Source organism: Pseudomonas indica NBRC 103045, assembly GCF_002091635.1.
In the GTDB taxonomy this organism is placed as follows: Bacteria; Pseudomonadota; Gammaproteobacteria; order Pseudomonadales; family Pseudomonadaceae; genus Pseudomonas_M; species Pseudomonas_M indica.
Genome location: NZ_BDAC01000017.1, coordinates 1 through 114,166 on the forward strand (window position 1 = coordinate 1; position 114,166 = coordinate 114,166).

The 114,166-nt window shown below is 62.2% G+C and carries 105 protein-coding genes, 2 tRNA genes and 1 pseudogene (1 of these 108 cut by a window edge); 34 read left to right on the forward strand and 74 right to left on the reverse strand.

Features of this window, described 5'->3' with window-relative positions; genetic code table 11:
• Window positions 1-8: 8 nt before the first annotated feature.
• A complete protein-coding gene (locus PIN01S_RS18375; RefSeq protein ID WP_033982519.1) occupies window positions 9-356 on the reverse strand; it encodes a helix-turn-helix domain-containing protein in 348 nt (115 codons plus the stop codon).
• A 175-nt stretch (window positions 357-531) separates the two neighbouring features.
• Here PIN01S_RS18375 and PIN01S_RS18380 point away from each other — a divergent pair, with 175 nt between their 5' ends.
• The 5 genes from PIN01S_RS18380 to PIN01S_RS18400 all read left to right on the forward strand — a co-directional run bounded on the left by PIN01S_RS18380 (window position 532) and on the right by PIN01S_RS18400 (window position 4,129).
• Entirely contained in the window at window positions 532-1,545 is a 1,014-nt protein-coding gene (locus PIN01S_RS18380; RefSeq protein ID WP_084337636.1) for a GumC domain-containing protein, read from the forward strand.
• A 7-nt stretch (window positions 1,546-1,552) separates the two neighbouring features.
• A complete protein-coding gene (locus tag PIN01S_RS18385) occupies window positions 1,553-2,032 on the forward strand; it encodes a hypothetical protein (RefSeq protein ID WP_084337638.1) in 480 nt (159 codons plus the stop codon).
• 109 nt (window positions 2,033-2,141) lie between these two features.
• Entirely contained in the window at window positions 2,142-2,636 is a 495-nt protein-coding gene (gene radC, locus PIN01S_RS18390) for a RadC family protein (RefSeq protein WP_084337640.1), read from the forward strand.
• Window positions 2,637-2,770: 134 nt separating this feature from the next.
• Window positions 2,771-3,202, forward strand: a complete 432-nt coding sequence (gene tnpA / locus PIN01S_RS18395; RefSeq protein ID WP_084337642.1) for an IS200/IS605 family transposase — start codon at window positions 2,771-2,773, stop codon at window positions 3,200-3,202.
• Window positions 3,203-3,469: 267 nt separating this feature from the next.
• Complete coding sequence (locus tag PIN01S_RS18400; protein WP_084337644.1) at window positions 3,470-4,129, forward strand: inovirus Gp2 family protein; 660 nt, start codon at window positions 3,470-3,472, stop codon at window positions 4,127-4,129.
• Between the two features lie 66 nt (window positions 4,130-4,195).
• Here the strand turns inward: PIN01S_RS18400 and PIN01S_RS27360 are convergent, their stop codons facing one another.
• Window positions 4,196-4,354: a helix-turn-helix transcriptional regulator gene (locus tag PIN01S_RS27360; RefSeq protein WP_305777617.1), complete on the reverse strand. Its 159-nt coding sequence runs from the start codon at window positions 4,352-4,354 to the stop codon at window positions 4,196-4,198.
• A 71-nt stretch (window positions 4,355-4,425) separates the two neighbouring features.
• Here PIN01S_RS27360 and PIN01S_RS18410 point away from each other — a divergent pair, with 71 nt between their 5' ends.
• From PIN01S_RS18410 to PIN01S_RS18425, 4 genes are read left to right on the forward strand one after another with little or no spacing between them, the layout of a single operon-like run.
• Window positions 4,426-5,040: a hypothetical protein gene (locus PIN01S_RS18410; RefSeq protein WP_244505986.1), complete on the forward strand. Its 615-nt coding sequence runs from the start codon at window positions 4,426-4,428 to the stop codon at window positions 5,038-5,040.
• Window positions 5,037-6,410 carry a 7-cyano-7-deazaguanine synthase gene (locus PIN01S_RS18415; RefSeq protein ID WP_244505987.1) on the forward strand — a complete coding sequence of 458 codons (1,374 nt, stop codon included), beginning with the start codon at window positions 5,037-5,039 and terminating at the stop codon, window positions 6,408-6,410. Before PIN01S_RS18410 ends, PIN01S_RS18415 begins: the two co-directional genes overlap by 4 nt.
• Entirely contained in the window at window positions 6,407-7,576 is a 1,170-nt protein-coding gene (locus PIN01S_RS18420) for an XRE family transcriptional regulator (protein ID WP_084337646.1), read from the forward strand. The genes PIN01S_RS18415 and PIN01S_RS18420 overlap by 4 nt, the downstream gene beginning before the upstream one ends.
• The gene (locus PIN01S_RS18425; RefSeq protein ID WP_084337648.1) at window positions 7,551-8,180 is read left to right on the forward strand and encodes a PIN domain-containing protein; all 630 of its coding nucleotides are present in this window, start codon (window positions 7,551-7,553) and stop codon (window positions 8,178-8,180) included. The genes PIN01S_RS18420 and PIN01S_RS18425 overlap by 26 nt, the downstream gene beginning before the upstream one ends.
• A gap of 19 nt (window positions 8,181-8,199) precedes the next feature.
• Here PIN01S_RS18425 and PIN01S_RS27205 read toward each other — a convergent pair whose 3' ends face one another.
• From PIN01S_RS27205 to PIN01S_RS18505, 16 genes are all read right to left on the reverse strand, one after another.
• Entirely contained in the window at window positions 8,200-8,811 is a 612-nt protein-coding gene (locus PIN01S_RS27205; RefSeq protein WP_244505988.1) for an HNH endonuclease, read from the reverse strand.
• Complete coding sequence (locus PIN01S_RS27210; protein WP_244505989.1) at window positions 8,786-9,232, reverse strand: hypothetical protein; 447 nt, start codon at window positions 9,230-9,232, stop codon at window positions 8,786-8,788. The genes PIN01S_RS27205 and PIN01S_RS27210 overlap by 26 nt, the downstream gene beginning before the upstream one ends.
• Window positions 9,233-9,264: 32 nt before the next feature.
• Entirely contained in the window at window positions 9,265-11,139 is a 1,875-nt protein-coding gene (locus PIN01S_RS18435) for a restriction system-associated AAA family ATPase (protein WP_084337650.1), read from the reverse strand.
• Entirely contained in the window at window positions 11,136-12,728 is a 1,593-nt protein-coding gene (locus PIN01S_RS18440; RefSeq protein WP_084337652.1) for a restriction endonuclease subunit S, read from the reverse strand. The genes PIN01S_RS18435 and PIN01S_RS18440 overlap by 4 nt, the downstream gene beginning before the upstream one ends.
• The gene (locus tag PIN01S_RS18445; protein ID WP_084337654.1) at window positions 12,725-14,389 is read right to left on the reverse strand and encodes a type I restriction-modification system subunit M; all 1,665 of its coding nucleotides are present in this window, start codon (window positions 14,387-14,389) and stop codon (window positions 12,725-12,727) included. The genes PIN01S_RS18440 and PIN01S_RS18445 overlap by 4 nt, the downstream gene beginning before the upstream one ends.
• 15 nt (window positions 14,390-14,404) lie before the next feature.
• Complete coding sequence (locus PIN01S_RS18450) at window positions 14,405-17,203, reverse strand: type I restriction endonuclease subunit R (RefSeq protein ID WP_084337656.1); 2,799 nt, start codon at window positions 17,201-17,203, stop codon at window positions 14,405-14,407.
• Window positions 17,204-17,464: 261 nt separating this feature from the next.
• Window positions 17,465-17,541: transfer RNA gene (locus PIN01S_RS18455), tRNA-Pro, on the reverse strand.
• An 83-nt stretch (window positions 17,542-17,624) separates the two neighbouring features.
• Window positions 17,625-17,981 (reverse strand): MerR family transcriptional regulator, encoded by a 357-nt coding sequence (locus PIN01S_RS18460; protein ID WP_084337658.1) that lies wholly within the window; start codon window positions 17,979-17,981, stop codon window positions 17,625-17,627.
• Window positions 17,962-18,264, reverse strand: coding sequence for an integration host factor subunit alpha (gene ihfA / locus PIN01S_RS18465; protein WP_084337660.1), 303 nt, complete (start codon window positions 18,262-18,264; stop codon window positions 17,962-17,964). The genes PIN01S_RS18460 and ihfA overlap by 20 nt, the downstream gene beginning before the upstream one ends.
• A gap of 3 nt (window positions 18,265-18,267) precedes the next feature.
• The gene (gene pheT, locus PIN01S_RS18470; protein ID WP_084337662.1) at window positions 18,268-20,646 is read right to left on the reverse strand and encodes a phenylalanine--tRNA ligase subunit beta; all 2,379 of its coding nucleotides are present in this window, start codon (window positions 20,644-20,646) and stop codon (window positions 18,268-18,270) included.
• Between the two features lie 38 nt (window positions 20,647-20,684).
• Window positions 20,685-21,701, reverse strand: a complete 1,017-nt coding sequence (gene pheS / locus PIN01S_RS18475; protein WP_084337664.1) for a phenylalanine--tRNA ligase subunit alpha — start codon at window positions 21,699-21,701, stop codon at window positions 20,685-20,687.
• A 94-nt stretch (window positions 21,702-21,795) separates the two neighbouring features.
• Window positions 21,796-22,152, reverse strand: coding sequence for a 50S ribosomal protein L20 (rplT, locus tag PIN01S_RS18480; protein WP_084337666.1), 357 nt, complete (start codon window positions 22,150-22,152; stop codon window positions 21,796-21,798).
• Between the two features lie 26 nt (window positions 22,153-22,178).
• On the reverse strand, window positions 22,179-22,373 hold the full coding sequence (gene rpmI, locus PIN01S_RS18485) for a 50S ribosomal protein L35 (protein WP_084337668.1): 195 nt from the start codon (window positions 22,371-22,373) through the stop codon (window positions 22,179-22,181).
• A 61-nt stretch (window positions 22,374-22,434) separates the two neighbouring features.
• The gene (gene infC, locus PIN01S_RS18490; protein WP_170837204.1) at window positions 22,435-22,986 is read right to left on the reverse strand and encodes a translation initiation factor IF-3; all 552 of its coding nucleotides are present in this window, start codon (window positions 22,984-22,986) and stop codon (window positions 22,435-22,437) included.
• Window positions 22,986-24,908 carry a threonine--tRNA ligase gene (gene thrS / locus PIN01S_RS18495; RefSeq protein ID WP_084337672.1) on the reverse strand — a complete coding sequence of 641 codons (1,923 nt, stop codon included), beginning with the start codon at window positions 24,906-24,908 and terminating at the stop codon, window positions 22,986-22,988. The genes infC and thrS overlap by 1 nt, the downstream gene beginning before the upstream one ends.
• 221 nt (window positions 24,909-25,129) lie before the next feature.
• Window positions 25,130-25,206: transfer RNA gene (locus PIN01S_RS18505), tRNA-Val, on the reverse strand.
• Between the two features lie 187 nt (window positions 25,207-25,393).
• Here PIN01S_RS18505 and PIN01S_RS18510 point away from each other — a divergent pair.
• Window positions 25,394-26,677: an NAD(P)/FAD-dependent oxidoreductase gene (locus PIN01S_RS18510; protein ID WP_084337674.1), complete on the forward strand. Its 1,284-nt coding sequence runs from the start codon at window positions 25,394-25,396 to the stop codon at window positions 26,675-26,677.
• A gap of 39 nt (window positions 26,678-26,716) precedes the next feature.
• Here the strand turns inward: PIN01S_RS18510 and PIN01S_RS18515 are convergent, their stop codons facing one another.
• From PIN01S_RS18515 to PIN01S_RS18530, 4 genes and pseudogenes are all read right to left on the reverse strand, one after another.
• Window positions 26,717-27,607, reverse strand: a complete 891-nt coding sequence (locus tag PIN01S_RS18515; protein ID WP_084337676.1) for a PA2778 family cysteine peptidase — start codon at window positions 27,605-27,607, stop codon at window positions 26,717-26,719.
• A gap of 62 nt (window positions 27,608-27,669) precedes the next feature.
• Complete coding sequence (locus PIN01S_RS18520) at window positions 27,670-28,071, reverse strand: PA2779 family protein (RefSeq protein WP_084337678.1); 402 nt, start codon at window positions 28,069-28,071, stop codon at window positions 27,670-27,672.
• Between the two features lie 121 nt (window positions 28,072-28,192).
• Window positions 28,193-28,414, reverse strand: a pseudogene (locus PIN01S_RS27215) (chromate efflux transporter); the annotation flags it as partial.
• A gap of 108 nt (window positions 28,415-28,522) precedes the next feature.
• Entirely contained in the window at window positions 28,523-30,169 is a 1,647-nt protein-coding gene (locus PIN01S_RS18530; RefSeq protein ID WP_084337680.1) for an RICIN domain-containing protein, read from the reverse strand.
• Window positions 30,170-30,582: 413 nt separating this feature from the next.
• Here PIN01S_RS18530 and dusA point away from each other — a divergent pair, with 413 nt between their 5' ends.
• Window positions 30,583-31,593, forward strand: a complete 1,011-nt coding sequence (gene dusA, locus PIN01S_RS18535; protein ID WP_084337682.1) for a tRNA dihydrouridine(20/20a) synthase DusA — start codon at window positions 30,583-30,585, stop codon at window positions 31,591-31,593.
• Window positions 31,594-31,735: 142 nt separating this feature from the next.
• On the forward strand, window positions 31,736-32,662 hold the full coding sequence (gene tal / locus PIN01S_RS18540; RefSeq protein WP_084337684.1) for a transaldolase: 927 nt from the start codon (window positions 31,736-31,738) through the stop codon (window positions 32,660-32,662).
• 55 nt (window positions 32,663-32,717) lie between these two features.
• On the opposite strand, the gene rssC is transcribed toward tal, so the two are convergent.
• On the reverse strand, window positions 32,718-33,200 hold the full coding sequence (gene rssC, locus PIN01S_RS18545) for an anti-sigma factor antagonist RssC (protein WP_084337686.1): 483 nt from the start codon (window positions 33,198-33,200) through the stop codon (window positions 32,718-32,720).
• Entirely contained in the window at window positions 33,197-34,384 is a 1,188-nt protein-coding gene (gene rssB / locus PIN01S_RS18550; RefSeq protein WP_084337688.1) for a two-component system response regulator RssB, read from the reverse strand. Before rssB ends, rssC begins: the two co-directional genes overlap by 4 nt.
• A gap of 212 nt (window positions 34,385-34,596) precedes the next feature.
• Between rssB and PIN01S_RS18555 the strand changes: the two genes are divergently transcribed.
• Window positions 34,597-34,896 (forward strand): PilZ domain-containing protein, encoded by a 300-nt coding sequence (locus PIN01S_RS18555; RefSeq protein WP_084337690.1) that lies wholly within the window; start codon window positions 34,597-34,599, stop codon window positions 34,894-34,896.
• Window positions 34,897-34,951: 55 nt separating this feature from the next.
• Here PIN01S_RS18555 and PIN01S_RS18560 read toward each other — a convergent pair whose 3' ends face one another.
• Window positions 34,952-35,653: an MlaA family lipoprotein gene (locus PIN01S_RS18560; RefSeq protein WP_084337692.1), complete on the reverse strand. Its 702-nt coding sequence runs from the start codon at window positions 35,651-35,653 to the stop codon at window positions 34,952-34,954.
• 104 nt (window positions 35,654-35,757) lie between these two features.
• On the opposite strand from PIN01S_RS18560, the gene PIN01S_RS18565 reads away from it, so the two are divergent.
• From PIN01S_RS18565 to PIN01S_RS18575, 3 genes are all read left to right on the forward strand, one after another.
• Window positions 35,758-36,177 (forward strand): acyl-CoA thioesterase, encoded by a 420-nt coding sequence (locus PIN01S_RS18565; protein WP_084337694.1) that lies wholly within the window; start codon window positions 35,758-35,760, stop codon window positions 36,175-36,177.
• 95 nt (window positions 36,178-36,272) lie between these two features.
• Entirely contained in the window at window positions 36,273-37,010 is a 738-nt protein-coding gene (gene pcrP, locus PIN01S_RS18570) for an HAD superfamily inactivated hydrolase PcrP (protein WP_084337696.1), read from the forward strand.
• A 121-nt stretch (window positions 37,011-37,131) separates the two neighbouring features.
• Window positions 37,132-37,398 (forward strand): DUF4404 family protein, encoded by a 267-nt coding sequence (locus PIN01S_RS18575; RefSeq protein ID WP_084337698.1) that lies wholly within the window; start codon window positions 37,132-37,134, stop codon window positions 37,396-37,398.
• Window positions 37,399-37,410: 12 nt separating this feature from the next.
• Here PIN01S_RS18575 and queF read toward each other — a convergent pair whose 3' ends face one another.
• Both queF and PIN01S_RS26790 read right to left on the reverse strand, forming a co-directional pair.
• Window positions 37,411-38,241 carry an NADPH-dependent 7-cyano-7-deazaguanine reductase QueF gene (gene queF / locus PIN01S_RS18580; protein WP_084337700.1) on the reverse strand — a complete coding sequence of 277 codons (831 nt, stop codon included), beginning with the start codon at window positions 38,239-38,241 and terminating at the stop codon, window positions 37,411-37,413.
• Between the two features lie 198 nt (window positions 38,242-38,439).
• Window positions 38,440-38,610: a co-regulatory protein PtrA N-terminal domain-containing protein gene (locus PIN01S_RS26790; RefSeq protein WP_169715849.1), complete on the reverse strand. Its 171-nt coding sequence runs from the start codon at window positions 38,608-38,610 to the stop codon at window positions 38,440-38,442.
• Window positions 38,611-38,727: 117 nt separating this feature from the next.
• Between PIN01S_RS26790 and PIN01S_RS18585 the strand changes: the two genes are divergently transcribed.
• On the forward strand, window positions 38,728-39,408 hold the full coding sequence (locus PIN01S_RS18585; protein WP_084337702.1) for a heavy metal response regulator transcription factor: 681 nt from the start codon (window positions 38,728-38,730) through the stop codon (window positions 39,406-39,408).
• On the forward strand, window positions 39,405-40,772 hold the full coding sequence (locus PIN01S_RS18590) for a heavy metal sensor histidine kinase (RefSeq protein ID WP_084337704.1): 1,368 nt from the start codon (window positions 39,405-39,407) through the stop codon (window positions 40,770-40,772). The genes PIN01S_RS18585 and PIN01S_RS18590 overlap by 4 nt, the downstream gene beginning before the upstream one ends.
• A 1-nt stretch (window position 40,773) precedes the next feature.
• Here the strand turns inward: PIN01S_RS18590 and PIN01S_RS18595 are convergent, their stop codons facing one another.
• The 6 genes from PIN01S_RS18595 to PIN01S_RS18620 form a co-directional block, all read right to left on the reverse strand.
• Window positions 40,774-43,842, reverse strand: a complete 3,069-nt coding sequence (locus PIN01S_RS18595) for an efflux RND transporter permease subunit (RefSeq protein WP_084337706.1) — start codon at window positions 43,840-43,842, stop codon at window positions 40,774-40,776.
• Window positions 43,839-44,867, reverse strand: coding sequence for an efflux RND transporter periplasmic adaptor subunit (locus PIN01S_RS18600; RefSeq protein ID WP_084337708.1), 1,029 nt, complete (start codon window positions 44,865-44,867; stop codon window positions 43,839-43,841). The genes PIN01S_RS18595 and PIN01S_RS18600 overlap by 4 nt, the downstream gene beginning before the upstream one ends.
• A gap of 118 nt (window positions 44,868-44,985) precedes the next feature.
• On the reverse strand, window positions 44,986-45,765 hold the full coding sequence (locus PIN01S_RS18605; RefSeq protein WP_084337710.1) for an ABC transporter permease: 780 nt from the start codon (window positions 45,763-45,765) through the stop codon (window positions 44,986-44,988).
• Complete coding sequence (locus PIN01S_RS18610) at window positions 45,762-46,694, reverse strand: ABC transporter ATP-binding protein (protein WP_084337712.1); 933 nt, start codon at window positions 46,692-46,694, stop codon at window positions 45,762-45,764. Before PIN01S_RS18610 ends, PIN01S_RS18605 begins: the two co-directional genes overlap by 4 nt.
• Before the next feature lie 92 nt (window positions 46,695-46,786).
• The gene (locus PIN01S_RS18615) at window positions 46,787-47,407 is read right to left on the reverse strand and encodes a glutathione S-transferase family protein (protein WP_084337714.1); all 621 of its coding nucleotides are present in this window, start codon (window positions 47,405-47,407) and stop codon (window positions 46,787-46,789) included.
• A gap of 32 nt (window positions 47,408-47,439) precedes the next feature.
• Window positions 47,440-48,108, reverse strand: coding sequence for a transglutaminase-like domain-containing protein (locus PIN01S_RS18620; protein WP_084337716.1), 669 nt, complete (start codon window positions 48,106-48,108; stop codon window positions 47,440-47,442).
• A gap of 152 nt (window positions 48,109-48,260) precedes the next feature.
• Here PIN01S_RS18620 and PIN01S_RS18625 point away from each other — a divergent pair, with 152 nt between their 5' ends.
• Window positions 48,261-50,708 (forward strand): acyl-CoA dehydrogenase, encoded by a 2,448-nt coding sequence (locus PIN01S_RS18625; RefSeq protein WP_084337718.1) that lies wholly within the window; start codon window positions 48,261-48,263, stop codon window positions 50,706-50,708.
• Between the two features lie 70 nt (window positions 50,709-50,778).
• Window positions 50,779-51,186 (forward strand): PA2817 family protein, encoded by a 408-nt coding sequence (locus tag PIN01S_RS18630; protein WP_084337720.1) that lies wholly within the window; start codon window positions 50,779-50,781, stop codon window positions 51,184-51,186.
• Between the two features lie 36 nt (window positions 51,187-51,222).
• Here the strand turns inward: PIN01S_RS18630 and PIN01S_RS18635 are convergent, their stop codons facing one another.
• Window positions 51,223-52,389: an acetyltransferase domain-containing protein gene (locus tag PIN01S_RS18635; protein WP_084337722.1), complete on the reverse strand. Its 1,167-nt coding sequence runs from the start codon at window positions 52,387-52,389 to the stop codon at window positions 51,223-51,225.
• Between the two features lie 101 nt (window positions 52,390-52,490).
• On the opposite strand from PIN01S_RS18635, the gene PIN01S_RS26450 reads away from it, so the two are divergent.
• The 3 genes from PIN01S_RS26450 (at window position 52,491) to PIN01S_RS18645 (ending at window position 54,176) form a co-directional block, all read left to right on the forward strand.
• A complete protein-coding gene (locus PIN01S_RS26450; RefSeq protein ID WP_169715848.1) occupies window positions 52,491-52,661 on the forward strand; it encodes a hypothetical protein in 171 nt (56 codons plus the stop codon).
• Window positions 52,662-52,879: 218 nt separating this feature from the next.
• The gene (gene aroQ, locus PIN01S_RS18640; RefSeq protein WP_084337724.1) at window positions 52,880-53,320 is read left to right on the forward strand and encodes a type II 3-dehydroquinate dehydratase; all 441 of its coding nucleotides are present in this window, start codon (window positions 52,880-52,882) and stop codon (window positions 53,318-53,320) included.
• A gap of 4 nt (window positions 53,321-53,324) precedes the next feature.
• The gene (locus tag PIN01S_RS18645) at window positions 53,325-54,176 is read left to right on the forward strand and encodes a shikimate dehydrogenase (RefSeq protein ID WP_084337726.1); all 852 of its coding nucleotides are present in this window, start codon (window positions 53,325-53,327) and stop codon (window positions 54,174-54,176) included.
• Between the two features lie 459 nt (window positions 54,177-54,635).
• On the opposite strand, the gene PIN01S_RS18650 is transcribed toward PIN01S_RS18645, so the two are convergent.
• The 5 genes from PIN01S_RS18650 to PIN01S_RS18670 all read right to left on the reverse strand — a co-directional run bounded on the left by PIN01S_RS18650 (window position 54,636) and on the right by PIN01S_RS18670 (window position 60,293).
• Window positions 54,636-55,304 carry a TetR/AcrR family transcriptional regulator gene (locus tag PIN01S_RS18650; RefSeq protein ID WP_090257240.1) on the reverse strand — a complete coding sequence of 223 codons (669 nt, stop codon included), beginning with the start codon at window positions 55,302-55,304 and terminating at the stop codon, window positions 54,636-54,638.
• Between the two features lie 73 nt (window positions 55,305-55,377).
• The gene (gene quiC / locus PIN01S_RS18655) at window positions 55,378-57,285 is read right to left on the reverse strand and encodes a 3-dehydroshikimate dehydratase QuiC (RefSeq protein ID WP_084337730.1); all 1,908 of its coding nucleotides are present in this window, start codon (window positions 57,283-57,285) and stop codon (window positions 55,378-55,380) included.
• 145 nt (window positions 57,286-57,430) lie between these two features.
• Window positions 57,431-58,246 (reverse strand): sugar phosphate isomerase/epimerase family protein, encoded by an 816-nt coding sequence (locus PIN01S_RS18660; protein WP_084337731.1) that lies wholly within the window; start codon window positions 58,244-58,246, stop codon window positions 57,431-57,433.
• A 12-nt stretch (window positions 58,247-58,258) separates the two neighbouring features.
• Window positions 58,259-59,308 carry a Gfo/Idh/MocA family protein gene (locus PIN01S_RS18665; protein ID WP_084337732.1) on the reverse strand — a complete coding sequence of 350 codons (1,050 nt, stop codon included), beginning with the start codon at window positions 59,306-59,308 and terminating at the stop codon, window positions 58,259-58,261.
• 208 nt (window positions 59,309-59,516) lie between these two features.
• Window positions 59,517-60,293 carry an IclR family transcriptional regulator gene (locus PIN01S_RS18670; RefSeq protein ID WP_084337733.1) on the reverse strand — a complete coding sequence of 259 codons (777 nt, stop codon included), beginning with the start codon at window positions 60,291-60,293 and terminating at the stop codon, window positions 59,517-59,519.
• Window positions 60,294-60,789: 496 nt separating this feature from the next.
• On the opposite strand from PIN01S_RS18670, the gene PIN01S_RS18675 reads away from it, so the two are divergent.
• The 5 genes from PIN01S_RS18675 to PIN01S_RS18695 all read left to right on the forward strand — a co-directional run bounded on the left by PIN01S_RS18675 (window position 60,790) and on the right by PIN01S_RS18695 (window position 67,422).
• Window positions 60,790-61,260, forward strand: a complete 471-nt coding sequence (locus PIN01S_RS18675; protein WP_084337735.1) for a tripartite tricarboxylate transporter TctB family protein — start codon at window positions 60,790-60,792, stop codon at window positions 61,258-61,260.
• Between the two features lie 13 nt (window positions 61,261-61,273).
• A complete protein-coding gene (locus PIN01S_RS18680) occupies window positions 61,274-62,788 on the forward strand; it encodes a tripartite tricarboxylate transporter permease (protein WP_084337737.1) in 1,515 nt (504 codons plus the stop codon).
• A 65-nt stretch (window positions 62,789-62,853) separates the two neighbouring features.
• Complete coding sequence (locus PIN01S_RS18685) at window positions 62,854-63,855, forward strand: tripartite tricarboxylate transporter substrate binding protein (protein WP_084337739.1); 1,002 nt, start codon at window positions 62,854-62,856, stop codon at window positions 63,853-63,855.
• Between the two features lie 121 nt (window positions 63,856-63,976).
• The gene (locus PIN01S_RS18690) at window positions 63,977-65,245 is read left to right on the forward strand and encodes an OprD family porin (RefSeq protein ID WP_084337741.1); all 1,269 of its coding nucleotides are present in this window, start codon (window positions 63,977-63,979) and stop codon (window positions 65,243-65,245) included.
• A gap of 446 nt (window positions 65,246-65,691) precedes the next feature.
• Window positions 65,692-67,422, forward strand: coding sequence for an FAD-dependent oxidoreductase (locus PIN01S_RS18695; RefSeq protein ID WP_084337743.1), 1,731 nt, complete (start codon window positions 65,692-65,694; stop codon window positions 67,420-67,422).
• A 6-nt stretch (window positions 67,423-67,428) separates the two neighbouring features.
• On the opposite strand, the gene pcaC is transcribed toward PIN01S_RS18695, so the two are convergent.
• From pcaC to PIN01S_RS18765, 14 genes are all read right to left on the reverse strand, one after another.
• Window positions 67,429-67,824, reverse strand: a complete 396-nt coding sequence (gene pcaC, locus PIN01S_RS18700; protein WP_084337745.1) for a 4-carboxymuconolactone decarboxylase — start codon at window positions 67,822-67,824, stop codon at window positions 67,429-67,431.
• 75 nt (window positions 67,825-67,899) lie between these two features.
• Window positions 67,900-68,688: a 3-oxoadipate enol-lactonase gene (gene pcaD / locus PIN01S_RS18705; protein WP_084337747.1), complete on the reverse strand. Its 789-nt coding sequence runs from the start codon at window positions 68,686-68,688 to the stop codon at window positions 67,900-67,902.
• A 10-nt stretch (window positions 68,689-68,698) separates the two neighbouring features.
• A complete protein-coding gene (locus PIN01S_RS18710; protein WP_084337749.1) occupies window positions 68,699-70,051 on the reverse strand; it encodes a 3-carboxy-cis,cis-muconate cycloisomerase in 1,353 nt (450 codons plus the stop codon).
• Between the two features lie 266 nt (window positions 70,052-70,317).
• Complete coding sequence (gene pcaF / locus PIN01S_RS18715; protein ID WP_084337751.1) at window positions 70,318-71,523, reverse strand: 3-oxoadipyl-CoA thiolase; 1,206 nt, start codon at window positions 71,521-71,523, stop codon at window positions 70,318-70,320.
• Entirely contained in the window at window positions 71,520-72,317 is a 798-nt protein-coding gene (locus PIN01S_RS18720) for a CoA-transferase subunit beta (RefSeq protein WP_084337753.1), read from the reverse strand. The genes pcaF and PIN01S_RS18720 overlap by 4 nt, the downstream gene beginning before the upstream one ends.
• Complete coding sequence (locus PIN01S_RS18725) at window positions 72,317-73,174, reverse strand: CoA transferase subunit A (protein ID WP_084337755.1); 858 nt, start codon at window positions 73,172-73,174, stop codon at window positions 72,317-72,319. The genes PIN01S_RS18720 and PIN01S_RS18725 overlap by 1 nt, the downstream gene beginning before the upstream one ends.
• A gap of 209 nt (window positions 73,175-73,383) precedes the next feature.
• Window positions 73,384-74,733, reverse strand: a complete 1,350-nt coding sequence (gene pcaK, locus PIN01S_RS18730; RefSeq protein ID WP_084337757.1) for a 4-hydroxybenzoate transporter PcaK — start codon at window positions 74,731-74,733, stop codon at window positions 73,384-73,386.
• A gap of 291 nt (window positions 74,734-75,024) precedes the next feature.
• Window positions 75,025-75,867, reverse strand: coding sequence for an IclR family transcriptional regulator domain-containing protein (locus tag PIN01S_RS18735; RefSeq protein ID WP_084337759.1), 843 nt, complete (start codon window positions 75,865-75,867; stop codon window positions 75,025-75,027).
• A 93-nt stretch (window positions 75,868-75,960) separates the two neighbouring features.
• Complete coding sequence (locus tag PIN01S_RS18740) at window positions 75,961-76,890, reverse strand: AEC family transporter (protein ID WP_084337761.1); 930 nt, start codon at window positions 76,888-76,890, stop codon at window positions 75,961-75,963.
• Between the two features lie 7 nt (window positions 76,891-76,897).
• The gene (gene zapE / locus PIN01S_RS18745; RefSeq protein WP_084337763.1) at window positions 76,898-77,992 is read right to left on the reverse strand and encodes a cell division protein ZapE; all 1,095 of its coding nucleotides are present in this window, start codon (window positions 77,990-77,992) and stop codon (window positions 76,898-76,900) included.
• Complete coding sequence (gene pcaG / locus PIN01S_RS18750) at window positions 77,982-78,587, reverse strand: protocatechuate 3,4-dioxygenase subunit alpha (RefSeq protein ID WP_084337765.1); 606 nt, start codon at window positions 78,585-78,587, stop codon at window positions 77,982-77,984. The genes zapE and pcaG overlap by 11 nt, the downstream gene beginning before the upstream one ends.
• A 10-nt stretch (window positions 78,588-78,597) precedes the next feature.
• On the reverse strand, window positions 78,598-79,317 hold the full coding sequence (gene pcaH / locus PIN01S_RS18755; protein ID WP_084337767.1) for a protocatechuate 3,4-dioxygenase subunit beta: 720 nt from the start codon (window positions 79,315-79,317) through the stop codon (window positions 78,598-78,600).
• A gap of 128 nt (window positions 79,318-79,445) precedes the next feature.
• A complete protein-coding gene (pcaQ, locus tag PIN01S_RS18760; RefSeq protein WP_084337769.1) occupies window positions 79,446-80,378 on the reverse strand; it encodes a pca operon transcription factor PcaQ in 933 nt (310 codons plus the stop codon).
• A complete protein-coding gene (locus PIN01S_RS18765) occupies window positions 80,375-81,232 on the reverse strand; it encodes a helix-turn-helix domain-containing protein (RefSeq protein WP_084337771.1) in 858 nt (285 codons plus the stop codon). Before PIN01S_RS18765 ends, pcaQ begins: the two co-directional genes overlap by 4 nt.
• Window positions 81,233-81,350: 118 nt before the next feature.
• On the opposite strand from PIN01S_RS18765, the gene pobA reads away from it, so the two are divergent.
• Window positions 81,351-82,535, forward strand: coding sequence for a 4-hydroxybenzoate 3-monooxygenase (gene pobA / locus PIN01S_RS18770; protein ID WP_084337773.1), 1,185 nt, complete (start codon window positions 81,351-81,353; stop codon window positions 82,533-82,535).
• A gap of 60 nt (window positions 82,536-82,595) precedes the next feature.
• On the opposite strand, the gene PIN01S_RS18775 is transcribed toward pobA, so the two are convergent.
• The 6 genes from PIN01S_RS18775 to PIN01S_RS18800 all read right to left on the reverse strand — a co-directional run bounded on the left by PIN01S_RS18775 (window position 82,596) and on the right by PIN01S_RS18800 (window position 91,304).
• Entirely contained in the window at window positions 82,596-84,470 is a 1,875-nt protein-coding gene (locus PIN01S_RS18775) for a feruloyl-CoA synthase (RefSeq protein ID WP_084337775.1), read from the reverse strand.
• 261 nt (window positions 84,471-84,731) lie between these two features.
• On the reverse strand, window positions 84,732-86,180 hold the full coding sequence (locus PIN01S_RS18780; RefSeq protein WP_084337777.1) for an aldehyde dehydrogenase: 1,449 nt from the start codon (window positions 86,178-86,180) through the stop codon (window positions 84,732-84,734).
• 130 nt (window positions 86,181-86,310) lie between these two features.
• Complete coding sequence (locus PIN01S_RS18785; protein WP_084337779.1) at window positions 86,311-87,141, reverse strand: p-hydroxycinnamoyl CoA hydratase/lyase; 831 nt, start codon at window positions 87,139-87,141, stop codon at window positions 86,311-86,313.
• Window positions 87,142-87,433: 292 nt separating this feature from the next.
• Entirely contained in the window at window positions 87,434-88,534 is a 1,101-nt protein-coding gene (locus PIN01S_RS18790) for a polyamine ABC transporter substrate-binding protein (RefSeq protein WP_084337781.1), read from the reverse strand.
• 38 nt (window positions 88,535-88,572) lie between these two features.
• Window positions 88,573-89,901 (reverse strand): alginate export family protein, encoded by a 1,329-nt coding sequence (locus tag PIN01S_RS18795; RefSeq protein ID WP_084337783.1) that lies wholly within the window; start codon window positions 89,899-89,901, stop codon window positions 88,573-88,575.
• Between the two features lie 131 nt (window positions 89,902-90,032).
• Window positions 90,033-91,304, reverse strand: coding sequence for a serine hydrolase domain-containing protein (locus PIN01S_RS18800; RefSeq protein ID WP_084337784.1), 1,272 nt, complete (start codon window positions 91,302-91,304; stop codon window positions 90,033-90,035).
• A gap of 153 nt (window positions 91,305-91,457) precedes the next feature.
• On the opposite strand from PIN01S_RS18800, the gene PIN01S_RS18805 reads away from it, so the two are divergent.
• Entirely contained in the window at window positions 91,458-92,072 is a 615-nt protein-coding gene (locus PIN01S_RS18805) for a TetR/AcrR family transcriptional regulator (RefSeq protein WP_084337786.1), read from the forward strand.
• Window positions 92,073-92,123: 51 nt separating this feature from the next.
• On the opposite strand, the gene PIN01S_RS18810 is transcribed toward PIN01S_RS18805, so the two are convergent.
• From PIN01S_RS18810 to PIN01S_RS18835, 6 genes are all read right to left on the reverse strand, one after another.
• The gene (locus PIN01S_RS18810) at window positions 92,124-92,735 is read right to left on the reverse strand and encodes a DUF6037 family protein (RefSeq protein WP_084337788.1); all 612 of its coding nucleotides are present in this window, start codon (window positions 92,733-92,735) and stop codon (window positions 92,124-92,126) included.
• A 122-nt stretch (window positions 92,736-92,857) separates the two neighbouring features.
• Window positions 92,858-93,199 carry an immunity protein Imm33 domain-containing protein gene (locus tag PIN01S_RS18815; protein WP_244505990.1) on the reverse strand — a complete coding sequence of 114 codons (342 nt, stop codon included), beginning with the start codon at window positions 93,197-93,199 and terminating at the stop codon, window positions 92,858-92,860.
• A 45-nt stretch (window positions 93,200-93,244) separates the two neighbouring features.
• A complete protein-coding gene (locus PIN01S_RS18820; protein ID WP_084337792.1) occupies window positions 93,245-94,447 on the reverse strand; it encodes a hypothetical protein in 1,203 nt (400 codons plus the stop codon).
• Between the two features lie 95 nt (window positions 94,448-94,542).
• Complete coding sequence (locus PIN01S_RS18825; protein WP_084337794.1) at window positions 94,543-96,309, reverse strand: hypothetical protein; 1,767 nt, start codon at window positions 96,307-96,309, stop codon at window positions 94,543-94,545.
• An 83-nt stretch (window positions 96,310-96,392) separates the two neighbouring features.
• On the reverse strand, window positions 96,393-97,181 hold the full coding sequence (locus PIN01S_RS18830) for a hypothetical protein (RefSeq protein WP_218024719.1): 789 nt from the start codon (window positions 97,179-97,181) through the stop codon (window positions 96,393-96,395).
• Between the two features lie 282 nt (window positions 97,182-97,463).
• The gene (locus PIN01S_RS18835; RefSeq protein WP_084337796.1) at window positions 97,464-98,192 is read right to left on the reverse strand and encodes a GntR family transcriptional regulator; all 729 of its coding nucleotides are present in this window, start codon (window positions 98,190-98,192) and stop codon (window positions 97,464-97,466) included.
• A 178-nt stretch (window positions 98,193-98,370) separates the two neighbouring features.
• On the opposite strand from PIN01S_RS18835, the gene PIN01S_RS18840 reads away from it, so the two are divergent.
• Both PIN01S_RS18840 and PIN01S_RS18845 read left to right on the forward strand, forming a co-directional pair.
• Window positions 98,371-99,429: an aromatic ring-hydroxylating dioxygenase subunit alpha gene (locus PIN01S_RS18840; protein ID WP_084337798.1), complete on the forward strand. Its 1,059-nt coding sequence runs from the start codon at window positions 98,371-98,373 to the stop codon at window positions 99,427-99,429.
• Window positions 99,426-100,376 (forward strand): PDR/VanB family oxidoreductase, encoded by a 951-nt coding sequence (locus PIN01S_RS18845; protein ID WP_084337800.1) that lies wholly within the window; start codon window positions 99,426-99,428, stop codon window positions 100,374-100,376. Before PIN01S_RS18840 ends, PIN01S_RS18845 begins: the two co-directional genes overlap by 4 nt.
• A gap of 84 nt (window positions 100,377-100,460) precedes the next feature.
• Here the strand turns inward: PIN01S_RS18845 and PIN01S_RS18850 are convergent, their stop codons facing one another.
• The 8 genes from PIN01S_RS18850 to PIN01S_RS18885 form a co-directional block, all read right to left on the reverse strand.
• On the reverse strand, window positions 100,461-101,420 hold the full coding sequence (locus tag PIN01S_RS18850; RefSeq protein ID WP_084337802.1) for an alpha/beta hydrolase: 960 nt from the start codon (window positions 101,418-101,420) through the stop codon (window positions 100,461-100,463).
• Window positions 101,421-101,430: 10 nt separating this feature from the next.
• Entirely contained in the window at window positions 101,431-102,153 is a 723-nt protein-coding gene (locus tag PIN01S_RS18855; protein ID WP_084337804.1) for a hypothetical protein, read from the reverse strand.
• Complete coding sequence (locus tag PIN01S_RS18860; protein WP_084337873.1) at window positions 102,153-104,507, reverse strand: efflux RND transporter permease subunit; 2,355 nt, start codon at window positions 104,505-104,507, stop codon at window positions 102,153-102,155. Before PIN01S_RS18860 ends, PIN01S_RS18855 begins: the two co-directional genes overlap by 1 nt.
• An 80-nt stretch (window positions 104,508-104,587) precedes the next feature.
• Window positions 104,588-105,634, reverse strand: coding sequence for a WD40/YVTN/BNR-like repeat-containing protein (locus tag PIN01S_RS18865; protein WP_084337806.1), 1,047 nt, complete (start codon window positions 105,632-105,634; stop codon window positions 104,588-104,590).
• A 48-nt stretch (window positions 105,635-105,682) separates the two neighbouring features.
• A complete protein-coding gene (locus PIN01S_RS18870; protein WP_084337808.1) occupies window positions 105,683-107,044 on the reverse strand; it encodes a DUF1329 domain-containing protein in 1,362 nt (453 codons plus the stop codon).
• Window positions 107,045-107,065: 21 nt separating this feature from the next.
• Window positions 107,066-108,694 (reverse strand): DUF1302 domain-containing protein, encoded by a 1,629-nt coding sequence (locus tag PIN01S_RS18875; RefSeq protein WP_084337810.1) that lies wholly within the window; start codon window positions 108,692-108,694, stop codon window positions 107,066-107,068.
• 87 nt (window positions 108,695-108,781) lie between these two features.
• The gene (locus PIN01S_RS18880; protein ID WP_084337812.1) at window positions 108,782-109,549 is read right to left on the reverse strand and encodes a coniferyl-alcohol dehydrogenase; all 768 of its coding nucleotides are present in this window, start codon (window positions 109,547-109,549) and stop codon (window positions 108,782-108,784) included.
• 245 nt (window positions 109,550-109,794) lie between these two features.
• The gene (locus tag PIN01S_RS18885) at window positions 109,795-111,270 is read right to left on the reverse strand and encodes a benzaldehyde dehydrogenase (RefSeq protein ID WP_084337875.1); all 1,476 of its coding nucleotides are present in this window, start codon (window positions 111,268-111,270) and stop codon (window positions 109,795-109,797) included.
• Between the two features lie 276 nt (window positions 111,271-111,546).
• On the opposite strand from PIN01S_RS18885, the gene PIN01S_RS18890 reads away from it, so the two are divergent.
• Both PIN01S_RS18890 and PIN01S_RS18895 read left to right on the forward strand, forming a co-directional pair.
• On the forward strand, window positions 111,547-113,310 hold the full coding sequence (locus tag PIN01S_RS18890; RefSeq protein WP_084337814.1) for a sigma-54-dependent Fis family transcriptional regulator: 1,764 nt from the start codon (window positions 111,547-111,549) through the stop codon (window positions 113,308-113,310).
• Window positions 113,311-113,392: 82 nt separating this feature from the next.
• Window positions 113,393-113,866, forward strand: coding sequence for a MarR family winged helix-turn-helix transcriptional regulator (locus tag PIN01S_RS18895; protein WP_084337816.1), 474 nt, complete (start codon window positions 113,393-113,395; stop codon window positions 113,864-113,866).
• A 236-nt stretch (window positions 113,867-114,102) separates the two neighbouring features.
• Here PIN01S_RS18895 and PIN01S_RS27475 read toward each other — a convergent pair whose 3' ends face one another.
• Window positions 114,103-114,166: the final stretch of a phage integrase central domain-containing protein gene (locus PIN01S_RS27475; protein ID WP_090257242.1), read on the reverse strand. Its footprint extends 152 nt past the window's final position; 64 of the gene's 216 nt are visible here — the last part of the coding sequence; the start codon falls outside the window, past its right edge; it ends in the stop codon at window positions 114,103-114,105.

The window sequence follows — 114,166 nt, forward strand, 5'->3', positions numbered from 1 at the left end:
CGACACCCTTACGCCTCAGCCAGGCGATCCGCCAACTGCTCGACCAGCCCCAGGATCAACTGGCGATCCTCCGGTGAGACCGTAGCCAGCATACGACTGATCCGTTGCGCCTGATCGTCGGTTCGCGGGCTTGCTTCTGTCAGCAGGTCCGCGGCCTCGCACTCAAAGATGGCAGCGAACTCCAGCAACCGAGAAATGTTGGGGATAACGATACCCCGCTCGATGCGGGAAATCGCCTCGCTGCCAATGCCAAGCCGCTCCGCCACATGCTCTTGCGTCATACCGACGCGGACACGCTGCTTGGCAATCGCTCGGCCTACAGCTTCGGCCAGGTGCTTCTGATCAATCTCGGACATGTTGCCTCCCATCTCGACCTGGATGGTTGGCTAACCACTTATTGACATGAAGGACTCAAAAAGTTGAACCTCAACCTTTAACGTCCACAGACAACCTAAACACTCAGGAATCTCCCTGCAGGATGCAGCCAGCTTCAAAACCTTCCCTTTCATTTTCAAAGCATTCGAGGATCACATGAACCTGCGAACGATCATTCTCGTGCCGCTTCTGCCCCTGGCCTTGGCCGGCTGCAACGACGCCATCGATACCGTCAAGAACGGTCGAATGAAAATCAACGAGCAATACACCGTCGACCAGGCGTTCAGCAATCGAAGCATTTGCGACAGCGTCGAGTGGGACGTCATCACCGATGACAGAAACAGAGAGCTTGTTCAGTACAAGTGCCATATCACCGGCATCGAGTCGTACTACGCACAGGAAAAGCAACGCATACGAGAGAACTTGCTCAGCGGCTTCGACTTGGAAAAGCGGGCTGCCCAAGTCCATCTGGAACCGGCACGCATGGAGATGGAAGCCGCCGAGAACGCGCTGAATAAACCGCGGCCCGCCAACACTGATACCTTGGACAGCGACCGGCTCACAGACCTGCTGGCCCGGGAGGATCTGCTCTCCGAAAGCGCCCCCTCACGCTCGCTTCAGAACTATTCCGGCAGCCCAGAGGTTGCGGCAGCTGCGCAGCGTTACTTCTTGAGCTATGTGCGAGACCCGGCCTCCCCTCAGTTCGCCGCGCACAAGCAAAACGAACAGGAGCTGCTTCGGACCATGGCGGCTGAACGCGAAAAGCTTCAAGCCCAGATTGCAGAGGAGCGGGCTCGCTTGAGCGAAGTCCAGAATGCTCGCGGGCAAGAATCGGTGGCTCACGCTCAGCAGCGCCTGAACCGGGCAACGGAGCTCTATGAAAACCTGCAGAACTCCGTTGCTGCCAAGCTTGAGGAACTGGATGCCCAGCACGCCGCCAAGCTGAAGCAGTTCGACGGTGCAGCCACCATAGAGTCAGTAGCCGAGGTCTTTGAGTGGGTCGTCAAGGGTGAGGAAATCGAACTCGTCTGGTCGGGGCTGGAAGGCACCTACGGCGACGGGCAGATCAAGAGGTTTGGCCACATCAATCGGCTCGGCAGCCTTCAGGACGTCTACCGCAATAACGTGAAGACCTATTCCGACCTACGCCAAAAAGCGCCGCTACTGTAGGTGCCTCATGAAGCGACTGACCGCACTTGTTCCGATATTGCTGCTGGCGACCTCGATCAACGTCCAGGCCAATGCCTACTGTGATTCCAGGCGATCTGCTCAAGAGGTTGAGACCTGCTATCGGCAATCCCTGACGGCGCTCAAACGAGCTGTCGACAAGGGCTTCAATAAAATCATAAACAGTCCTAACTACAGCGAAGCAACCAAGCAGCGTGTTCAGGAGGAGCAACACGTTTGGGAGCAGAGCGTCCAGACCAACTGCCAGAACTACGCTTGCGTTGAATATCAGTTCCAGGGCCGGCTGCTTCAACTGAGTCGAATGAAAGCAGATCCAGCCCCCTCCGCAATGGATGCCGAAGTGTGCCTGGATGCCTGGATCGCTGCCTATCGCCAAGATGAAGGAGACGAAGTCGCGATCATCCTACGACCAGATCACCGAATGGCAGCAATGGTGCAGCGAAGGCCGCCTGCCCTGATGCCCCACTGACACAGCTGACCTGAAATACGGGTACAGCTGATCCCCCTCAAACCGCCAGATCACTCGATGGTCCGGCGGTTTTTTTATGCCCCTACAAACACAGCCATATGGAGGTCCTATGACTGCCAAATTCAAGGCCGGCGAGTCCGCTGGCACCTACATCGCCGATGCACCGGTGACCGAAGCCGATATCGTGGAAATGGCTCAACATCTGGCCAGCAAGCGGCTGCGTAAAGGCCAGGCCTTGCATCAACCCAAGGAGGTCTTTAGCTACCTGCAGCTCCTGCTACAGGGCTATGAACACGAGGTATTTGCACTGCTACTGCTGGACAGCAAACACCGTGTCATTCGATTCGAGGAGCTGTTTCGCGGCACCCTGGACGGAGCCAGCGTCTATCCCCGCGAAGTCGTCAAAGTAGCGTTGGAACACAATGCAGCAGCCATGGTGTTAGTGCATAACCACCCTTCCGGTGATCCGGAGCCAAGCCATGCAGACCGTGTCCTGACCAGCAGACTCAAGCAAGCACTCGAGATGGTGGGCGTGCGCACGCTCGACCACATCATTGTGGGGGCTGAAGGCTGCGTATCGCTCGCCGAACTCAATCAAATATAAATCCACACCTGAGCCATATAAAAAACGGGGTGCGGTCGCTTCCCGCACCTATTTATTTTCCATCACAAGGTTAAAACCACCGGCTTTCAGCCGGTCAGCTTTAGCGCCACGATACGTAGGTGGAGGGCTAACGCATGGACTACAGATATGGAAGCCATACGGTTTACCAGATTGAGTATCACTTTGTTTGGGTGACGAAGTATCGATACAAGGTGCTTAGCGGTGAGGTGGCCGAGCGATTACGCGAGCTGGTGAGGCAGACGTGCGAGGCGTTTGAAATCCGGATTGTGAAGGGTGTGGTGAGCAAGGATCACGTGCACATTCTAGTGAGCAGTCCGCCGAATTTGGCGCCGAGCGAGATTATGAGGCGGATCAAGGGGCGTACGGCGAGCAAGCTTTTCGAGGAGTTTCCCCATTTGAAGAAGCGCTATTGGGGTCAGCATTTTTGGGCGCGCGGTTACTTCTGTGCGACGGTAGGGCAGATGACGGAAGAGATGATCAAGCAGTATCTGGAGCATCATTTTGAGCCGAACCCGGATGACAATTTCAGGATGGAGTCGGACTGATGCGACGCGTCGTTCAGTCGACGCGTATCCGGACTTTCAGTCCGTAAGTCACTAACCCACCGACTTCAGTCGGTGGTTGTTGAGTTTTTTGTAAAAAACAACATACCCACCGCTATCTATTAGTGATATTTCTCAAGACCAAAATAATAAACAAATGAAAATATCAAAGCCACCAATAGCAAGACCCCCAACTAGAAAAGAATCACACCAAGTGCTCGGTAAATAGTTTTATGCTTTACATACCCATACACACAGAATGATCAGCAGATGAAAAGACATAAGACAAACACTAACTTATCACTTCACTACAACAATACTTACCAAGGCCTACCAGTCATGGTAGGCAAAGGCCCCTTCGTAGTTAATCATCTCTTTCAACTACAACACCTCATGCTAAGTGCTCTCACCCGTCACCACAGGATTTACGCTATACGATTTGATCTACGCCTACCCGAAGATAAGTCAGCACGCCCCATCGATGCATTAACGAATAACGTAATTCAACGATTCTACGCCTCTTACAAAAATAAAATACAGATTGATCGTAAACGAGCTAAATCCGCTAACAGTAGAGCTCATGACAGCAACATTCTATATGCCTGGACAAAAGAAATTGCAAGCCAAGAACAGCAACACTATCACGGAATAGTTTTCCTCAACCATGATGCTTATAATAGCCTTGGAACCTTCGAGCTAGGTAGAAGAAACAACTACAACCGCCTTGTTGAATCTTGGGCCAGCGCACTCAAGATACCCGCTGAAAAAGCTACTGGTTTGGTGCACATACCTAAAAACGCAACCTATCGGATAGACATTGATGACAGGGAAAGCCAGAAGCGCTTCTTCAGGAGAGCCAGTTATATTTGCAAAGCAGCGACCAAGCAGTACGGTAATGGGCAGCATGGGTTTGGTTGCAGTCGATGTTGAGCAGGTGGGTAACTTCTTTATTTCACCCACCCACTGCAACCCTGCAGAACACCCGCCAGGAACAATTTAGGCCGTGTTGCGCGCCTCAATCCTCGATTGAATCCAAGCAGTGACCTCGTTTTCAATCCAACCAACGCTTCGCCCCGTCAAGGGCACAGACTGTGGAAACATGCCTGACCCTATCAGCTTATAGATAGTGGATCTGGCCAATCCGGTAGAACTGATTACCTATTTCAAGCGAATGATTCTCAATTTCTCACCTCCTGCTATCAATCTTGACAATGTCATATTTTTACATGAAATTACTGACATTGTCAGAAACGGTGATCACCGGAGGCTGGACGATGAGCGACGGACCACACAGAAGCTTGCCGATGCGAAAGCCTTGGAAAGATCTGGCCATGCGCGGCGACAAGGCCGCCTACAGCGCCAGTGAAGTAGCAGAGGCCGCAACCAAAGCCCTCGCCAGCGATTTCAAGATGGAGGTTTCCTGGGAACTGACCCAAGAGCTGAAATCCATTTTTTCCGGTCGTGACAATTCCCTCATGCTCCCTGAGATTGCGCTTGCTCAGCTAAATGATGCAAACGCTCTTGCTGCTGGATCAGTGTTTGGAAGAAATGTCGTGGCATGCAGCATTGAGCTCATCCATGAAGGCAAATTCGGTTCAGATGCGTTTCATGAAGCTGTAGGCCTTGCTGCCAAAATGCGTGGACTAGCAACCGTGCGCTCTGTTGAAGAGCACTACCTGAGAGAGTCCAACCACAGGCGAGCGGACCATGTGAGCACGCGTATCTCCGACGCAATCTGCGGACTCTCAGAAAACCAACTGGGCTTGATTCTGTTGGGCCCAGCACCGGTCTCTCTGCGCTCAAGAAAAATGACCGGCTTGGACGCAGGAGTATCGCTTTGAAAAAATTCTCACCGCTGAAGGAGATGGCTGTTGATGTGGTCGAATCCGGCGTACGCCCACGAAAAGGCGTGCTGCCATGCCATCTCGGACAGAACATCAATTTCGATCTAGAAGCTCTCGCATCCTTCTCCTCGCAAAAATGGCAACCCAGGGTCTATGACGCCCTAGTCGTGGCCGCTGCCGTTGAGTTTTGTGATCGCACTCTTACCCGCAGCACAATGAACTGGGGGCGGCGTTTTGTTGTACGCATTCCAGTTCATGACCACGAAAAATGGTCAGAAAATGCAGTTACCAGAGCACTAGTGGAGGCACTGAACCTTCTTACCGGAGATGCCTGGCATTTCGAGTTTCACGCTCGAAAAGCTCCCGCAGAACCACCAGTTCAAGATCACATGCAGTTCCCATCCAACGCGGAAGCGGTCATTGCCTATAGCGATGGCATGGACTCCCGTGCGGTAGCCGAGCTGGAAAGCAAGCGCTTAGGAAAACGCTTGGTTCGCGTGAGAGTAGGCAGCAAGCAGCACGATATCTCCAGGAAGGAACGTCTCAAAATCCCGTTCACGGCACTCCCCTATTCAGTGAAGCTTGATGAGCGCAAAAATACTGAAACTAGCGCCCGAAGCCGCGGATTCAAATTTGCTGTCGTATCTGCAATGGCGGCATACCTAGTTGATGCACCAGCAACCATCGTTCCTGAAAGCGGCCAAGGCGCACTCGCACCGGCCCTCCTTCCAGTTGGTCATGGATACGAGGACTACCGAAACCATCCGGTCTTCACCAAGCTGATGGAGCGATTTGTTAACGCGCTACTCGACTATCCGATCCAATTCCAATTCCCTCGTCTATGGAAAACGAAAGGCGAAACCCTGCGCGAGTTTGTCGAAACCTGCGGAGATGGAGCTGGCTGGGCAACTACCAGATCTTGTTGGCAGCAGTCGCGACAAACTGCCGTTCTAGGCTCACGGCGACAATGTGGCATTTGTGCTGCGTGCATCCTCCGTCGCCTAAGCGTACATGCCGCTGGCTTGAATGAAGCGCCGGAGACCTACGTGTGGGAATCGTTGAGTGCAACGGACTTTGAAGCTGGAGCAGCAAAAGACTTCAGCAGACAAACTCAAGCCTTGCGAGAATATGCCATCGCAGGGGTGCTCCATTTCGAGCACCTTTCTTCTATTAGGGAATCCACGCAGTACGAACTGATCAAACGCCTCAGGACGAACGAGCTAGCTCGTGCTTTGGCTGAAACGCCACAAACGGTGGCGGAGAATTTTGACCGGCTCTTGCAACAACATGCCATTGAATGGTCAGCGTTTACGAACGACCTGGGACCAGAGTCGTTCGTGAGAAAATGGATAGATTACGCATCATGACCAAACCAAATTACGAACTCAGCCCAGTAGAGCTAGGTGAACGACTGAAGGTTGCGCGGGAAACCGCGAACATCACCCAAGATGCTGCCGCTAAGGCAGTAGGCGTTGCGCGCACCACGCTTGTGGCCATTGAGAAAGGGCAACGTACTGCTCGGCTCGATGAAATCCAGGCACTTAGCCGCTGCTATGGCGTATCTGCCAACTCGCTGCTGCGACAGGAAGCCATTCATGTGGATCTTGTTCCACGCTTCCGCTCGCTTCCGGATACCAATGAGGTAGGTGTCGAGCAAGCTGCGCGGATGCTGAACGATCTCGTCAGAGCTGAGGTTGAGCTTGAAAATGTGCTCGGTATTCAGAGAGCACATAACTACCCTGCAGAGAAAACTATCCTTCCTGGTGATGTCCGCAAGCAGGCGGAGCACGATGCACAAAGCCTGCGAAACTGGCTGGGACTCGGCGAAGGACCAATTCAAGACATATTTGCGCTTTTGGAGCTACAGCTAGGCGTGCGAGTCTATAGCCGAAGACTCGCCCCAAGAGTATCTGGACTGTTTGCTTATGACGACGCCGTTGGTGCTTGCATACTAATCAATGCCAGTCACCGAAAAGATCGTCGAGCCCAAACCAGTGCTCATGAGCTTGGTCACTTTATTGCGACCCGTCGCCGGCCAGAGATCTATCAAGACGAAAAATATGAAAACTCCCGCGAGGAGCGGTACGCGAATGCATTCGCGAGTGCATTTCTTACGCCAGCCCGGGCCGTCATGGAGAAATTCAAGGAGTTGACCATTGGCTCAACCCATCTCACTCGCAGACACATCATCCTGCTTTCAAGCTTTTTTGGCGTATCCCGCCAAGCGATGGTGATGCGCCTTGAAGAGCTGAGCCTGACTAAAAAAGGAACCTGGGACTGGTTCATGGATAATGGCGGCATTACCGATGAGCAAGCCCGTCAGGTCCTGGGAGATACTGTATTTGACTCGGTCCCTGCTGATGTGACGCAATCGTCACGACTCTTCTTGCTAGCGATCGAAGCATGGAAGAAAGATCTAATCAGCGAAGGCCAGATGTCAGAGATGCTGAAACTTGATCGCGCGCAAGTGCGTGAACTGCTTGATGAGGCAGAAGAGGACGAGGTAGATGACCTTTTCAAGCTGTCTCAATAACCAGAGAAACGCCATCGTCCTCGATGCTAGCGTAATCATAAATTTGCTGGCGACTGGTCATGCGAACACTATCCTGCAAGCATTAGCTGTCCCTCTCTATGTAACCGACTACGTCGTGCGCGAGATTGCGCAAGGTGTAGTAAATGGCCGCCCGGAACCGGCGTTACTGGATGAACTAATCAGCAATCAAATCTTGATAGTCAAGGAGCTAACAGGAACCGCCTTGGAGGATTTCTTTGGGCTGGTATCCGGACATACGTCAAGCTCACTTGGTGACGGCGAGGCGGCTACTCTAGCCCTCGCATATAGGAATGATCTCTCTGCTGCCATTGACGAGAAGAAAGCTACCCGGATCGCTGCTGAGCGCTTTCAAATGCTGAAGCTCGTCACAACCGTCGATATCCTAGCGGCTCCACCTGTTCATGAGTCGCTGGGGAATGAGGCACTCAGGACCGCAATACTTCGGTCACTACAGCGAGCGAGAATGCAAGTTAGAGAGCATCAATTTGAGTGGGTAGCTCAACTGATCGGAAAAGAACATGCGGGGCAGTGCCCGAGCTTGAAGAGATACGCAAAAAACAAGAAACCAATCCTAGTTTCCTAATTGAGCAACGATCTCAGAGTCAACAATATTTTTCTATCGTCGCCAGTAGTCCTATGTCCTGGCAGGCTTGCATAAACGCTCGCTTGAGAAAATTGATATTTGCAAATGGGTCTGATTTAGAAATGTCTTCGATGTAATCGCCTGCACTGTATGCCTGCCGCCGATTCAGAATCCTGAACTGCTCAACCCAGTCAATTGCGTCGGCGCTGCAAAGCTTTGCCTTGTAGCGCTCTTCGATACCATAAACATCCTTCCAGGTTTCAATTTTCTCAGAGATGCTTGCAGGTCCAAACTCCAGCTTTATATCTGCTGGAGTGAGATCAGCGACTCCTGAATGCTGCAAAGCCACCTGAATTTCGATGGCTGGACCAGCAACATACGGATAGAACGCCTTATGCCGTCCGGACTCTTTGTGCGCAGGATCCTTACTCAACTTATAGACACTATTGCACTCTTGACAAGCAGGAGCCAAGTTCTTGAAATTAATGGAATTAAATGGGTAACGATACTTGGGAAGATAATGATCATACGCTTCCCTACGAGTATGATGAATACCTCTCAAGTCATTAATTCCACAGAACGGACATTTGCCAATTTTATTTGCCTCAAAGAATTTTTTTATTATGATCATTAATATCGCCAATTTTCCCCTTAATCGCGGACAACCCAAGAATCGAATTATCGTAAAGCCCACGAAAGAACTCCGCCAGCCGCTTACCAAGAACCGGATATACAGAAATAACGTCTTTGTATCTCGCGAGTGGCACTACCGGATCATTGGCGCAAGCTTTCTCCAGATCATTATTACTGCGGTACCATTGCTGAAACTCGCTAATCTGCGCGGCGGTCAGAGCTGAAAACAGGCCGTAGATTCGCTCCACATGACCAGCAAAGAACATTGCGGCTTTACCGTCATCGTAGTGAAGTGCAGTCATCACTTCGTGAAGATCAGGATTTGCAATAAATAAATCCAAACTGTAATCGCCACTTGTCGGCGCCTTGCACCATACATCATGAAATATGAAGTCGATGAAAGCCTGCATCTTTTCCATCTGGTGCGGCACGTACGTGTACGGAAAGAGCATCAGCCCAGAGTCTCCCCATTGCTGGGTTGATCGCCATCGAGGATGGCCTTGATCAGCAGCATCTTCTCCACCGAGTCGCCGAGTTGCTGGTGAATCTCCGCAATCAACGTTTCTCTGTCTTCGCCCCCCTGTTCGAAGCGGGCCCGCAACGCGCCCAACAAGGCCTGCGCATGGCCGCCGATGGTTTCGCGTTTGCCGAAGGTGTTCATGGTGATTTTGTTAATCGACGCGCCCAGTGTGTTGTAGTCCGGGTGGCGGATGCTGACCGATCCGGTGGTTTTGTCCTTGGCAAACACCAACACCTTCTCCGGCTTGCTATCGGAAATCAGGAAGGGCGTGTGGGTAGTGATCAGCATCTCCTGCGCGTACTCATCGTTGCCGGGCAGGCACTGGCGCAAGCGGCTGATGAAGTTGGCGCGCCAGTCGGGGTTGAAGTGCGTTTCGGGCTCGTCGAGCAAGAACAGGCTGTTGGTCTCGCGGAATAGCAGGCACAGCCCAAGGCTGTGCAGCAACTGGTGCTCGCCGTCCGATAATTCCTTGAGCATCATTGGCTCGGCCACGCCCTGCTTGGTGAAGCGCGCGAACTTGAAGCGCATGATGCGCTGGTCGGACGCCAAGGTTGGCACCGTCTCGCTGACGTAGTGGCTGGTGGAGGTGTAGAGATCGGTCTTCAGAACCTCGTTGACAGCATACAGGTTGAGCGTCAACAGCACCTGAAACGCCTGGAACAGTACCAGCGCCGAACCATCGAAGTTCTCGCGAAATGCTTGCCGGGTCGCCTCATTAACCCAGTAGTCGAGCACCAGCGTATCGCTGGCGTCGTCGATGTAACTGAGCGTGGCGCAACGCTTGAGCGCGCTCACCACCAGCGAGGACTTGTCGTCACCCTCCAGCAGCTGCAGCAAGTTCAGACGATAGCGGCTACCTCCTGGCTCATCAGTTTCCGAAAGCGCGGGATTGCCTTTGATGATCTCGCGGCGAACCCACTCATCAACTGATTGGCTGTTCTCAGACTCTGAGAGTCCGCGCGCTCGAGCTTCCGCCTGTATTCGATTTCGTCGCTCGCGCTTCTGATCTTCATCAGCGAGATCGAAGGCTTCGAGCTGCACTGCGTCGATGGGAATTCGGCGGCGCAGGATAATTCGGAACTCCCGCAAGGCCTCGATGCCCACATCCTCGCGGAAGGGCTGCAGTGTGGCCTCGTCCTGAAACAGCAGGTTGCACAGCAGGATGGCCTGGCTGAATCCGCTGTCCAGATAGGCCAGCCGTGTCTCCGGATGGCCGGGGTAGCTCAGTTGCCGGGTCAATGCATGCCAGTACTCGTCGAACTGCACGAAACGCATCTTAAAGAATGGCAGGCTGAGGATCTCGTTCTCGCCCGAAGAGTAGCCCAGCACATATTGCGGCAGCAGGAGATCGCGCTCTTCATCGGTCAAACGACTAGAGGCAAAACCCTCGGAAGGGAATGTATCGTTGTTTTCCCAGCGTAGCCAGGGCGACCGTCCCGCTTCCTTGATCACCACTACGTGGGCGAACGTCGGGCTGCCTGAGGTTCTGTAGTCCTTTGGCAGCTTGATCAAGTATTCGAGTTCATAGGCGACGGGCGAAACATCTGGCGCCTCGTCCTGCAACGCCTCAGGAAGAAAACTGCGGCGCACGCGCAGCACTTCCAGCTGGTAGAAGATCGCCGCCAGCACTTCGAGCAGGTTGGATTTACCGCTGCCATTCGGCCCGGCGCAGACGAAGGGCGCAAAGTCGTTCGCTTGCGCCAGCTCGTCTTGCAAGCTCCACTCGGTGCGGAAGTGGTGCTCAAATCCGTAGGACAGGCTGCGAAAGCCTTTGGGGTCGGTGATCTTGAGGCGCAGCAGCTTCATGCCAGGCTGTGCTCGGCGACGGCTTTGAGCTCGATGCGGTTGCCGTCGTCGTCAAACGCCTGCGTCAGGGCACCCGCGGCCAAGGCTTCGAACACCCAGGTCTTGATGGACTCGTAGTCGCTGGCAGTCCATGCAAAATCATTGTCCGGGTGCAGTTCCGCCAGCCGGGCTTGCGCGGCGGCGATGAAGCGTTCAAGGAAGAAAGCCACACTGCCCAACTGCGTGCGATAGGCCTCCAGCCAGAAGCGCAGCAGCGGCGCAAGCCGTGTGCGGTCTTGCAGTGCGGGCGGCAGCAAATCGGTTTCGGGCAGCTCGATCACCGGCACGGTGATGGGCGCAGGCACGGCAGCGGCCACGGGCTTTTCTCCTTCAATAGGGGCGGCAGGCAAGGCTACCCGCGACAAATCCAACTCGCCCTTGAATGCCTGCTGGCTCAGGGCGCCGTAGAGGGCTTCGAGGTCGATGAGGCTCTGTTGGTAGAGGGATTTGATGTCTTCGACTTTTCCGACGATGGATGCGAATTCATTCTGCAGCTGTACTGGCGGGGTTATTAAGCGGACTGTCTTGAGGTTCGCCTTCGAGATGTTCGGCATGGAACCTGCGGCTCCAGCCGCCAATGACTGGATTGCCTTGCGCTGCGAATCGCAAGTGAGTAGCTTCCAGATAAAGATTGGATTTATCTCCGCGCCTTGCTTGAAAACAAATCGGAAAATAAGATCGGGCATCAGGAGCTTTGGCCGGGTCTGAAATACGTAGGCGCAGGCAGCCACTAATTCGTAGGTGTTCTTTCTGCTGAACAGCAAGTCACCAGCTTTGACTTCATCGCGCACAGATGGAGACACGTCCTTCGGCAATGCCTTGTTTTCGGCCTCATCGAATTTGCAGCGTGTTACCGCTCCTAGCTTGAGTACGCCCCATTCGTCGGGCTCGGCTTGCCGGGCTTCACACTTAGGGCTTTTTCCGCTTTCGATATCTGCGAGCAGCTCTGAAAACTGAGTTTTATCCCAACCGCTCTCATTCCGCACCGGGTCACCAAACATCTCCAGAAACACGCTCTTGAGCAGGTCGTCGAGTTGTTGCAGGTGTTGTTTGCGCTGGGCGATCAGCCCTTCGATTTTGCCGAGCAGATGGGCAATTCGGATTTGGCCTTCGAATTCTTCGGGGATGGGGATTTCAAGTTTGTACAGTTCTTCCTGCGTAATGCCCTTGACAGTCGCGCCAGATCCCTTTTTGACGATCTCTTCTTTCAATGACAAAACTGCGTGCAGCAGGAATTTCGCATCTAAAGGAACCTTTGGAATCAACGCTCGCAGGTCTTGGTTTATCGCCAAATCGACGGCGTTGATCGCGGCTTTCCCCAAGGACATTCTCGTGGGGATAATGACGTGCCCTTTGGGTATCAGGTTAGCAGAGCTGTTCCTAAGTCCTTCCTGCGTGATGAAGTCTTGGGTTTCGGACAATGAAGTAGAGGTAAAATCCTTGACGCTCGCCCAGGGAATGTCGCCATCCCAATACTCTGGAACTTGTTTTGACGGAGTGCCACCGCCCCTAAAAGTAACCAGCTCGCGAAGAGGTTTGAACGTAGTCATCCCACCATCCCCTTCAACTCCAGCAACTCGCGCACGATGCCGCTCTTTACTTTGCCCAGCTCCGCTTCATCCACACCCCCGACCTCGGCCTGAATCAACCGATCCAGAATCACGACCGGCGCGTCGTAGTGCACTTCCTCGAAGACATCCTGCTTGTAGCGTGAGAGCGAGAGGTCGTAGTTGTTCTTCTCATCGGCAATCTCGCTGCGCGGCACCATGAAGCACTTAGCGGTTCGGTCGGTGTCAGTGGCGGCATCGCGGGCGTAATATCTACCAATGATGTCTTGCAAGTCGCCATGGCCGTCCTGCTTGCTGCGCTTGTCGTCCAGCGAATAGCCGTCGGCGACCATTTCGTAAAACCAGACGTGTTCGGTAGCGGCTTTGCTCACCTTGTCTTTCGGCCCCCAGACCTTGGTGAACAGCAGAATGGCGGTGCTGACCCCGGCATAGGGTTTGAACACGCCGCTGGGCAGGGTGATCACGGCCTTGAGGTCGCAACGCTCCACCAGCATCTGGCGCAGCGTTTTGAAGGCCCCGCCGGAGCCGAACAACACGCCCTGCGGCACGATCACGCAGGCGGTGCCGCCCTTCTTGAGCAGACGGTAGATGTTCTCGACAAACAGCAGCTCGGTCTTGGTGGTGGCCAGTTGCAGGTTTTCATTGATGTCCCCCTTGTCGATGCTGCCGGTGAAGGGCGGGTTGGCCATCACGATGTCGTATTCGGCTTCCTCGGTGTAGCTTTTGCTAAGGGTGTCCTTGTAGTCGATGTGCGGCTCGTCGATGCCGTGCATCATCAGGTTCATCAGCCCCAGGCGCACCATGGTCTGATCGATGTCGTAGCCCCACAGCGAGCTGGAAAGGATGGCCTGCGCCTTTTCGGTGAGCGCCGCCGCGACCGATGTGCGGGTGAAGCCGTCTTCATCGGGCGCGAGGTCGTGGGCGCCGGCTTTTTTCGCCAATTCGGTGACGATGTACTGATACGCGCCGAGCAGAAATCCGCCTGAACCGCAGGCCGGGTCGGCAATCTTATGGCCCAGTTGCGGCTGCACCAGATCGGCCATCAGCTTGATAATGTGGCGCGGCGTGCGGAACTGGCCGTTCTTGCCGGCGGTGGCGATCTCGGACAGCAGGAACTCGTAGACATCGCCCTGGATGTCCTGGAAGGCCTGGCCTTTCTCCTTCGAGTCCCTCTCCATCACCTCGAAGATGTCGTCGATGGTCTTCACCGCTTCCACCAGCAGGGCAGACTTGGGAATGATGAAGACCGCGTTCTTCATGTGGTGGGTGAAGTTGGATTCGGCGCCGTTCAGGTCCTTGAGAAAAGGGAATACCTTGCCCTGCACGTGCTGCAGCATCTCTTCGGCCTGCATGCGCTTGAATTCGCTCCAGCGCAGGCTTCGCTTGTCGATGGCGAACTTCTCGGGCCCCGGCTGGCTGCGGTATTCGGGAGGAATCCACGTGCCCGTGAACTTGGAGATGTAGTTCTCGCCGGTCCATTCGGCATCGGCCTGGCGCTTCTGGTCCAGCTCATCCAGCCGTTTCATGAACAGCAGGTAGGTGATCTGCTCGATGGCGGTGAGCGGGTTGCTGATGCCGCCGCTCCAGAACTTGTTCCAGAGCTGGTCGATCTTGCTTTTGAGTTCGGGGTTGTTTTGCAGCATGGTGTGCTCTGATATTTAGGCTGCCAACCGTTCGGTCAGCTGCAGGATCTCGTTGATTTCAAGTGGGCTGAACACGCCACGGATGCCTTGCGGATGGATGACCGTGAAGGGGGCGTTGATCAGATCTTTTTTCTCTACCTTTTCGCGCTCGATGATGAAGTTCTTCAACAGGTGGAGGAATTCCATCTGCCGGCTGCTGAGCGTGGTGTGGGCGCGGATGAACTGGTCAAAGGCGGCGCTGACCTCGTCCGGGAAGCTCCTGAGCACTTCGATACCCAGGATGTGGCGGATGAACTGGATGAAGCGCGCCTTGCGGTTCTTGTAGACCTGACGCAGCAGGTCTTCGGTGATGTGCGGGTGCTCTTCGTGCAGCAGTTCGGCCAGTTCAGTGGCCTCTTCGCTGCTCACTGCCTCGCCGTTCTTGATCTTCTGCAGCACCAGGTTGTGCGCGGTGAGTTCGGCAATGAGGCATTCCACCATTTCGCGGTAGCGGGTGATGCTGACCGCCTCGTGCTGTGGGCCAAACTCCACCCATTCCTTTTTGTGCAGTTCATCGGCCAGATCGAGGTGGGTTTGTGGCTGGCCCGTGGATTGCTCGCGGAATTTCATCAGCGGGCCGAGTTTGGCGATCAGTTCGTCGAAGGCGTCTTCATCCGCCTTGGCCCAGTAGTGGCTGGTTTGCGCGGCGCAGATCAGGGCCTCTTCCTGCTTGACGAAGCTGACGGAGAGCGGCAGTTCGCTAATCTGCTCGATGATACCGTCCTTGAGGGTGTCGGCCTGTTCCTTTTCTTCGCTCAAGACGGCCAGCGAGTACTCTAGCAGGTCGCGCTCGAAGCGCATGGCCTTGAAGTCGGCCTCGGACACGGTGCGGAACAGCGGCTTGATTTCTGCGCGCAGAAACTCCAGCCGGTCGTGGCTGAGTCTGATCCAGAAGTTGTCGTCGTCCAGCCGCGCCAGCGCGGCGGCGGCTTCCTTGATCACCACCGACTCTTTAGGTAGCGCCGCAATCTGCAGGCGGAGCTTGGCGACTTCACTCGTGGCAATGTCGGCATGACCGCTGTCATTGGCCTTTTCGATCTTGTCGAGGCGCAGGCCCACCAGCCGCACCGGGAGCGGTAAATGCGGTTTAAGCTCCTTGCCCTTGGGGTTGAGCTTGAAGTATTCGAAGTTGTCCCAGCAGTCGAGGATCAGGAAAACATCCTTCTCAAGGCACCAGGGCTTGGGCTTGCTGGTTTCCAGCAGGCGTGTGCCGCGCCCGACCATCTGCCAGAACTTGGTGTAGGAGTAGACCGGCTTGGCGAACACGAGGTTGACGATTTCGCGCACGTCGATGCCGGTATCGAGCATGTCCACGCTTATGGCGATGCGAGGCATGTCGTTGTTGGTGAATTGATCGAGCAGCCCACCTTTGCCATAGACGCGCGGGTCATCCGACACCAGCACCTTTGCAAGCTCACCGTGGTACTGCGGGTAGAGTTTGTCGAAGATCTCTTCCATGCGCCGGGCATGGGCCTTGGTGGCGCAGAAGAAGATGGTCTTGCCTGGCAGCACACCGTTAGCGTCCTTGATGGCTTCCTCCATGAATTCGCGGACGATCAGGGTGTTGGTGCCCTTGTTGATCACCTGCTTTTCGAGCTGGGTGCCCTCGAAGTTGATGTCTTCAACTTCCTTGCCCTGCAAGATCAGCTTCTTCTGGTCTTCGAGCGAAATGGTACGCTTGCTGATGCCTTCCATCTGGAACTTGGTCTGAATCTTCATGACCTGAAAGTTGCAGAGGTAGGGAGGCACGTTGTTTACGGCTTCTTCATAGGTGTAGGCAAACGTGGGAATACCGTCTTCGCAATGGAAAAGCTGGAAGGTGTTGTGGTCGATGATGTCGGTCGGTGTGGCTGTCAGGCCCAGCGTGATGGCCTTGAAGTAGCCGAGGACCTCGCCGAAGGTGTTGTAGATGGAGCGGTGGCTCTCATCGACCACGATGAAGTCGAAGAAGTGCGGCGACAGGTGCTGCGCGTCGTCACGGATGATGTTCAGCATCGTCGGGTAGGTGGCGACGTACACACGGCGGTCCGTGGCAATCAGCTTTTCGCCCACATTGGGCCAACGCGGCTCGTTGGGCATGTGCTCCTTGAAGGCAGCCAGCGCTTGCTCGCGTAACGCGATGCGGTCCACGAGGAATAGCACTTTTTCTGCGTGCCCGGCGCGCATCAAGGCATCGACCATGGCAATGCAGGTGCGCGTCTTACCGGTGCCGGTGGCCATCACCAACAGGAAATCACGCTTCTTCTGCTCGATACCATCAAGCACCGAGCGTATCGCTCGGATCTGGTAATCGCGCCCGGCGATCGAGGTGTTTATGAACTCCTGCGTCAACGGCTTGCGATTACGACGGATGTAGGCAAAGCGCTCCAGGTCGTCGCGGGTGGGAAAGCCGACCACCTTGCGCGGTGGGGCGTTCTCCAAATCCCAGAAATACAGATCATGGCCGTTGGTGTAGAAGCAGAACGGCAGATCAACGCCCAGCTGCTTCTGGATGTTGTAGCAGTACTGCTTGGCCTGCTCACGGCCAATGGCGGCATCGCGACTTGTCTTTTTGGCCTCGATCACTGCCAGCGGCTTGCCGTCTTTTCCCAGCAAGACGTAGTCGCTGAACTGGCGACCCTCGTAGAGCGTGCGAGGCTCGGCCACACCATCGGGCAACTCGGTGAGGATGTCGAATTCCTCGACAACCTGAGTGGGGTCTTTGACGTTCCAGCCAGCCAGGGCGAGTTGATCGTCAATCAACTCAGACCGGGTTTGTGCTTCGGATTTGGTCATGAGTAGCGTCTTCCCTGTTTTCGCGCACGACTGGAAGTCAGTTGTTATGTGAAACTGCTATGACTGGAGCTATTCAGGACGTGGCGTCGCCTCGGCTGAGGCATCTACCTCACTCTGGATCCTAATCTCGCAGGCTGACGAAGCCAATCTCAATTGGCAACCAATTGGCAACCAGAACGCATCGAAGCATAGATAAAGCAGAAAACATCAAGCATAAAAAAATCCAGTCACCGCTAAGTGACTGGATTTTCTAGGGTTTTTTGGTCGGGACGGAGTGATTCGAACACTCGACCCCTTGCACCCCATGCAAGTGCGCTACCAGGCTGCGCTACGCCCCGACGATGCGATCCGCTTTCTACTACTACGGAAGCGGGTCGCACTATACCCTAAGTTTCTGAAATGTGGAAGTTTTTCTTCAAGGCTATTTGCGCAATACAAGCAAGACATCTTCTAACTCGGCAATCATCTGCCGGATGAGTTGCTTGTATTGGGTTGTGTCTTCCTTGGCTTCGTCCCCCGAGAGGCGCTGACGGGCTCCGCCGATGGTAAAACCTTGATCATAGAGCAGCGCTCGGATTTGCCGGATCATCAGCACATCTTGGCGCTGGTAGTAGCGCCGGTTACCCCGGCGCTTCACCGGATTGAGTTGTGGGAACTCCTGCTCCCAATATCTCAACACGTGGGGTTTGACGGCGCAGAGTTCACTGACCTCACCAATGGTGAAGTAGCGCTTACCGGGGATTGCCGGTAACTCGTCGTTATGACTTGGTTCCAGCATAAGCCTCGACTCTGGCTTTCAATTTCTGCCCTGGACGAAAGGTGACCACACGGCGCGCCGTAATAGGGATTTCCTCCCCGGTCTTGGGATTGCGACCAGGGCGCTGGCGCTTATCGCGCAAATCGAAATTGCCAAAACCCGACAACTTGACCTGCTCGTTCAGCTCCAGCGCATGCCGGATTTCCTCAAAGAACAGCTCCACCAATTCCTTGGCTTCCCGCTTATTCAGGCCAAGCTCTTCATACAGACGTTCCGCCATCTCAGCTTTCGTCAGAGCCCCCATACGCTACTTCCTTAACGTGGCGTTGAACCTTTCTTCCAGCGAGGTGAGGATGTTCTGCGTTGTGGTGTTCACCTCATCGTCGTTAAGAGTGCGCGATGGATGCTGCCAGGTCAAGCCAACGGCCAGGCTTTTTCTATGCGGATCAATGCCTTTACCATGATAAACGTCAAACAGCCTGAGGTCGGTCAGCCATTCCCCCGCCGCTTCTCGAATCGAAGCGAGAACGGCATTGGCCTCCACGTTCCGATCCACCAGGATGGCCAAGTCGCGACGCACCTCGGGGAAACGCGACAGCTCACGGAACTGCGGCAAGCGTCCCTGCACCACCTCGGCCAACACCAGCTCGAACAGGTACAGCGGCTGGATCAGGTCCAGCTCTGTCGCCAGTTGCGGGTGGATAGCCCCCAAGAAGCCGACCAAGCGACCATCCCGCTCGATGCGTGCCGTCTGGCCCGGGTGCAGAGCCGGATGCTCACCCGGGTGGAAGCTGAAGGCAGCAGTGTCGCCGGCATAACCAAGCAGCGCCTCGACGTCAGCCTTGAGGTCATAGAAATCCACGTTTTCCCGACCATGCGCCCAAGCCTCCGGCAACCGGCCACCGGTGATGACGCCCGCCAGCATGGCTTCCTGCTTGAGCCCTTCGAGCTGCCCCACGAAACGCAGACCACTTTCAAACAGGCGAACGCGCGATTGCTGACGGTTCAGGTTGTGTAGCACAGCCTTCACCAGCCCCGGCCACAGCGACGAACGCATGGCAGCCATGTCGGCGGAGATGGGGTTGGCGAGCATCAGCGGTTCGACGCCAGGGTTGAACTGCTCGAACAGGCGAGGATCGATGAAGCTGTAGGTGATCGCTTCCTGGTAGCCGCGAGCGACCAGGAGACGACGCAACGCAGGCAGCTCCGCCCGCGCTTCGGAACGCGCCTTCGGCGCCAGGCGAGCCTGCGGATAGCGGACCGGCAGGCGATTGTAGCCATATAGCCGGCCGAGCTCTTCGATCAGATCGATTTCCAGACTGATATCGAAGCGATGGCTCGGCGCCTCGACCTGCCACACACCAGAACCGGCGGACGAAATACCCAGGCCAAGCGCACTGAGCAGGCGCTCGACATCGCCTGCATCCAGCTCCAGCCCGAGCATCTGGCTGATGCGCTCGGCACGCAGGGTGATCGCTGGCACGCGCGGTAGATCAGCCTCGCTGACCGCCTCGATGATCGGCCCCGGCTCACCACCGACGATATCCAGAATCAATGCAGTCGCCCGCTCCATCGCGCGACGGGCGAGCTGCGAGTCAACACCGCGCTCGAAGCGGTGCGACGAGTCGGTATGCAGACCATAGGAACGCGCCTTACCGGCAAGGGCGATAGTGTCGAAGAAGGCACTTTCGAGGAAAAGGTCACGGGTCTTGGCGCTGACACCACTGTGCTCGCCTCCCATGACACCTGCAATTGCCAGGGCGCGCTGATAGTCGGCGATTACTAGAGTATCGGCACGCAACGCGACTTCCTGTCCATCCAGTAGGACCAGCTTCTCGCCCTCCTCCGCCATCCGCACGCGAATGCCGCCATTGATTTCTGCGAGATCAAAAGCATGCATCGGCTGGCCGAGTTCAAGCATGACGTAGTTGGTGATATCCACCGCCGCGTCGATGCTGCGGATATCGGAACGACGCAGTCGCTCCACCATCCAGGTCGGCGTCGGTCTAGACAGGTCGACATTGCGAATGACACGGCCGAGGTAACGCGGGCACGCCTTAGGTGCCAGCACATCGACAGGGCGAATCTCATCATGGGCCGGGGAAACCGGCTCGATGGCGATCGGAGTGACGGTTGCTCCGTAGATCGCACCCACTTCCCGGGCCAGGCCGACCAGAGAGAGGCAATCGCCGCGGTTCGGCGTCAGCCCCAGCTCGATGCTGGCATCGTCCAGGTTGAGATAGGCACGAATGTCTTCACCCACCGGAGCATCTACAGGCAACTCCAAGAGCCCGCTGTCATCATCGCTGATCTGCAGCTCGGAAGCCGAGCACAGCATGCCGTTGGACTCCACGCCACGCAGCTTGGCCTTCTTGATTTTGAAATCGCCCGGAAGCTCGGCACCGATCATGGCGAACGGGACCTTGAGCCCAGGCCGTACGTTCGGAGCACCACAGACGACCTGAAATTGCGTCTGGCCATCGCTGACCTGGCAGACTCGCAGCTTGTCGGCATCGGGGTGCTGCTCGGTACTCAGCACCTCACCGACCACCACACCGGAAAATACACCGGCAACCGGGCTGACGCTGTCGACTTCAAGCCCGACCATCGACAGGCGAGCGACAAGCTCATCACGGGACACTTGGGGATTTACCCAGCTCCGCAGCCACTGTTCACTGAATTTCATCCTGCTCTCCTAAAGCAAATCGGTTACGGTCGTGCGCCCTAGCGAAATTGAGCCAGGAATCGCAGGTCGTTATCGAAGAACAGGCGCAGGTCATTCACGCCATAACGCAACATCGCCAGGCGCTCGACCCCCATGCCGAAGGCAAAGCCCTGATACTTCTCAGGATCGATGCCAGACATGCGCAGTACATTCGGGTGCACCATGCCGCAGCCCATCACTTCCAACCAGCCGGTTTGCTTGCAGACGCGGCAACCCTTACCGCTGCACATTACGCACTGCATGTCGACTTCGGCGGACGGCTCGGTGAACGGGAAGAACGAGGGACGGAAACGAACGCCCAGGTCCTTCTCGAAGAAGACTCGCAGGAATTCTTCGATGGTGCCCTTGAGATCGGCGAAGCTGATGCCTTCGTCGACAAGCAGCCCTTCCACCTGATGGAACATCGGCGAGTGGGTGATATCGGAATCGCAGCGATAGACACGACCCGGGCATACGATACGGATCGGGGGCTGCTGGGACTCCATGGTGCGCACCTGAACCGGAGAGGTATGGGTGCGCAGCAACATGTTCGCATTGAAATAGAAGGTATCGTGCATCGCCCGTGCCGGGTGGTGTCCCGGAATGTTGAGCGCCTCGAAGTTGTGATAGTCGTCTTCGACCTCAGGGCCTTCAGCGATGCCATAGCCGATGTGGGTGAAGAACTGCTCCACTCGTTCGAGCGTGCGGGTGACCGGATGCAGGCCACCGGAAACCTGACCCCGCCCAGGCAGAGTCACATCGATTCGTTCCGCTGCGAGCCGGGCACTCAGCGCCGCCCGTTCCAGGGACTCCTTGCGGAGATTGAGCGCGTCTTGAACACGCTCCTTGGCGGCATTGATCAACGCGCCGACCTTCGGGCGTTCTTCCGCAGGCAGGTCGCCCAGGGTCTTCATCACCTGGGTCAGCTCGCCCTTCTTGCCAAGGTAGTGAACCCGGATCTGTTCCAGGGCATTGATATCGTCGGTGTGCTGCACGGCCTCAAGAGCTTGAGTGACCAGCGCATCCAGGTTTTCCATGTACAGGCTCCAGATACGAAATAGGGGAAGAGCACAAGGCTCTTCCCCTATTGGTGACGTTTAGCACCGGGCGAGCCCGGTGATTGTCAAGGAGTTAAGCCAGAACGGCTTTCGCTTTCTCGACAATCGCAGCAAACGCCGCTTTTTCGTTCACTGCCAGATCGGCCAGAACCTTACGGTCGATCTCGATGGCCGCCTTCTTCAGACCGGCGATCAGACGGCTGTAGGACAGACCGTTGACACGAGCACCAGCATTGATACGGGCGATCCACAGGGCACGGAACTGACGCTTGCGCTGACGGCGGTCACGGTAGGCGTACTGGCCAGCCTTGATCACAGCCTGCTTGGCGACGCGGAATACGCGCGAACGCGCACCGTAATAGCCCTTGGCGAGTTTCAGAATCTTTTTGTGACGGCGACGAGCGATGACGCCACGCTTAACACGAGCCATGAGTAAATTCCTCTAAGTCTTGACGATCAACGAACGCGCAGCATGCGCTCCACCTTGGCAACGTCGGACGGGTGCACCTGAGTGCAACCGCGCAACTGACGCTTACGCTTGGTGGTCATCTTGGTCAGGATGTGGCTCTTGAAAGCGTGTTTGTGCTTGAAGCCGGAAGCGGTCTTCTTGAAACGCTTCGCAGCACCGCTCTTGGTTTTCATTTTTGGCATGTTCGGATACTCCGCATTCAGTCAATACACATAACCACAAGGCCTGCCAGTGCCCTGGAGGTTATTTTCGCTTTTTGGGGGCGATGACCATCATCAGCTGGCGTCCTTCCAGCTTAGGAAATTGCTCGACACTGCCGTATTCCGCGAGGTCGTTCTCGACCCGCTTCAACAGCTCCATGCCCAGCTCCTGGTGAGCCATCTCACGACCACGGAATCGCAGGGATACCTTGGCCTTGTCCCCATCATTAAGGAAACGTATCAGGTTGCGTAGTTTTACCTGATAATCCCCTTCCTCCGTCCCTGGACGAAACTTGATTTCCTTGATCTGAACCTGCTTCTGGTTCTTCTTCGCCGCAGCGACCTGCTTCTTCTTTTCGAATAGGTGCTTGCCGTAATCCATGATCCGGCACACGGGCGGCACCGCATCGGCGGAAATCTCCACCAGATCCAGCTTGGCTTCTTCAGCTACACGAAGCGCTTCATCAATCGAGACGATGCCAATCTGCTCGCCGTCCGCACCAATTAACCGAACCTCGCGTGCCGAGATATTCTCGTTGATCGGGGCTTTCGGTTGAGCTCGTTTATCTTGTCTCATTTCACGCTTAATAATGATTACTCCAAATCTTGGCGACCACGCCGGGAAACCGCCTGCGCGAGCTGACTGACGAATTCGTCGACGGGCATGGAGCCCAGGTCGACGCCTTCGCGGGTACGCACAGCAACGGATCTAGTCTCGACTTCCCGATCTCCAATAACCAAGAGATAAGGAATCTTGAGCAAGGTATGCTCGCGGATTTTAAAGCCGATCTTCTCGTTTCTCAAGTCGGACTTGGCACGAAAACCGCTTTGGTTCAGCGCTTTCTCGACCTCGAGGGCAAAGTCGGCCTGCTTGTCGGTGATATTCATGATCACCGCCTGAGTCGGCGCGAGCCATGCCGGGAACGCGCCCTCATAGTGCTCGATCAACATGCCTATGAAACGCTCGAAGGAGCCCAGGATAGCGCGATGCAGCATTACCGGGTGCTTGCGATCGTTGTTCTCGCTAACGTATTCGGCACCCAGACGCACCGGCAGGTTGAAGTCCAACTGCAAGGTGCCGCACTGCCAGACCCGCCCCAGACAATCCTTCAGCGAGAACTCGATCTTCGGACCATAGAAGGCACCTTCCCCCGGCTGCAGATCGTACGGCAGACCGGCACTCTCCAGGGCAGCCGCCAAAGCCGACTCAGCCCGATCCCACAGCTCATCGGAACCGACACGCTTTTCCGGACGCGTCGACAGTTTCAGCTGGATATCCTGGAAGCCGAAATCGGCGTACACATCCAGGGTCAGCTTGATGAAGGCGGCCGCCTCATCCTGCATCTGCTCCTCGGTGCAGAAGATATGCGCATCATCCTGGGTAAAGGCACGCACCCGCATGATGCCGTGCAAGGCACCGGACGGCTCGTTACGATGACAGGCACCGAACTCGGCCAGACGCATCGGCAACTCGCGATAGCTCTTCAAGCCCTGATTGAATACCTGCACATGACATGGGCAGTTCATCGGCTTGATCGCGTAGTCACGACTTTCCGACTCAGTGGTGAACATGTTCTCGGCGTAGTTGGCCCAGTGGCCCGACTTTTCCCAGAGACTGCGATCAACAACCTGGGGCGTCTTGATCTCCAGATAGCCATTCTCGCGCTGAATGCCGCGCATGTATTGCTCGAGCACCTGGTAGAGCGTCCAGCCGTTGGGATGCCAGAACACCATGCCAGGAGCCTCTTCCTGGGTATGGAAAAGATCCAGGCGCTTGCCGATCTTACGGTGATCGCGCTTTTCGGCCTCTTCAATACGCTGGATATAGGCAGCCAGTTGCTTCTTGTCCGCCCAGGCAGTGCCATAGATGCGCTGCAACTGCTCGTTCTTCGAATCCCCACGCCAGTAGGCGCCAGAGATCTTGGTCAGCTTGAATGCCTTCAGGAAACGCGTGTTCGGCACGTGCGGCCCGCGGCACATGTCGACGTATTCTTCGTGATAGTAAAGACCCATCGCCCGTTCATCGGGCATGTCGTCGATCAGACGTAGCTTGTATTCCTCGCCACGCGACTTGAACACATCGATGACCTGATCTCGGGGCGTCATCTTTTTGATGACGTCGTAGTCCTTGTCGATCAACTCACGCATGCGCTGCTCAATGGCAGCAACATCCTCAGGCGTAAAAGGACGCTCGTAGGCGATGTCGTAGTAGAAGCCTTCCTCGATTACCGGCCCGATCACCATTTTCGCGGTCGGGTACAACTGCTTGACCGCATGACCGATCAGGTGAGCACAGGAGTGGCGAATGATCTCCAGCCCTTCTTCGTCCTTCGGCGTGATGATTTGCAGCGTCGCATCGGTATCGATCAAATCGCAGGCATCGACCAGACGACCATTGACCCTGCCAGCCAACGTAGCCTTGGCAAGACCAGCCCCAATGGACTGCGCCACTTCGAGCACGGATACCGGTTGATCGAACGAACGCTGACTGCCGTCGGGAAGAGTAATGATGGGCATGGCGCCTCCTCTCCTAGTGGTGACCCCTACCAAAGGCCACGTGGGTTGGGATGAGCCAGTAAGCGATCCGGCGGTTTATCTGCCTCACAGCGGCAGAGCCCGAAGGCCAACCAGACCAGACCAGAGTCACTGGAAGTTTCGAAGCCGGGATGCTTTCAGAAAGCCTCGCCCCTGACAAGCAGCCCAATAAAAAAGGGTCGCTACTGCGACCCTTTTCGATTTGGTAGGCACAATTGGACTCGAACCAACGACCCCCACCATGTCAAGGTGGTGCTCTAACCAACTGAGCTATGTGCCTGCTGTTGGCCGCGCATTTTACGGAAGCCTGAACCACTGTCAACACTTTTTTCGCTAACTGACTGAAAAAGTGGATTTTTTAATGTTCAGACTAGCGTCAATAATTTTGCACACCCCCCCCTAGCCGGACATTTCCAACTCGGGTAGGATCGCTTCGTCCGTAAAAAATAAAAAACATAGGTTGCAAGATGGCGCACACACCCTACCCCCTTTCCTACTATGCCGCCTCAGCCAGTCCAGCCCCGACCCGCCCGGCACTCGAAGGCGAGCGCGATACTGATATCTGCATCATTGGCGCTGGCTACACAGGACTCTCCACGGCCCTCTTCCTTCTCGAAAGCGGCTTCAAGGTTTGCATCGTCGAAGCAGCCAAGGTGGGCTTCGGGGCTTCAGGTCGGAATGGCGGACAGATCGTCAACAGCTATAGCCGGGACATCGATGTCATCGAGCGCAGCGTCGGCGCCCGTCAAGCCCAACTGCTGGGCCAAATGGCCTTCGAAGGCGGCCGGATCATTCGCGAGCGCATCGCCAAGTACAACATTCAATGCGACTTGAAGGACGGTGGTGTATTCGCTGCATTCACCGCCAAACAGATGGGACACCTGGAAGCCCAGAAAAAACTCTGGGAACGCTATGGTCACAACCAGTTGGAGCTGCTGGATGCCAAGGGCATCCGCGATGTCGTCGCAACCGACAATTACGTTGGTGGGATGCTGGACCTGAGCGGCGGGCATATTCACCCGCTCAATCTGGCACTGGGTGAAGCGGCTGCCGTGGAATCGCTCGGCGGCATCATCTACGAACAGTCGCCGGCGGTCCGCATCGAGCGCGGCACCAACCCGATCGTCCACACTCCACAAGGAAGGGTCAAGGCCAAGTTCGTCGTGGTAGCGGGCAATGCCTATCTCGGAAACCTGATTCCCGAACTGGCAGCCAAGTCCATGCCTTGCGGAACGCAGGTCATCACCACCGAACCACTTGGTGAAGACCTGGCCCACAGTCTTCTGCCCCAGGACTACTGCGTGGAAGACTGCAATTACCTGTTGGATTACTACCGCCTCTCCGGCGATAAACGCCTGATCTATGGAGGCGGAGTGGTCTATGGAGCGCGCGATCCGGCCAACATCGAAGCGATCATCCGTCCGAAGATGCTGAAGACGTTCCCGCAATTGAAGGATGTGAAGATCGAATTCGCCTGGACCGGCAATTTCCTACTCACCCTGTCTCGCCTACCCCAGGTAGGACGGCTGGGCGACAACATCTACTACTCGCAAGGCTGCAGCGGCCATGGCGTGACCTACACCCACCTGGCCGGTAAGGTGCTGGCGGAAAGCCTGAAAGGCCAGGCCGAACGGTTCGATGCCTTCGCCAGCCTGCCCCACTATCCCTTCCCTGGCGGCCAACTATTCCGAGTGCCCTTCACCGCACTTGGCGCCTGGTACTACAGCCTGCGTGACCGCCTGGGAGTATGACTTGGGAAAACGGCGCCTTCCGGCGCCGCTGTTCTTTCGTCAGGAACCGGGACAAGGCGGCGGCACCGCACACTGGGCACCCGTTTCGAGCGAATGACCAAGGGCCGCCGAAAAGCGCGGGTCTTGAGGAGCCAGACGTTGTGCACAGGCCCGCGAGAGCTGGGCATCCGACTGGCAGCCACGCTCCGCCAGTACCTCGGAGAGGTTGAACCAGCCGGCGGCGAAATCGGGCGCCCGCTTGACGCTCTCGCGCAATGCCTGCTCTGCACCATAGCGATCGCCACCCGCATGCAGCCCATTGGCCAGGGCGAACCAGCCGACCGATTCGTCCGGCCAGCGCTCGACAGCCGTCCGATAAGCCTTCAAGGCCATCTGGCGACGGCCAGTCTCTTCCAGATCGCTGGCCGCCTTCAGCCATGGGCGCAATTCGGCGGTCGCCGGCAACCGATCCGGCGGTAATGTCAGTACCGCCCAACGACCACCTCGAGCCCAGGTGCTATCGAAACTCCTGAAACTGGTGATCCAGCGCCGCGTGGTGCCGGATCGCAAGGTCAGAGTCTTTTCACGGCGGTCATACCCCACCAGCACCGCGAAATGCCATTGTGGCCACCAGTCGTAGGCCAGGTTCTGGAACACCAGCACAGGATTCCCAGCCGCAACTTCTGCCAACAGATTTTCCAGGCGGGGCTCGACCGGGTAGACGAGCAGGTCGTGAGCACGCGCCGCCGCCACCATCTCGATTTGCAGGCTACCTTCGCGACCGGGAATGTAGACCTTGTCCTTCAGCAGGCCCGGACTGGTCACGATGCCGCGCTGATTCAACATGGTGGCCAATGCCGCCGGCCCACATTGGTAAGCGCTCTGCGGGAAGAACGGTACGTCGGTCAGTTCGACCCGCTCGGGCAGCCGCGAAGCCTCCGGCGGTAACACCGGAGACCTCGCACATGCACCCAGGAGTGCTATCAACAACAGAAGGAGGAAATGTCCGTATCTCACCGGTTGATGCACTTCACGAAGCTGAAGATGTCGGTCGCGCAGAGCAGGTCGGTGATGATGAAGATCACCAGGAACAGCACGATGATGCCCACCACACCGGCACCAGCGGGCGCCTGGTCAAGCTGTTGGTTGAACTGAGCCAATTCGGCAGGCGTCAGGCTGTTGATGCGCTGCTCGACTTGTTCCTTTTGGATACCAAGAGACTCGAGCTTCTTCTTCACATCCTGGTCGTCCAGCATGGTCAGAAGCTGCTGGCGATCGACTTGCAACTGCTGCTCGGCCAATACCTCGGGAGTGCCGATCATGGCCGCTTGCGCGACGGGTACCTGTACCACGAACAGGAAATGTAGGGCGGCCAGGACGGCAGCCCAACGACGTAGGAGCGAGGAGGAAATCATAGGGGTACTCCTGTTTTTCTTTTTGATGGTCTTTTGACCCCGAAATGCCAGCAGGGCCTCCTAAGAATAGACGACTCCGCTGCGGCTAAGTTCCTGGCCAGAGCCCTCTGCGTCAAGCGCCTCAGCACAACAGAAGACGCACATCCAGGCCGACGGCCGCACAGACAGCAACACCTCGATAACCGTCCGCCTGTAGCGAAACAGAGCTACCGCAACGCCCAAGGTAATCACTGCCGAGGGCTAATCGAATATTCCAGCGAAACCCTCTGGCCACAGCACGTGGTAACCGAAAGAACACGGCGAGGTTCAGGATGACACCCACAACGGCGGCAGTGATGGCAGTACATCCCAGCCTGGATGGCAAGGAACAGTCCCATCGGCAGCAACCATAAGGCCGACGCCGTGCCCAGACGACTCGGGACGGCATCCCTGCCCCCGCCCTACCCGAGCATCAACGCGGAATGAGAGACCATTGCTGATTGCTCTTGCCAGCATATTTCCAGAGCTGCACCGGCGCCCCGTTCGCCTTCGAGGCGCCCTTGACTGCGAGGCAGGAACCCGGCGCATGCACTGGGCAGAGCCGGACAGATCGACTGTTCACCGAGGTCACCCGCCAGATCTGGTTCTTGCCACCGAAGTAGTTCCACAAATGAACCTTGGCACCATCGCTCACGGCCCCATCGGATACATCCAGAGCCCGGCCGCTGGGTACCCCAGTGATCCGATAGCGATCATCGCCCAAGTGCTGGAAACGCCACTTCTGATTCTCGCCTCGATTGAACTTCCACTGGATGATCGACGTGCCATTATCGATCTCGCCCTGCGCAGCATCCATCAATAAGCCACTGTTTAGAGAAGCGACACCGTAGACGCCATTTTCTACCGGGCCGGTAACGGTGTATGTCAGAGTACCGAAGCCCAACTGGTCGTAACCGCCGGAGCTGTTGCCATAGTCACCTCCTCCGCCCTCTATACCGATCTTGGCCGCCATTTCAGTGACGTTGGGCGCTTTGAGCCCCATGCGCTTCACGTAATGGTTGTAAACCGCTGCCCAAACGGGGCGCTCTTGGCCACGCGCCACCGCAGAGACGTCCGTCTGCAGGCCATGGCTGCGATTGTAGTAAGGCTTAAACGGAACACTCTTCAAAAGGTTGTAGGCCGCCACATACTCGGCGCCCTTGAGGAAACGGTTATCGTCGTAGCCATACAGGTCGTCGCCCTGGTTCCAGGCCATTTCGCAAATGGCCGCCATCAGGCCGATACCCATCACCGAGTGCCCCTGATCCCGGCCAGACTCCTGCCATTGGCCCAAACCATTGGGATGGATGTACCAGATGGCATTCTTGACCGCTCCATTCCCATCCCCATGCTTGAAATACTCGACAGCTTCGTCGTAGATATCGCGTCTATCGGTCAATACACCGATAGCAATCATCGATGCCATGCTGGCAAGGTCCCAGTTAGCCCAATAATGTTCCGGCCTGGTCCCGTTATGGACTGTCAGCATTCGCTGATTCCATGGATAGAAAACATCAAGCAGCATCTTTTTGAAGCGTTCAAAGTCTTTCGATGCCCACCCCGGGTAGGTGCGCATGATCTCGGCAGCATTGGCGAGCTGATAACCCTGAACTCCCGCCACCAAGAATCGATCCGACGTCCCCTGCATGGAGTCCATGCCTTTTGTGAGCGCTCCCGACCAGGCATTGAGAATTTCCACCGCCTTATCGGCATGACGGTTATCGCCAGTAATCTTCCAACGTAACGCATTGGCATATGCCGCCACGGCGTCACGGAAAATCAGCGGATAATTCTGACCATGCACGCCATCATTGCCGCGATAGACGATTTCCACAGGCCTCGGCTTCCATCCCGTGGACGCATGGGGATTCCTGGTCAGGCGCTCGAAGCCGGCAGCCCAAGGCTGCGCGCCTTCACGGACCTTGGTCCGCATGCGCTCGAAGTCCATGCCGGAATGCAGGAGTCCAGGATGAACGAACTTCGCCGGAGCAGCCTGGATATGCGATGCGGAAATACAGCACGCCAGTATGAAAGAGCCGCACAGCAGCCGGTGCCGAAGTGTCGGGGATGATGAGTTCATGGGTATCCTCTTATTCTGTGCCTGGCCTCCGCCCGTATGGGCAGACTTCAGACCGGATGACAGAAAGCAATGCCGAAGGCACGCTGCGCGCCATCTTTTGTCAGACCAGTGCGACGCGCTGTGAGAAGACGGGCAAAACGCCGCAACACCGTCCGAGCCAGGAGATTCATCCACAATTCCACCAACCACCGCTCATTGCCTATGCCAACTCGGCCTGCCAGTACCTGTGCATCGGGGAGCCGCCATCTGGGTATCTGCGAAATAAGGTGGCCGCCCTATCGGCGGGACACCGACATACATCGCCCCGATCGTCCCTCCGGTCTTCCCCTTCAGTCCCATTGCGGTAGACTGCGCGCCCTCGGCGGCACCGATAGCATGCCGCTGCCTGAATCAAACGAATGTCGACAGAACAGATGACCGCCCTGCCCCTCCTCCCATCGCTCACCCAGTCCTGCGAGCCATCCCGCCGCTTCTCGGTGGCCCCGATGATGGATTGGACGGATCGTCACTGCCGCTTCTTCCTGCGTCAGTTATCGCGGCACGCGCTGCTCTATACCGAGATGGTCACCACCGGCGCCTTGCTGCACGGCGACCGAGAACGTTTCCTGTGCCATGACGAAGCCGAGCACCCGTTGGCCTTGCAACTGGGCGGCAGCGTGCCGGAGGAACTGGCGGCCTGTGCTCGAATGGCGGAAACGGCCGGCTATGACGAAGTCAACCTGAACGTCGGCTGCCCCAGCGACCGGGTCCAGCACAACATGATCGGTGCCTGTCTGATGGCGCATCCGTCGCTGGTCGCCGATTGCGTGAAAGCCATGCGCGATGCCGTGTCGATCCCGATCACGGTCAAACACCGCATCGGGATCGATGGCCGCGACAGCTACGCCGAGCTGTGCGACTTCGTTGGGCAAGTACGCGAAGCCGGTTGCCGCAGCTTCACCGTCCATGCCCGCATCGCGATTCTTGCCGGCCTGTCGCCAAAGGAGAACCGCGAGATCCCGCCGTTGCGCTATGAGGTCGCGGCGCAGCTCAAGCGGGACTTCCCGGACCTGGAGATCATTCTCAACGGTGGGATCAAGACGCTGGATGAGTGCCAGACGCATCTACAGACCTTCGATGGCGTGATGCTCGGCCGTGAGGCCTATCACAACCCCTACCTGCTCGCCCAAGTGGACAACGCGCTGTTCGGCACCGATACACCCGTGATCGGTCGTGCCGAGGTATTGCGCCGCCTGCTTCCATACATCGAAGCGCACCTCGCCGAAGGCGGCGCCATGCATCACGTCACCCGTCATATCCTCGGTCTGGCCCAAGGCTTTCCCGGCGCACGGCGCTTCCGCCAGTTGCTCTCGGTGGACGTCCACAAGGCGACCGACCCGCTCGCCCTGCTCGACCAGGCCAGCGCACTTCTCGAAGGGCGCTGAAGGCGGCGGAACGACAGCCGCCTCCGACGATCAAAGCTCTGTTTTCACCACGCCCTGCCCGGTCCGGTTCGATAGTGCTGCCCCGTTGAGCCTGCGAAAGCGCTCGGGTAAGGTCATAGCAAATCCACAGGACAGAGCCTCCATGACATCCAAGCTGGAACAACTCAAGCAGTACACCACGGTAGTCGCCGATACCGGCGACCTGGACGCCATCGCCCGTCTCAAACCGGTCGATGCCACCACCAACCCTTCCCTGCTGTTCAAGGCCGCCGCGCTGCCGCGCTACGCCCAGTTACTGAACGATGCCGTGAACGGTTGCGACGGCGACCTGGGCCTGGCCTGCGACCGTTTCGCCGTCTCCGTCGGCCAGGAAATCCTCAGGGAGATTCCGGGGCGTATTTCCACCGAGGTGGATGCGCGCCTGTCCTTCGACACCCAGGCCACGCTGCGCCGCGCGGAACGCCTGATCGGCCTCTACGAGAAGGCAGGGATCGGCCCGGAACGTGTACTGATCAAGATCGCCTCCACGTGGGAAGGCATCCGTGCCGCGGAACAATTGGAAAAGGCCGGCATCCAGACCAACCTCACCCTGCTGTTCTCCTTCGCCCAGGCCGCTGCCTGCGCCGATGCCGGCGTCTTTCTGATTTCCCCATTCGTTGGGCGAATCTACGACTGGTACAAGAAAGTTGAAGGTCGCGATTTCGTCGGTGCCGAAGACCCTGGCGTGCAATCGGTGACCCGCATCTATCACTACTACAAGGCCAACGGCTACGACACCGTGGTGATGGGCGCCAGCTTCCGCAACATCGGCCAGATCGAACAACTGGCCGGCTGCGACCGACTGACCATCAGCCCCGAGCTGCTCCAGCAACTGGCCGACGACCAGGGCTCGCTGACTCGCATGTTGGCCGGCAAAGGCACGGGCGAACCCCGTCAGAACCTGGATGAAAGCAGCTTCCGCTGGGCCTTGAACGAAGACCCGATGGCCACCGAAAAGCTGGCCGAAGGCATCCGCCTGTTCGCCCGCGACCAAGAAAAGCTCGAAACCCTGCTGAAAAGCAAAGCCTGATATGCAAAACGGGCGATACCCGTAGAGGTATCGCCCGTTTTCAGAACGGGAAGGATCAGTGGCGCTCGAGCGCGCTGACTAGATCGTGGAAGGCTTCGCGGTTGGACTCGTTCAAGCCCATGAGAATCCGGTGCGCTTCCAGCACCTTGGCCTTCACCACTTCCTCGGACTGATCTTGCGACGGCAAGTCGGACAGGCATTCCGGACGCGGCAACGGCCGATCGACGATGTTGAACACCTGATCGAAGCCCATCGACTGCAATAGACGAGTGATGTCCGGGTGAGTGGTCACCACGGTAGGCAGCAGACCGACCTTCTGGCGCGACAGGATCGACAGCTTCGCCAGCAAGCCCAGGGTCGTGCTGTCGATGCTGCGCGTCTCGGTGAGATCGATGATGATCGCCGAGAAGTTCAGCGCACTGAAGATTTTCTCGATGGTCGCATCCAGCGCCGAACACAGCGTCAGGCGGATTTCACCGACGAACTTGAGAACGAAGGTGCCTTCCTGCTCGGCAAACTGGATTTTACCAGTACTCATGCAAGGTTCCTGCTCAACACCAGCAAGGCGATATCATCCGGCATCTCGCCCAATTTGGCCAACCCGAACACCTGACGCAGACCATCCAGACTGCCGCCCGCCGTACTCACCAGTTGCGGCAAGACGGCCTCCTTTTCTTTGAGCGTTTCGCCCGGCAAAAGGTCCAGGATGCCATCCGATAGCAAGGTCAGGCTGAAGGACTCAGGCAATTCCAGTTCGTAGTCGGCATAGACCGCCTCTTCGAACAACCCCACCGGCAAGCCGCGACCCTCCAGATAGCGCGCTTCACCCTGACTATAGAGCACTGGCAACGGCAGATGCCCACCGATGCTGTAGGTCAGACGGCCGGTCTGCTCATCGATCACCCCACCGAGCATGGTCACGTGTTTGCCCAGCTTGCAGTTGATCAGGCCGCGGTTGATATGCCCCAACACCTCGGACGGCTTGAACTCCGGCAAGGTGCCATTGCGGCGAGACTCGAACAGTAACCGCGTGGTCATGAACTTCAGCAGGACGGTGACGAAAGCGGACGATGCCCCGTGCCCGGAGACGTCGGCCAGGTAGAACGCGACCCGGCGCTCATCGACACGGAAATAATCGACGAAGTCGCCGGAAAGGTAGAGCGACGGGATGATCTGATGAGCGAACTGCAGGTTGCCATCCACCACCCAGGGCGTGGCCGGCAGCATGTTCATCTGCACCTGGCGCCCAGCGTTCTGGTCTTCCTGCAGCAGGTTGAGGCTGGCCTGCAGTTCCCGGTTGGCTGCTTCCAGCTTTTCCCGGTAGCGGCGATTTTCCAGGCGCAGGCGCGAACGATCGAGAGCCCGGCGTACCGAGTGCTCGAGCACGGCCAGGTCTTCCAGGGGTTTGATCAGGTAATCGGCAGCACCGAGGCGCAACGCTTCCACCGCATCGCTCATCACGCCGGCACCGGAAACGACGATCACCGGGGTGTCGACCTCCTGCTCGCTGATCCTGCGGATCAGTTCGAGGCCGTCTACCTGCGGCATACGCAGGTCGCAGATGACCAGATCGGGCTTCGCGCGTTCGAACACTTCCAGCCCTTGCAGGCCGTTGCTCGCTTGAAGAACGCTGAAACCACTGTCTTCCAGGTAGGCCGCGAGGCTAGCGCGTACAACCTCATCGTCATCGATAATCAGCAGCGTGGCACTGGGATTGTGCATGGGATACCAGGCAAAACGGCGCCAGGAGGTTGGCTTTAGCGCCAGGCCTTGGCCCTGACGCGTACTGGGTTCGCTTCAAGGCGCAGACGGTACTCTCATCCGATCGTCGATTCAAGCCATCGTCCGGTCGTCGCCGGCCGCCTTTACACTCGAAATCGGCGAGGGTTATAAGAACTTCGGTGGAACTTCCGAAAACAAGAGGACAAGGTCCAATGAGTCTGAGCGATCGAGCCTACAGCGAGAAGCGCGACTACATCCGGATGCGCCTGGAAGCGCCGGTGATCCTGCAGTACGCCGGACGGGAGCTACCCGCCCTGTGCATCGACCTGTCGAGCACCGGCATGCAGCTGGAAGCCGAGTGTTCCCTGAACGTCGGCGATAAGGTCAAGGTCCGGATATCGTCGGATCACAGCCAACTCAAGGGTCTGGAAGCCGAAGCCGAAGTGGTGCGCGTCAGCGACCTCGAGGGTGGACGACAATCCGTGGGCCTGTCGATCCTGGCGATGCGCTGAACCAGCCCCAAATGACGAAGGCGGCCAAATGGTCGCCTTCGTGCTATCCGCCGGATCAGAAGTCGTCTTCGACTTCGCCGTCCTTCACGCGGAATTCGCGATTCTGCAGGTACGCGTTGCGGATGAAGATGTACTTGTCGCCGCTGATCATCTTTTCCGCCGACAACAGGCTTGCCCGGGTATCGATCACATCGACCGCACGGGTGACATTGCGGGTCGGGACATGATCGATGTAAGGGTATGGCTCCAGGAAACTGTCCGGGATTCGCCCACCGGCATCGCGCACGGAGCTCGGCCCCAACAGCGGCAGCACCAGGTACGGGCCGCTGCCCAGCCCCCAGGCGCCGAGCGTCTGGCCGAAGTCTTCGTCGTTGCGCTGCAACCCCATATGAGTCGCCACGTCGAAGAAACCGAGCACGCCGAAGGTGGTGTTGAAGATCAATCGTCCGGTATCGACGCCCGCGTCGTGGAACTTGGCCTGGAGCAGATCGTTCGCCAGGTTGCCGACATCGCCCAGGTTACCGAAGACGTTATGGACACCGTCCTCGAGAAATTGCGGGGTGACCTTCTGATAGCCCTGAGCCAGCGGCTTCAAGGCGTAGGTATCGAGGGTATCGTTGAAGCGGAAGACAGCGCGATTGAAGCCCTCCCAGGGGTCTTCCTCGGCGGCCTGTACCGCGACCGGCAATAGCACCAGGCTGGCACAGGCCAGCAGCCGGCCCAGACGACCGACCCAGTTCGCACCGGACTCACGCATTTGCAGTCTCTCCTTGAGATGAGTAGTGTGACGGCCCACGGCCATCACAGGCCGCGCAGTATAAGGCTTCGGCCGCTGGGTTGGGCAGTGGGACGGTTCCGGACATGCAGAAAAAACGATTGCTCCATATTGCGCATATCCCGGTACGCTGGGGCGACATGGACTCCTATGGCCATGTCAACAACACCCTTTATATGCAGTACCTGGAAGAGGCGCGGGTCGCCTGGTTCGAGCAGCTTGGCATCGCCATGAACAACGTCCCGCAGGGGCCCGTGGTTCTCCAGACCCTCCATACCTACCTCAAGCCGGTGGTACATCCCGCCACGGTGGTGGTCGAACTCTTCGCCGGCGCGCTCGGACGCACCAGCATGGTGGTGGAACACCGGCTTTCCACACTGGAAGACCCCGACCATTGCTACGGCGAAGGCCACTGCAAGCTGGTCTGGATCGACCACGGCAACGACCGACCGGTCCCTGTACCGGACGATCTTCGGGCGGTGTTCGAAGAGGCCTACATCGAATAGCGCGGGACAGGCCCTCACCATCCGTCACAAATCCTTCATCCAGACGTCACTTGCACCGGCTAGGTTGGATTGAACCTTTTACCGGAGCAAAGAGGATGCCCGCCACCACCATCGAGCCCCCCGCCTTCTCCGCCGTGCTCTTCGGCCTGTCCGGCTGCCTGGTGGATTTTGGCGCTCGCACCCTGCCCGTTGCCCTGCAATACGCCTTTCCTCGTCACCAAGTTCTCGACAGCGCCGAGCGCCACCCCGAAACAGCCCTGCGTGCCTGGCTCGAACGCGTTCCAGACGAGGCGGATCGACATACTCTCACCCGGGCGTTGACACAAGCGGCCGTCGAACACGCCGAACTCACCCCTGGATGCCGGGAGCTGCTGGCCGATCTCTTCCGCCGGGACGTGCGCTGTACCTGGCTGGACGAACTGCCAAGCGATACCAACCAGGCGTTGGCCAGCGTGCTGCCGGACGGACTGGTCGGCGTCGCCGCTTCGCCCTCTCGCCCCTGGCCGGCGCCGGACGCCTGCTGGCAGGCGTTGATGGCGGTCGAGGCCGATGATCCGCGCCATTGCGTCTTGGTCAGCGGCGATCCACGCCTGCTCCGCTCTGGCCTGAACGCCGGCGTTTGGACCGTGGGCCTGGCCGCCTGCGGCCCCCTTTGTGGCCTGGCTCCCGCCGATTGGCAGGCACTCGCCCCGCTGGAACGCGATCGTCTTCGCGCCCAGGCCACGCTTGAGCTGTATCGCCTGGGTGCCCACTCGGTGATCGATCACCTGGGCGATCTCGCCACCTGCCTGGAAGACTTGGCGGTCCGCCGGCAGAAAGGGGAAAAGCCCTAAGTTCGTTGACTCGAATCAGGCAGGCACCGCCTCACTGGATTACCCTTGAAGCATGAGCAGGGACCTTTGGCCGCCCGCCAGGGTCCATGTCGGTGACTGACTTGAAGAGAGGGAGAAGTACATGGCCACACGCGACCTGCAGCAACAACTGGAGGACCTGCGCGATCAACTGGCTCGGGGCACGCCCCTGAGCGACGAGGAGCGCGCCTCGTTGCTGGCCTTGATGCGGGATATCGAAGTGGAGCTGGAACGGCAGACCTCCGACGAACCGGACCCGACCCTGGTGGACGGAGTCAACCTGGCCGTCGAACGCTTCGAGGTCAGCCATCCCACGCTGGCCGGCACCCTGCGCAATATCCTGCAGAGCCTGGCCAACATGGGCATCTAGAACACAGTCGGGCTACTGCCGCACCAGCCGGCGATTGTCCGGCTGTACGGCATCCGTGCTGCGGTACGGATTGATGTCCAGGCCGCCACGGCGCACATAGCGCGCATAGACCGTCAGCCGTTCCGGCCGTAGCAGACGCAGCAGATCCAGGTAGACCCGCTCGACGCACTGCTCATGGAAATCCGCATGCTGGCGGAAGCTCACCAGGTAGGCCAGCAGGCTGGCCGGGTCCAGGGCCGGGCCACGGTAATCCACCACCACACTGCCCCAGTCGGGCTGCCCGGTGACCGGGCAGTTGGACTTCAGCAGATGGCTGTACAGGCACTCCTCGACCTGCCGCTCCGGATCGCATCGCAGCAGGTCCGGCTGTGGGTGGTCGTAGCGGGAGATCGTCACGTCCAGATCGTCGATGCAGCGCCCCGGCAGCAGTGCCACACCCTCCGCTGCAACCTCGTCCAAATTGCGCACCCGCACCGCCACCGACTTGCCGGCTGCCGAGGACAGGTCCCTTTCCAGCGTTGCCTGCAACTCGACGCGGTCGGCAAAGACCGTCTGGTTCAGCGAGTTGAGATACAACTTGAACGACTTGGACTCGATGATATTCGGCGAGTCGGCCGGGATGGCGAATTCGCCGATGGCCACGCAGGGCTTGCCGGAGGGCGCCAGCCAGGACAGCTCATAGCAGGTCCAGATATCCACGCCTTGGTAAGGAAGCGCCTGTGCACTCAGCCCCAGCTCGGCCCACTTGGGCGCACGAGGAATGGGGAACAGCAGCTCGGGGGTATAGACGGCAATGTATTCGCTGGACTTGCCCAGGGGCGAATGCTCGGCGGAGGGATGCATGACAACAGGACCTGACTGATGGAACGCGGCAAGTGTATACAGTTTCCCCGGCTGTTTCAGCCGCAGGCATTTCCCGCCTGACGAGAAGATTACATCTTCGTCAGTTTGGTCTTTTCTAAAGGATGACAGGTTATAAAAAGCCCGCCGCGCATCACGACGGGCAAGGCAGCGGCAGGGTCCTCCGCTGCGGAGCAATCGTCAGCAGTGCCGTCCGCCCGACGTCTCGCTGCCCTGATGAGCGACCTGAGGCGTCTTGGTTTGCTGCTCGATGCGGGCGATCACACGGTCACCGCCACCTTCGGCAGAGGCCGGCATGGTTTGAAACAGGGCCAGCAACAGGATGGAAAGGGAAAAGATTCGCATGGTCATGGTTCTCCGGATGAGTTCGGGCGCTCTGGTGCCCTTGGCAAGAGTTTGCGGACGCACCGCTGTCGGCTGGCTGACGTCTCTCTTACGTTTTTGTCAGCCCGAACGAGGACTTCGCCGGTGAAGCTATTGATCGTCGAAGACGAACCCAACATCGGCCGCTATCTGCGCCAGGGTCTCGGCGAAGCCGGCTATGCAGTCGACTGGGTGAACGACGGCCTGGAAGGCGAACAGTTGGCCCTGTCCGGCGATTACGATCTGCTGTTGCTGGATGTGATGCTGCCTGGCCGCGATGGCTGGCAGATCGTCCGCAAGCTGCGCGAGAAGGACCGCTCCACACCGGTGCTCTTTCTCACCGCCCGCGATAGCGTCGAGGACCGCGTACATGGCCTGGAAAGCGGCGCCGACGATTACCTGGTCAAACCGTTCGCCTTCGCCGAGCTGTTGGCCCGGGTGCGCAGCCTGCTGCGGCGCGGCACCGTTAGCCCGCAAGAAACCCGCCTGGCCATCGCCGACCTGGAACTCGACCTGCTGCGCCGCCGTGTCCAGCGTGACGGCCAGCGGATCGACCTCACCGCCAAAGAGTTCTCCCTGCTCGAACTGCTGATGCGCCGCCAGGGCGAAGTGCTGCCGAAATCCCTGATCGCTTCCCAGGTGTGGGACATGAATTTCGACAGCGACACCAATGTCATCGAAGTCGCCATCCGCCGCCTGCGCGCCAAAGTCGACGACAACTATCCGCGCAAGCTCATCCATACCGTTCGCGGCATGGGCTACGTGCTGGAGGACCAGGACGCATGATCGCCCGCCTTTCTCTCGCATCGCGCCTGGCGCTGTTGTTCGCGGCCTGTACCGCCAGCGTCTCGCTGCTTGCCGGCGTGCTGTTCAGCCGTGCCAGCGAGGCGCACTTCGTCGATCTGGACCGGCAACTCATGGACGCCCGTCTGGAACACTTCCGCACGCTGCTGCAGGGCGTCGATACGCAGGCGGCGCTGGAAACCAGGCGCGAGGAGCTGGAACTGGAGCTGATCCACCAACCCGACCTCGGGCTGCGCCTGCACGGCCCGGACGGCAAACTGTGGTTCGCCTACCCCGCCCGCCTGTCCCGCGAGGACCTGATGCTGCCTGCGCCCGGGCGATTCCACGACTGGCAGCTCGAAGACAGCCTCTACCGGGTACTGCACGCCCCGCTGCTTCCGCGTTTCACCCTCGGCCCCAAGCTGACGCTGTTGCTGGATATCACTCATCACCAGCACTTCCTCGAGGGGGTACAGCGGGCGATCTGGGCGACCATGGCCCTCGCCGCCCTGGCCACCGCGCTGCTGGGAGGCTGGGCTGCGCGCCGGGGGCTGCGGCCGCTGCGTGAGATGTCGGAAATCGCTGCCGGCGTGTCGGCGCAGTCGTTGACGGTGCGCCTGGACGAGCAATCGGTTCCAGTCGAGTTGCGCGGACTGGTACAAGCGCTGAACGCCATGCTGGCGCGCCTCGAAGAAGCCTTCAAACGGCTCTCGGCGTTTTCCGCGGACATCGCCCACGAACTGCGGACGCCGCTCACCGCTCTGCTGACCCGGACCCAGGTGGTGCTGTCGCAGCCACGCAGCCAGGACGAGTACCGGGAGGCCCTGCACGACAATCTGGATGCGCTCGAACAACTGACCCAGATGGTCAACGACATGCTTCTGCTGGCCAAGGCCGAGCATGGGTTGCTCGCCCCCCATCGCGAACCGCTGTCGCTGAGCGAGGAAATCGGCGGTCTGCTGGAATTCTACGAACCGGTGGCCGAGGAAGCGGAGGTCCGCTTTGCCCTGGAGGGAGACGGCACGCTCTACGCCGACCGCAGCCTGCTACGCCGCATGCTCGGCAATCTGCTGGAAAACGCCTTGCGCCATACCCCACCGGGCGGCCAGATCCTCATCCAGATACTGGCCCACGCTGGCGGCCTGCAACTGGTGGTGGAAAACCCCGGCACGGAAATCCCCGGCGAGCTGCTGCCGCGTCTGTTCGACCGCTTCGCCCGCGGTGCCCCGACCGGCGCAACGAACGGCAGCGAGCATGCCGGCCTTGGGTTGGCCATCACCCGCTCGCTGATGGAGGCCCACGGTGGGCGTATCCAGTGCGAATCGAGCGATGGCCTGACCCGATTCATCCTCGAATTCCCCGCCTGACTCAAGCCAGCGACGGCTCCGGGATTTCCTGACGCAACGGCCGCCAACGGCGTAACAACAAATAGAGCGTCGGGATCACGAACAGGGTGAAGAAGGTTCCCACCAGCAACCCACCGACGATCACCATGCCGATCTGCTGGCGGCTTTCCGCACCGGCCCCGGAGGCGATGGCCAACGGCAACGAACCGAGCACCATGGCGCCGGTAGTCATCAGGATCGGCCGCAAGCGCTGCACCGAGGCGTCCAGCACCGCGCTGCGCAGCTCATGCCCTTCGCGCAGCAGATGGTTGGCGAACTCGACGATCAGGATGCCGTGCTTGGTAATCAGGCCGATCAGCGTCACCAGCCCCACCTGGGAGTAGATGTTCAGGGTGCCGCCGAACAGCTTGAGCGCCAACAGCGCACCCGCCATGGACAAGGGCACGCTGAACAGGATGATCAGCGGATCGAAGAAGCTCTCGAACTGCGCCGCCAGCACCAGGTAAATGAAGGCCAGGGCGAGTACGAAGATCAGTGCGATACCCGAGCTGGATTCCTTGAAGTCCCGCGAGGTACCGGTGTAATCGAACTGGGTGTCCTCCGGGAAGATCTGCCGGGCCTCGGCTTCCAGGTGCTCCAGCGCCTCGCCGAGGGTGTAGCCGGCGCCGACGTTGGCGGTGATGGTCACCGCCCGCAACTGGTTGAAGTGGTTGAGCTCGCGGGGCGCGACGGTTTCCTTCACATCGATCAGGTTCGATAGCTGCACCATGGAACCGTCGCCGGCGCGCACGTAGACCCGGTCGAGGTCCGCCGGGTTGCTGCGGTCGACGTCCGCCAGTTGCACCAGCACGTCGTACTGCTCGCCGTTCTGCTTGAAGCGAGTCACTTGGCGGCTGCCGAACAGGCTTTCCAGGCTGCGGCCAATGGTGGCGACATCGGTGCCCACCGCCACGGCCTGCTCGCGGTTCACCTGGACCTTCAATTGCGGGGTGTTCAGCTTGAGGTCGCTGTCCACGCTTTCCAGGCCGGGATAGTTGCGTATCTTCGCCAGCAACTGATCCACGTAGGTCTCCAGTTCGGCGTATTCCAGCGAGGAGCGGATGACGAAGTTCACCGGCTGGTTGCGCGCGCTCTGCCCGAGCGGCGGGCGGTTCACCGGGAAGGCGCGCACGCCGGTGATGTCCTGCAGCTTGGGCAGCAGTTCCTGGCGAATCTCGAACTGGCTGCGCTCGCGCTTATCCCAATCCTCCAGCTTCATGAAGGAAATGCCCTGGGTCACCGTGGGGAAACCGGCGACCACCAGGTAGCGGTTGGTCTCGGGAACGCTCGCGTAGGCCTGCTCCAGTTGCCGCGCATAGCGGCTGGTGTAGCCGATGGTGGCGCCGTCCGGGCCGTTGATCACACCGATGATGGTGCCGGTGTCCTCGGTCGGCGCCAGCTCCGAACGCAGCCCGAGAAACAGCCAGACGCAGACCAGCAGCACCGCCAGCAGCACCGCCACGACCATCACCCAGGCGCTCAGCACCCACTGCAGCAGGTGCTTGTAGCGATAGGTCACGCCATTGAGGAAGCCTTCGATCAGGTTGTACACCCGGCTATGCCGTTCATTGGCCCGTTGCGGTTTGAGCAGGTGGCCACACATCATCGGCGACAGGGTCAGTGCGACGAAGCCGGACACCAGCACCGCACCGGCGAGAGTCCAGGCGAACTCGGTGAACAACTTGCCGGTGGTGCCCTGCATGAAGCCGATAGGCGCATAGACGGCCGCCAGGGTCAGGGTCATGGCGATCACCGCGAAGGCGATCTCGCGACTACCCTTGAGCGCCGCCTGCAATGGCTGCGTGCCCTCCTCGATGTGCCGGTGGATGTTCTCCAGCATGACGATGGCATCGTCCACCACCAGACCGATGGCCAGGACCATGGCCAGCAAGGTCAGGGTGTTGATGGTGAAGCCCATCAGCGACATCAGGGCGAAGGCACCGATCAGCGAGACCGGGATGGTCACCAGCGGGATCAGCGTGGCGCGCAACGAGCGGAGGAACAGGAAGATGATCAGGATGACCAGTGCCACCGCTTCCCAGATGGTGGCGTAGACGTTGTTGATCGACTCGCGGATGAACAGCGAATTGTCGTTGGCCACGGCCATTTCCATGCCGTCGGGCAACAGGTCGCGGATCGCCGGCATCGCCTCGGCAAGGCCGTCGGATATCTCCAGCGGGTTGGCCGTCGCCTGCTTGACCATGCCGATCACCACGGCCGGCCGGCCCTTGTAGCGCACCACGCTGCGCACATCCGCCGGGCCGATCTCCGCCCGTCCCACATCCGAGAGGCGCAGCAGGTAGCCGCGCGAGTCGTCGAGAATCAGGTCGTTGAATTCGTCCGGTGTCCTCAGGTCAGTCTCCGACAGCACGGTGAACTCGCGTTGCTGCGACTCGATGCGGCCGGCCGGGATTTCCACGTTCTGCCGGCGCAGCGCATCTTCCACGTCCTGTACGGTGAGCCCGTGGGCGGCCAGCTTCTCCGGGTCTAGCCAGATGCGCATGGCGAAGGTTCGCGCGCCGCGAATCTGTACCTCGGAGACACCAGGGATGGTCTGCAGGCGATCCTGGATCACCCGCTCCAGCACATCGGTGATTTCCATCGCCGAATAGCGCTCGCTGAAGAACGCCATCCAGATGACCGGCTGGGCGTCGGCCTCGACCTTCTGCACGATGGGTTCGTCGATTTCCTCGGGCAACAGGCCGCGCACGCGTCCGAGACGGTCGCGCACATCGTTGGCGGCTTCGTCGGAATTGCTGCCGAGGCGGAATTGCGCGGTGATCTGGGTGTTTTCCGAACGACTGATGGAGCTGACGAAATCCAGTCCCTCGATGCCCGACAGCACGTCCTCGATCGGCTGCGCCACCTGCGACTCCATGATCTCCGGGCTGGCGCCGGGATAGGTGACGTTGACCGTGACGATTGGCACGTCGATATTCGGATACTCGCGCACCGACAGCCGCTGGTAGGCCATCAGCCCGAGCAGGACGATGATCAGCGACAGGACGGTGGCGAATACCGGGCGGCGGATGCAGACGTCGGAGAGCGTCATGCGCCCTCCCCGGCCGGTTTGCTGCGGACCGCCATGCCCGGCTTGACCTTCTGCCAGCCGGCGCTGATCAGGGTTTCGTCGCCGCTTAATCCTGCGTTCACCTCGACCCGTCCGCGGTCGCGGCGGCCGACCTGGATTTCGCGCAGCTCCACCTTGCCGTCGACCACCAGGTTGACCAGCAGCTTGCTCCCCAGCGGCATCACCGCTTCCTCGGGAATCACCAGTGCCTGCGGACGTTCGGCAAGAATCACCGAAACCTTCACGAACTGCCCCGGCTTGAGGCGGTGGTCGCCATTGCCGACCTGGGCACGCACCGCCTGGCTACGGCCCACTTCGTCCAGGCGAGGGTTGAGGGCGACGATCTCGCCACGGAACACCTCGCCCGGATAGGCATCGAGGCTGAGCTCGACCACCTGGCCGAGTTCGATCTGCCCCACCGCCTTCTGCGGCACACGGAAATCCACCTTGAGCGGGTCGAGCACTTCCAGGTTGACGATATCCTGGCCCGCCTCGACATAGTCGCCGACGCTGATCTGGCGCAGACCGAGCACGCCATCGTAGGGCGCGCGAATCTGTGTTTTCTCCAGTCGTGCCTGGGACAACGCCAGGCTGGCGCGCGCCGCCTGCTGCTGGGACTGTGCCTCGTCCAGCGCCTGGGCGTTGCTGGCGCCGCGTTTGAAGAGCATCTGGGCGCGCTGGTAGTTCTTTTCCGCGAGATCGAGATTGGCCCGGGCCTGGGCCAGTTCAGCACGGGCAATGGCATCGTCCAGGCTAACCAGCAGATCGCCGCCACTCACCGCCTGCCCTTCGCGAAAATGCAGCCGGCTCACCCGGCCTTCGATTTCCGGCCGGATCGTCACCGACTCGTCGGATCGCAGCGAGCCGAAGGTAATCAGCTCATCGCGCACCAGCGTCCGCTGTGGCTGTACCACTTCGACCAGGGGCCCTTGCGGCTCCTGTCCAAGAGCGAAACCCGACCACAGCAAGGCCGCGGCCACAACCAGGGAATACGCACGGGTGGACATAGACAACCTCTTCTTCTTGAAGAGGCTGAGTCTACCGGCGAAGCCCGCTCAACTCAGCCGTTGAAGATGTATCGCGATATTTTTCTGCCAGCACTGCGAACCAGACCGGCGAACCGCCTCACTGGCGCATGCCACGCCCGCTGACCAACAGACGGATGCAATAGACATACAGCACCGCCGTGGCCGCCAGCATGAAGGCGATGGCGGTGCCGATGTTGATGTCCGACACCCCGAGAATGCCGTAGCGGAACGCATTGACCATGTGCAGGATCGGGTTGGCCATCGACAGCGCCTGCCAGAAGCCCGGCAGCAGGTGGATCGAATAGAACACCCCGCCCAGGTAAGTCAACGGCGTCAGCACGAAGGTAGGAATGATCGAAATGTCATCGAAGTTGCGCGCATAGACGGCATTGATGAAGCCGCCGAGGGAAAAGATCGTCGCCGCCAGGGCGATCACCAGCACCGTCACCCCCAGGTGGTGCACAGACAGGTCGGTGAAAAACAGCGACAGCATCGTCACGATGGCCGCCACCGCAAGACCGCGCAGGATGCCGCCGACCACGTAGCCGATGAGGATGATGTGGGCCGAAACCGGCGAGACCAGCAGCTCTTCGATGGAGCGCTGGAACTTGCTGCCGAAGAAACTGGACACCACGTTGCCGTAGGCGTTGGTGATCACCGACATCATGATCAGGCCCGGCACGATGAATTCCATGTAGGTAAAGCCGTCCATCTCGCCGATGCGCGAACCGATCAACCGGCCGAAGATGACGAAGTACAGCACCATGGTGATCGCCGGCGGCAGCAGGGTCTGCGGCCAGATGCGCAGGAAGCGGCGCACCTCGCGCACGACGATGGTCTGCAGGGCAATCAGGTTCGGGCGCAGTTCACTGCTCATTTCGCCACCTTCGCCAGGTTCTGTTCCACCAGGGAGACGAACAGCTCCTCGAGGCGGTTGGTCTTGTTGCGCAGGCTGAAGACCTCGATGTGCTGCGCCGCCAATTGGCGGAACAGCTCGGTGATGCCGAGGTGCTTCTCCACCTGCACTTCCAGGGTATGGGAATCCAGCAGGCGAGCCGGGTAGCCCTCCAGTTGCGGCTCGATCAACAGCGACTCCTTGAGGTCGAGCACGAAGGTTTCCACGTGCAGCTTCTTCAACAGCTCGCGCATGCTGGTGTTCTCGACGATGCGCCCGTGGTCGATGATGCCGATGTTGCGGCAGAGCTGCTCGGCCTCTTCCAGATAGTGCGTGGTGAGGATGATGGTGATGCCTTTCTGGTTCAGCTCGGTGAGGAAACTCCACATCGAGCGACGCAGCTCGATGTCCACCCCGGCGGTCGGCTCGTCGAGGATCAGCAGGCGCGGCCGATGGACCAGCGCCCGGGCGATCATCAGGCGCCGCTTCATGCCGCCGGACAGCTCGCGGGACGCGGAATTGCGCTTGTCCCACAGGCCGAGCTGGTTCAGATACTCCTCGGCGCGCTCCTTCGCCAGCTTGCTCGGAATCCCGTAATAGCCGGCCTGGGTCACGACAATGTCGAAAACCTTCTCGAACTGGTTGAAGTTGAATTCCTGGGGCACCACGCCGAGGCAACGCTTCAGCGCATAGGGCTCCTTGTCCAGGTCGTGACCGAACACGTTCACCGTGCCGCTGGTCTTGTTCACCAGGGTGGAGAGGATGCCGATAGTGGTGGACTTGCCGGCACCGTTGGGGCCGAGCAAGGCGAAGAAATCGCCTTCGGCCACGTCCAGATCGATGCCCTTGAGGGCCTGGAATCCGTTGCCGTAGGTCTTGGTCAACTGCCGGATGGACAGGGCGGAACTCATGTCGGATGCACGTGCAGAGAAAGGAAGAAGCTAGATAAGGGCTGGAACGGCCAATTGCAACCGTTTGACCTCATTCACAGTTATAAGGCGACTCAGGTCAACTCGGTCATCACCCCATCCCGATAGGCCCGCCGTTGCTTCAAGCGCTCGTACCAGGCTTCCAGCGCCGGCCGCGGCTGCCGCTCGATGGGCATTTCGAACCAGCCGTAGATAAAGCTGCCCAGCGGGATATCGCCCATGCCCAGGCGCTCGCCGGACAGGAACGGCTGTGTCTCCAGAGCCCGCGCGGGGATGGCCAGCAGCTCGTTGCAGCGGGCGACGGCCGCCTGGATGGCGGGCAGGTCGCGCTCCGCCTCGGATGTACGCACCAGCCCCCAGAACACGGTCCGGAAGGGATCGACAAAGGACGTGCTCATCCAGTCCATCCAGCGGTCGGCACTGGCCCGCTGCGTCAACAAGTCCGGCAGCAACGAGCCTTCGCCATGGCGAGCACAGAGGTAGCGGACGATGGCATTGGATTCCCAGAGCAGGAAATCGCCGTCCTCGATCAAAGGCACCAGACCGTTCGGATTCTTCGCCCGGAACGCCGGGTCGTTCACCACACCGAACGCGCCACCGGCATCGATCCGCTCGTACGGCAGGCCGAGTTCCTCGGCACACCAGAGCACCTTGCGCACGTTGTTGGAATTCTTCCGCCCCCAGATCTTCAGCATTTCCGCTCTCCACCATCGTGTCGCCGAGCAGTCTAGCCGCTCTCGCTGCCGCTGGCTTCCCGATGCATGTCACCCAACAGGGGTGGCGCATCGGCGGCGAACAAGTGCGGGTAGCATCGCTCCAGATGGCCGAAGAACAGCGATTCCGGCAGATCGTCGAACTGGCCATGGTCGACCAGATACTCCATGTAACGCTGCCCCTGGCGGTTGAATGGATGAAAAACGCTGTCCTGCCGGCCGTCGAACTCCAACGGCTCCACGTCAAACAGACGGCACAGGGCCAGGTTGAACGCAGGTGTCGCCTTGACCCATCGTCCATCCAGATACAGCTCGGTGTAGCCATGCATGGCGAACACCTCGCTCCGCAGCAATTCCAGCAGGCGCGGCGTGGACAGATGGTTGCGTACGTCGGCCAGGCCGATCCGTGCCGGGATGCCGCAATGCCGGGCGCAAGCGGCCAGCAGAATCGCCTTCGGCACGCAATAGCTTTCGCCGGAGACCAGGGCATGGCTGGCCTTCAAGGTATCCGGATCGCGGCTGAACGAGTAAGGGTTGTAGCGGATGCCGTCGCGCACCGCGTAATAGAGAGCGATTGCCTGCTCCAGCGGGTCTCGGCTCGTCCCGCAGGCACGTTCGGCGAACTCCACTACCAGGGGGTGGTCACTATCCACGAAGCGGCCGGGTCGAAGGAATGGCTGCATGGCGGTTCTCCCATATGGCTGCCGCCAGTCTATCCGGGCGATCGCCGCCCGCGTCACGACGATTCGGCCAGCCTCTCCGCCCATGCCGCCAGATCGGCCGACTAAGCTGAAGGCACACCGCCGCCGATGGCTGCCGCACCTGGAGAAAATGGATGTCGCTCGTCTGGATATTGATTCTGCTACTGGGCATCGCCTGCCTCGCTCACTGGCGTCTGGCGCCCCTGCCGTCCCTGGCGCTGGTCGCGCTCTACCTCGTCGTCATGGGAAGCGCCGACGAGGTTCCCGGCTGGCTGATGCTGATCCTCTGGCTGCTCTGGCTGGCGGTCGCCCTGCCGCTGCTGATCCCGGAACTCCGTCGCACGTTGATCACCGGGCCGATGTTCGACTGGTTCCGCAAGATTCTGCCGCCTATCTCGGACACCGAGCGCGAGGCCATCGATGCCGGCACCGTCTGGTGGGACGGCGAGCTGTTCAGCGGTCGCCCCGATTGGGACAAGCTCCTCGCCTATCCACCGGCCAGGCTCACCGAAGAAGAGCGCGCCTTCCTCGACGGACCGACCGAACGACTTTGTGCCATGGTCGACGATTGGCAGGTCGGCCAGCGCATGGACCTGCCGGAAGAGGTCTGGGCCTATATCAAGGAGCAAGGCTTCTTCGCCCTGATCATCCCGAAGGAATACGGCGGCAAGGGTTTCTCCGCCTATGCCCACTCGCAAATCGTGATGAAGCTGGCGACCCGCAGCGGCGACCTGGCATCCACCGTGATGGTGCCCAACTCCCTCGGCCCGGCCGAGCTGCTGCTGCATTACGGCACCGAGGACCAGCGCAACCGCTACCTGCCGCGACTGGCCAGCGGCGAGGAAATCCCCTGTTTCGCCCTGACCGGCCCCTACGCCGGCTCCGATGCCGGAGCCATGCACGACACCGGCATCATCTGCCGCGGCCAGTGGCAGGGCGAAGAGGTGCTCGGCCTGCGTCTCAACTGGGAAAAGCGCTATATCACCCTCGGCCCGGTGGCCACTCTCCTCGGCCTGGCCTTCAAGACCTACGACCCCGACCACCTGCTCGGCGAGCGTGAAGAACTGGGCATCTCGCTGGCGCTGATCCCCACCGACCTGCCCGGCGTCGAGATCGGCCGGCGTCACATTCCCCTCGGCGCCGCCTTCATGAACGGCCCCAATTCCGGCAAGGATGTGTTCGTGCCGTTGGGCTTCATCATCGGCGGCCAGGACATGATCGGCAAAGGCTGGATGATGCTGATGAATTGCCTCTCGGTCGGCCGCTCCATCTCGCTGCCGGCGGTCGGTACCAGCGCGGCCAAGGCCACCGGCTACGCCAGTGGGCGCTATGCGCAGGTCCGCGAACAGTTCAACGTGCCGCTGGCCGCCTTCGAAGGCATCCAGGAAGCCCTGGCGCGTATCGCCGGTAACGCCTGGCTGATGGATAGCGCCCGGGTACTCACCGCCAACGCCGTCGACCTGGGGGAAAAACCCTCGGTCCTGTCCGCCGTGCTCAAGTACCACCTCACCGAGCGAGGTCGCGAATGCATCGCTCACGCCATGGATATCCACGGCGGCAAAGGCATCATCATGGGACCGAAGAACTACCTCGCGCGCTCCTGGCAGGCGGCGCCGATCTTCATCACCGTGGAGGGGGCGAATATCCTTTCGCGTAACCTGATGATCTTCGGCCAGGGTGCCATCCGCTGCCATCCCTACGTGCTCAAGGAAATGGAACTGGCCAGCGCGCAGAACCAGGACGCCGCACGCCTGGCGTTCGATGGGCTGCTCCTGCGGCACATCGGATTCGCCGTGGGCAACGCCGCGAGCACCCTGGTGCTGAGCCTGACGTTCGGCCTACTGGGCCAGGCGCCGGGCCGAGGGCTTCTGCCCGGCTACTTCCGCAAGCTGAACCGTCTCGCGGCCGCCTTCGCCCTGCTCGCGGACCTCAGCATGATGCTGCTCGGCGGCGACCTGAAACGCCGCGAACGACTGTCGGCGCGCCTCGGCGACGTGCTCAGCTACCTCTACCTCGGCTCGGCGGCGCTCAAGCGCTATCACGACCTCGGCTATCCGGAATCCCAGGAAGCGCTACTGCGCTGGTCGCTGGAGGAGTCCCTGGCGGAAGCGGAGAAAGCGCTGGAGGGCATTCTCGGTAACTTCCCGAACCGCGTGCTCGGCTGCGCCCTGCGCGTGCTGGTGTTCCCCTTCGGTCGTCGACACAAGGGGCCTTCGGATGCGCTGGACGAGCAGGTCGCGGAGGTCCTCGGTCGCCCCGATGGCGATCCGGCCCTGGAGCAACTCGTCGAGGGCTGCTACCGCCCGCAGGACCCGCAGGATGCGGTAGGCGCCCTGCGACATGCCTATAACCTGCTGCAGGCCAGCCGCGACACCGCCAGAAAGCTCCAGCATGCGCTCAAGGATGGCCGCGTGGTTCCGAAAGCCGGGGAAAACCCCATCGATGCCGCCCTCGCCACCGGTGCTCTGGAGCCAGGCGAAGCGCAACGTCTGCATGAAGCGGAACAGGCGCGACGGGCGGTGATCGATGTCGACGATTATGCCAAGGAGGACTTGCAACTGGAGGCCGGCAAGGTTCGCTGAACCGCCGGCAAGACGACAACCGTGCGCGGGCCAGCCTATAATCCCGCGCCCTTACAGCTACAGGTATCCCATGGCCAATCCGCATCTCGATCATCATCTGGCCCTGCTCGCCCACCTGCGCGGCATCCTGCTCGCCATGGGCGAAGCCGAACAGATCTCCGACGAAAGCCACGCGCTGTTCCTCGAACGCTTCGACGAACTGCTCATGAGCCTGCCGAATATCCCTGAGGACCGGCACCTCGGCCAGGACCTGATCTGCCAGGTCTTCCACCGCTACCCGCAGATCGCCCACCTGGTGCCGCGCGACCTGCTGTGGTTCTTCGGTGGCGATTGCCTGCACTTCATGCCTGACGATGAAATCGCCCTGTTCCAGGAGCTCGACGAGCGCCGCTACGAAGCCGAGCAGAATGGCCTGCCCTTCGACTGGAACCAGGAAAAGCAGCTTCTCGCACTGCCGCAGGAAAGCAGCAAGCACTGACCGGAAGGCCCGCCCGGCTATGCCGGCGGGCCTCCATCAGAAGTATTTCAGCCAGGCGATATCACGCCTGCGCGCCTTCACCGCGGCAAACCAGCGCACGGCGGGATACAGTACTACCGCCAGCACAACCGCACACAGCCAGACCGCCCCCACCGAATCGAACCCGAAATAATCGCCCTGGTTCAGGCTCCAGACCTGTACAGCCGACAGGTACAGCACCTTCAGCACGTACAGGTGCAACAGATAGAAAAACATCGGGGCACCGCCGAAGACCACCAGCGGCACCAGCCAACGACTCCCCTCCCGCCGCTCGAACCAGCGCAGCAGTGACAGGCCGACACCCAGCGTCAGGGCCAGGAACAACAGCGACGGCGGATACTTGGTGACGTTGAAGAAACTCATCAGCGTGACAACGGCCGTCTCGCCTTCGACCCAGGGCTTTTCCCCATAACCATTGGCCAGACGAACCAGCACGAACCCCACTAGCGCAGCGACACCCCAGGCCAGCAGCCGCCTCTGCCGCACCGCTGGCGCCACGTCACCGGCGAACCAGGGGCCCACCGCGTACCCGAGCGCGATTACCCCGATCCACGGCAGCAAAGGGTAGGACGTGCGCAACCGCAACGCTTCCGAGAACACCAGCCAACCACGGTCGTGCAGGATCGCCCAAGGCACATGAAGCAAGGAGCCCGTCTCGAAATGCAGCGGGTCCAACAGGTTATGCCCGGCGACGATCACCATTCCCAGGACGATCAACGCCACCCGCGGCAGCCAGACCAGCGCGGACAGCGCCAGCATGCTGAGCCCTATCGCCCAGATGACCTGCAGATAAATGACGTGAGGTGGAAATTGGAACGTCCAGGCGAAGTTGACGAGCGTCACCTCCAGTACGACCAGGAACAGCCCCCGCTTGAACAGGAATGCCGAAACGCCAGCGCGGCCGCTGTGCTTCTCACCATAGAGAAACGCGGACAACCCGGTGAGGAAAACAAATACCGGAGCACACAGATGCGCCAACGTCCGACTGACGAACAGATCCGGGCTGGTATTGCCGACATCCATTGGGTCCAGCACCTGTCGATGCAGGAAAAAGGTCTCGCGCACATGGTCGAGCAGCATAAAGAGAATCACCAAACCACGGAGTGCGTCGATGGAGCGCAGGCGAGTGGTGACGGTAGGAATAACAGTAACGGGCGTGTTCATTCGACGGTCGCAAGATAGGGCCCAGGGAGCCCGACTTATCATCGAAGCGGGCCGAAACTTGGCTGGCAGATATGCAACATTATAACAAAACAATATTACTGGTGGACGAACTCAACCGCGTCTTATCCGGCCAACCACCCAGTGGCTTCGTCGGCCAACCCTTGCTGATCACTGCGCAAGTGTTGCGCGAGAGCGAGAACACCAGCATCGAACTCGGCACCAGCCAAGTGGAAGCCTATCTGCGTCTGTGGCGGCCACGAATCGGTCGTTAACGGCGCGCTGGGCGTAATTTATCCAGAGGCAGTCGATAATCGCACGCTTTATCGGCATGCCGAGCGCACCAGCCGTGCTACTCGAACCCCCCGTCAATCCTGGTTTTTAACCCCTACTGTATATCTGGAATGGGTCGAGGGACGCCGTCGAAGCAGATTGACTGGATTAACCAGTTAGTACATTTTCATGGCGTCCCTGATAACAACAAGAGACCCCTATGACGCCCTGCATCCTGGTGCTCAACGGCCCCAATCTGAACCTACTCGGAGCCCGCGAACCGGCCACCTATGGTCATGAGACGCTCGCCGATATCTCCCGCCTGTGCGCCGACACCGCGGCCGAGTGCGGACTGAGCATCGAGTTCCGCCAGACCAATCACGAAGGCGAGCTGCTCGACTGGATTCACGGCGCACGCGGGCGCTGCGCCGGCATCCTGATCAATCCGGCAGCCTGGACCCATACCTCGGTGGCCATCCGCGACGCGCTGGTGGCCAGCGAACTGCCGGTGCTCGAAGTGCACCTGTCCAACGTGCACAAGCGCGAGCCCTTCCGCCATCACTCCTTCGTCTCGCCGATCGCCGTCGGGGTGATCTGCGGTCTCGGCAGCCAGGGCTATCGCCTGGGGCTGCAGTACTTCAGTCAACTGCTCAAGGGATGACACCATGTCCGCTGCCCAACCCAGCATCCTAGCCGGCCTGATCGGTGCCGGCATCCAGGCTTCGCGCACGCCGGCCCTGCACGAACGCGAGGGCGATGCCCAGGAGCTGCGCTACCTCTACCGGCTGATCGACCTGGACGCACTCGGCCTCGACGCCAGCGCCCTGCCCCACCTGCTCGACGCCGCGCAGTACATGGGCTTCACCGGGCTGAACATCACCTTCCCATGCAAACAGGCAGTCATTCCGCTGCTCGACGAACTGTCGGACGAGGCGCGCAGTATTGGCGCGGTGAACACCGTGGTCTTCAAGGATGGAAAGCGCGTCGGTCACAACACCGACTGCCTGGGTTTCGCCGAGGGCTTCCGACGCGGCCTGCCGGGCGTGGCGCGGCAACGGGTGGTACAGATGGGAGCCGGAGGCGCCGGGGCCGCGGTGGGCCATGCCTTACTCAGCGAGGGCGTCGAACAGCTGAGCCTGTTCGACGTCGAGCCGCCGCGCGCCCAGGCCCTGGCGGCCAATCTCAACCAGCACTTCGGCGCGGGCCGCGTGCTGGTCGGCGCGGATCTGCCCTCAGCCATGGCCGTGGCCGACGGTCTGGTCAACACCACCCCCATGGGTATGGCCAAGCTTCCCGGCACGCCGGTACCGAAGGCATTGCTGCGCCCGGCGTTGTGGGTCGCCGAGATCGTCTATTTCCCATTGGAGACCGAGCTGCTGCGCGATGCCCGCGCCCTTGGCTGCCGGACGCTGGACGGCGGCAACATGGCGGTGTTCCAGGCGGTCAAGGCGTTCGAGATGTTCAGCGGCCGGGAGGCCGATGCCCAGCGGATGCTGGCGCATTTCGCCAGTTTTTGAAGAGGGTGATATTTAGCTGTGTGCGTAACCAACCCCTCTCCCCTGAAATGGAGAGGGGAGATTAATGTTGCCCGGCATAGCGAAATAACCCTGATGCTTTGTCTTTGCCAGAAGGCGTACAGAAGAGGTGGGGCCAACTCCGACGCCCCGTCAGGAGGCCGAGCGGAATCGTCGTGTAGGGGGTTGAGCGGCCTGGATGCCGCGAGAGCCGTGATTGGCCAGGGATGACCCTTCGCAGGGGGCCGCCGAGGTCGGACCCCCGGAACGGCGATGGAGGGAGGGGAGTCTCGCGAAGCATGACGGGGACGCCTAGTTCCGGATGCCGGGGCAAGCCCTCTTGGTTACCTTCTGGGGCGACTGCCAGAAGTAACTCGCGGGGGGGGGGGCGAAACAAGAAGTCTCTACTGAACTCGGTAATCGGTTTGGCTCAGAACCTTCCAGCAACCGTAAGAGGCAGGCTCAAGCCTGCATATACCGCAACACCGACTCACAGATCACCTCTTTGTGCCGCTGCTTGATGCTCTCAGCGGACAAGTCGATCTGGAAGATAGTGCCGAAGGTGTGGCGGTTGGACACCCGGTAGAAGCAGAACGAGCTGATCAGCATGTGGATGTCCAGCGGGTTCAAGCCGCTGCGGAAGAGGCCCTCGGCCTCGCCGCGGCGGAGGATGTCGGCGATGGCTTCGAGTACCGAGTTGTTCAGGGTCGGGATCACTTCGGAACGGGTGATGTGCTCGCCGTGATGGATGTTCTCGATGCTGACGATGCGCACGAAATCGACGTTGCGGTCGTGGTGATCGAAAGTGAATTCGATCAGCCGGCGAATCGCCTCGGGCGGTGTCAGCTCGCCCAGGTGCAGCTTGGATTCGGTGCTGCGGATGTCGCCGTAGAGTTTCTCCAGCACCGCCAGGTAAAGCTGCTCCTTGCTGGAGAAGTAGTAGTAGATCATCCGCTTGGAGGTGTGGGTACGCTCGGCGATGGCGTCCACCCGCGCGCCGGACAGGCCATGTCGGACGAACTCGTCGATGGCCGCGCGCAGGATGCTCTCGCGGGTCCTTTCCGGGTTGTTCTTGCGTCCCTTGCGCGCCACTTCACTGGCGGGTGCGAGGCTCTCTGCGGTATCGCTCATACGGGTTCTGGGGCTCATGTTGGAGTGGGCGGATTATCCGCGCGGCGGCCGGCACGGGGAAGCCATCGCCGGCTCACAGCCATGGACGCCGGATCGCACCGCTGCGCGCCTTGGCCATGGCCGCCAGGCGTACCGCGACGTTGGCCGCGCCGTAACCGACATAACCGTTCTTGCGCTGGATAATCTCGAAGAAGAAGCGCTCCTCGAACGGCTCGGTGTACACGTGGAACAACTCTCCGCCCTGGGCGTCGCGGTCGTAAAGCACGTTGTAGTAGGCCAGTTCGCTGAGGAATTCGTCGTCGAAATCGAAGCGCGCGGCCAGGTCGTCATAATAGTTCAGCGGGATTTCCAGCAGCGGCACGCCCGCCTCCTTGGCCCGCGCCACCTCGGCGAAGATGTCGTCGCAGGAGAAGGCAATATGGTGCACGCCAGAGCCGCGGTAGCTGGACAGAGCATGGGCGATGGCGGTGTTGCGGTTTTCCGAGATGTTCAGCGGCAGGCGCACCGAGCTGCAGCGGCTGCGCAGCGCTCGGCTCTTGACCAGCCCGTAGGGGTCGGGCAGCACCACCTCGTCGTCGGCCTCGAAGTCCAGCAGGCTCTTGTAGAACAGCACCCAGCTGTCCAGCGACTCGGCCGGCAGGGCCAGGGCCATATGGTCGATGCGCTGCAGGCCGCCCTTGGCCTCGGCCTCCTTGTCCAGGCTGAAGTCGATGTCGTAGATGGTCTGGCCTTCGCCAGCCCGCTCCACCAAGTAGATCAGACTGCCATCCGGGGCACGCACGGCGGGGATTTCCCGTTCGTTGGGGCCGACCAGACCACGATAGGGCTGGCCGCGGTAGTCGCAGGCGCGCTGCAATGCGGCGGTCTCGTTCTTCACCCGCAGCGCGGTGGCGCACAGCGACGGGCCATGGGCTTCGAAGAAGTTGTGGGCGAAGGAATAGGGTTCGGCGTTGAGCACGATGTTGATATCGCCTTGGCGCAGCAAGCTGACGTCCTTGGAGCGATGCTGGCCGGCGCGGGCGAAGCCCAGGCGTTCCAGCCAGCCGGCCAGGCGCGCGCCGACCGCTTCGTCGACGGCGAACTCGAGGAATTCGATGCCGTCGTAGCGGCTGGCCGCCGGCGGGGTGAATAGCACGCCGGGTTCGATCGCCGCGCCCTCTTTCTCCAGGTGCTTGGCCGTCTTCTCCTCCAGGTAGAGCAGCGAACGCAGGCCATCGGCGGCATTCTGCCGGGGTGGCGCGGCACGGAAGCCGTCATTGAAGACTTCCAGTGACAGCGGCCCACGGTAGCCGGTGCGCAGGATCGGCGCGAGAAAGCCGGCCAGGTCGAACTCGCCCTGCCCCGGGAAACAACGGAAATGCCGGCTCCACTCCAGCACGTCCATGGCCAGGATCGGCGCGTCGGCCATCTGCACGAAGAAGATCCTGTCGCCGGGAATCTCGGCGATGGCGCTCGGATCGCCCTTGATCGACAGGGTGTGGAAACTGTCGAGGATCATCCCCAGGGCCGGATGGTCGGCCTGGCTCACCAGCTTCCATACCTGCTGCCAAGTGTTGACGTGGCGACCCCAGGCCAGAGCCTCGTAGCCGATGCGCAGGCCGCGCGCACCGGCACGCTCGGCCAGCAGGCGGAGGTCGTCGACCAGGATTTCCTCGTCGCCCAGCGCGTCGGCGGCAACATTGCTGCACACCAGCACCAGGTCGGTCCCCAGCTCCTGCATCAGATCGAACTTGCGCTCGGCGCGGTCGAGGTTGCGCGGCAGGCGGTCACGGCGGCAACCCTCGAAGTCGCGGAACGGCTGGAACAAGGTAATGGCCAGGCCGAGATCAGCGCAGCGCTTGCGAATCTCGGTGGGGCTGCCGTCGTAATAGAGCAGGTCGTTCTCGAAGATTTCCACGCCGTCGAAACCGGCGGCAGCGATGGCTTCGAGTTTTTCCGGCAGGGTGCCGCTCAGGGATACGGTGGCGATGGAACGCTGCATGTTCGACTCCGGCAAGGAACGGCACCGTGTAGCCAGTGCTCATGATTGTTCGAAGCGATTATTGGCAGCGATCCGGAAGCCGGCAATGCGAAATGGACGAACCGGTTAGTTTTCCGTTCGATAATCGAACAAAGCACAACGCCGATCAGAGACGCGCCAGCAGCGTGCGTGCCTTGTCCAGCGCCCTCTGCGCCCGTTCCAACGCACTGACGCCCTGCTCCAGCAACTGTCGGGTGGGAATTTCCAAGCTCAGCGGGATACCCGTCGGCAACGTGCGCAGCAGGCCGAGCAGGTCGCAATCGCCATCGCCAGGAAAGCGCCGCTCGTTGCGCGCCTGGCGCAGGATCTCGTCCATGTCGTCCGGCGGCGGGCCGGCCACGTCGCATAGTTGGGCATAGCGAAGGCGTTCGGGCGGCAAGGCGGCCAGGTCCCGCAGGCACGAGGCGGAGCGGTCGAAATGGAAGGCGTCGACCAACACGCAACCGTTGTCGCGCCCGGCGGCAGCGACGATACGCATCGCCTGGGGCAGGTCGCGCACGTCGGTCCAGGGCATGAACTCCAAGTGCGGATGCAGGCCATAGCCCGCGGCCAGATCGCAGAGGGCGGCGAAGTTGGCGATCAGACGCGCTTCGTCCGGGTCGTTGCCGGCCACCAGCAGTTCGCTGGCTCCCAATTCGGCGCTGGCCGCAAGCACGGCGTCGAATTCGGCCACGCAGGTTTCCGGCTTCAGGCGCAGGATTTCCACATCGAGCACGCGCAGGCCGGTATCGCGCAGGCGTTGCAAGGTCTGCCGACGCAAGCCGGCATCGGCGACCAGCGGAAAGTGCTGCTCTTCCGGCGTCGCTGGGACCAGACGCAGGCCGACATGGCTGTAGCCGGCACGGGCAGCCACCTCGACCATCTGCGGTGGCGACAGTTCGAGCACGGTCAGGGCGGCGAGGGAGAGGATCGGGTCGTTCATGCTGTTCTCGCTTCAGATGATCTGCGGGGCACAGGCGCGCCCGGTTTCGGCGGCCTGGCGGATGGCCTCGACCAAGGCCAGGGTACGCCCGGCGTCCCGGGCGCTGACTAGTGGCTGTGCCCGGCCACGGGCGACCTGGACGAAATGCCGCAACTGGCGGCGCAGCGCCGCTTCGCCGTCCACGGTTTCCTGTACCTGCTGCAAGGGCTGGTGCCAGCCGGCGCCGTCCTCGGCGTAGTGCCAGCGTTTGAGCTGCGGAAGGCTCAGCGCGCCGCGGGTCCCGGCCAACAGGTAGCAAGGCTGGTCCGCCTGGAGCGGGTAGACGGGGTTCTCGCCGGAATCCAGTTCCCAGCTCCAGGGCGCGGCGACCGCGTCGGAACCGGTCAGGCTACCCAGGGCGCCGCCCTCGAATTGCAGCAGGATGGCGGCGCTGTCCTCGTTGGCGAAGCCGCGCACGCCGTTATGGGTGATGGCCTGGACCTGACGCACCTCGCCGCACAGGTGACGCAGCAAGTCGAGGTCGTGGATCAGGTTGGTCAGCAACATCCCGGCCCCGGCCTTGCGGCGCCAGGGGATGTCGAAATAGCTGTCGGGCTTCTGCAACTGCCACAGCGCCGTGACGGTGGTCAGCCGGCCGAGCGCGCCTTGCTCGATCAGCTCGCGGGCGCGGGCGATCAGCGGGTTGTGCCGCCGATGATGGCCGACGAGTACCGGCACGCCGCTCGCCTGGCTGCAGGCCACCAGCCCGCGCACTTCGTCCAGGCGCACGCCCACCGGCTTCTCCAGCAGCACCGGCACATCAGCGGCGAGGCAATCCAATGCAGTGGCAACATGCAGGGCATTGGGGTTGGCCACGATGGCCGCTTCGGGGCGCATCTCAGCGAGCATCTGGCGGTGGTCGGCGAAGTACGGCACGCCGCAGGCGGTGGCGAACGCGGCGGCCTGGGGACCAGGGTCGGCAACCGCGCACAGTTCGGCCTCGGCCAGGCTCTGCATGTGCTGCTGGTGTTGCTGGCCCATGACACCGGCGCCGATAAGAGCGATACGCAGGGGGGAAGTCACACGGGTGATCCTCTCGTCGTCGTTGGAACGGGAGGTCAGGCGCGACCTCTTTTTTGATTTAGAACCCAGTTCCAAAATTTACGCAAGACGAAAATAACACCCACTCCAGTCGCAAAAAACGAGGAAGACACGAGGAGACAAGGCCCGGGAAGAACCCGAGCACCCTTTCCCGGACTGCATCAGGGCTACCGTCAGCCGCTATAGCCGGTCAGGCGAACAGTTCGGAGGCTGGGCTGGCGGCGGAGAGTTCCTCGGCGGCGGCCAGCAACTGCGGCGCCAGCTCGTGCAGGCGCGTCAGCGGCAAGCGGGCGCTGGGCCCGGCGATGCTGAGCACGCCGATGACCCGTCCTTCCAAGGGATGGCGGATCACCGCGGCCAGCGCGGCGGTGCCCAGGGCGGCGCTTTCCATCACCCAGGCATAGCCCTGCCGGCGGGCCAAAGCCAGGCGTTCGAGCAACTCATCCCTGCTGCGCGGCGCATTGGGGCCGAACTCGGCCGGATCGGCGATGCCCTGCCGCTCCACCAGCGCCAGAGCCTCGGCGTCGCTCATGCTGGCCAGCCAGGCGTGGCCGGACGCGGTATAGAACAGCGGCGCGTCGCGCCCCATGTCCGGGTCGTAGCGCAAGCCAGAGCGGGCCCCCTGGCTCTTGGCGATCCAGGTCTGCCGATCTCCATCGATCACTCCCAGGCGCACCAGCTCGCCGCTGGCTTCGGCAAGGCGATCGAGGATCGGTTGCACCACATCGGCGCCGCTGCTGGCCAGATAGCGGAAGCCCAACGCCACCAGCTTGGTGGAAAGGCGATAGCGGCTGGTCTGCGGGTCCTGACGCACATAGCCCAGGCGCACAAGATCGGCGAGCATGCGGTGGGTGGCGCTCTTGGGAATTCCCAGTTCGTCGGCCAGGCTCTGCATGGGCAGGCCACGGGCGTCGCGGGTGAGGCTTTCGAGAAGACTGAGGGCGCGTTCGATCTGACTTCCGGCCATGGGAGACCTCTGTTGAATGTGCCGCGATTCTAGCAGGCCGTGCGTCGTCAACGGCGCCGCCTCTGGATGCAGCGACCGAGACGCGCGATACTGCGGGGCGCCGTTACGAATGTACTAACTGGTTCGTTCTTGTTCGGTTATCGAACAAAACCCGGTTCAGTGAATTGAAATGGCCAGGGGTGCGGCTCACTATTCCGACCACACCCTGAAGCGCAGCCGCTTCTGCCTCGTGCCTACGGCTTCGCCATTCAGTCACCAATAAATATAAAAAGGTCATCGCCATGCCACAGCCCCTGCACTTGCGTGCCCCGGCGACTCCAGCGACCACGGTCGCCGCTCGTCCCGCGCCCAGCCTTCCGCTCGATGGCCGGTCATCATCCCCGTCCATGTCCGTTCCCGACCGTAGTCGCAGCCGCCGAAGCACCCGACTGCATCCGCCCGTCCGCGCGGCCTGAACCCCATCCGCACCGGTCCCCTACCCTGTCGGAGCGATAGCATGAACAAGACAGACAAGATGCTGGTCGGCGAACGCACCTTCTGCGTCCTGCTGCTGGCCTTCAGCCTGGTCATCCTCTATCTGGCGTACCAGATCGCCGGCTTCTCCTCGATCAACTCACCGGGCGCCTTCCCGCTCGGCGTCGCGCTGGTAATGATCATCTCGGCGGCGAAGATTTGCGTCGACCTGATCGGCAAGGCCAGACCCGACTGCAACGGCTGGCTCGACGCCATGCAGCAGTTCCGCCGCCAGCATTTCCCCAAGCGCACGCTGATCTTCGCCGCCCTGGCCGTGGCGTATCTGGCAGCCATCCAGTGGATCAGCTTCTACGCCAGTACCTTCTGCTTCCTGGTGTTGTCGATCGTCTACCTGCGCGGTGGCCGGATAGCCGGTGCCCTGCTGGTCGCCGCCCTGTTGTTGTTATTGATCTACCTGCTGTTCACCCTGGCGTTCAGCGTTTACCTGCCATAACGAGGCACCCGAGATGACCGAGACCCTTTCCTACCTGCTGATGGCCTGGAGCGACCCGCAGCTGTTGCTGCTGACCGCCCTGGGGACCTTCGCCGGCATCTATATCGGCGCCATCCCGGGCCTGTCGGTGACCATGGCGGTGTCGATCCTGGTGTCCTTCACCTTCTCCTGGGAGGTCAACGATGCCCTCGCACTGATCGTCGGCATCTTCATCGGCGGCGTCTACGGCGGCTCGCGCAGCGCCATCCTGCTGAACATTCCCGGCGCACCGTCTTCCGTGGCGACAGCCTTCGACGGTTATCCGCTGGCCCAGCAAGGCGAAGCGGGACGCGCCATCGGCCTGAGCACGGTGATGTCGGTGATCGGCGGGCTGGTCGGCACGCTGGTCCTGGCCAGCGCCGCGCCGGTGATCGGCGACCTGGCCTTGCGTTTCGCTCCGCGTGATTACTTCCTGGTCGCTGCCATCGGCCTGCTGCTGGTCGGCAGCCTAGCCGAAGGCTCGCTGGCCAAGGGCATCTTCGCCGCCGCGCTGGGCGCCATCATCGGCCTGGTCGGCATGGACCCGGTGACCGCCCAGGGGCGTTTCACCCTGGGGCAGGTCGAGCTGATGGGCGGTATTCACTATGTGGTACTGATGATCGGTCTGTTCGGCGTGGCCGAGGCCTTCTATCAGTTGCACAACCTCGACACGCCGCCAGTGCGGCAGAAGGTGGACAAGATCATCCCTTCCCTCGCTATGGTGCTGAAGTTCCTGCCGCTGTCGGTGCGCACCTCGCTCATCGGCGTGGTGGTCGGCGTGCTGCCGGGCGTCGGCGGCGACATCGCCGCGCTGATGGCCTACGACCATGCCAAGCGCACCGTGAAGAACCCCACCAAGCCGTTCGGCAAGGGGGCCTACGAGGGCCTGGTGGCGCCGGAAACCGCCAACAGCGCGGCGGTTGGCGGAGCCTACGTACCCATGCTGACCCTGGGCATGCCAGGCGACGCGGTGACTGCGGTGATCATCGGCGCGCTGGTGATCCACGGCCTCAACCCCGGCCCGATGCTGATGGTGGAGAACCCGCACATCTTCTGGTTCACCGTCGGCAACCTGGCCCTGGCCAACATCTTCCTGCTGGTCTTCGGCCTGATGGGCATCAAGCTGTTCGCCAAGTTCGTCGAGATGCCCAAGGCCGTGCTGATCCCGCTGATCCTGGTGCTCTGCGTGGTCGGCACCTACTCGATCAACAGCAGCATGACCGAAGTGTACTGGATGCTCGGTTTCGGCCTGCTCGGCTATCTGCTGAAGATCTTCGGCTTCCAGATGGGCCCGATCATCCTCGGCGCCATCCTCGGCCCGCTGATGGACACCTCGTACCGCCAGGCCATGTCCTCGGTGGGCGACAACCCTGTGGAGCTGCTGCGCGAGCTGGTCACCAGCCCGCTGTCGCTGATCCTCACCAGCGCCGTGGTGCTGATCCTGCTGGGCAACACCTCGCTGCTGAAGAAACTCAAGTGCAAATGCAAGGCCGCCATGGCTCGCGGCTGAACGACTTCACCCGAAGGCACGCCCCGGCCCATAGGGGCTCCACAACAACAATGGAGAAACTCCACATGCTCAAAGCCTTACTGACCGGCGCCGCTCTCGGTCTCAGCGCGCTGACCCTGGCCCTGCCGGCCCACGCCGACTATCCCGAGCGCAGCATCCAGGCGGTGATCCCCTGGGGTGCCGGCGGTGCCACCGACAACGTGATGCGCAGCCTGACTCCCTACGTGGAGAAGGAACTGGGCGGCAAGTTCATCCTCAACAACCGCCCGGGCGGCACCGCCGTGATCGGCAGCACCTACGTCATGCAGCAGCGCCCCGACGGCTACACCATCCTGCTCGGCGCCGAAAATCCACAGCTCTACCCGGTGCTGAAGCTGGCCACGTTCGACTACAGCGATTTCTACCCGATCAACATCATCGGCCAGAACGTGGTGGTAATCGCCGCCCCCGCCGACGCGCCGTTCAGCACCATGGCCGAACTGCTGGCCGCCGCCAAGGCCAACCCGGACACCCTGCGCATGGGCACCACCGGCGCCGGCGGCCTGCCGAGCACCGTACATGCGATGATCAACGCGGTGGACGAACTGAAGGTGCGTGAAGTGACCTTCGGCGGCGACGGCCCCGGCATCACCGCGCTGATGGGCAAGCACATCGACTTCATGCCGCTGAGCCTGGCCGCCGCCAAGGAACTGGTGCGCACCGGCAAGCTCAAGGCCCTGGCCGTGCTGACCACCGAGGAAGTACCCGAGCTGCCGGGCGTCGAGCCGATCACCAAGGCCCTGCCGGCAATTTCCGAATACCTGCCGTGGGGTCCGTTCTGGGGCGCCTTCGTGCGCAAGGACACGCCGGACGACGTCAAGCAGAAGCTGGTCGACGCCTACGCCAAGGCCGTGGCCAACGACGAGTTCCAGGGCTTCCTGAAGAACTTCGGCGCGCACAGCCTGAACCTCACCGGCGCCGAGGCCGAGGCGTTCCTCAAGCGCTGGCAGTCGGTCACCACCTGGTCGATGTACAAGGCCAAGGCCATCGACATCGCGCCCGACTCGGTCGGCATCGCCAAGCCCTGATCCGGCTCTGAAACGAACCCGCCGGCAAACGTCGGCGGTCTGACTCCCCTCCTCTTTTCGCATCCGCTCGGGCGGAGGGGATCGTGCGTCCTGACATCTGCCATACGAGGAAACGACAACAATGAAAACCACCGTCACCCGTCTGCTACCCACCGCTCTGGCCCTGTCCGTCGCCGCCGCGCTGCCGGTCGGCGCCCAGGCCGCCGGCTTCGTCGAAGACGCCAAGGTCTCGCTGAACCTGCGCAACTACTACTTCAACCGCAACTTTCTCAACCACTCCGGCCCCAGCGTCCAGGGCGACGACCAGGGCCAGGCCGCCGAGTGGACGCAAAGCTTCATCCTCGACGCCCGCTCCGGCTTCACCGAAGGCACCGTGGGCTTCGGTCTCGATGCCCTGGGCCTATACTCGTTGAAGCTCGACGGCGGGCGCGGCACCATCGGCAGCCAACTGCTGCCGGTCCATGGCACCGGCAACGACCGCCACGCCCCGGACGATTTCGGCCGCATCGCCGTCGCCGCCAAGGCGAAGGTCTCCAAGACGGAACTGAAAGTGGGCGAATGGTTCGCCGTCCTGCCGATCCTGCGCGCCGACGACGGCCGCTCGCTGCCGCAGACCTTCCAGGGCGCGCAGATCACCTCCAACGAGATCGACGGCCTGAGCCTGTACGGCGGCCAGTTCCGCAAGAACAGCCAGCGTAACGATGCCAGCCGCGAAGACATGTCCTACAGCGGCTTCGAATCCGACCGCTTCAACTTCGTCGGCGGCGAATACCGCTTCAACGACGATCGCACCCTGGTCGGCCTGTGGCGCGCCGAGCTGGAGGACATCTATGAGCAGAACTACCTGCAACTGACCCACAGCCAGCCGGTCGGCGACTGGGTGCTGAGCGCCAACCTCGGCTACTTCAACGGCAAGGACAACGGCTCGGCCAAGGCCGGCGAGCTGGACAACAAGGTCTACCAGGGCAGCTTCTCCGCCAAGACCGGCAACAACACCTTTACCGTGGCCTACCAGAAACTCGGCGGTGACACCAAGTTCATGCGCGTGGACGGCACCAGCGGCGGCTCACTGGTCAACGACGGCTTCACCAACAGCTACGACAACCCCAACGAGCGCTCCTGGCAGTTGCGCCACGACTACAACTTCGCCGGCCTCGGCATCCCCGGCCTGACCCTGATGAACCGCTACGTCAACGGCGACCACATCCACACCGGCGGCCGCACGGATGCCGAGGAATGGGGCCGCGAGTCGGAGCTGGCCTACACCATCCAGGACGGCAGCCTGAAGAACCTCAGCATCCGCTGGCGCAACTCCGACGTACGCCGCGACGTCGGTGCCGACCTGCACGAGAACCGGTTGATCATCAACTACCCGTTCTCGCTGCTCTGAGGCGCGTCTCGACACGCTCTACGTCTTGCTCCTGTGTTTACGGCACTTCGGCCCGTCCTTGTGACGGGCTTTTTTTGCTTGTGCTGCTGGAAGGTCCTGAGTCAAACCGATTACTGAGTTCAGTAGAGACCTCTTGTTTCGCCTTCCCCCCCGGCGAGTCGTCGGGCGAATGAATTCGCCTCTACAACGGGCCTGCTTTTCGTAGAAGCCAGCTCTGCTGGCGATGCCTTTGTGCAGCCCCATTCCAGCCCTTCGGCAATGACAAGGCGTCGTGATATCTGGCCCTCACTTTTAGTGGGGAGGAGTGCCGTATCCACACAGACAGAGCCTTTTCACGCCCGAGCCGAGAAATTCCGACGCCCGCACTTGGCGTCCACGAGCAAGAACAATAAAATTCCAGAACCAAGTTCCAAAAAACAAAAAACAAAAAACGAGGAGACACCACCATGGTCCACGCCGAACTTCCCCGACTCGACTGCGACGTACTCGTCGTCGGCTCGGGCGCCGCCGGGCTGGCCGCGGCGGTTACCGCCGCCTGGCATGGACAGAAAGTCATCCTGGTGGAAAAGGACCCGGTGTTCGGCGGCGCCACGGCCTGGTCCGGGGGCTGGATGTGGGTGCCGCGCAATCCGCTGGCCCGCCGCGCCGGCATCGTCGAAGACATCGAGCAACCGCGCACTTACCTGCGCCACTGCCTCGGCGAGCATTACGACGCGGAACGGGTGGACGCCTTCCTCGAAGCCTGCCCGTACATGGTCGGGTTCTTCGAACGACACAGCCACCTGCAATTCGCCGACGGCAACGCCATCCCCGATATGTACGGCGACGCGCCGGGTGCCGCCACCGGTGGGCATCAGGTGATCGCCGCCCCCTACGACGCGCGCGAAGTGGGTTCGTTGCTGGCTCGCCTGCGCAAGACCATGCGGGAGACGTCCTTCCTGGGCATGCCGATCATGGCCGGGGCCGACCTGTCCGCCTTCCTCAACCTGACCCGCTCGGGCAAAGCCGCGCTGTACGTGGCCAGGCGCGTCACTACCCATCTTTGGCACTTGGTACGTCATGGCCGTGCCATGCACTTGGTCAACGGCGTGGCGCTGGTGGCGCGGCTGGCCAAGTCGGCCGAGGAGCTGGGCGTGCAGTTGATCGAAGCCGCCCCGGCCAAACGCCTGCTCAGCGAACACGGACGTATCTGTGGCGCGGTGGTGCAACGGGGCGACGGCGAACAGACGATCCGGGCGCGCAAAGGCGTGGTGCTGGCTGCCGGCGGATTCGCCAACGACATTCCGCGGCGCCGCGAGCTGTTCCCGCGCACGCCCACCGGCCATGAGCATTTGGCACTGCCGCCACCGGCCTGCAACGGCGACGGCCTGCGCCTGGGCGAGGCGGTGGGTGCGGCACTGAACACCGAACTCAAGTCACCGGTGGCCTGGGCGCCGGTGTCACGCGTGCCCTATGCAGACGGCAGCGTTGGCCATTTCCCACACATCATCGACCGTGGCAAGCCGGGGCTGATCGCCGTACTGAAGAACGGCAAACGCTTCGTCAACGAAGCGGACGGCTACTACGCTTACACCGCCGCCATGGTCGAGACGGTGCCGGAGGGTGAAGAGGTCTGCTCCTGGCTGATCTGCGACCATCGCTTCATCCGTCGCTACGGCCTGGGTATCGCCCGGCCCGCGCCGGTGCCGCTGTGGTCAGTGCTGCGCAGCGGTTATCTCAAGCGCGGCGCCAGTATCGAAGAGCTGGCCCGCCAGTGCGGCATCGACCCGCCCGGCCTGGCGCAAACGGTGAGCGAATACAACCGCCATGCGCGCCTGGGCGAGGACCCGGCCTTCGGGCGCGGCACCTCGCCCTTCAACCGGCGCAGCGGTGACGCCAACCATCCCGGCCCCAACCCCTGCGTCGCCCCCATCGAGCGCGGCCCCTTCTATGCGGTGCAGGTGGAGCCCGGCAGCTTCGCCACCTTCGCTGGCCTCAAGACCAACGGCCAGGCCCAAGTGCTGGATGTCGATGACCGCCCGATCCCCGGCCTGTACGCAACCGGCAGCGACATGGCCAGCGTGATGGGCGGCCACTACCCGTCCGGTGGCATCAATCTGGGCCCGGCGCTGACCTTCGGCTACGTCGCCGCCCGCCACATCGCCGGCGTGCGTGCCTACGAAACCGTCCTGGAGTGAAACCTTTCAGTCCTGCAGGGATTCGACGCCCAGTTCGTCCCAGACTTCCTCGGCCATGTGGAAGGTGGCGTTGGCCGCCGGGATGCCGCAGTAGATCGCACTCTGCATCAGCACTTCCTTGATCTCGTCGCGGGTCACGCCGTTGTTCTTCGCCGCGCGCAGGTGCAGGCGCAACTCGCCCTCGCGGTTCATGCCGATCAGCATGGCGATGGTGATCAGGCTGCGGGTGTGGCGCGGCAGGCCCGGACGGGTCCAGATATCGCCCCAGGCATGACGGGTGATCATCTCCTGGAATTCCTGGTTGAACGGCGTCAGGTTCTTCAGGCTGCGGTCGACATGAGCATCGCCCAGCACCGCGCGGCGGACCTGCATGCCGGCTTCGTAGCGTTCTTTTTCGTCCATCGTTCCAATCCCATGTAGGGGCGAATTCATTCGCCCAACGGTGCAGAAGCGGGCGAATGAATTCGCCCCTACAGATCAACCCAGCAGGAAATCCAGCACGCGACGGGTGAACCGGTCGCCCGCCTCGACATTGGAAAGGTGCGCGGCGGTGAATTCAGCCAAGTCGGCACCCGCGATGTGCGCCTGCATGAAGCGGCCGTTCTCGGTGGTGGTGACCGGGTCCTGGCTGCCGCAGACGATCAGCGTCGGCGCGGCGATCGCACCCAGCGCCTCGCGGAAGTCCGCATCGCGCACGGCGGCGCAGTTGGCGGCGTAGCCTTCCGGCGAGGTGGCGGCGAGCATCGCGGTGATGTGCGCGGCCTGGGCCGGCTGTGCCTCGACGAAGGCCGGGGTGAACCAGCGGGCGATGGAGGCATCGCGCAGATCGCGCATGGCCTGCTGGCCGCCCTTGAGAACGGTCTCGATACGGGTGTTCCAGACCTCGTCGTTGGCGATCTTCGCCGCCGTGTTGCACAGCACCAGCTTGCTCAAGCGCTCGCCGGCATGGATGCCCAGCCACTGGCCGATCAGCCCGCCCATGGACAGGCCGCAGAAATGCGCTCGGGGAATATCCAGCGCATCCAGCAGGGCCAGCACGTCGCGGCCGAGCTGTTCGATGGTGTACGGCCCCGGCGTCACCAGCGATGCGCCATGGCCACGGGTGTCGTAGCGGAGCACGCGGAAATGCTCGGTGAAGGCCGGCATTTGCACGTCCCACATATGCAGATCGGTGCCCAGGGAGTTGGACAGCACCAGCACCGGCGCGCCGGCCGGGCCTTCCAACTGGTAGTTCAGGTCGCCATCGGCGAGGTGGAGATCAGCCACGAAACGCTCCTCAACGGGACAAGGCTTGGTGTTCGGCCAGGGCGCGCTCGACCCAGCGGCGCGCCTGGCCCAGGTAGTGGGCCGGATCGAGCAGGCGATCCAGCTCAGCGGCGGAAAGCTGTGCGGTGACTTCGGGGCTGTCGCCGAGCACCGCACGCAGATGGCGCTGTTCGGCGACGGCCTGGCGGCAGCAGCGCTCGACCAGTTGATGAGCTGTCTCGCGACCGATGCGCTGGGCCAGGGCGATGCTTGCCGCCTCGGCCAGCACCAAGCCCCGGGTCAGTTCGAGGTTGTCGCGCATCCGCGTGGCATCCACCTCCAGGTCGGGGACGATGACCAGGGCATGCTGCAGGGCGCCGGATACCAGGCAGCAGAGTTCAGGCAGGGTTTCCCATTCCGCGTGCCAGAGCCCGAGGCTGCGCTCGTGCTCCTGCGGCAAGGCGGCCAGCAGGGTCGCAACCAGCCCCGGCGCGCGGGTGGCGGCGCCGATCAGCACGGCGGCACCCACTGGATTGCGCTTGTGCGGCATGGTCGACGAGCCGCCCTTGCCCGGCGCGGAAGGCTCGAAGGCCTCGCCCACGTCGGTCTGCATGAGCAGGCTGAGGTCGCGGCCGAGCTTGCCCAACGTACCGGCGATCAGGCCGAGCAGCGCGGCGACCTCGGCAAGACGGTCGCGCTGGGTGTGCCAGGGTTGGTCCGGCAGGTTCAGGCCCAGTTCGCGGGCCAGGGCCTGGCTCACCGGCCAAGCCTGTTCGCCCAGCGCGGCGAGGGAACCGGAGGCGCCGCCGAATTGCAGGCAGAGCAGGCGCGGTTCGATTTCGGCGAGACGCTGGCGATGCCGGGTGACGGCACCGAGCAGGCCGGCGAGCTTCATGCCCAAGGTCACCGGAGTGGCGTGCTGCAGCCAAGTGCGCCCGCTGAGCACGGTATCGGCATGGCGCTCGGCCTGTTCGGCCAGCGCCTCGGCCAGTCGCGCCAGATCGCCGTTCAGCAGGCCAAGGGCCCGGCGCAGTTGCAGCACCAGGCCGGTGTCCATGGCGTCCTGGCTGGTGGCACCGAGGTGAACGTAACGCTCGGCGTCGGCGTCGCTTGCGGCGATGCGCTTGCCCAGCGCCTTGACCAGCGGGATCGCCGAGTTGCCCGCGCTGACGATGGCGTCGGCCAGGTTGGTAGGGTCATAGAGATCGGCTTTGCAGGCGGCCTCGATGGGCGCCACGGCTGCGGCCGGAATCACCCCGCAACGCGCCTCCGCCCGCGCCAGGGCGGCCTCGAAATCGAGCATGCCCTGCAAGCGACCGGCGTCGGAAAACACCGTGCGCATGGCCGGGGCGGTGAAATAGGCATCGAAGAGTTGATTGGTCACGTTGGAATTTCCACAGGTGTTCGCCATTCAGCCTAGGTTCGCAGCACGGCGGCGGCGAATCCACCGGTTGGTGAGATCGTTCGAGCCAAGGGCCAGGGGGCTGCATCGCGAACGAATTCGCTCCCACAAAAACGGCGCCCGGATCGCCAAGGTCTCGCCGCACTCCCCGTGGGGCGTATTCATTCGCCCATCAAGGCGAAATCACGATCATCAGAAGGCCGGCCCGAGCCCCGTAGCCTTTCCATCGGCCCGGACCGGCCAAACCGTCATACCCGTTCGATGGCCAGGGCCAGGCCCTGCCCTACCCCCACGCACATGGTGGCCAGGCCACGGCGGCCACCGGATTTTTCCAATTGGTGCAACGCGGTCAGGACCAGACGCGCGCCGCTCATACCCAGCGGATGGCCGAGGGCGATGGCGCCGCCGTTGGGGTTGACCTGCGGGGCGTCGTCGGCCAGGCCGAGATCGCGCAGCACGGCCAGGCCTTGGCTGGCGAAGGCCTCGTTGAGTTCGATGACGTCGAAGTCGGCGATCTGCAGGTCGAGGCGCGCCATCAGCTTGCGTACCGCCGGCACCGGGCCGTAGCCCATGATGCGCGGCGCGACGCCGGCGCTGGCCATGCCGAGCACCCGGGCGCGCGGCCGCAGGCCATGCTTTTCCACCGCTTCGGCCGAGGCCAGGATCATCGCCGCCGCGCCGTCGTTGACGCCCGAGGCATTGCCGGCGGTGACCGTCTTGTCCGCACCGTTGACCGGCTTGAGCCTGGCCAAGGCCTCCAGCCTGGTGTCGGCACGCGGATGTTCGTCGTGCTCGACCAGCGTCTCGCCCTTCTTGTGGACGATCCGCACCGGCACGATCTCTTCGGCGAAAAACCCCGCCTCCTGGGCCGCCGCCGCACGCTGCTGGCTGCGCAGGGCGAAGGCGTCCTGGTCGGAGCGGGAGATGCCGTACTCATCGGCCACGTTGTCGGCGGTCTCCGGCATGGAATCGACGCCGTACTGCTGCTTCATCAGCGGATTGACGAAACGCCAGCCGATAGTGGTGTCCTCGATCTTCATATTGCGCGAGAAAGCGGCATCCGCCTTGCCCATGACGAAGGGCGCGCGGGACATGGACTCCACGCCCCCGGCCAGGGCCAGTTCCATCTCGCCGGCGGCGATGGCGCGGAAGGCGGTGCCCACCGCGTCCATGCCCGAGGCGCAGAGGCGGTTCAGGGTGACACCCGGCACGCTTTCCGGCAGCCCGGCCAGCAGCAATGCCATGCGCGCCACGTTGCGGTTGTCCTCGCCGGCCTGGTTGGCGCAGCCCATGAACACTTCGTCGATGGCCGCCGGGTCGAGGCGCGGGTTGCGCTCCAGCAAGGCTCTCAGCGGGATGGCTGCCAGATCGTCGGCGCGCACCGCCGAGAGAGCACCGCCGAAGCGGCCGATGGGCGTGCGCACCGCGTCGCAAATGAACACCTCGCGGCTCATTCCTCACCCCCTTGCTGACCGTGCGCGGCTGCCGTGCGGGCTTCCAGGGCGCGCAGAGCGCTCAGCTCGGTCTCGTCGGGCGCAGGCGTCTCGGCGACAACGGGGGCGAAGCGGATCGGCCAGCCGGTGGCTTCGATCACCTGTTCGCGGGTCACACCGGGGTGCAGCGCGGTGACGATGAATTCGTTGGTGCCGGCTTCCGGTTCCATGATGCAGAGGTCGGTGATGATTGCCACCGGCCCCTTGCCCGGCAGGCCGAGCTGCCGGCGATGGTCGCCGCCCTCGCCATGGCCGACCGAGGTGACGAAGGCCAACTTGTCGACGAAGGTGCGGTGCGACTGCTTGAGGATGATCAGCACCTCCTTGGCCGAACCGGCAATCTCCGGCGCACCGCCGGCGCCCGGCAGGCGTACCTTGGGTTGCCGGTAGTCGCCGATCACGGTGGTGTTGATGTTGCCGTACCTGTCCACCTGGGCGGCGCCGAGGAAACCCACGTCGATACGCCCGCCCTGCAGCCAGTAGCGGAAGATCTCGCCGGTGGGCACCACGGTGTCGGCGGTCTCGGCCAGCTCGCCGTCGCCGATGGACAGCGGCAGCACCGATGGCTTGGCGCCGATGGGACCGGATTCGTAGATCAGCACCACATCCGGCGACGAGGTCAGGCGCGCCAGGTTGGCCGCCTTGGACGGCAGGCCGATGCCGACGAAGCAGACCGCGCCGTTCTTCAGGCGGCGGGCGGCAGCCACGGTCATCATTTCGTTGGTGCTGTAGTCACTGGTGGAGAGCGTGCTCATCACGGGGCCTCCTGCTGCGCGGCCAGCTTGTTCAGGTACTCGGCGTAGTCGGCGGTGCCGCGGATGTATTCGTCGATCCAGGCACTGAAGCTTTCGCGGCTGCGGGCGATCGGGTCCCAGGCCTGGTAGAAGCGGTTGTCGCGCTCGTAATAGCCATGGGCGTAGGACGGACGGGCACCGCCCGGCACGTGGCAGACGGCGCTGAGCGCCCAGGTCGGCAGCACACAGGCGTTCATCGGCGCGTTCAGGTCATCGACGATCTCTTCCACGGTGACGATGCAGCGCTTGGCCGCCAGGGCCGCTTCCTTCTGCACGCCGAGGATGCCCCAGAGCAGCACGTTGCCCTTGCGGTCGGCCTTCTGCGCGTGGATCACGGTAACGTCCGGACGCACGCTCGGCACCGCCGCCAGCACCTCGCCGGTGAACGGGCAGGTAACGGTCTTCAACATCGGGTTGACCTTCGGCAGGTCGGAACCGGCATAGGCGCGCAGCACCGCGAACGGCAGGCCCGAGGCACCGGCGACGTAGGCGTTGGCCAGGTCGGCGTGACTGTGCTCCTCGATCTCCAGCGGCTGCGGCCAGCCCTTCTCCACCGCGTCGCGCAGACGGTGCAGCGACCCGACGCCGGGGTTGCCGCCCCAGGAGAAGATCAGTTTCTTCGCACAACCGGCGCCGATCAGCAGGTCATAGACCAGGTCGGGAGTCATGCGCACCAGGGTCAGGTCTTTCTTGCCCTGGCGAATCAGCTCGTGGGAGGCGGCGGTGGGAATCAGGTGGGTGAAACCTTCGAGGGCGACGGTATCGCCGTCGTGGACGAAGCGTCCGACCGCTTCGCGGAGGGTGAGTAACTCAGCCATGGTCGATCTCTTGTGCTATCCGGCGCGACAGAACCGGGTTGAGACAAACACTAGGCGGAGCGACTCGAGCAAACAATCCGATAATCGACTATACGTGCGAATATCGAACACTTCTTAAGATTCGCCAGTGTCCTGAAACGACGACGCCCCGGCACGCCGGGGCGTCTTTCCTGCGGCTCTAACGACGCGCAGCAGGCATTGACAGGCGCTCAAGTGGCGTCGGCGTGGCTCACCATTCCCTTCACCAACACCGCCAGGGTCGCCAGAGCCGCAGGCACCACCAGCGCCGTGAGCACCTGTTCGAAGCTCCAGCCCAGCCCCAGCAGGGTGGCGCCGATCCAGGCACCGAGGATGGCGCCGAAGCGGCCGATACCGATCATCCAAGACACCCCCGTGGCCCGCCCCTGGGTCGGGTAGAAGCGCGCCGCCAGCGACGGCATGGCCGATTGCGCACCGTTGATGCACATGCCCGCCAACAGCACCAGGGTGGCCAGCAGCGCCACTTCGCCGAGGCTCTGGCCGACGCAGTAGGCGAATACCCCGGCCATCAGGTAGAAGACGCCGACCACCTTGTGCGGGTCGATCCGGTCCATCGCCCAGCCCACCCCCACCGCGCTGAGCACACCGCCGAACTGGAACAGCGCGCCAATGAGCGCCGCCTGTTCCATGCTCGCACCGCTGTCGCGCATCAGGGTCGGCAGCCAACTGGTGAGCAGGTAGATGATCACCAGCCCCATGAAGTAGGTCATCCAGAGCAGCAGCGTGCCGGCGCTGTAGGTACCGGAGAAGATCACCCGGAACATGTTGCGGCTCTGTACGGTTTTCTGCTCGGGCACGCTGAAGCTGCCGGCCATGGAGACCTCGGCCGGCGCGATGGGTGCCAGGGTCCGGCGAATCCGCTCCGCGTCATGGTTGCGCACCACCAGATAGCGCGCCGACTCCGGCAGCCAGAGCAGCAGCGCGGCGACCAGCACCAGCGGCAGCACGCCACCGACGAACAACAGGCTCTGCCAGCCGAAGGTCGGGATCAGCGCGGCGGAGATGAAACCGCCAGAGGCCATGCCTAGGTTGAACCCGCAGAACATACCGGTGACCAGCAACGACTTGAGGCGCTCCGGGGTGTATTCGGAGACCAGCGTGCCGGCGTTGGGCATCGCCGCGCCGAGACCGAGCCCGGTGAGGAAACGCAGCACGATCAGCTGTTCGATGTTGGCACTGAAGGTCGCCAGCAGGCTGAACACACCGAACAGGAACACCGCGCCGATCAGCACCAGCTTGCGCCCGAAGCGGTCGGCCAGGGGCCCGGAGCCAAGCGAACCGAACACCATGCCACCCAGCGCGGCGCTCATCACCGGGCCGAGGTTGGCGCGATCGATGCCCCAATCCTGGGTCAGCGCCGGAGCGATGAAACCCATGGCCGCGGTATCCAGGCCATCGAGAAACACGATCAGGAAGCACAGCACCACGATCCGCCACTGATAGGCGGAAAGTGGCTGGGTATTGATGAAGTCCTGCACGTCCAGATGGACGGCAGCCGGCATGTCGGCGGGGCTGTTCATGCGTTCGATTCCTGTGGTGGGCGAGGGAAACGCGGACGACCGGCAGCGGTGTCAGCGAAAGCGACAGGAACGGGTGTGAAGCCTGGCGGCCGCAGGGCGATTCCGCGTGAGGGTGTGGTCATGCTGACTCTCGTTGTTCTTGTTGTGGTCATGCCGCGCGTCACCGCAGCAGGCGCGCGGACGGAAACGGCCGTCCCAGACACTACGAAGAGGCAACGGAGAGTTCAATTCGATAATCGCCAAAGCGTTCGATCAGCGAACACTTTGGCGATTCAGGGATTACCTGAAGGATCAGGCATAGAGCCGCGTGCTCAATTCGCGGCTGGCCACCAGCAATGCCGGGAGGAAGCGGTTTTCCAGCTCCTGCCGGCTGACCCGGCCGGCATGGGTGCCGACGTTCAGAGCCGCCAGCACCTGTCCGGAAGAGTCGCGCACCGGCACCGCCAGTGAGCGCAGGCCGACTTCCAGTTCCTGGTCGATGATCACCCAGCCCTGTCGGCGGATCTCCTCGATGCTGGCGCGCAGCGCCTCGGGGGTGTGCAGGGTGCGGCTGGTCTTCACCTGCAGGTCGGCATGGCTGAGGTAGTCGTCCAGGGCGGCATCGTCCAGCGCCGCCAGCAGGATGCGGCCCATGGACGTGCAGTAGGCCGGCAACCGGCTGCCGACGCTGAGGTCTACCGAGATCAGCCGCTGCGGCGTCGCCGAACGGGCGATGTAGAGAATCTCATCACCCTCCAGGGTGGCCATGGAGAAGGCTTCGTGAAGTTGCTCGCTGAGGCGGTCGAGGATCGGCTGGGCGGTGACCGCCAGCGGGGTCGAGGACAGGTAGGCGTGGCCAAGGGTGAGCACCTTGGGCAGCAGCGAATAGGTGCGCCCGTCGGTGGTGACGTAGCCCAGCTTCATCAGCGTGTGCAGGCAGCGGCGCACGGCAGCGCGGGGGATTTCGGTGCGGTGGCTGATCTGCGCGATGGTCAGGTGGCGCTTGCGCTCCTGGAACGCATGGATCACCGCCAGGCCCCGGGCCAGGGAGGTCATGAAATTGGGATCGCCGGTGAAGGCCTCGATGCGCTTGGCCGGCGACGCGATGATCGGCGGCGCCAGGGTGGACGGGCTGGGGCGGGAATCGTCGTGCATGGGGTAATCCCGGTGGCAAGGGCTGGGCCGATTATCGAACCGAGGTTCGATAATCGCAACAGGCCGCCTCACCACCCCTCGGCAGAGTGTCCGTTACCGCAACAGACCGACGAAGACGCTGATCGTGAGAAACGACAGCACGGTACAGACCACCAGCGCCGCGGCACAGCGGCCCTCCAAACCGTAGCGCTGGCCGAGGATGGGGAAGATGCTCATCATCGGCGCGCAGGCGAACAGGACGGCCGCCGTGCGCAACGCCGGATCGACGGCCGGCAGCAGCGCGAAGCACAGCAACACAGCCAACGGGTGGAGGATCAGCTTGCCCAGGCCGAGCTGCGCCACGTCGGCCAAGAGTCCGCGCGCCCTCAGACCATCCAGGCTGCCACCGATGACGAACAGCGCCACCGGCGCCGAGGCCATCGCCAGCATCTCGACGACCTTCCCCAGCATTGCTGGCAGGCGCACCTCGAACAGCGACAGCAACAGCCCGAGGGAAATGGCCAGGATGATCGGGTGGCGCAGCAGGCGACGGAAGGTCCCGATCAGCGCCCCACGCAGGCCTTCGCCGCTCTGCCGGCCCAGTTCGGCCAGCGCCAGGGCCAGCGGGATCATCAGCAGGTTCTCCACCATCATGCCGAGGGCCAGGGCGACCGCGCCGGTCGGTCCCACCACCATGGCCACGATGGGATATCCAATGAAGCCGCTGTTGGAAACCGACATGCCGAGGGCGTTCAGTGCGCTGCCGCTGAGGCTGTCCTTGCGTATCCGCCGCGAATACAGGAAGCCCAGCCAGAACACCGCCTGCGAAGCCAGGCCATAGGCCAGCAGGTAGGTGCCGTTGAACACCTCGCCCAGCGGCCGCTCGATTAGCGCCTTCAGCACCAGCGCCGGCAGGGCGAAGGTGATGACGAAGGTGCCCATGCCGGCGATCTGCTCGCGGCTCACCAGCCGCGCACGGGACGAGCCGAAGCCGATGGCGATCAGGATGAAGATGGGCGCGGTGATACCCAGGATTTGCAGCATGCGAGGCTCAAGGGTCGGGAGACAGGTTGACCGGCTGAAGCTGGCGCAGCCGGCTGCGGGTACGGGCGTAGTCCTGAGGTGCCTTGCCGGCGCACAGCGTATCGAGGTCCGCCGCACACCCCAGCACCAACCGGACGCCGCTGTCGTAGGCGATGTCGATGAAGCTGAGGAAGCGTTGCTGCACGTCGATGCCCTCGCCGTCCAGCCAGGGCACGGTGCCGATGGCGATGCGGCGGAAGCGCTGGCACAGCCAGAGGAAATCGGCGCTGGAATGCGGCTGGCGGAACAGCGCATCGAACTCCAGCCAGGCGCGGTCATCCTCGCGTGCCATCACCTGCAACGGATGGTAGTTGACCTCCAGGGTGAGATCCCGCTCCGCAGCGGTCGTCAGCTCCAGTTGCCGTCCCGGCCAGTCGTCCCCGGCTGCCAGCGGCCAACCATAGCTGCCCCAGGCTTCCAGCGCGGTGGAACGCTGCCGGTAGTCTTCGCCGCCGTCCACGGAGAGCACGTCGAAGCGCTTTTCGAGCAGGCGGATGGCCGGCTCGAAACGCTCGCGGTAGAGCGGGTTCGGGCACAGCCCGTCGGGGTGGTAGTTGGAAGTGCAGACCAGCCCGACGCCCTCCTCCACTAGCACGGCGAGCAGACGGCCGAGCAGCATGGCGTCGCCGATGTCATGCACGTGGAATTCGTCGAAGCAGAGCAACCGAAGCTCGGCGGCGAGCGCCCTGGCGGCCTTGGTCAGCGGATCGGCCTGGCCGCTGAACGCCAGCATGCGTGCCTGCAACTCCTGCAGGAACGCATGGAAATGCACGCGCCGCTTGGCCTGCACTGGCGCGGCGGCGAAGAAGGCGTCCATCAGGAAGCTCTTGCCGCGCCCCACCCCGCCCCACAGGTAGACCCCGGCGGGTACCCGCCGCAACCAGCCGCGATGACCGGCGAGATGGGACTCCAGCCAACTGCCGAGGTGATCGATGGCAGCCTGTTGCGCACCATCGGCCCGGTAGCCGCGCGCCTCCAGCGCCACTTCGAAGTGCCGCCGGATACGTTGCGGGACGGGTTCGACGAGTCCGTCCCGGCCGGGCTCTTCAGTCCTAGAAGTCAAAGAAGACGGTTTCCCCTTCCCCCTGGATGCGGATATCGAAGCGGTAGGCGGTCTTGCCGTCCGTCTCGCAGCGCCGGGCTACCAGCGTCTCGCGCCGTTGCGGCTGCTCGATCAGGTTGAGCACCGGATCGGCGGCGTTGGCCGTGGCCTCATCGTCGAAATAGATCCGCGTCTGCAAGTGAATGTTGATGCCCCGGGCGAACAGCGCCACGTTGATGTGCGGCGCCATGGGAACACCGGCGGCGTTGTTCGCCACGCCCGGCTTCACCGTGTGCAACGTCCACTCGCCGGCATCGAAGGTGGTGGCGGTGCGGCCGAAGCAGTTGAACGGCTTTTCCAGGTCGTAGGCCTCTTCGTAGCGGCCCAGGTGATCGGCCTGCCAGAACTCGAGGAAGGAGTCGCGCACCAGGTGGCCATTGCCGTCGAACACCTGGCCGATGAGCAGGATGTGCTCGCCCGGAGCGTCCGCCTTGGCCATGCGGTTCCAGATTTCCTGGTCGCGGGTCGGGTTGCCGGCAGCGGCCAGGGCCAGGCCGATGTGCACGTAGGGGCCGGCGGTCTGCGAGGGGGTTTCCGGCAGCAGGTCGAAGTTCATGGTCGGCACCTCACTGGTTCTCGAAGAAGGTCTTGCGCTGGCCGCGCAGCACGATGTCGAAGCGGTAGGCCAGGCAGTCCATCGGGTTGGCCATGCTCATGTCCAGGCGGGCGATCAGCGTCTGCACCGCATCCGGGTTGGCGATGGACTTGACGATGGGACACTTCGGAATCAACGGATCCCCTTCGAAGTAGAGCTGGGTGATCAGCCGCGTCGAGATCGACGGACCGGTAATGGAAAAGTGGATGTGCGCCGGCCGCCAGTCGTTCGGACCGTTGCGCCAGGGGTACGGGCCCGGCTTGATGGTGCGGAAGTAATAGTTGCCGTCGCCATCGGTCAGGGTGCGACCGACACCGCCGAAATTCGGGTCGAGCGGTGCCAGATAGCGGTCGTTCTTGTGCCGGTAGCGTCCGCCGGCATTGGCCTGCCACATCTCTACCAAGGTATGCGGGATCGGCTTGCCATACTGGTCCATCACCTTGCCGGAGACAATGATCCGCTCGCCCACCGGCAGGCCGCCGTTGTTGAAGTTGAGCAGCAGGTCGTTGTCGTGGCGGCCCATTTTCAGGTGGGAGAAATCCGGCCCGCTGGTTTCGGAAATCGACTGCGGGATGCTCACCAGCGCCTGGCGCGGCGAGCGGGCGATGGAGGTCTTGTAGTCGGGAGTGAAGGCCTTCGGATGCCAGTTGCGGTCGCGAATGGCGAAACGACGGTTGTCCTCGGCAGGCATGGCGCGCTCCTGTTATGGCTATTGTGGAGTCGCCCCGCGGTGCGGACACCTCGGGGAAGTGAGCGCAGTCTCGGCCAAAGCCACCCCGGTGAACATTGAAAAGACGCCGCCAATTCATAACCAATTGGTTATGGGAAGACGCTCTCACGGTAGGCCTGCGCCACCTCGCGCAGCACCCCGCAGAAGCCCTCGGCAGCCAGCGACAGGCCCAGCGCGCCGTTGCGGCAGATGCCCACCGAACCGCCTGGCTCCTGCACACCCAACTGCAACTCGACCAGCTCACCGCGCTGCACGTCCAGGCAGACCGCGTCTTGCGGCGCCACCCATAGCGCATCGCTGGTTTGCACGTAACGTCGGCTGAGCGCCGGCGACAGGGTCTCCAGGCGCTGCCGCGACGGGGTCACGCCGCATTGCACGAACAGGCTGTCGGCATGCTTGCGGATGGTGGTGCCGACGGTCGGCAATACCAGCGGGTAATCGCCGAGCCTGCCCAGCGCGGCGCTGCCCGCAGCCAGCAGCGGATGGCCGGGACGCACCACCAGGGTCATGGACTCGCTGTACAGGTGCTCGAAGGTCAGGCCCTGGATATCCGGGCTGTCGGTCATGCGGCCGATCACCAGGTCCAGCTCGCCGACGCGCAACTGGCCGAGCAGATAGGCGCCCGGCCCGGTGGCGACGCTGACCACCAGTGCCGCATGGCGCTCGTGCAGGCGCCGCACCACCTCGGGAATCAGCAGGCTCTCGACGGTGGACAGCACGCCGACGCGCACCTGCCCGGCCTCGTGTTCGCCACTGCGCAGGCTGTCGACCCCATCGCGCAGCGCCTGCACGCAGGGCCCGGCGTAGCGCATGAAGGCGACACCCGAGGCGGTCAGGCTGACGCCTTGCTTGCCGCGCTCGAACAGACTGGCGTCGAGAATTTCCTCCAGCTCCTTGAGCGTCTTGGAGATTGCCGGCTGGCTCACGGCCAGCACATCGGCGGCCTTGGCGAAACTGCGCTGACGGGCGATCTCGAGAAAGCACAGCAGGTGGCGGAATTTGATACGGGTGTCGATGTTCATCGCTGGCTCCGGAAATCCTTGGGTGACACGCCCGTCCAGCGCCTGAAGGAACGGGAGAAATAGGCCGCCTCGGAGAAGCCGAGGCTGTCGGCGACCTGGGCGATGGTCATCGAGGTGTAGACCAGGTTGCGCTTGGCCTCCAGCAGCAGGCGCTGGTGGAGCAGCTGCAAGCCCGACTGCCCGGCCAGGCGCCGGCACAGGCTGTTGAGGTGCGCCACGCTCAGCCCCAGCTGCGAGGCGTACCAGTCCAGCGGGCGATGCTCGCGGTAGTGCTGCTCGACCAGCGCCTGGAAGCGCCGCAGATGAGTCCGGCCGCGATCGCTGAGCAGCGCCTGGGCACGCTCGTCGGCCAGCGCCTGGCGCGCCAGCCAGACCAGCAGCGCGCTGATCAGCGACTGCAGCATCAGCTCGCGCCCCGGCTCGTGACGGCCGTACTCGTGCGCCAGGGTCTCGAACAATACGTCCAGGCGCCCGCGATGATCGTCGGCCGGATAGCAGGCGGCGCGGCTCAAGGGCTGCTGCTCCAGCGCCGCACCGAGGTGTTCGACCAGCGGCTGCGCCAGGGTCAGCACATGGCCCTGGATATCCTCGGAAAAGCGAAAGGCGTGCACGCACAGCGCCGGCACCAGTTGCACCGCCGAGCGCTCGAGCACCCGCCGCTGGCCGTCGATCTCCACCTCGGCACGCCCGCTCTGGATATACAGCACCTGCAGCAGATCGCCGTGCAAATGGGCGCGGATTTCCCAGCCGTGCAGGCGACTGCGCTCGGCGATCAATTCGCAATGGATCAGGTCCGGCGTCGGCCATGCCCGCTGCTCGCCGTAGAGTTTGAACACCGGAATCTGACCAGGCATGGTAATCCTCGAAAAGTCCAACCAATGCAGCAGATATTGCCTTCAAGCAGCGCGCAGGTACATAAAAAATACAGGTTCAGCCGCCTTGCACGGGGCAGCCACAACCAGGACAACAACAATGAAAACCCAAGTCGCCATCATCGGGGCCGGCCCTTCCGGCCTGCTGCTCGGCCAGCTGCTGCACAAGGCCGGCATCGACAACGTCATCATCGAACGCCAGAGCCCGGACTACGTGCTCGGCCGCATCCGCGCCGGGGTGCTCGAACAGGGCATGGTCGACCTGCTGCGCGAGGCCGGCGTCGGCCAGCGGATGGACCGCGAAGGGCTGGTCCACGACGGCTTCGAGCTGGCCTTCGACGGCCGCCTGGAGCGCATCGACCTGCGCACGCTGACCGGCGGCAAGACCGTCATGGTTTACGGCCAGACCGAGGTCACCCGCGACCTGATGGAGGCCCGCGCGGCCAGCGGCGCGCCCTGCTTCTACGAGGCCAGCGAGGTCGAACTGCACGAGCTCAAGGGCGAGAACCCCCATGTCACCTTCCTCCACCAGGGCCAGCGGATGCGCCTGGACTGCCAGCAGATCGCCGGTTGCGACGGCTTCCACGGCGTGTCGCGCAAGTCCATCCCGGCCGGGGTGCTCAGCGAATTCGAGCGGGTCTACCCGTTCGGCTGGCTCGGCGTGCTGGCCGATACGCCGCCGGTCAACGACGAGCTGATCTACGCCAACCACGAGCGCGGCTTCGCCCTGTGCAGCATGCGCTCGCCGACGCGCACCCGCTATTACGTGCAGGTCGGGGCCGAGGAAAAGGTCGAGGACTGGTCGGACGAGCGCTTCTGGGACGAACTCAAGCGCCGCCTGCCCGAGCAGACAGCCGCCAAGCTGGTGACCGGCCCGTCCATCGAGAAGAGCATCGCGCCGCTGCGCAGCTTCGTGGTCGAGCCGATGCAGTACGGCCACCTGTTCCTGGTCGGCGACGCCGCGCATATCGTTCCGCCGACCGGCGCCAAGGGCCTGAACCTGGCCGCCAGCGACGTCAGCACGCTGTATCGCATCCTGCTCAAGGTGCATCAGGAAGGCCGTAACGACCTGCTGGAAAAGTATTCGTCGATCTGCCTGCGGCGAATCTGGAAGGCCGAGCGCTTCTCCTGGTGGATGACCTCGATGCTGCACCGCTTCCCCGACACCGACGCCTTCAGCCAGCGCATGCAGCAGACCGAGCTGGACTACTACGTCGGCTCCGAGGCCGGGCGCCGCACCATTGCGGAGAACTACGTCGGCCTGCCTTACGAGGCGGTGGAATAACGGCCCTGCCCCGGCGCGGCAAGGCGCCGGGGCAGATCGCAGAGCGGGCGGCGTGGCGGATCAGCGCGCCTCCCGACGCAACAGGCCGGGGGCGCTACCCTGGTAGGCGGCGTCGATCAGCGCGGCGCGCTGCGCCAGCACCGCGCGCTGGTTGAGCGAGCCCTTGTCGGTGATTTCCCCCAGCTCCAGCGACGGCGGCTGCGCCATCAGCAGCAGCCACTGGATGCGCGAGGCGCTGCCGGTGGCATCGCGGTTGAAACGCGCCAGCCACTGGCTGAACCAGGCCCGCACCGGCTCGCTAGCCAGCACAGCCTCATCCTCGACGTCGTCGGCCATGCCGGCCAATACCCGGCACTGATCGAGACGGGGGAAGACCAGCAGGCCGAGTTCCTCGCGGTCCGGCGCCGCCACCACCACGTCCTGCACCAGCGGCGCGCCTTCGAGCACGGCGCGGGTGCGCATCGGCCCGACGCTGACGAATACCCCGGAGGACAGCTTGAAGTCTTCGGCGATGCGGCCGTCGAACATCAGCCCCACCTCGGGCGCCTGCGGGTCGGCCAGCTTCAGCGCGTCGCCGGAGCAGTAATAGCCTTCCTCGTCGAACACCTTGGCGTTCTGCTCGGGCGCGCGCCAGTAGCCGGCCATGATGTGCGGGCCGCGGAAGCGCCCTTCCAGCTTGCCGTCGACCGGTACCAGTTTGACCTCGCAACCCGGTGCCGGCAGTCCGACATAGCCGGCCACGGATAGCGGCCCGGTGGTGAAGGTGCACGACGGCGAGGCCTCGGTCATGCCCAGGCCCGCCATCATGCGGATGCGCTCGCCGCAATGGGCCTCGGCGACGCGGTCGAGGCGGTCCCAGATCGCCTGGGACAGGCCGGCGGCGGCGAAGAAGAACAGCTTCATGCGGGCGAAGAACGACTCGCGCAGCTCGGCGTCCCGCTCCAGCGCGCCGACCAGTTCCTCCCAGCCCTTGGGCACCGTCAGGTAGGCGGTGGGGGAAATCTCCTTGAGGTTGCGCAGCGTCTCGGCGAAGCCCTGGGCGGTGGGCTTGCCCGCGTCCAGGTAGAAGCTGCCGCCGTTGTACAGGGTGATGCCGACGTTGTGGCTGCCGCCGAAAGTGTGGTTCCACGGCAGCCAATCGACCAGCACCGGCGGCTCCTCGCCGAGCACCGGGAAGGTCTGCAGCAGCATCTGCTGGTTGGCGCAGAGCATCTGCTGGGTGGTCGGCACCGCCTTCGGCAGGCTGGTGGAGCCGGAGGTGAAGAGGAACTTGGCCAGGGTCTGCGGCCCGCTGGCGGCGAAGGCCCGCTGCGCCGGCGCGGTGTCGATGGGCTGCAGCAGATCGGCGAAGGTCAGGCTCTGCCGCCCGGCCAGCGCGCCCTCGGTGAAGATCGCCGGCACGCTGGCCGGCAGCAGGCCGTCGATGGCCCGCGCATAGCCCTGCACCTGGCTGGCGAACACCAGACCGGGCTGCAACAGCTCGACGATGTGGCGCAGCTTGCCGAGGTCCTGCGACAGCAGCGAATAGGCCGGCGACACCGGGCAGTACGGCACGCCGACGTACATCGCGGCGAAGGCCAACTGGATATGCTCCAGATCGTTGCCGGAGAGAATCAGCAGCGGGCGCTGCGGCGACAATCCGAACGGCAGCAGGTGCGCGCCGATCACGCGCACGTTGGCGAGCATCTGCGCGTAGCTGATGCGGCGCCAGCTGCCGTCCGCCTCGCGCGCCGCCATGCAGGTGCGCTCGGGGGCCTGCCGCGCCCAGTATTCCAGGCGTTCGAGCAGGTGCCGGGCCGGCGTCTGCAGCGGCTCGCAGGAACGCAGGCGCAGCACACCGTCTGCGTCGCGACTGAATTCGACCGGCGCGCGGCTGATCGATACGGGGCGGTAGACCGGCTCGGCTCCCGGCGCCTTGATAGAAGCGGAACTCACGATGCACGTCCTCTTTTAGCCTGGAGCCCTGCGCAAGCGGCGCGTGGCGTCCTGATTGTTATTGTCGAGCGAGGATCCGCGGCCCTCTGGTGTCGCGACATACAGCAAATGTCGGACAACTGTAGGGTGGATGACGCTCTTTTCATCCACCGTTGCGGCGCCCTTCTGGTGGATCGATGAAGCGTGATCCACCCTACGATGCTAGGCCGTGCGCAACGCCAGCAGCATGGTGCGCACGGGGCCAGCCGGCGGGACTGCTCACTAAATCGGGTAATGCCGCGGCGCGTTCTGCACCGTCACCCAGCGTAACTGGGTGAAGGCCTCCACCGCCGCCTGGCCGCCGAAGCTGCCGTAGCCGCTGGCCTTGACCCCGCCGAAGGGCATCTGCGCCTCGTCGTGCACCGTCGGCCCGTTGATGTGGCAGATGCCCGATTCGATGCGCTGCGCCAGTTGCAGGGCGCGCGACACGTCGCGGCTGAAGATCGCCGCCGACAGGCCGAACTCGGAATCGTTGGCCAGCGCCAGCAGTTCCTCGTCGCCATCGCCCCTGAGCACCACGGCCACCGGGCCGAAGGACTCCTCGCGATACAGGCGCATGTCGGCAGTGACCCCATCGAGCAGCGTGGCCTGCATGATGCTGCCGTCCAGACCACCACCGGCGAGCAGGCGCGCACCCTTGCTCAATGCATCGTCGACCAGCGCCTGGATGCGCTGGCCAGCGGCGGCGCCGATCAGCGAACCGAGCGGCGCGGCGCCGCTTTGCGGGTCCGCCGCGCGCAGGCTGGCGACCTTCTGCGCCAGCTTGTCGACGAAGGCATCGGCCACCTTGGCGTCGACGATCAGCCGCTCGGTGGACATGCAGATCTGCCCCTGGTTGAAGTAGGCGCCGAACGCGGCGGCGGCCACCGCGGCGTCCAGCTCGGCATCGTCGAGCACCAGCAGCGGCGCCTTGCCGCCCAGCTCCAGCACCGCCGGTTTCAGGTGCCGCGCCGCCAGTTCGCCGATGATCCGCCCGACATGGGTGGAACCGGTGAAGTTGACCCGGCGCACCGCCGGATTGGCGATCAGCCGTTCGACGAGGGCCGGGGCATCCTCGGGGGCGTTGCTGATCACGTTGACCACGCCATCGCCGAGGCCGGCTTCCTGCAGCACCTGGCCGATCAGCCGGTGCGCCGCCGGACTCAGCTCCGAGGCCTTGAGCACCACGGTATTGCCGCAGGCCAGCGGCATGGCCACGGCGCGCGTGCCGAGGATCACCGGGGCGTTCCACGGCGCGATGCCGAGCACCACGCCACAGGGCTGACGCAGGGCCATGGCGAAGCTGCCGGGCACGTCGGAGGGAATCACTTCGCCCTTGATCTGCGTGGTCATGCTCGCCGCCTCGCGCAGCATGGCGGCGGCCAGATGCACGTTGAAGCCGTACCAGGCACCGGTGGCGCCGGTCTCGCCGGCCACGGCGATGAAGTCGCCGGTACGGTCTTCCAGCAACTCGGCGGCCTTGAGCAGGCGCGCACGGCGCTCGCCCGGCCCCAGCGCCGCCCACTGTGGAAACGCGGCCTGGGCGGCCGCCACGGCGGCGTCGGCATCGGCCAGGGTGGCGGCGGCGACGCGCGACACCGGCTGGCCGGTCACCGGATGGCAGCGCTCGAACGTCCGGCCATCGGCCGCGGCGACCGACTTGCCGGCGATCAGCAAAGGCACCTCGTACATGGGGCAATTCCTCTTATTGTGCTTGTTCTGGAAACGCGCTCGACGCCCCCATCAGGTGTAGGGTGCGCCATGCGCACCACTGGCAACCCGATGCTTGGTGCGCATGGCGCACCCTACGGGCCGGCACGCTTCAGCGCTTGTAGGCCTGCAAGCCGGGCTTGATGCTCTTGTCGTCGAGGAACTGCTTCATGCCCTGCTCGCGGCCGCCTTCCTTGTCCAGCAGGCGCGACTGGTCGAGCTTGGCGTACAGGTAGTCCTCGTTCTGCTCCCAGGTCAGTTCGCGACAGCGCTTGAAGCCGATCTTGGCCGCACGCATCACCACCGGGTTCTTCTCCAGCAGGTTGCGCGCCAGTTCGATGGTGGTCTCGCGCAGTTGCGCCAGCGGCACGCTCTCGTTGACCAGGCCCATCTCGGCGGCCTTCTGCCCGCCGAAGGTCTTGCCGGTCATGATGTAGTACAGCGACTGGCGATGGCCCACGGTGTCGGCCATGGCCTTGCTCACCAGGTTGCCCGGCGGGATGCCCCAGTTGATCTCGGACAGGCCGAAGGTCGCCTCGTCGGCGCAGATGGCCAGGTCGCAGGCCACCAGCGGGCTGAAGCCGCCACCGAAGCACCAGCCGTTGACCATGGCGATGGTCGGCTTGGCGTACATGCGCAGCAGCTTCCACTGCCAGGTCGAGGCCTCGCGGCGAATCTTCTCCTGGAGGATTTCCGGGCCGGCGTCGACCTCGCGGAAGTATTCCTTCAGGTCCATCCCGGCGGTCCAGGACTCGCCGGCGCCGGTCAGCACCAGCACGCCGACCTCGGCATCCTGCTCCAGGGTTTCCAGCACCTCGACCATCTCGCGGTTGAGGGTCGGGCTCATGGCGTTGCGCTTTTCCGGACGGTTGAGGATGACCCAGCCGATGCCCTCCTCCACTTCGACCTTCACGGTTTGCCAGCGCGCTTCGTACTTGCTCATGTTCGTGTCCTGCATGTGTTGGGTAGATGTGCTCAAGGTAGGTCGTGCATTTAGTTATGTCAATTAACTAATATGGCAAAGATGTTCGGTTACCGCACCGTATTAAAGGTGCTTAACAAATAGGTAATTAGTCGAGATAACGACCGTAGGGTGCGCCATGCGCACCGGGGCTGCCTCGTTGCCACGGACCGGATCCGGCGCTGCTGATGGTGCGCGCGGCGCCCCCACGGAGACGGCGTCGTGACAAACGCCAACCGACGCCCCGAACCTTGGCCCGAGGCGCCGACGCGCCTTACTTGCCGGTACGGATGCTGTTCCAGGTGCGCATGCGCACGCGCTCCACCTTCAGCGGCAAGGCCTTGAGGGCGAACAGGCTGTCCATCTGCTCGGCGGGGATATACATCTTGGGGTTGTCGCGCACGCTCGGATCGACCAGCGCGGTGGCGTCCTTGTTGGCGTTGGGGTAGCCGAGAGCGGTACTGATCTTGGCGATCACCTCCGGGCGCATCAGGTAGTCGATGAAGGCGTGCGCCTCGTCGAGGTTGCCGGCGCCCTTGGGGATCACCATCACGTCGGACCACAGCGGCGCGCCTTCCTTGGGCAGGATCATGTCGATGCGCACGCCCTTGCCCGCAGCCACCGCCATCTTCCGCGCCAGCTCGACGCCGCCCGACCAGCCGACGGCGATGCAGATCTCGCCGTTGGCCAGGTCGTAGCCGTAGCGCGAGGAGTTGAAGTAGGTGATGTGCGGGCGGATGCTCATCATCAGCTCCTGCGCCTTGCGGTAGTCGCCGGGGTCCTGCGAGTGCGGCGACAGGCCCAGATGATGTAGGGCGATGGGCAGGATCTCGCTCGGCGAATCGAGGAAGCCGACACCGCAGGAGGCCAGCTTCGACAGGTACTCGGGGTTGAAGATCAGGTCCCAGCTGTCCAGCGGTACGTCCGGCCCCAGCGCAGCGCGCACCTTGTCGACGTTGTAGCCGATCAGGGTGGTGCCCCACATGTAGGGCACGGCGTACTGGTTGCCGACGTCGCCGGTCTTCTCCAGCTCGGCCATGAACGACTCGTCCAGGCGCTGCCAGTTGCTCAGCTTGCTGCGGTCGATCTTCTCGAAGGTGCCGGCGGCGATGAAGGTCGCCAGCGAGGAGCTGCTGGGAAAGGCCACGTCGTAGCCGGAATTGCCGGTGAGCAGCTTGGACTCCAGGGTCTCGGCGCTGTCGAACACGTCGTAGATCGGACGAATGCCGGTGTCGGCCTCGAAGTCCTTGAGAACCTCGCCCGGCAGGTACTCGATCCAGTTGTAGACCCGCACGCTGCGCTGTTCGGCCAGCGCCGGCAGGCTGATCAGGGTTGCCGCCAGCAGGGCCAGCGCGCCACGTTTGCACATCTTCATTTTCGACTCCCTACGCGGCCGCTCGGCCGCGTGCCAGATCAATAGCGATAAGTGACGTACAGCTGCAATGCGGAGAAATCCCGGTCGTTGCCGAAGAACTCCTTGGCGGCGGATTTGGCCTTGACCCAGTTGTAGGAAAGCGAGGTGGACAGGCTGGCGCTGGGGCTCCAGTCGACGAACAGCGCATGCTCGTCGGCGAAGCGCGTGCTGCTCAGCGGCGCGCCGAACAGATTCTGCTCGTCCAGGGAGAAGCGGTGATAGAGGGTGCCCAGCGTGACGCCCGGCGCGACCTCGGACTTCAGCGACCAAGTGTGGACCTTCTGATTGCTGTTGTTGAGCAGGTAGTTGCCGGTGATGTCGCCGATCAGCCAGGTGCCCCAGTCGATATAGCCCTTGCTCAGCGCGTCCCAGGCCTTCTGCCGGTTGTCGCCCAGATCGTCGTCGCCGGAGAAGTAGGCGTAGCGATAGCCCAGCCGCGGTTGCAACGGCAGCTGACTGAAGCGGTACTCGCCGCCCAGGTACCAGGCCTTGGCGTCGAACTCGGTGCCCTCGCCGCTGCCGCGCTGCACGGCGTACTCGCCGTTCAGGGTCAGATCGCTGAGGCCCGGCAGCACGACGTTGAGGGCGCGCAGGTTGTAGACCTTCATGCCCTCGCGCGGCGCCGCCAGGTTGGACGAACGCTCCTCGGAGTCGAGCTTCATCGCCATGGCGCCGAGCGTGGCCAGTTCGCCGAGCTGGTAGTCGGCGTTGAGGCCGCTCATGCGGTAGTCGCCGAGATGATCGTCGCTGCGCAGGGTGAACGCCTGCGCCGACAGCGCTTCGCCGCTCCAACCCAGCACGGCGCTGTCGCGGAAGGCGGTGCGCGGGCCCAGCCAATAGGCGCCGTCGTTATGCATGTCGAGGTTGCCATCCATGACGATGAAACCCTGGCCGATCATGTAGTCCTGGCGACCGGCGGTGAAGCGCCATTGCCCGGCGCGGAAACCGGCGTAGGCCTCCTCGACGCTGGTCCGGCCATCGGAACTGCGGGTGAAGCCGCCGGCATCGCCGTCGCCGAAGGTGCTGGCGCCGACCACCGAGCCGCCGGCCAGCAGATCGAAATCGGGGCCCAGGTGGTATTGCAAGGTGAGCGCCGGCTTGATCGCCAGCTCCTGCCAGTTGGCGTGCTTGTCGCCGATCTCGCCGGTGCGGGTATCGAGCCGACCGAGACCGAAGTTGCTGTTGCGCGAGAACAGGGCAGCGGCGGAGGCGGTCAGGCTGACCTCGCCTTCGAGTCCGCCGGACTCGAAGCTGTAGCCGGCCATGGCGCTGGCACTGCTCAGCAGCGCCACGGCGAGCAGCGTGGGCGTGAAGGGTAGGCGAATCATGAAATGCTCCTGGGTAAGTTGTTGTTGTGTCACAGGGCAGTTGCAAAGCAGCTCGGCAAGCAGCCGGCTGCAAACCGGCAGGCCCGCCAGCGCGGGCCGCCAGATCTTTCTTGTTCCTTGGGGGGTCTGGCTCAGTCGCGTAGATGAGCGGCCAGCGTGCGCAGCGCGCGCACGTTATCGACGTCGAAGATGCCTACCGCCTCGGGCAGCGAGGACTGCTTGACGATCACCACGTCGGCCTCGAAGTCGACGAACAGGTACTGGCCATGGATGCCGCCGGCGGCGATGGCGCGGCTGTGGTCGTTGAACACGTACCACTGGCTGCGGTAGGACGCGCCGGGCATCCACTGGGCGAATTCCTCGTCCTGGGCGTAGATCCGCGGGTCGCTGCCGGCGACGATGGCATCGATGGCGCGCGCATCGATCAGGGTCTGGCCCTGATGCTGACCACGGCCTGCCAGCAGCAGGCCGAAGCGCGCCATGTCGCGCAGCGTCGCGTTGAAACCGGCGCCGGAGACGCCACGGCCCCAGGGGTCGGCCATGAAGTAGCCGTCGCGCTGGCAGCCGATCGCCGTCCAGATCCGCGCCAACAGTTCATGGCAGGCTTCACCGCAGGCCCGCTCCATCACCCAGGCCAGCGCCTCGGTGGTGGCGGTGACGTAATGGAACAGTCCACCATGTTCGCCGCGTTTGCGCAGCGACGGCAGGAACTGGTAGAGCGAGGCGTACCGGGCGTACGCGGCCGGCGCCGGCTGGAAGCCGCAGGCGTAGCCGAACTGCGAGCTTTCCGAAGCCGGGTCGTCGTAGCGCTCGGTGTAATCGATGCCCACCGCCATATCCAGCAGCTGGCGCACGCTGGCATCGAAGTAGGCGCTGCCGGCGAACTCCGGCACGTAGTCGCCGGCCAGGCGCTCGGGATCGAGCCTGCCCTCGCAGATCAACTGCTCGGCGAGGGTGCCGATCAGCGACTTGGTCACCGAGAACATGACGTGGCGGTCGTTGGCGCCGTGACCGTTGAAGTAGCGCTCGTACACCACCCGCCCCGCCTTGAGCACGATAAAGCCGTCGGCATGGCTGGCCAGCAGGTGCTCGTCGAGGCGCACGTTCAACCCGCACTCGCTGGTGAAGCTGAAGCCATCGAGATCCAGCCGCGCCTCGGGCAGCGGCTGCATGGCCTGACCGCAGGGCACGCTGATGCTGGGACGCAGGCGGCCCAGGTGGCGGAAGCCCCACTTGTTGAAGGGCGGGCTCATCCAGTTGTGCCAGGTCACCAGATGCTCGGCCGCGGGCGGAAAGCCGGTCATCAAGCGCTGCGGCTCCCGGGCCTGGAGCAGGGCCTCATGGGCATCGGCGTACAGACGCGCCAGCTGGTTGGGGATGGAAGGGTTTGTGGAGGCAGCCATGGAAGCTCTGTCCTTTGTTCTGCGAATGCTCTGCGCGCGGCAGATGTGACAGAATAATTGCTCCAATAAAAAACTTTAGTCAATAAAATATTTTCACCTGAAAACGAACATCCGTTATGCTCGCCGCCAGCGATAGGGATAAGGAGTGGGACTGTGAGCGGTCTGCGCGAACATCAGAAAGCCATGCGCCGCAAGGCGATCAGCGAGGCGGGTGTGGCCCTGTTCGAGCGGCAGGGGTTCGACAACACCACCATCGAGCAGATCGCCAGGGAGGCGGGCGTTTCCGCGCCAACGGTGTTCAAGTACTTCGGCTCGAAGCAGGAAATCATCCTGGAGATGCTGCAGAAGGCCGACGAAACGGCGCTGCAGGAGGCCCGCGCACACATGGCCGAGCTGGACGACCCGCTCGACGCGCTGTGCTATCTGGAGCAGGTGCTGGTGGACCATGCCCTGAGCATGCTGCCCGCGCCGATCTGGCGCGAACTGCTGCTGCACGTGCTCGGCGGCGACCAGAGCGAGCTGCCGGAAAAGTACAAGCGTCTCAACGAAAGCCTGCAGCACGCCATCGCCAGCCTGCTGCGCGACCTGCAGCAGCGCGGCAAGCTGCGCGCGGACCTGGACGTGGAACTGGCCGCCTTCCTGCTCAACGACTACTCGCACCTGCAGATCCTGCGCCTGGTCAGCAGCGAGCCGATGGACCTCGAACAGCACCGCCGCCAGGTACGCCAGACCAGCGGGCTGATCCTGCAGGGCATGATCGCTCGCTAGCCGGCGGCTACGGAAAGTCTGAAAAAGCTATCTACCGTCACTCCCACCAGTTCATCTGTTAGAAAAATTTTGAATTATCACTGCATCAGAATTCTGATCGTTAGCATCGATTGAGTAGCAAAAGCTTATCGACTGATCACCGCTGAACTCTGGGTACAAGGTAGGTCTTAGCAGCCTAGTTTTGTTGTCATTAAATGAAGTTCTCTGTTGCCCATCTGGATTTCTCCTAACCGCATAACAGTATCGCTTATTGGGATCTTGACTGTCACTCATTGATAAAGATGCAACCATTGCCTCCTCAATTTGTGGCGGTTTACCCAAAGTTACTTGAGCTGGAATAAATTGAGCAAAGTACTCATTAAACTGACTCAATAAATCCCCAAGGTTTTCACCATACTCTATATTGAAAAACGCTCTTAAAAGTTTAGCCTCGACAAGGAACCCATTTGCGTTTACAGCTAAAACCAGTCGCTCACTAACATTTTCACTTTTCAATATCTCTACTTTCATCAGAGCGTATTTCGGTTTTTTCTCTCCATCTCCGTACAATTTAGCCAACACAATGTAATCACGGCCTTTGTAATTGAAAGGGAATGCGTCTATGACCCAACCCTTTGCAATCATATCCGCTTTTAATAACTTGAAATTCTCAAATACACTCATTTTTACCCTTGATATTCAGTATTTTGCTTAGAACTATTTTGTTGATTCGAATGCAACCGCGCTGACGATGGGATCGAAAAGTTATTGCTCACTACTTGTGGGGAGAGTCCATATACCAGTTGTTATGCATTGAGCAACTCGGAATCAAACCATACATCTTCAAAATCATTGCCGTCGATAAGAAAGCGGTAGCCGGCAGGTAGATCAAGGTAGCTTGCCACCTCTGGAAGGTAGCTGCCGATGTGCTCTATATGCAACGGAGAGAAGAAATCGACAGCGTCGGACAGCTCTGTGCCACACCAGATGTACCAGCCATTAGTACCCTTTTCTGGTTTATGCCTAAGCCCGTTAATGGGTAACTGCCCAATTGTGCTTAAGGCGATTCCAAGTTTTGACCCGCTCTCGGGTTTCTGAGGGGTAACATTCTTCCATTCGCAGATGGTCTGTTCCTTCAGGATTTTCACGGTTTTACTCCGAAGGTGCATAACGCTTTTGTAAAAGGCGTGACGTCAGGAGCGTCCTTTTAACAAACTTGTTAGATTTCCAATCTCTGACTTAGACAATGACTCAAGACGCTGAATAAGCATTCTTTCTTGCTTTTTATCATCACTGTCACCCTCGGGATCAAATGATAGAAGCAAGTCTGTAAATCCCAAATTTCTAATTTCTATCTGATTAGCATTGCTTGATAAAAAGCCTGGAACTTCGGTTCTATATGGGTCGCAGACTATTAACTTTGTACCTGGTATCTTCAACCAATCACAAAAGACCACATTTACATGCTCATCTCCGAAACCATAGCCAATGACAACAAGTTCACGAGCAGACATAATTCTAGTTTTAAATTCTTCAAATAACTCCCTAGGTGCAATCTGTTCAAATTTATCTGAAAACTTGTGTCCACCTGAAAGTAAAGATCGCCTTAGAAATTGCAGTTCACCGGAATCATCATTAACAAAAAGCTCATTAACCCCTCGAACGCCCGACTTTCGGCATTCCTCCAAGCTAAGTCTTTCGATATTTCTAACCGCCCTAACGTAAGACCCAAACTCACTGCCTCCGACAGACTTCAGGTATTTACCTTTATCTTCTATTGCAAAAATATCAAAAGATCCGTGTAGCTTGACAAGATTAACGCCAGACTCATTTTGATCAAAGAAATCTAAGCGGTGCTGCTGAAGCTCCTCTTTCGTAACAACTTTGAAAGAGCCCAATCGACTATATCCATGTTCACGATCAGCATAAAAACCATCTTTCAACGGAATTTTATAAAATGCACATAGCTCCTCTACGATTAAGTCATGATTCAGTGAATAGATATCTAAACAGCCAAATTTTTTGATGATCGCTTTCAGACCAAAATAGTGATCAAATCTCAACTGCATTCTAGGATTGCATTTCTCTTGCAGCTCCAAGAGCAATAACTGGATGCATTCTGTGGTTTGCTTAATTAGCCCACCAACAATTTCGCGCTCTTTTCCAACCGAAGATAGGCTCCATTTCTCTAGCTCGCTTACCATTTGCTCATAGTGCATATCCGTATTATTTATGATTACTACAAATCGCTCTTTAATTTCGTCATTGCCTGAAAAATTGAATAGCTGTGTATCAATCCTCTTTAAAACATTCTCCCTAAATGTGGCTGTAAATGGCCAGACAAGCGGCATCCCACACTCTACTGACGCTCCTGCACCTAGAAAAAATGCCAACACTCGATATGTACTCCTTGAAAATCTAACGCTGCGCTCTGCGGCAAATTTGTAGCGCAGCGAAAAATTTGTCCGACAGCAGCGCCTTGTTAGCAATGTTACTCAGCGCAGTATATTATTGGCCTTGCGTTCATATCTTTGACCGCATGCGCGAAGGAGGAAATAATCCATAATAGCTGGATAATATTTCCTCTCACAGGCTTTCCTTCTTTTATTTTATTAAATTCCTCTGTAACACCTGAAATCGAAAGAAACGAACAGCATAAGACGCAGCTACGATTGAGTTTGTAATCCTTAAGCAAGTTCGCCAGATACCCCTCTAAATCATCGATATCACCCTTTCGTATCCTCGGTATTTTTGTCTGAACACCTTTTACTGACTTGTAATGCTTCTTAAATGTTTTATCTAATTTCGACAGCATAGCACTTGCATCAAAATACATGTTTCCAAGATTCTTAATCCCTTGACCTACGACATCATGCAAGTTGCTAGCTGATGTGCTGGGATCACCATATTTCGAGTGAATAAAGCATATGTTTGAGTTCTCCTTATTAAAGGTAATATGGTCAGCCCACTCATCACCTAAATCGTCACAGAATATATAATCATCTTCAGCATGTATTTTTTCAACGGCATCAAACATCGAATCGTCTGTGAAATTTTCGCTTTCTACAGTAAAACTGCCTTTTTCCGATTTGACGTCAGGCATTAGCCCTATTGGTTGAAAAATCTCGAGGATATTGTCGATCTCGGAAACTCCAGAAGAATCTTCGAAGCACGCACCCATAAAGTACATGTATTTGGGATCGTCAAAAGTAACACTATAGAACCCATGCTTAACAATATACTTTTGAAGGGTTATTAACTTCCCGTTTTCATGCACACGGAACCTTGCAAGATATTTTGAATATAAAGTCAGGCTTTTCTTGTTGGCTCGAATCCGAGAACCGTCATTAACACCGATGACGTTCAAATCTGAATCTATCTCGTATACTTTCTCTAGTGCAGACTCTAGGATTTTGTAGACGCGACTGGAAACGCTGATGACCTTGCCCTTCTTTGTTTTATATTTTACTTGGACACCGTCCTTCCTCAGACGATCAAACAAGGAGGAACTTTCTAGAAGGATGGCATTAGGCGAGCAACTCGCTAAGACTTCATTTAGCTCCACTTTACTTGCGAAAGCATCTAAGAAGTTTGTATTGCCGGGAGATTCTATAAGATTGATCTGCTCGGAAACCCATGCAGCGATATTGTCGATCGTTTCTCTGCTGGACGATTCAACAACACGACCAGTTCCTGATATAGATCTGGTCTTGGCTCCTTGTCGGAGCTTAAAGTAATAGGGAATCGACCTACCCGCCGAATGTGTGGAAAGCAATCCTTTTAAGTCAGCCGCCTCATACGATCTGGATCTCATTGCGCGATCTGACACCGTCATATTTCTAAGCGCTAATCTCTGAAATTCCACATCATCATCAGAGAATGAAGATGAAAATTCCTTACTGCCGACAAGCGTAAAGTTTTCATCCATCAGGTCGAATATGTTGGCACAGCTCTTCTTTAGAACAGCAAGGTAGTTGCCAGTCTCAATGATCAATATAAATGCATAAACCTTGTCTTCGAAATCATCGTCCAAGAAGTAAACTGGCCGATTAGAAGGAAATACCCTGACCGAATAGACGAAACTTAAATTTAGTTCATTTACATTCCTTTCCTGCCTAAATTGATCAATTACAAATCCACTATCGGGATTCATATTATCAGAGGCAGTGTCGAGGATACTTCTAACCAACTCATCCTCTACAGGATCATTGACTCTGTAAAATTGTGCATTTTTAGTCAATCTGAGTCTTTCTGGCACTATCCTGCCTCCTTGCTAACGTTTGGTTAAGGGGCGGGCTTTAGCCCGTCCCAGTGAGCGAAGCGAACGATTTGAACCAGTTGTTATGCTTTGCGCTCAAATGTATTGCCGATGAACTGCTTTAGAAATTCTTTGTCCGGATATGCAAAAGTCATGTGCATTGATTCATTGTCGTCTTTAAAGGGGAGTGTTTCCCCATCAGTTGCTTTAAAACCCGGCTTGTTCAGTGGGTAGAATAGCGCAATTCTAAATTCGGCTTCATGGCTAAATGCATCTGGTTTATAAAATACCAAATCACTTGCTTCGTGTGTCTTGGGGAGATGGCCTTTGCTGTAATACGTTATGTTTCTGGCAATAACCTGCATGCCTTGAAATTTGTGAGTGAAGAAATCTTTGAGGAATTCTACAAGTAGCTCAACATTGACTTCAATGCATATGTCAGCTTTAAATTTATTAAATAATTCGTCGCAGTTCTTGCGATTACTCAAGCAAAGGCAGTAGCAATGCCTTGTTGGTACGGTTAACTTCGGATCTTGAGTCATATCTTCGGGGCTGATTACTCTGCCGTTCACGCTTAATTCGCCAGAGAATCTGTCGATGATAAATGTCTTTGACATTTCATCATCTCTCATTAGCTCGTTTTCCATTCTGGCGTAATGTGAAAGGTCGCTAAATCTAAATCCGGCTTCCCCTTCAATTAGTGGTGTCAGAATTGATTTCTTTCCATATAAATACTTGATCAACGCACACTCCCGAATTTTTTCTGGCATAACAGTGATTAGATGGAAGGCGTTACTAATCCGATAGTAGAGCGTTCCGTATAACTCCGCACCACTCCGCTGTGACAGTCGCAAAAACTCTTTATAAATCACAGGCTTACCGAAATCACTCTACCCATCCAGCGTATTCGCTTGACCTCCTCTTTTAGCTCCAGCATTACGACTGGATAAAAATACAGCCTCGACCTGCCACTGTTATCAAGTCGGTCGCCTGATCGAAAAATAGGGCCACACAACCCAGCGCTCTACCGCGGCTTGCTGTGGCGCCCATGGAACGTGGCTCTGCTTCAGACATGCCTCCCGGATGCATCCGGGCTACGCGGCAGGCGGTTCAGAAGCGGCTAGATTGCCGTGCCAGTGCACAAGGGGCTCTTGCTAGCCCGGCTTTTGACTGCCGCGCTGGATCACCGTACGCCCAACGCTGTCACCTTCTTCCGTGCCGAACAGACGGGCGTAACGCAGCGTCGCATTGGCGTGCTCGCGCATGATTCCCTCGGCGCGGGCGCCCTGCCCGGCCAGCACCGCGTCGACCGCGGCGTGGTGCTGCAGGTGGGCGAAGTTGAAACGCCGGTATTCCCGTTCCAGATGCTCGCGGTCGACCACCAGGGCGCTCACCGAGGCGAACGGCAGGTGGTCGTTGCGCGCCAGCGCCGCGGCGATGGCCGGGTTGCCGCTGGCCTCCACCAGGGTCTGATGAAAGCGCAGGTTGAGGTCGTGATAGCTGGCCAGGTCTTCCTCGCATAGATAGCCCTTCTCGAACAGCCGATCGCCCCGTTCCAGGCACTCCAGCAGCACCGCGCGAACCTCTGCGGACACCCCGCGCTCGGCCGCCTGGCGCGCCGCCAGGCCTTCCAGCACGCCGCGCACCTCCACCGCGCCGGCCAGTTCCTCCTCACCCAGCTGGCGCACCGCGTAGCCGCGCGCGCCATGGCGGATCAGCAGGCCTTCCTGCTCCAGCACGCGAAAGGCCATGCGCACCGGCATGCGCGACACCCCCAGGCGCTCGGCCGTGGGGATCTCGGCGATGCGCTCGCCAGCCGCCAGGCTGCCCTCGGCGATCATCTGCCGCAGCAGCGCCAGCACCCGTTGCCCCGGTCCGCTCATGATCACTCCTCATTGGATCCAATGGCGCCAGTCTACGGCAGCCGAAAGCCAGGTCAACTGCATATAACGGGCGATTATCGACCAAAAATGGATCCATAAAGCGCCAAATGGATGGTCAACAACAGCCAAGGAGCAGACCATTGGATCCAATAACAACAAGCAGCCTCGAGGAGGCCCCATGTTTCCGAAGAACGCCTGGTACGTTGCCTGTACACCCGACGAGATCGACGCCAAGCCACTGGGCCGCACCATCTGCGGCGAATCGATGGTGTTCTACCGCGGCGCGGAAAACCGTGCCGTGGCCCTCGAAGACTTCTGCCCGCACCGCGGCGCGCCGCTGTCGCTGGGTTATGTCGAGGACGGCCTGCTGGTCTGCGGCTACCACGGCCTGGCCATGGGCTGCGACGGCAAGACCGCCGCCATGCCCAACCAGCGCGTGCAGCACTTTCCCTGCATCAAGCGTTACCCGGTGGTGGAGCGCTACGGTTTTATCTGGGTCTGGCCCGGTGACGAGGCGCTGGCCGATCCGGCGCAACTGCCACATCTGCAGTGGGCGGAGAGCCCCGAGTGGGCCTATGGCGGCGGTCTGTACCATATCGCCTGCGACTACCGGCTGATGGTCGACAACCTGATGGATCTGACCCACGAAACCTACGTGCACGCCAGCAGCATCGGCCAAAAGGAGATCGACGAGGCGCCGGTCAACACCCGCGTCGAGGGCAGCGAGGTGATCACCAGCCGCTTTATGGAGAACATCTCCGCCCCGCCCTTCTGGCGCGCGGCACTAAGGGCCAACGGCCTGGACGAAGATGCGCCGGTGGATCGCTGGCAGATCTGCCGCTTTACCCCGCCCAGCCACGTGCTGATCGAGGTCGGCGTGGCCCATGCCGGGCATGGCGGCTATGACGCGCCCGAGCAGTACAAGGCCAGCAGCATCGTGGTCGACTTCATCACCCCGGAGAACGAAACCTCCATCTGGTATTTCTGGGGCATGGCGCGGCGCTTCAAGGTGGACGACAGCGAGCTCACCGACCGTATCCGCGAAGGTCAGGGCAAGATTTTCAGCGAAGACCTGGAGATGCTCGAACGCCAGCAGCGCAACCTGCTGCGTTACCCCGAGCGCAACCTGCTCAAGCTCAATATCGACGCCGGCGGCGTGCAGGCGCGGCGCATCATCGAGCGCCTGGTCAAGGCCGAGCAGGCCAGCGATCAGGTGCTGGCAAGGAGCGCCCTATGATCGAGGTCATCATCCGCGCCCTGCGCCTGGAGGCCGAGGGCATCCTCGGCCTGGAGCTGGTGGCTGCCGACGGCGCGCCGCTTCCGCCCTTCGAAGCCGGCGCGCATATCGACCTGCACCTGCCGAACGGACTGGTCCGCCAGTATTCGCTGTGCAACGACCCGCGCGAACGCCACCGCTACCGCATCGCCGTGCTGCGCGACGCCGCCTCGCGCGGCGGCTCGCAGGCCGTGCACGAGCTGCTGCGCATCGGCCAGCGGCTGAGCATCGGCGCGCCGCGCAACCTGTTCGCCCTCGACGAACAGGCGCCGCGCAGCCTGCTGCTGGCAGGCGGCATCGGCATCACCCCGCTGCTGGCGATGGCCTGGCGGCTGTATGCCCTCGGCGCGGACTTCGATCTGCACCAGTGCGTACGCTCAGGCAGGCTCGCCGCCTTCGCCGAACGCCTGGCCATTGCGCCCTTCGCCGCGCACACCCATCTGCACTACGACGACGGTAGCGCCGAGCAGAAGCTCGACCTGCCCGCCCTGCTCGCCGCCGAGCCGCCCGGCAGCCAGCTGTATGTCTGCGGCCCCAATGGATTCATGGAGTACGTGCTGGACACCGCTCGCGCCCTGGGCTGGGCGGAAGAGCGCCTGCACCGCGAATACTTCGCCGCGCCGCAAGGTGAAGGCGGTGGTGGCGCCTTTACCCTGCGCATCGCCAGCAGTGGCCAGGAGCTGCAGGTGCCGGAGGATCGCACGGCGTTGGAGGTGCTGGAGGACGCCGGCTTCGATATCCCGGTGTCCTGCGGCCAGGGCATCTGCGGCACCTGCGTGACCCGGGTGCTGGACGGTCAGCCGGAGCACCGCGACCTGTTCCTCAGCGACGAGGAACGCGCGCGCAACGACCAGTTCACGCCTTGTTGTTCGCGGGCGCGTAGTGCTTGTCTGGTAGTGGATTTGTAAAAGACAGCGCCCCACTCGCGGCGCCGTCGTAGCCCCGAATGCAATCCGGAAGCATGCGTCCACACGCCCCGGATTGCAGCCGGGCTACAGAGTGCGTGCGGGTTGGGTGTGCAGCTTGACCGACAGTTCGCCGGACTGCGATGAGGATTGATCGGCGAAGGCTTCGCGCAGGCCGTCTTCGATCAGTTGCCAGGCCTGCTCGGCGGACTCATCCGGGCCCAGGTGGGTGAACATATGGTCGCAGCCGGCGAAAGTGCGTTCGTGCACCGTCACGCCGGCCTGGCGCAGCTTGGCCGCGTAGGCCTGGCCTTCGTCGCGCAGCACGTCGTACTCGGCGGTGATCAGGGTCGCCGGCGGCAGGCCGCGCAGTTGCTCGACCCCGGCCAGCGCCGGCGAGGCGAGCGGGTCCTGCGCCTGCGCCGGGTCGCGGAAGTAGCAGCTCATGAAGAAGTTCATCAGCCCGGGCCGCAGCAACGGCTTGGCCAGGGCCGAGGTCTTGCCCTCGGCCGGCGCCGCCAGATCCAGCGCGGCGTAGTCGATCACCTGATGCACCACCCGCAGGAGCCGATGGCCGCGCGCCAGGGCGGCGACGCCGGTGGCCAGGTTGCCGCCGGCGCTGTGCCCGCCCACCGCCATGCGCCAGGGGTCGATGCCCAGCTCGGGCGCCTGCTCGGCCAGCCATTCCAGCACGGCGAAGCACTGGCGCAGACCGGCCGGGAAGGGATGCTCGGGCGCCAGCACATAGTCGAGGTTGACCACCAGGCAGCCGAGGTTGTGCGCCAGGCGTTGGCAGTAGCTGTCGTCGTGTTCCGGCACACCGGCGAGGAAGCCGCCGCCGTGCAGGTTGAGGTAAACCGGCAGCGGCGCGTCGCCCTGCGTCAGCGGCCAATAGAACAACGCCCGAGCGCGCCCCTGCGGCGTGTCGATATGGCGGGTCTCGCGAGCGCGCAGCGGGTACTGCGCACTGTCGTAGACGAAGCTGGCCTTCATGCGTTTGGCGAAGGCGCGCAGCAGTTTGGCGGCGAGGGTCTGCAGTAGTTTCATCGCGGAATTCTCATGGCAAGGGATCGAGCATGGGGTCGGCGGCCAGCGCATCGAGGCTCAGCAGCACGCCACCGACGTAGCGTTCCAGGCTGCCGTCGACCTGGCCGGGGTCGGGATCGAGCAGGCGTTTGCGGACGAAGCGATAGACCAGGCGCTGTTTGTGCAGCGCCTCGGCCTGCGCCGGCAGCAGTTCGATGGCCTCGGCGAAATCCGCCTCGATCTGCTGGTCCAGGGCAGCGAAGCCGTCCTGATCGAGGCTGAGCGAGTGATCGCCCAACACCCGCGCGCTGCGCGCCTGGGCGTGCAGCAGCAGCTCGCCCATGGCCCGGTTCAGGCGCTGCAGCAGTTGGCGCGGCGCTGTCGCGGCCTCGGCATGCTGGCGCAGCTGCGCCTCCAGTTGCAGGCGCGCATCGAGCAGCGCCACCAGCAGCTGCGGATAGCGCGGCGCCTGCTCGCGTGGCACTGCGGCCAGCGCGATCTGGCGCGCCAGCAGCGCCTCGCCGGCCTGGCGCAGTTCGGCCGGCCAGGGCCTGGCGTCAAGCTGACGACGCACACCCTCCCCGGCCTGCTGCATGCGGACCAGGTGGCGCTCGTCGGGACGCGCGCGCGGGTCGGCGTCGAAGTACACCAGGGCGTTGGCCGTCAGCAGCAGCGCCTGGGTATGCAGCGACGGCTCGGCCCAGCACAGCGGCGCCAGACACAGCAGCGCCATGACCAGTGCCGCGCGCGTCATCAGGGCACCGCCTTGCGCGCCGCACGCGGCAGCAGCAGCCAGGCCAGCGCCGGCAGCAGGATCAGCGCGCCGAGCATGTTCACCAGGAACATGAAGGCCAGCAGGACGCCCATGTCGGCCTGGAACTTGATCGGCGAGAACACCCAGGTGGCCACGGCGATGGCCAGGGTCAGGCCGGTCAGCAGCACCACCTTGCCGGTCGCCAACAGGGCGCCGTAATAGGCCTGCGCCAGGTCGTCGCCGGCCTTCATCCGCGCCAGGATCACGCTCAGCACGTAGAGCGCGTAGTCGATGCCGATGCCCACGCCGAGGGCGATCACCGGCAGGGTGGCGACCTTCACTCCCATGCCCAGGCCCACCATCAGCGCCTCGGCGAGCAGCGAGGTGAGCATCAGCGGCAGGATCGCCGCGAGCACCGCGCGCCAGCTGCGGAAGGTCAGCCAGCACAGCAGGATCACCGCGCCGTAGACCCAGTAGAGCATCTCGCGCATGGCCTTCTCGACCACGATATTGGTCGCCGCCTCGATCCCGGCGCTGCCGGCGGCGAGCATGAACTTCACCTCCGGCAGCGACTGGTCGGCGATGAACGCCTCGCTCTCGGCCACCACCCGCGCCAGGGTCGCGGCCTTGTGGTCGGCGAGGTAGACGTACAGCGACAGCAGCGAGCAACCCTGATTGAACAGCTCACGCGGGGCGCGGGTCTGCACGGCGCCGAGGGCCCCTTCGTTGGGCGTCAGCTCGTACCACTTGAAGTTGCCCTCGTTGTAGCCGGCGCTGGCCATCTTGCTCAACGCCGCCATGGAGTTGGTCGACTCCACGCCGGGCAGTTGTTCCAGGCGCCAGGCCAGCTCGTCCACCGCCGCCAGGGTGCTGTAGCGGGTGCACTGGTCCTCGCCGGTGCGCACCATGATCACGAAGATGTCGGAGCTGGCCGCGTAATGCGCGTTCATGAACTGCACGTCGCGGTTGTAGCGCGAGTCGGCGCGCAGCTCGGGGGCGCCGGGGTCGAGGTCGCCGATCTGCAGCTGGCTGCCGACCGACTTGCCCAGCAGCGCCAGCGCGGCACCAACCAGCAGCGCGGCGATGGCCCAGCGCGGCGTGGCGAAACGCGCCAGGGTGCGCCACAGCGGATGCGGCAGCTGCGCGTCGCTCTGATCGCGCAGGCTGCGCCGCGCGGCATTGGCGCTGACCCCGGTGTAGCTGAGCAGCACCGGCAGCAGCACCAGGTTGGTCAGCACCAGCACCGCCACGCCGATGCTGGCGGTGACGGCCAGATCGCGGATGACCTGAATGTCGATCACCCAGAGCACGGCGAAGCCCACCGCGTCGCTGATCAGCGCCGTCAGCCCGGCGAGGAACAGGCGGCGGAAGGTCATCCGCGCGGCCACCAGGCGCGGCAGGCCACGGCCGATGTCCTGCATGATGCCGTTCATCTTCTGCGAGCCGTGGCTCATGCCGATGGCGAACACCAGAAAGGGCACCAGGATCGAGTAGGGATCCAGCGCGTAGCCCAGCGATGCCAGCAAGCCCACCTGCCAGAGCACGCCGACCAGCGAGCAGGCAACCACCACCAAGGTGCTGCGCAGGCAGCGGGTGTAGGCCAGCAGCATGATCACGCTGACCAGCACCGCGACGACGAAGAACAGCGCCATCTGGCTGAGGCCTTCAAGCAGGTCGCCGACGATCTTGGTGAAGCCGGTGATATGGATGCTCACGCCCTCGCCCTGGTACTTCTCGCGCAGCGTCTCCAACTGCCGCGACAGCTCAGCGTAGTCCAGCGGCGCGCCGGTCTGCGGGTTGCGCTCGAGCAGCGGCAGGAAGATCACGCTGGAACGCATGTCGCCGGCCACCAGTTGGCCGACCTCGCCGGAGCGCGCGACGTTGGCGCGCACCTCTTCCAGGCTGGCGGGCGAGCCGTCGTAGCTGTCGGGAATCACCGTGCCGCCGTCCAGGCCTTCCTCGGTGACCGCGGTCCAGCGCGTGGTCGGCGTCCACAGCGACTTCATGTAGGGCCGGTCGACGCCGGGCAGCAGGTACAGCTCGTCGTTGAGCCGGGCCAGGGTGTCCAGGTAGGCGGCGTCGAAGATGTCGCCCTGCTGCGCCGCCACGGCGATGCGCAGGGCGTTGCCGACGCCGCTCAGCTCGCCGCGCTCGGCGAGGAAGTTGGCGATGTAGGGGTGCTGGGTGGGAATGGTCTTCTCGAAGCTGGCGTTGATGCCGATGCTTCTGGCCTGCCAGCCCAGCAGCAGGGTCGCCAGCAGGCAGAGCAGGATCACCGCCAGGCGATGGTTGAAGATGGCGCGTTCGATGGCATTGCCCGAACGCCGGTCGAAGTCGCTCAGGCTGCCGGTCATGCCGGGTACCGCATTGGCTGGATTCTCGAACTTCACTTGCGAACTCCTAGGGCGCGGCACAGGCCGCGCAGGCACCGGGGCTATTTCGGGGTTTGACGGGCTGCCAGGCCGCTCAGGCCGGCGCTGGTCAGGCTGCCGTCGGCGGCCTCGGCCAGTGCGGCCAGGCCGGGCGCCAGGCGCAGCGGCGCGCTCTGCGCGCGACCACCCTGCGGCTCGGCGAACAGCAGCTCGCCGCCCTGCCCGGCCAGCAGCAGGCGACCGTCCGCCAGCTCCAGGGCCGCGGCCAGGGCCGACTCCACACCGGTCTGCAGCTCCTGCCAGGTGGCACCGCGGTCGCTCGACCACCAGGCGTTGCCGCGCAGACCGTAGGCCAGCAGGCCATCGCGGGCGGCGAGCAGGCCGAAGAAGCTGCCCTCGTAGGGCGACTCCAGCGCCTCGAAGTGCTGGCCGCCGTCGCCCGAACGCAGCAGCAGGCCGCGCTCGCCAGCGATGAACAGCTCGCCGTCCCAGGCGCGGATGCCGTAGAGGTTCAGCGCCTGCGGGTTGTCCAGATGCTGCATCCAGGGCTGCCAGCTGACGCCGCCGTCCTCGGTACGCAGGATCAGGTTGTAGGCGCCAACCACGTAGCCGGTGCGCGCGTCCTGGAAATACAGGTCGAGAAAGGGTTTGTCCGGGCCGTCGGCGAGCAGATACTGCGCCTGCTCGATGGCCTTGGTGTCGCCGCTGGCCTCGGCCGCACGCAGGGCCAGCTCGGCGGCCGCGATGCCGTCGAGCTGCTTGTGCCAGGTCTCGCCGCCGTCGCTGCTGTGCAGCACCACGCCGAGGTGGCCCACCGCCCAGCCGCGCCGATCGTCGACGAACTGCACCGCGGTGAGACTGACACTGACCGGCACCTGGGCCTGGCGCCAGCGCTGGCCGTCGTCATCCGAGAGCAGCACGATGCCGCGCTCGCCGACCGCAACCAGACGCTGGCCGGCGCGGGTCAGGCCCAGCAGCACCGCGCGCTCGGCCTTGGCGCTGGGCAGCGCTGCGCGCTCCAGCACCGTAGGCGCCGCGCACAGGTGCGGCGCCACGCCGACGCACAGCAACAGGGCGAGGCCGGCCAACCCATTGAGTTTGCTTTTCATGCTCGTCTCCTCGCAGGCGGGGCGGCCGCGCCGCCCCGCCGTTTCACCTCAGCGCGCGCTGGAGTTGGCCATGGCGTCGGGGGTGTAGAACGAGGCCGAAGGCCGCGCCATCGTGTGGTACTGCACGTTCAGGTCGTTGCTCGAGGCGTTGAGGAAGTAGGCGCCGGTGTCGAGGTTGTAGCTGCCCCACATCACCTGCGAGGTGAGTACCGGCATGTCCGGCGCCAGCAGGGTCAGGCTGTAGATCTGCCGGCCCAGGCGCCCCTGGGCGTCGTAGCCGTCGATCAGCAGCACCTGCCAGGAGTCCTCGTCGACGTAGTAGGTGCGGCGCGGCACCACATGGCGCTTGCCGGCCTTGAGGGTGGCCTCGACGACCCACACGCGGTGCTTCTCCCAGCGCACCAGGTCCGGGTTGAGGAAACGCGGCTGCACCAGCTCGTCGCTCTTGGCCAGCGCCGCGCGGTTGTTGTTGTAGGGCACCAGCAGTTCCTTCTTGCCCACCAGCTTCAGCTCATGCCGATCGGTCGGGCCGAAGATCATGAAGGCCTCGTCGAACAGGCCGACGCCGGAGGTGACGAAGTCAGGCGTGTCGTAGGCGATGTTCGGCGCGCGGCGCACCCGGCGCTGGCCCACCAGGTACTGCCAGGCGGCGCGCGCCGAGGGGTCGACGTCCCAGTGGGTCATCAGGCCCTCGCCGGCCTTGGACGACGGCAGCTCGGTGTACAGCTTGCCCCACTGGTACTTGCCGCCGAAGCTCTCCAGGCTGCCCTCCTCGAAGTAGTAGGGGAACTGGTAGCTGAACTGCGCACGGGTGGCCTGCACCTTCTTGCCGCCGGCGGTCATCAGCCAGGTGTCGAACGGCGCGTTGAGGGTATCGCCGCCCTGCCAGGACAGGCGGTAGTTCCACAGCACCTCGGCGCCGTTCTGCGGAATCGGGAAGGGAATGCCGCCATAGGCGCCGCTGACCTTTTCCGTGGCCACGTCGAGCTGGGCGCGGGTGGCGTTGGCCAGGGTGTTGTCGTAGACCCACTGCGGCGCCGCGGCGCTGCGATGGGTCGGGTAGACGCCCAGGCGATAGTCGGGGTACTTGCTCAGCAGGCCCTTGGTGCCTTCAGCCAGCAGCTCGGCGTACTGGCCCATGTTGGCGGCGCTGACGCTGTACAGCGGCTTCTCGCCGGCGAAGGGGTCGGGGCGCTTGTCGCCGCTCTTGTAGCCGGCCGGCGCCTGGGTGTAACCGCCGTCCCAGGCCGGGATGCTGCCGTCGGCGTTGCCGGCGCGCTCACCGCCCAGGGGGGTCAGCTCGCCCTTGAGGCGTTCGGCCTGGTCGGCGCTGACCGCCGCCTGGGCCAGGGAGGTGCTCGCCAGGGCGAGGCTCAGCAGAGACAGAGAGAGAAACTTGGATGCGTGCATGGCGAATTCACCTTGTTGTTATTAGAAAGTCGTTTTCACGTAGAGCGAGACGAAGTCGCGGTCGGCCAGCGATTGCTGGTAGCTGAAGTTGCCGTCCTCGCGCAGGCCGGCGCCCGGTGCGCCGAAGAAGTTCACGTAGTTCACCCCCATCTCCCAGCGCTGCAGGTAGGTGGCCTTGAGCCCCACGCTCCAGTCGCCGGCGTGGCTGTTGCCGAAGCCGGACTTGCTCACCGCCGAGGAACGCCCGTCGAGCACCACGCCGACACCGATCGGCACGCTGAGGTCCAGGCCGTCGGCGATCTGGAAGTAGGCCGGCTCGGCCAGCACACGCAGCGCGGTGGCGTCGCGGGTGGTGTTGCTGTCCAGCGCGGCGCGGTTGTCGGTGACGCTCAGGGTGCGGTTCCAGGCCAGTTCGGCGATCACCGAACCGCCATCCCAGAACGCCGAGGGCGGCAGCAGGTAGATGGTCGAGAGGTTGACGTGGGCGGTGCGGCCCTTGGCGTACAGGGCATCGTCTGCGTTGTCGGCGAGCATGCCCGGCAGCACCACCTGCAGGTTGCTGACCAGCGGCGCATCCCAGCGCAGCGAGGCCTCGCCGGCGAAGTTGAAGTCGCCATAGGCGGTGGAGAAGCTGGCGCCGACCGTCTTGATGTCCTCGGCGAACACCTGGCGGTAGGACGCCAGGACCGGCGACGGCCCGGCCGTATTGACGTAGCCGTACAGGCCACTGGGCGCCTTGTCGTGGTACTTGGCGGCGTACAGGCCCAGCTCCAGCTCGGTGCCCTCGGGCTTGTAGCGCAGCTGCACACCGCCCTGGCCGCTGTTCCTGGCCTCGAGATCGCTGGCATGCACCGTGGCGCCGCCGGTGATGTCGATCAGCGAACCGGAACCCTCGCCGATGGCGTCGATATCGCTCAGGTAGCTGCCGGCGCCGGGCAGGCTGGAGCGCTCCCATTCGAACTGGTAGTAGGCCCCCACCGACAGGCGCGGGTTGATCTGCAACTGTCCGGAGATCTGGTTGACCGGCCGCAGGATCTCCTTGAACTGGGTGCCGGGCACGCTGAGCAGCTTGACCACGTCGATCGGCCCCTGGGCGTTGCCGATACCGTTGCCGCCGTAGAACAGGCTCTCGCCATAGACCAGGCTGTGGCGGCCGAGGCGCAGCACGCCCTGGGAGCTCTCGCCCAGCTCGCCGCGCAAGTAGACGAAGGCGTCCAGCAGCTCGGCGTCGCGGCCATGCAGCTCGCGAGTATCGGACAGGAAGCGCGGATGCTCGCTGCTATCGGTGTCCTCGTTGTAGACGCGGTCGTACCAGGCCGCGCCGCTCACGCGCAGGCCGTAGTTGCGGTGGCTGAGATCCACTTCGGAGAGGATGTCCAGGCGGTTGGAGACCAGCCCGCGGCTGAAGTTCTCGTCGCCCTGACTCTGGATCGAGGGGTACAGACCGCCGGCCGTGGGCGCGTTGGTCAGGCGCTCGTCGGCGCGGTGCAGGCGCCAGGCCTGGCTGTACTTGAAGGTGTTGTCCCAGCGCAGCTGCCAGTCGCTGTCGCCAAGGTCGATCTGCATCGCCTGGGCCTGGGTAGCGGCCAGGCAGACGGCCAAGGCCAGGGTGGAGCGGGTGAAACCAGTGCGGCAAGGTTGCTTGTTCATGGTCTTCCTCATTGTTTTTATTCTCGGCGGACTCGACCGCGCCCTAGCGCGGCCATGGATTGGTGAGGGGTTCGGTGGTGGCTCCGGTCAGAGGTAGGTGGAGGCCAGCCCGCCATCGACCGGCAGGTTGACGCCGTTGATCCAGCGCGACTCGTCGGCGCAGAGGAAAGCGATCGCCGCCGCCACCTCGTCGGCATAGGCCGGGCGCTTGATGCGGTGCGCGTCGGCGCTGGTGCGCTCGGCGCCGAGCATGGCGACGAAGTCGTCGAGAATCGGGGTGAATACCGGCCCCGGCGCCACGCAATTCATCCGTACCGAGTGCTCCAGGAACCAGGGCTGGGCCTGAGTGATACTCCAGACGATCAAGGCTTCCTTGAAATACTGGTAGGCCTGGCCGGCGGCCGGCGGGTTGGCCGCCAGCCAGGCCTCGCCGTCGGCGAAGCTCGTGGTGGCGGCCAGGGCCTTGTGCTGCTCCAGGCGCAGCGGCCATTCGGCGCCGAGAATCGAGGCGACGTTGACGATGCTGCCGCCGGCCTCGATCCGTGGCAGCAAGGCGCCGCACAGGTGACGCAGGCCGAGGTAGTTGACCCGCGCCACCAGCTCCGGCGCGGCGGTGCCGGGCACCCCGGCGATGTTGCACAGGCCGTCCAGGCGCGCCGGCAGCTGCGCCAGCGCCTGGTCGATGGCCTGCGGCGAGGCCAGGTCGAGCTGGACGAAACCGTCCAGCGTCAGGTGTGGCGGGTTGCGATCGAGGCCGATCACCCGCGCGCCGTGAAAGCGCAGCAGGCGCGCGGTCTCGGCGCCGATTCCGGAGGAGACCCCGGTCACCGCCAGAGTTTTGCCACTCAGGTTCATAGTGTGTCCTCTTGTTCTTAGAGCCTGCTCAAAGGCTGCTGCGCGTCGGCACTGCTGCGTTAAAAACAGGCTCGGCAAGCCGCTTGCGGCTAACGCGCTTCAGCGCGGCCCGTAGGGCGAGCGAAGCGAGTAATGCTCATTTACAGCTCGTAAACTCCGCTTCCTCGCCTGTGTTTGCCTTGCATTGCTCTAGCTCGCGAACCTTTGAACAGGCTCTTATGGGTTCACGTCAGGGCCGGTCAGGATCAGAAGGGGTAGCGCGGCGGCGCGTCCTTGACCGTCACCCACTGCCATTGGGTGTATTCGTCCCAGTCGGCCGGGCCGCCGACGCTGCCGCCGTTGCCCGAGTCGCCGCGACCGCCGAAGGGGTTGCTGCATTCGTCGGCCACGGTCTGGTCGTTGATGTGCAGCAGGCCGCACTTGAGCCGCTCGCCGATGGCCATGGCACGCCCGACCGAGGGCGAGATGACCGCCGCCGACAGGCCGTACTCGGTCTGGTTGGCCAGCTGCACGGCCTCGTCGTCGTCGTCGAAGGCGACCACGCAGGCCACCGGGCCGAAGATCTCCTGCTCGAAGGCGGCCATACCCGGACGCACCCCGGACAGCACGGTCGGCAGGTAGAACAGCCCGTCGCCCGGGCCGCCGGCCTCCAGACGGGCGCCGGCGGCCACGCTGGCCTCGACGATGTCCACCACGCGCTGGCGCTGGCGTTCGTTGATCAGCGGGCCGATCTCGGCCTCGCCGCGCGCGGCATTGCCGACGCGCAGGGCCTTGGCCTTCTGCACCAGCAGGCGGGTCAGCTCGGCGGCGATGGAGGAATGCGCGAGGATGCGCCCGGTGGCCATGCAGATCTGTCCCTGGTGCAGCCAGGCGCCCCAAGCGGCGTTGCTCGCCGCCAGCTCCAGGTCGGCATCCTCGAGCACGATCAGCGAGTTCTTGCCGCCCAGCTCCAGCGCCACCTTCTTCAGCGTGCGTCCGGCAGCTTCGGCGACCTTGCGCCCGGCCGCGGTGGAACCGGTGAAGGCGATCATGCCGACGTGGCTGTCGCGGCACAGCGCCTCGCCCGCCTCGACACCGCCGGGCAGCACCTGCAGCAGGCCCTTGGGCAGACCGGCGGCCTCGAACAGGCGGGCGATCAGGAAGCCGCCGCTGACCGGCGTCTGCGGATCGGGCTTGAGCACCACCGCGTTGCCGGCGGCCAGCGCCGGCGCCACCGAGCGCAGCGACAGCACCAGCGGGAAGTTGAACGGCGAAATCACCCCGACCACCCCGTGCGGCACGCGCCGCGCATAGGACAGACGGCCGGCGCCGCTGGGCAGCACCAGGCCGTGCGGTTGCGCCAACAGGCCGGCGGCCTGATGCAGCAGGACGATGGCCTCGCGCACCTCGTGGCTGCCCTTGAGCAGGCTGCCGCCGGTTTCGCGGGCGACGAAGGTCGCCAGCTCGTCGAAGTTGGCCTCGGCATGGCCGGCGGCAGCGCGGAAGATCTGCGCCTTGGCCCGCGGCTCGAGTGCGGCCCAGGCCGGCTGGGCGCGGGCGGCAGCCAGGCAGGCGCTGGCCATGTCGGCGGCATCGGCCATGCCGGTGCTGGTCAGCGCGTCGCCGGTGGCCGGCTCGCGCACCGGGTTGACCCCGCCCAGCGGGCGTATCCAGGCGCCGTTGAAGATCTGTTCGCGCCACTGCGTCTCGCGCAGAAAGCTGTTGTGGTTGGTTGCCGGCATCTCGCACTCCTGGCTCTTGTGATTGTCATTGCCCTGCCCGCCCGGCTTCGCCATTTGCTCAGCCGGCTCGTGCTTGCAGGGGTAGGAGCAAGCGCCATGCCGCTTATTCGAGGGAGATCTTCCGAAGGCTCTGCAATGGGGCTTCTGGCGATGAAGGCGGCATGCGCGGGGACCTTCGCCCAGCGGCGGGGACAAAAGGAGATGCTGAAAAAATCAAAGTTATGCTAAATAACTATTTATCAGTTGATCATTTGAGCAATCGCAGCGAGGCGATCGATGGACAGCCCCAAGCTCCCCTTTGTCGATCTGTTCCAGGGCGAGGCCCTGGACGACCTGCGCGGCGACGCCTCGCAACTGCAGGACAGCCAGTCGCCAACCCTGGCCGAGCTCGCCGAATGCCTGTTCTTCTCCCCCGAGGACGGGCGCATCTGGCTCAACGACCAGCGCATGCTGCTGTTGCACAGCTCCTCCTTCGGCGCCCTGCGCCGCGAGATCATCGATAGCCAGGGCCTGGAGCAGGCGCGCGGCCTGTTCACCCGCACCGGCTATCTGTCCGGCGCGCGCGATGCACGACTGATCCGCACGCGCTGGCCGCAGGCCGACGCCGCCTCGGTGTTCTACGCCGGCACCCGCCTGCATACCCTCGAAGGCATGACCAAGGTGGAGACCCTGCATTTCAAGTTCGATGCCGACAGCGGCTTCTATGACGGCGAGTTCCTCTGGCACCACTCCTGCGAGGCCGACGAGCACATCGCCGCTCACGGCATCGGCCAGGACCCGGCCTGCTGGACCGAACTGGGCTACGCCATCGGCTACGTCAGCGGACTGTTCGGCCGCCTGGTGATCTTCCGCGAGGTGGAATGCCGCGCCATGGGCCACAAGGTCTGTCGGGTGATCGGCAAGACCGCCGAGCAATGGGGCGACGTCGAGGACGATCTGCGCTACCTCAGCGCCGGCAGCGCGCCGCGCCCGGCTGCCACCGCGGTAACGGCCAACTACGCCGAGACGCCGCTGCCCGGCGAGCAGCAGCCGATCGGCGCCAGCGCCGCCTTCAACGCCGCCACCCACGCGCTACGGCGGGTGGCGCCGACCCCGGCGACGGTGCTGATCAGCGGCGAGTCCGGCGCGGGCAAGGAACTCTTCGCCCGCGAGCTGCACCGCCTGAGCCCACGCCACGGCGGCCCCTTCGTCGCGCTGAACTGCGCGGCGATTCCGGAGAACCTGATCGAGGCCGAGCTGTTCGGCGTCGAGCGCGGCGCCTATACCGGCGCCAGCCACTCGCGCGCCGGGCGCTTCGAACGCGCCCACGGCGGCACCCTGTTTCTCGACGAGATCGCCTGCCTCAGCCTGCCGGGCCAGGGCAAGCTGCTGCGCGCCCTGCAGGAACGCGAGATCGAGCGGGTCGGCGGCAGCCAGGCGATCGCCGTCGACGTGCGGGTGGTGGCCGCGACCAACATCGACCTGCGCCAGGCGGTGAAGGCCGGCGAATTCCGCGAGGACCTGTTCTACCGGCTGAATGTCTACCCCATCAGCCTGCCGCCGCTGCGCGAGCGCCGCGACGACATCCCGTTGCTGGTCAACGCCTTCCTCCTGCGCTACTGCCAGGACTACGGCCGCACCCCGGCCGGGCTGACCATGCGCGCGCTCAAGGCGCTATTGCTGTACGACTTCCCCGGCAACGTGCGGGAACTACAGAACCTGATCGAGCGCGGCCTGATCGCCAGCGACGAGGGCCGGCCCATCGACCTGGTGCACCTGTTCCACAACGAGCCGCTGCCGCCGCAGCTGTACTCCATCGGCCAGGGCGGCACCCTGACCAGCACGGTCGAGCCGCCCGCAGCCAGCCCCGAAACCTCGCTGCTCGACCGCCTGCAGGAGTTGCAGATCACCCCGGATATCGACCAGTTGGAGCGGCGCCTGCTGGACGAAGCATTGAGCCGCGCCGAGGGCAACGTCGCCGCCGCCGCGCGCCTGGTGGGCCTGAGCCGTGCCCAGTTCGCCTATCGGCTGAAGAAGCACGGCGATGGCGAAGCGGGCTGAAACCGAATCGGCGCTGGCGCTAATGCGCCATGCCCGGCAAAATGATTAACAGTATTAACTTCATATCGACACTGCAGGCACCATGGCCAGAACCCCCATCCCGAGCGAAACCCTCCCCGACCAGGCGGTGCTCGACCGCGAGCTGGAAAGCTACCTCGGCTACGTGCTGCGCCGCGCGCAGATGAAGGTGTTCCAGCACCTCTCGGCGCGCCTGGAACCCTTCGACCTGCGCCCGGCGCAGTTCACCGCGCTGGTCATCATCGAACAGCACCCCGGCCTGATGCAGGCCGACCTGGCGCGCGCCCTGGCCATCGAGCCGCCGCAGGCGGTGGTGCTGGTCAACAAGCTGGAGAAGCTCGGCCTGGCCATGCGCCTGCGCTGCAAGCCGGACAAGCGCTCCTACGGCATCTTCCTGAGCAAGGCGGGGGAAACCCGGCTCAAGGAGCTCAAGCAACTGGCCGCACAGAGCGACCTTGAGTCGACGGACTCGCTCAACGCGCAGGAACGCGAACAACTGCTAGCACTACTGCGCAAGCTGTACCGGGAAAGCCATTGAAGACCACTGATCCTATCTAGTGGAATCTGACCGGTGATTGGCATTACTGCCTCACCACTTGCCGGATGAACAGTTGATGTATTGTCGTCATCCTCATAGGCAGTTTCGTACGGAACCGGGGCAAAGCGTCTCGGTGGTGGCCCGGCGCAACTTGGCCAATAGTGACGGAAGCTCCGCCATACTCAGGAAGGGATGGTGGTTGACAGATGGCTTGGGCAGCGCCACAACGTCCAAATCTATTGCTGGGTTCTGCGCCAGCCCTCCACCGTGACCAAGGCGTAGCGAAACAACTGGTTGAAC

Coding starts and splice junctions, on each gene's coding strand:
- PIN01S_RS18375 (WP_033982519.1), bottom strand. CDS start 356: ATGTCCGAGATTGATCAGAAGCACCTGGCCGAAGCTGTAGGCCGAGCG.
- PIN01S_RS18380 (WP_084337636.1), top strand. CDS start 532: ATGAACCTGCGAACGATCATTCTCGTGCCGCTTCTGCCCCTGGCCTTG.
- PIN01S_RS18385 (WP_084337638.1), top strand. CDS start 1,553: ATGAAGCGACTGACCGCACTTGTTCCGATATTGCTGCTGGCGACCTCG.
- radC (WP_084337640.1), top strand. CDS start 2,142: ATGACTGCCAAATTCAAGGCCGGCGAGTCCGCTGGCACCTACATCGCC.
- tnpA (WP_084337642.1), top strand. CDS start 2,771: ATGGACTACAGATATGGAAGCCATACGGTTTACCAGATTGAGTATCAC.
- PIN01S_RS18400 (WP_084337644.1), top strand. CDS start 3,470: ATGAAAAGACATAAGACAAACACTAACTTATCACTTCACTACAACAAT.
- PIN01S_RS18410 (WP_244505986.1), top strand. CDS start 4,426: ATGAAATTACTGACATTGTCAGAAACGGTGATCACCGGAGGCTGGACG.
- PIN01S_RS18420 (WP_084337646.1), top strand. CDS start 6,407: ATGACCAAACCAAATTACGAACTCAGCCCAGTAGAGCTAGGTGAACGA.
- PIN01S_RS18425 (WP_084337648.1), top strand. CDS start 7,551: ATGACCTTTTCAAGCTGTCTCAATAACCAGAGAAACGCCATCGTCCTC.
- PIN01S_RS27205 (WP_244505988.1), bottom strand. CDS start 8,811: ATGATCATAATAAAAAAATTCTTTGAGGCAAATAAAATTGGCAAATGT.
- PIN01S_RS27210 (WP_244505989.1), bottom strand. CDS start 9,232: ATGGAAAAGATGCAGGCTTTCATCGACTTCATATTTCATGATGTATGG.
- PIN01S_RS18435 (WP_084337650.1), bottom strand. CDS start 11,139: ATGAAGCTGCTGCGCCTCAAGATCACCGACCCCAAAGGCTTTCGCAGC.
- PIN01S_RS18440 (WP_084337652.1), bottom strand. CDS start 12,728: ATGACTACGTTCAAACCTCTTCGCGAGCTGGTTACTTTTAGGGGCGGT.
- PIN01S_RS18445 (WP_084337654.1), bottom strand. CDS start 14,389: ATGCTGCAAAACAACCCCGAACTCAAAAGCAAGATCGACCAGCTCTGG.
- PIN01S_RS18450 (WP_084337656.1), bottom strand. CDS start 17,203: ATGACCAAATCCGAAGCACAAACCCGGTCTGAGTTGATTGACGATCAA.
- PIN01S_RS18460 (WP_084337658.1), bottom strand. CDS start 17,981: ATGCTGGAACCAAGTCATAACGACGAGTTACCGGCAATCCCCGGTAAG.
- ihfA (WP_084337660.1), bottom strand. CDS start 18,264: ATGGGGGCTCTGACGAAAGCTGAGATGGCGGAACGTCTGTATGAAGAG.
- pheT (WP_084337662.1), bottom strand. CDS start 20,646: ATGAAATTCAGTGAACAGTGGCTGCGGAGCTGGGTAAATCCCCAAGTG.
- pheS (WP_084337664.1), bottom strand. CDS start 21,701: ATGGAAAACCTGGATGCGCTGGTCACTCAAGCTCTTGAGGCCGTGCAG.
- rplT (WP_084337666.1), bottom strand. CDS start 22,152: ATGGCTCGTGTTAAGCGTGGCGTCATCGCTCGTCGCCGTCACAAAAAG.
- rpmI (WP_084337668.1), bottom strand. CDS start 22,373: ATGCCAAAAATGAAAACCAAGAGCGGTGCTGCGAAGCGTTTCAAGAAG.
- thrS (WP_084337672.1), bottom strand. CDS start 24,908: ATGCCCATCATTACTCTTCCCGACGGCAGTCAGCGTTCGTTCGATCAA.
- PIN01S_RS18510 (WP_084337674.1), top strand. CDS start 25,394: ATGGCGCACACACCCTACCCCCTTTCCTACTATGCCGCCTCAGCCAGT.
- PIN01S_RS18520 (WP_084337678.1), bottom strand. CDS start 28,071: ATGATTTCCTCCTCGCTCCTACGTCGTTGGGCTGCCGTCCTGGCCGCC.
- PIN01S_RS18530 (WP_084337680.1), bottom strand. CDS start 30,169: ATGAACTCATCATCCCCGACACTTCGGCACCGGCTGCTGTGCGGCTCT.
- dusA (WP_084337682.1), top strand. CDS start 30,583: ATGACCGCCCTGCCCCTCCTCCCATCGCTCACCCAGTCCTGCGAGCCA.
- tal (WP_084337684.1), top strand. CDS start 31,736: ATGACATCCAAGCTGGAACAACTCAAGCAGTACACCACGGTAGTCGCC.
- rssC (WP_084337686.1), bottom strand. CDS start 33,200: ATGAGTACTGGTAAAATCCAGTTTGCCGAGCAGGAAGGCACCTTCGTT.
- rssB (WP_084337688.1), bottom strand. CDS start 34,384: ATGCACAATCCCAGTGCCACGCTGCTGATTATCGATGACGATGAGGTT.
- PIN01S_RS18555 (WP_084337690.1), top strand. CDS start 34,597: ATGAGTCTGAGCGATCGAGCCTACAGCGAGAAGCGCGACTACATCCGG.
- PIN01S_RS18560 (WP_084337692.1), bottom strand. CDS start 35,653: ATGCGTGAGTCCGGTGCGAACTGGGTCGGTCGTCTGGGCCGGCTGCTG.
- PIN01S_RS18565 (WP_084337694.1), top strand. CDS start 35,758: ATGCAGAAAAAACGATTGCTCCATATTGCGCATATCCCGGTACGCTGG.
- pcrP (WP_084337696.1), top strand. CDS start 36,273: ATGCCCGCCACCACCATCGAGCCCCCCGCCTTCTCCGCCGTGCTCTTC.
- PIN01S_RS18575 (WP_084337698.1), top strand. CDS start 37,132: ATGGCCACACGCGACCTGCAGCAACAACTGGAGGACCTGCGCGATCAA.
- queF (WP_084337700.1), bottom strand. CDS start 38,241: ATGCATCCCTCCGCCGAGCATTCGCCCCTGGGCAAGTCCAGCGAATAC.
- PIN01S_RS26790 (WP_169715849.1), bottom strand. CDS start 38,610: ATGACCATGCGAATCTTTTCCCTTTCCATCCTGTTGCTGGCCCTGTTT.
- PIN01S_RS18590 (WP_084337704.1), top strand. CDS start 39,405: ATGATCGCCCGCCTTTCTCTCGCATCGCGCCTGGCGCTGTTGTTCGCG.
- PIN01S_RS18595 (WP_084337706.1), bottom strand. CDS start 43,842: ATGACGCTCTCCGACGTCTGCATCCGCCGCCCGGTATTCGCCACCGTC.
- PIN01S_RS18600 (WP_084337708.1), bottom strand. CDS start 44,867: ATGTCCACCCGTGCGTATTCCCTGGTTGTGGCCGCGGCCTTGCTGTGG.
- PIN01S_RS18605 (WP_084337710.1), bottom strand. CDS start 45,765: ATGAGCAGTGAACTGCGCCCGAACCTGATTGCCCTGCAGACCATCGTC.
- PIN01S_RS18610 (WP_084337712.1), bottom strand. CDS start 46,694: ATGAGTTCCGCCCTGTCCATCCGGCAGTTGACCAAGACCTACGGCAAC.
- PIN01S_RS18615 (WP_084337714.1), bottom strand. CDS start 47,407: ATGCTGAAGATCTGGGGGCGGAAGAATTCCAACAACGTGCGCAAGGTG.
- PIN01S_RS18620 (WP_084337716.1), bottom strand. CDS start 48,108: ATGCAGCCATTCCTTCGACCCGGCCGCTTCGTGGATAGTGACCACCCC.
- PIN01S_RS18625 (WP_084337718.1), top strand. CDS start 48,261: ATGTCGCTCGTCTGGATATTGATTCTGCTACTGGGCATCGCCTGCCTC.
- PIN01S_RS18630 (WP_084337720.1), top strand. CDS start 50,779: ATGGCCAATCCGCATCTCGATCATCATCTGGCCCTGCTCGCCCACCTG.
- PIN01S_RS18635 (WP_084337722.1), bottom strand. CDS start 52,389: ATGAACACGCCCGTTACTGTTATTCCTACCGTCACCACTCGCCTGCGC.
- aroQ (WP_084337724.1), top strand. CDS start 52,880: ATGACGCCCTGCATCCTGGTGCTCAACGGCCCCAATCTGAACCTACTC.
- PIN01S_RS18645 (WP_084337726.1), top strand. CDS start 53,325: ATGTCCGCTGCCCAACCCAGCATCCTAGCCGGCCTGATCGGTGCCGGC.
- PIN01S_RS18650 (WP_090257240.1), bottom strand. CDS start 55,304: ATGAGCGATACCGCAGAGAGCCTCGCACCCGCCAGTGAAGTGGCGCGC.
- quiC (WP_084337730.1), bottom strand. CDS start 57,285: ATGCAGCGTTCCATCGCCACCGTATCCCTGAGCGGCACCCTGCCGGAA.
- PIN01S_RS18660 (WP_084337731.1), bottom strand. CDS start 58,246: ATGAACGACCCGATCCTCTCCCTCGCCGCCCTGACCGTGCTCGAACTG.
- PIN01S_RS18670 (WP_084337733.1), bottom strand. CDS start 60,293: ATGGCCGGAAGTCAGATCGAACGCGCCCTCAGTCTTCTCGAAAGCCTC.
- PIN01S_RS18675 (WP_084337735.1), top strand. CDS start 60,790: ATGAACAAGACAGACAAGATGCTGGTCGGCGAACGCACCTTCTGCGTC.
- PIN01S_RS18680 (WP_084337737.1), top strand. CDS start 61,274: ATGACCGAGACCCTTTCCTACCTGCTGATGGCCTGGAGCGACCCGCAG.
- PIN01S_RS18685 (WP_084337739.1), top strand. CDS start 62,854: ATGCTCAAAGCCTTACTGACCGGCGCCGCTCTCGGTCTCAGCGCGCTG.
- PIN01S_RS18690 (WP_084337741.1), top strand. CDS start 63,977: ATGAAAACCACCGTCACCCGTCTGCTACCCACCGCTCTGGCCCTGTCC.
- PIN01S_RS18695 (WP_084337743.1), top strand. CDS start 65,692: ATGGTCCACGCCGAACTTCCCCGACTCGACTGCGACGTACTCGTCGTC.
- pcaC (WP_084337745.1), bottom strand. CDS start 67,824: ATGGACGAAAAAGAACGCTACGAAGCCGGCATGCAGGTCCGCCGCGCG.
- pcaF (WP_084337751.1), bottom strand. CDS start 71,523: ATGAGCCGCGAGGTGTTCATTTGCGACGCGGTGCGCACGCCCATCGGC.
- PIN01S_RS18720 (WP_084337753.1), bottom strand. CDS start 72,317: ATGAGCACGCTCTCCACCAGTGACTACAGCACCAACGAAATGATGACC.
- PIN01S_RS18725 (WP_084337755.1), bottom strand. CDS start 73,174: ATGGCTGAGTTACTCACCCTCCGCGAAGCGGTCGGACGCTTCGTCCAC.
- pcaK (WP_084337757.1), bottom strand. CDS start 74,733: ATGAACAGCCCCGCCGACATGCCGGCTGCCGTCCATCTGGACGTGCAG.
- PIN01S_RS18735 (WP_084337759.1), bottom strand. CDS start 75,867: ATGCACGACGATTCCCGCCCCAGCCCGTCCACCCTGGCGCCGCCGATC.
- PIN01S_RS18740 (WP_084337761.1), bottom strand. CDS start 76,890: ATGCTGCAAATCCTGGGTATCACCGCGCCCATCTTCATCCTGATCGCC.
- pcaG (WP_084337765.1), bottom strand. CDS start 78,587: ATGAACTTCGACCTGCTGCCGGAAACCCCCTCGCAGACCGCCGGCCCC.
- pcaH (WP_084337767.1), bottom strand. CDS start 79,317: ATGCCTGCCGAGGACAACCGTCGTTTCGCCATTCGCGACCGCAACTGG.
- pcaQ (WP_084337769.1), bottom strand. CDS start 80,378: ATGAACATCGACACCCGTATCAAATTCCGCCACCTGCTGTGCTTTCTC.
- PIN01S_RS18765 (WP_084337771.1), bottom strand. CDS start 81,232: ATGCCTGGTCAGATTCCGGTGTTCAAACTCTACGGCGAGCAGCGGGCA.
- pobA (WP_084337773.1), top strand. CDS start 81,351: ATGAAAACCCAAGTCGCCATCATCGGGGCCGGCCCTTCCGGCCTGCTG.
- PIN01S_RS18780 (WP_084337777.1), bottom strand. CDS start 86,180: ATGTACGAGGTGCCTTTGCTGATCGCCGGCAAGTCGGTCGCCGCGGCC.
- PIN01S_RS18785 (WP_084337779.1), bottom strand. CDS start 87,141: ATGAGCAAGTACGAAGCGCGCTGGCAAACCGTGAAGGTCGAAGTGGAG.
- PIN01S_RS18790 (WP_084337781.1), bottom strand. CDS start 88,534: ATGAAGATGTGCAAACGTGGCGCGCTGGCCCTGCTGGCGGCAACCCTG.
- PIN01S_RS18795 (WP_084337783.1), bottom strand. CDS start 89,901: ATGATTCGCCTACCCTTCACGCCCACGCTGCTCGCCGTGGCGCTGCTG.
- PIN01S_RS18800 (WP_084337784.1), bottom strand. CDS start 91,304: ATGGCTGCCTCCACAAACCCTTCCATCCCCAACCAGCTGGCGCGTCTG.
- PIN01S_RS18810 (WP_084337788.1), bottom strand. CDS start 92,735: ATGAGTGTATTTGAGAATTTCAAGTTATTAAAAGCGGATATGATTGCA.
- PIN01S_RS18835 (WP_084337796.1), bottom strand. CDS start 98,192: ATGAGCGGACCGGGGCAACGGGTGCTGGCGCTGCTGCGGCAGATGATC.
- PIN01S_RS18840 (WP_084337798.1), top strand. CDS start 98,371: ATGTTTCCGAAGAACGCCTGGTACGTTGCCTGTACACCCGACGAGATC.
- PIN01S_RS18845 (WP_084337800.1), top strand. CDS start 99,426: ATGATCGAGGTCATCATCCGCGCCCTGCGCCTGGAGGCCGAGGGCATC.
- PIN01S_RS18850 (WP_084337802.1), bottom strand. CDS start 101,420: ATGAAACTACTGCAGACCCTCGCCGCCAAACTGCTGCGCGCCTTCGCC.
- PIN01S_RS18855 (WP_084337804.1), bottom strand. CDS start 102,153: ATGACGCGCGCGGCACTGGTCATGGCGCTGCTGTGTCTGGCGCCGCTG.
- PIN01S_RS18860 (WP_084337873.1), bottom strand. CDS start 104,507: ATGACCGGCAGCCTGAGCGACTTCGACCGGCGTTCGGGCAATGCCATC.
- PIN01S_RS18865 (WP_084337806.1), bottom strand. CDS start 105,634: ATGAAAAGCAAACTCAATGGGTTGGCCGGCCTCGCCCTGTTGCTGTGC.
- PIN01S_RS18870 (WP_084337808.1), bottom strand. CDS start 107,044: ATGCACGCATCCAAGTTTCTCTCTCTGTCTCTGCTGAGCCTCGCCCTG.
- PIN01S_RS18875 (WP_084337810.1), bottom strand. CDS start 108,694: ATGAACAAGCAACCTTGCCGCACTGGTTTCACCCGCTCCACCCTGGCC.
- PIN01S_RS18880 (WP_084337812.1), bottom strand. CDS start 109,549: ATGAACCTGAGTGGCAAAACTCTGGCGGTGACCGGGGTCTCCTCCGGA.
- PIN01S_RS18885 (WP_084337875.1), bottom strand. CDS start 111,270: ATGCCGGCAACCAACCACAACAGCTTTCTGCGCGAGACGCAGTGGCGC.
- PIN01S_RS18890 (WP_084337814.1), top strand. CDS start 111,547: ATGGACAGCCCCAAGCTCCCCTTTGTCGATCTGTTCCAGGGCGAGGCC.
- PIN01S_RS18895 (WP_084337816.1), top strand. CDS start 113,393: ATGGCCAGAACCCCCATCCCGAGCGAAACCCTCCCCGACCAGGCGGTG.